Origin of the sequence: Nocardia nepalensis (assembly GCF_048910785.1) — a bacterium.
Lineage (GTDB): Bacteria > Actinomycetota > Actinomycetes > Mycobacteriales > Mycobacteriaceae > Nocardia > Nocardia nepalensis.
This window is the reverse complement of the sequence record NZ_JBKBET010000031.1, coordinates 653015-768357: the sequence shown is the minus strand read 5'-3', so window position 1 is coordinate 768357 and position 115343 is coordinate 653015. Positions and strand designations below refer to the sequence as shown.

The 115343-nt window shown below is 65.1% G+C and carries 104 protein-coding genes and 7 pseudogenes (1 of these 111 cut by a window edge); 58 read left to right on the top strand and 53 right to left on the bottom strand.

The genetic code is table 11. The features are described 5' to 3' along the window. From ACHQ4I_RS28360 to ACHQ4I_RS28340, 5 genes are all read right to left on the bottom strand, one after another. A protein-coding gene (locus ACHQ4I_RS28360; RefSeq protein WP_420774901.1) for a protein kinase domain-containing protein crosses the window boundary here: on the bottom strand, positions 1-2140 show its 5' portion. Its footprint begins 1139 nt before the window's first position; 2140 of the gene's 3279 nt are visible here — the first part of the coding sequence; it begins with the start codon at positions 2138-2140; its stop codon lies off the left edge, out of view. Between the two features lie 66 nt (positions 2141-2206). Next, the gene (locus ACHQ4I_RS28355; protein WP_420774900.1) at positions 2207-3004 is read right to left on the bottom strand and encodes a hypothetical protein; all 798 of its coding nucleotides are present in this window, start codon (positions 3002-3004) and stop codon (positions 2207-2209) included. 5 nt (positions 3005-3009) lie between these two features. Continuing rightward, entirely contained in the window at positions 3010-4395 is a 1386-nt protein-coding gene (locus tag ACHQ4I_RS28350; protein WP_420774899.1) for a cytochrome P450, read from the bottom strand. A gap of 25 nt (positions 4396-4420) precedes the next feature. Continuing rightward, positions 4421-5764 (bottom strand): FAD-dependent oxidoreductase, encoded by a 1344-nt coding sequence (locus ACHQ4I_RS28345; RefSeq protein ID WP_420774898.1) that lies wholly within the window; start codon positions 5762-5764, stop codon positions 4421-4423. Next, positions 5761-6018 (bottom strand): 4Fe-4S dicluster domain-containing protein, encoded by a 258-nt coding sequence (locus tag ACHQ4I_RS28340; protein WP_420774897.1) that lies wholly within the window; start codon positions 6016-6018, stop codon positions 5761-5763. Before ACHQ4I_RS28340 ends, ACHQ4I_RS28345 begins: the two co-directional genes overlap by 4 nt. Positions 6019-6119: 101 nt before the next feature. Between ACHQ4I_RS28340 and ACHQ4I_RS28335 the strand changes: the two genes are divergently transcribed. Then, entirely contained in the window at positions 6120-6743 is a 624-nt protein-coding gene (locus ACHQ4I_RS28335; protein WP_420774896.1) for a TetR/AcrR family transcriptional regulator, read from the top strand. Positions 6744-6748: 5 nt separating this feature from the next. On the opposite strand, the gene ACHQ4I_RS28330 is transcribed toward ACHQ4I_RS28335, so the two are convergent. Next, positions 6749-7765 carry an AraC family transcriptional regulator gene (locus ACHQ4I_RS28330; protein ID WP_420774895.1) on the bottom strand — a complete coding sequence of 339 codons (1017 nt, stop codon included), beginning with the start codon at positions 7763-7765 and terminating at the stop codon, positions 6749-6751. A 161-nt stretch (positions 7766-7926) separates the two neighbouring features. Here ACHQ4I_RS28330 and ACHQ4I_RS28325 point away from each other — a divergent pair, with 161 nt between their 5' ends. The 6 genes from ACHQ4I_RS28325 (at position 7927) to ACHQ4I_RS28300 (ending at position 15383) form a co-directional block, all read left to right on the top strand. Beyond that, on the top strand, positions 7927-9351 hold the full coding sequence (locus ACHQ4I_RS28325; protein WP_420774894.1) for an aldehyde dehydrogenase family protein: 1425 nt from the start codon (positions 7927-7929) through the stop codon (positions 9349-9351). After that, a complete protein-coding gene (locus ACHQ4I_RS28320; protein ID WP_420774893.1) occupies positions 9348-10985 on the top strand; it encodes an acyl-CoA synthetase in 1638 nt (545 codons plus the stop codon). Before ACHQ4I_RS28325 ends, ACHQ4I_RS28320 begins: the two co-directional genes overlap by 4 nt. After that, positions 10982-12487, top strand: coding sequence for a flavin-containing monooxygenase (locus tag ACHQ4I_RS28315; protein WP_420774892.1), 1506 nt, complete (start codon positions 10982-10984; stop codon positions 12485-12487). The genes ACHQ4I_RS28320 and ACHQ4I_RS28315 overlap by 4 nt, the downstream gene beginning before the upstream one ends. Continuing rightward, positions 12484-12924, top strand: coding sequence for an SRPBCC family protein (locus tag ACHQ4I_RS28310; protein WP_420774891.1), 441 nt, complete (start codon positions 12484-12486; stop codon positions 12922-12924). The genes ACHQ4I_RS28315 and ACHQ4I_RS28310 overlap by 4 nt, the downstream gene beginning before the upstream one ends. 114 nt (positions 12925-13038) lie before the next feature. Next, a complete protein-coding gene (locus ACHQ4I_RS28305) occupies positions 13039-14466 on the top strand; it encodes a wax ester/triacylglycerol synthase family O-acyltransferase (protein ID WP_420774890.1) in 1428 nt (475 codons plus the stop codon). Between the two features lie 2 nt (positions 14467-14468). Then, positions 14469-15383 carry an SDR family NAD(P)-dependent oxidoreductase gene (locus tag ACHQ4I_RS28300; RefSeq protein ID WP_420774889.1) on the top strand — a complete coding sequence of 305 codons (915 nt, stop codon included), beginning with the start codon at positions 14469-14471 and terminating at the stop codon, positions 15381-15383. Between the two features lie 437 nt (positions 15384-15820). Here ACHQ4I_RS28300 and ACHQ4I_RS28295 read toward each other — a convergent pair. From ACHQ4I_RS28295 to ACHQ4I_RS28265, 7 genes and pseudogenes are all read right to left on the bottom strand, one after another. Further along, positions 15821-16180: pseudogene (locus ACHQ4I_RS28295) on the bottom strand (dihydrofolate reductase family protein); the annotation flags it as partial. A 95-nt stretch (positions 16181-16275) separates the two neighbouring features. Then, positions 16276-16689: an SgcJ/EcaC family oxidoreductase gene (locus tag ACHQ4I_RS28290; protein WP_420774888.1), complete on the bottom strand. Its 414-nt coding sequence runs from the start codon at positions 16687-16689 to the stop codon at positions 16276-16278. Positions 16690-16798: 109 nt separating this feature from the next. Further along, entirely contained in the window at positions 16799-17761 is a 963-nt protein-coding gene (locus tag ACHQ4I_RS28285) for an RNA polymerase subunit sigma-70 (RefSeq protein ID WP_420774887.1), read from the bottom strand. Positions 17762-18058: 297 nt separating this feature from the next. After that, positions 18059-18691, bottom strand: a complete 633-nt coding sequence (locus tag ACHQ4I_RS28280) for a hypothetical protein (protein ID WP_420774886.1) — start codon at positions 18689-18691, stop codon at positions 18059-18061. 347 nt (positions 18692-19038) lie between these two features. Then, positions 19039-19356: a hypothetical protein gene (locus tag ACHQ4I_RS28275; protein ID WP_420774885.1), complete on the bottom strand. Its 318-nt coding sequence runs from the start codon at positions 19354-19356 to the stop codon at positions 19039-19041. Beyond that, on the bottom strand, positions 19338-20063 hold the full coding sequence (locus ACHQ4I_RS28270) for a hypothetical protein (protein WP_420774884.1): 726 nt from the start codon (positions 20061-20063) through the stop codon (positions 19338-19340). The genes ACHQ4I_RS28275 and ACHQ4I_RS28270 overlap by 19 nt, the downstream gene beginning before the upstream one ends. A gap of 418 nt (positions 20064-20481) precedes the next feature. Further along, entirely contained in the window at positions 20482-21435 is a 954-nt protein-coding gene (locus tag ACHQ4I_RS28265) for an NAD(P)-dependent alcohol dehydrogenase (protein ID WP_420774883.1), read from the bottom strand. 551 nt (positions 21436-21986) lie between these two features. Here ACHQ4I_RS28265 and ACHQ4I_RS28260 point away from each other — a divergent pair. The 4 genes from ACHQ4I_RS28260 (at position 21987) to ACHQ4I_RS28245 (ending at position 27392) form a co-directional block, all read left to right on the top strand. Beyond that, on the top strand, positions 21987-24686 hold the full coding sequence (locus ACHQ4I_RS28260; protein ID WP_420774882.1) for a hypothetical protein: 2700 nt from the start codon (positions 21987-21989) through the stop codon (positions 24684-24686). Between the two features lie 10 nt (positions 24687-24696). Then, positions 24697-25593, top strand: a complete 897-nt coding sequence (locus ACHQ4I_RS28255) for a phosphotransferase family protein (protein ID WP_420774881.1) — start codon at positions 24697-24699, stop codon at positions 25591-25593. A gap of 693 nt (positions 25594-26286) precedes the next feature. Next, positions 26287-26916: a VOC family protein gene (locus tag ACHQ4I_RS28250; protein ID WP_420774880.1), complete on the top strand. Its 630-nt coding sequence runs from the start codon at positions 26287-26289 to the stop codon at positions 26914-26916. Between the two features lie 41 nt (positions 26917-26957). Next, complete coding sequence (locus ACHQ4I_RS28245; protein WP_420774879.1) at positions 26958-27392, top strand: YdeI/OmpD-associated family protein; 435 nt, start codon at positions 26958-26960, stop codon at positions 27390-27392. Positions 27393-28075: 683 nt separating this feature from the next. On the opposite strand, the gene ACHQ4I_RS28240 is transcribed toward ACHQ4I_RS28245, so the two are convergent. Next, positions 28076-28282 carry a hypothetical protein gene (locus ACHQ4I_RS28240; protein ID WP_420774878.1) on the bottom strand — a complete coding sequence of 69 codons (207 nt, stop codon included), beginning with the start codon at positions 28280-28282 and terminating at the stop codon, positions 28076-28078. A gap of 673 nt (positions 28283-28955) precedes the next feature. Here ACHQ4I_RS28240 and ACHQ4I_RS28235 point away from each other — a divergent pair. Both ACHQ4I_RS28235 and ACHQ4I_RS28230 read left to right on the top strand, forming a co-directional pair. Continuing rightward, positions 28956-29249 (top strand): annotated as a pseudogene (locus tag ACHQ4I_RS28235) (MmyB family transcriptional regulator); the annotation flags it as partial. Between the two features lie 657 nt (positions 29250-29906). After that, a pseudogene (locus ACHQ4I_RS28230) lies at positions 29907-30814 on the top strand (transposase); the annotation flags it as partial. 113 nt (positions 30815-30927) lie between these two features. Here ACHQ4I_RS28230 and ACHQ4I_RS28225 read toward each other — a convergent pair. After that, positions 30928-31578, bottom strand: a complete 651-nt coding sequence (locus tag ACHQ4I_RS28225; RefSeq protein WP_420774877.1) for a TetR/AcrR family transcriptional regulator — start codon at positions 31576-31578, stop codon at positions 30928-30930. Positions 31579-31865: 287 nt separating this feature from the next. Between ACHQ4I_RS28225 and ACHQ4I_RS28220 the strand changes: the two genes are divergently transcribed. The 10 genes from ACHQ4I_RS28220 (at position 31866) to ACHQ4I_RS28175 (ending at position 42363) form a co-directional block, all read left to right on the top strand. After that, entirely contained in the window at positions 31866-32531 is a 666-nt protein-coding gene (locus tag ACHQ4I_RS28220) for a hypothetical protein (RefSeq protein ID WP_420774876.1), read from the top strand. Next, positions 32524-33903: a glutamine synthetase family protein gene (locus ACHQ4I_RS28215; RefSeq protein WP_420774875.1), complete on the top strand. Its 1380-nt coding sequence runs from the start codon at positions 32524-32526 to the stop codon at positions 33901-33903. The genes ACHQ4I_RS28220 and ACHQ4I_RS28215 overlap by 8 nt, the downstream gene beginning before the upstream one ends. Continuing rightward, the gene (locus ACHQ4I_RS28210) at positions 33896-35011 is read left to right on the top strand and encodes a Zn-dependent alcohol dehydrogenase (RefSeq protein ID WP_420774874.1); all 1116 of its coding nucleotides are present in this window, start codon (positions 33896-33898) and stop codon (positions 35009-35011) included. The genes ACHQ4I_RS28215 and ACHQ4I_RS28210 overlap by 8 nt, the downstream gene beginning before the upstream one ends. Continuing rightward, on the top strand, positions 34989-35735 hold the full coding sequence (locus ACHQ4I_RS28205; RefSeq protein ID WP_420774873.1) for a gamma-glutamyl-gamma-aminobutyrate hydrolase family protein: 747 nt from the start codon (positions 34989-34991) through the stop codon (positions 35733-35735). The genes ACHQ4I_RS28210 and ACHQ4I_RS28205 overlap by 23 nt, the downstream gene beginning before the upstream one ends. After that, positions 35732-37219 carry an amidase gene (locus tag ACHQ4I_RS28200; protein WP_420774872.1) on the top strand — a complete coding sequence of 496 codons (1488 nt, stop codon included), beginning with the start codon at positions 35732-35734 and terminating at the stop codon, positions 37217-37219. Before ACHQ4I_RS28205 ends, ACHQ4I_RS28200 begins: the two co-directional genes overlap by 4 nt. Positions 37220-37241: 22 nt before the next feature. Further along, positions 37242-37463: a hypothetical protein gene (locus tag ACHQ4I_RS28195; RefSeq protein ID WP_420774871.1), complete on the top strand. Its 222-nt coding sequence runs from the start codon at positions 37242-37244 to the stop codon at positions 37461-37463. A 138-nt stretch (positions 37464-37601) separates the two neighbouring features. Continuing rightward, the gene (locus ACHQ4I_RS28190; RefSeq protein ID WP_420774870.1) at positions 37602-39086 is read left to right on the top strand and encodes an aldehyde dehydrogenase family protein; all 1485 of its coding nucleotides are present in this window, start codon (positions 37602-37604) and stop codon (positions 39084-39086) included. Positions 39087-39101: 15 nt separating this feature from the next. Beyond that, positions 39102-40580: a flavin-containing monooxygenase gene (locus ACHQ4I_RS28185; RefSeq protein WP_420774869.1), complete on the top strand. Its 1479-nt coding sequence runs from the start codon at positions 39102-39104 to the stop codon at positions 40578-40580. Between the two features lie 5 nt (positions 40581-40585). Beyond that, complete coding sequence (locus ACHQ4I_RS28180; protein ID WP_420774868.1) at positions 40586-41461, top strand: NAD(P)-binding domain-containing protein; 876 nt, start codon at positions 40586-40588, stop codon at positions 41459-41461. Positions 41462-41475: 14 nt separating this feature from the next. Then, positions 41476-42363: a phytanoyl-CoA dioxygenase family protein gene (locus ACHQ4I_RS28175; RefSeq protein WP_420774867.1), complete on the top strand. Its 888-nt coding sequence runs from the start codon at positions 41476-41478 to the stop codon at positions 42361-42363. Between the two features lie 442 nt (positions 42364-42805). Here ACHQ4I_RS28175 and ACHQ4I_RS28170 read toward each other — a convergent pair. After that, a pseudogene (locus ACHQ4I_RS28170) lies at positions 42806-43430 on the bottom strand (aldehyde dehydrogenase family protein); the annotation flags it as partial. 280 nt (positions 43431-43710) lie between these two features. Then, the gene (locus ACHQ4I_RS28165; protein WP_420774866.1) at positions 43711-45174 is read right to left on the bottom strand and encodes an APC family permease; all 1464 of its coding nucleotides are present in this window, start codon (positions 45172-45174) and stop codon (positions 43711-43713) included. A gap of 535 nt (positions 45175-45709) precedes the next feature. On the opposite strand from ACHQ4I_RS28165, the gene ACHQ4I_RS28160 reads away from it, so the two are divergent. Next, positions 45710-46138 (top strand): CBS domain-containing protein, encoded by a 429-nt coding sequence (locus ACHQ4I_RS28160; protein WP_420774865.1) that lies wholly within the window; start codon positions 45710-45712, stop codon positions 46136-46138. Positions 46139-46903: 765 nt separating this feature from the next. Here ACHQ4I_RS28160 and ACHQ4I_RS28155 read toward each other — a convergent pair. Continuing rightward, positions 46904-47767 (bottom strand): CPBP family intramembrane glutamic endopeptidase, encoded by an 864-nt coding sequence (locus ACHQ4I_RS28155; protein ID WP_420774864.1) that lies wholly within the window; start codon positions 47765-47767, stop codon positions 46904-46906. 422 nt (positions 47768-48189) lie between these two features. Here ACHQ4I_RS28155 and ACHQ4I_RS28150 point away from each other — a divergent pair, with 422 nt between their 5' ends. Next, positions 48190-48759 (top strand): LysR substrate-binding domain-containing protein, encoded by a 570-nt coding sequence (locus ACHQ4I_RS28150; protein ID WP_420774863.1) that lies wholly within the window; start codon positions 48190-48192, stop codon positions 48757-48759. Positions 48760-48825: 66 nt separating this feature from the next. Further along, positions 48826-49101, top strand: coding sequence for a DUF6506 family protein (locus ACHQ4I_RS28145; RefSeq protein ID WP_420774967.1), 276 nt, complete (start codon positions 48826-48828; stop codon positions 49099-49101). An 82-nt stretch (positions 49102-49183) separates the two neighbouring features. Here the strand turns inward: ACHQ4I_RS28145 and ACHQ4I_RS28140 are convergent, their stop codons facing one another. Continuing rightward, positions 49184-49366 carry a hypothetical protein gene (locus ACHQ4I_RS28140; RefSeq protein WP_420774862.1) on the bottom strand — a complete coding sequence of 61 codons (183 nt, stop codon included), beginning with the start codon at positions 49364-49366 and terminating at the stop codon, positions 49184-49186. Positions 49367-49734: 368 nt separating this feature from the next. Then, the gene (locus tag ACHQ4I_RS28135; RefSeq protein WP_420774861.1) at positions 49735-50640 is read right to left on the bottom strand and encodes a class I SAM-dependent methyltransferase; all 906 of its coding nucleotides are present in this window, start codon (positions 50638-50640) and stop codon (positions 49735-49737) included. A gap of 212 nt (positions 50641-50852) precedes the next feature. Between ACHQ4I_RS28135 and ACHQ4I_RS28130 the strand changes: the two genes are divergently transcribed. The 4 genes from ACHQ4I_RS28130 to katG all read left to right on the top strand — a co-directional run bounded on the left by ACHQ4I_RS28130 (position 50853) and on the right by katG (position 55841). Further along, positions 50853-51380 carry a hypothetical protein gene (locus ACHQ4I_RS28130; RefSeq protein ID WP_420774860.1) on the top strand — a complete coding sequence of 176 codons (528 nt, stop codon included), beginning with the start codon at positions 50853-50855 and terminating at the stop codon, positions 51378-51380. Positions 51381-52403: 1023 nt separating this feature from the next. Further along, positions 52404-52700 carry a hypothetical protein gene (locus tag ACHQ4I_RS28125; protein WP_420774859.1) on the top strand — a complete coding sequence of 99 codons (297 nt, stop codon included), beginning with the start codon at positions 52404-52406 and terminating at the stop codon, positions 52698-52700. Between the two features lie 452 nt (positions 52701-53152). Beyond that, positions 53153-53578 carry a Fur family transcriptional regulator gene (locus ACHQ4I_RS28120; RefSeq protein WP_420774966.1) on the top strand — a complete coding sequence of 142 codons (426 nt, stop codon included), beginning with the start codon at positions 53153-53155 and terminating at the stop codon, positions 53576-53578. A 37-nt stretch (positions 53579-53615) separates the two neighbouring features. Further along, a complete protein-coding gene (gene katG / locus ACHQ4I_RS28115; protein ID WP_420774858.1) occupies positions 53616-55841 on the top strand; it encodes a catalase/peroxidase HPI in 2226 nt (741 codons plus the stop codon). Between the two features lie 497 nt (positions 55842-56338). On the opposite strand, the gene ACHQ4I_RS28110 is transcribed toward katG, so the two are convergent. Continuing rightward, on the bottom strand, positions 56339-57241 hold the full coding sequence (locus ACHQ4I_RS28110; RefSeq protein ID WP_420774857.1) for a LysR family transcriptional regulator: 903 nt from the start codon (positions 57239-57241) through the stop codon (positions 56339-56341). Positions 57242-57408: 167 nt separating this feature from the next. On the opposite strand from ACHQ4I_RS28110, the gene ACHQ4I_RS28105 reads away from it, so the two are divergent. Then, complete coding sequence (locus tag ACHQ4I_RS28105; protein WP_420774856.1) at positions 57409-57720, top strand: EthD family reductase; 312 nt, start codon at positions 57409-57411, stop codon at positions 57718-57720. A 261-nt stretch (positions 57721-57981) separates the two neighbouring features. Here ACHQ4I_RS28105 and ACHQ4I_RS28100 read toward each other — a convergent pair whose 3' ends face one another. Further along, complete coding sequence (locus tag ACHQ4I_RS28100; RefSeq protein WP_420774855.1) at positions 57982-59208, bottom strand: hypothetical protein; 1227 nt, start codon at positions 59206-59208, stop codon at positions 57982-57984. Between the two features lie 84 nt (positions 59209-59292). Continuing rightward, positions 59293-59544: a hypothetical protein gene (locus tag ACHQ4I_RS28095; RefSeq protein ID WP_420774854.1), complete on the bottom strand. Its 252-nt coding sequence runs from the start codon at positions 59542-59544 to the stop codon at positions 59293-59295. 30 nt (positions 59545-59574) lie between these two features. Between ACHQ4I_RS28095 and ACHQ4I_RS28090 the strand changes: the two genes are divergently transcribed. Together ACHQ4I_RS28090 and ACHQ4I_RS28085 are read left to right on the top strand one after the other, a co-directional pair. Beyond that, complete coding sequence (locus tag ACHQ4I_RS28090; protein ID WP_420774853.1) at positions 59575-60135, top strand: hypothetical protein; 561 nt, start codon at positions 59575-59577, stop codon at positions 60133-60135. 9 nt (positions 60136-60144) lie between these two features. After that, positions 60145-60633 carry a hypothetical protein gene (locus ACHQ4I_RS28085; protein ID WP_420774852.1) on the top strand — a complete coding sequence of 163 codons (489 nt, stop codon included), beginning with the start codon at positions 60145-60147 and terminating at the stop codon, positions 60631-60633. A gap of 183 nt (positions 60634-60816) precedes the next feature. On the opposite strand, the gene ACHQ4I_RS28080 is transcribed toward ACHQ4I_RS28085, so the two are convergent. The 5 genes from ACHQ4I_RS28080 to ACHQ4I_RS28060 form a co-directional block, all read right to left on the bottom strand. Beyond that, positions 60817-61491, bottom strand: coding sequence for a hypothetical protein (locus tag ACHQ4I_RS28080; protein WP_420774851.1), 675 nt, complete (start codon positions 61489-61491; stop codon positions 60817-60819). 323 nt (positions 61492-61814) lie between these two features. Beyond that, a complete protein-coding gene (locus tag ACHQ4I_RS28075) occupies positions 61815-62105 on the bottom strand; it encodes a hypothetical protein (protein WP_420774850.1) in 291 nt (96 codons plus the stop codon). Between the two features lie 64 nt (positions 62106-62169). Beyond that, a complete protein-coding gene (locus ACHQ4I_RS28070; protein WP_420774849.1) occupies positions 62170-62994 on the bottom strand; it encodes an alpha/beta fold hydrolase in 825 nt (274 codons plus the stop codon). A gap of 576 nt (positions 62995-63570) precedes the next feature. Beyond that, positions 63571-64167 (bottom strand): NADPH-dependent F420 reductase, encoded by a 597-nt coding sequence (locus tag ACHQ4I_RS28065; RefSeq protein WP_420774848.1) that lies wholly within the window; start codon positions 64165-64167, stop codon positions 63571-63573. A 38-nt stretch (positions 64168-64205) separates the two neighbouring features. After that, complete coding sequence (locus tag ACHQ4I_RS28060; RefSeq protein ID WP_420774847.1) at positions 64206-65039, bottom strand: inositol monophosphatase family protein; 834 nt, start codon at positions 65037-65039, stop codon at positions 64206-64208. 136 nt (positions 65040-65175) lie between these two features. Between ACHQ4I_RS28060 and ACHQ4I_RS28055 the strand changes: the two genes are divergently transcribed. Continuing rightward, positions 65176-66099, top strand: a complete 924-nt coding sequence (locus ACHQ4I_RS28055) for a LysR family transcriptional regulator (protein WP_420774846.1) — start codon at positions 65176-65178, stop codon at positions 66097-66099. Between the two features lie 199 nt (positions 66100-66298). Here ACHQ4I_RS28055 and ACHQ4I_RS28050 read toward each other — a convergent pair whose 3' ends face one another. After that, on the bottom strand, positions 66299-68062 hold the full coding sequence (locus tag ACHQ4I_RS28050; RefSeq protein ID WP_420774845.1) for a sigma-54-dependent Fis family transcriptional regulator: 1764 nt from the start codon (positions 68060-68062) through the stop codon (positions 66299-66301). Between the two features lie 151 nt (positions 68063-68213). Here ACHQ4I_RS28050 and ACHQ4I_RS28045 point away from each other — a divergent pair, with 151 nt between their 5' ends. Continuing rightward, positions 68214-69041: a class I SAM-dependent methyltransferase gene (locus tag ACHQ4I_RS28045; protein ID WP_420774844.1), complete on the top strand. Its 828-nt coding sequence runs from the start codon at positions 68214-68216 to the stop codon at positions 69039-69041. Between the two features lie 70 nt (positions 69042-69111). On the opposite strand, the gene ACHQ4I_RS28040 is transcribed toward ACHQ4I_RS28045, so the two are convergent. From ACHQ4I_RS28040 to ACHQ4I_RS28030, 3 genes are read right to left on the bottom strand one after another with little or no spacing between them, the layout of a single operon-like run. Further along, positions 69112-69549 (bottom strand): ester cyclase, encoded by a 438-nt coding sequence (locus ACHQ4I_RS28040; protein WP_420774843.1) that lies wholly within the window; start codon positions 69547-69549, stop codon positions 69112-69114. 28 nt (positions 69550-69577) lie between these two features. Beyond that, positions 69578-70915 (bottom strand): carotenoid oxygenase family protein, encoded by a 1338-nt coding sequence (locus ACHQ4I_RS28035; RefSeq protein ID WP_420774842.1) that lies wholly within the window; start codon positions 70913-70915, stop codon positions 69578-69580. Continuing rightward, entirely contained in the window at positions 70840-72177 is a 1338-nt protein-coding gene (locus ACHQ4I_RS28030) for an MFS transporter (RefSeq protein ID WP_420774841.1), read from the bottom strand. The genes ACHQ4I_RS28035 and ACHQ4I_RS28030 overlap by 76 nt, the downstream gene beginning before the upstream one ends. Positions 72178-72274: 97 nt before the next feature. On the opposite strand from ACHQ4I_RS28030, the gene ACHQ4I_RS28025 reads away from it, so the two are divergent. Both ACHQ4I_RS28025 and ACHQ4I_RS28020 read left to right on the top strand, forming a co-directional pair. Beyond that, the gene (locus tag ACHQ4I_RS28025) at positions 72275-74875 is read left to right on the top strand and encodes an AAA family ATPase (RefSeq protein WP_420774840.1); all 2601 of its coding nucleotides are present in this window, start codon (positions 72275-72277) and stop codon (positions 74873-74875) included. Positions 74876-74885: 10 nt separating this feature from the next. After that, positions 74886-75143: a hypothetical protein gene (locus ACHQ4I_RS28020; protein ID WP_420774839.1), complete on the top strand. Its 258-nt coding sequence runs from the start codon at positions 74886-74888 to the stop codon at positions 75141-75143. A 447-nt stretch (positions 75144-75590) separates the two neighbouring features. Here the strand turns inward: ACHQ4I_RS28020 and ACHQ4I_RS28015 are convergent, their stop codons facing one another. From ACHQ4I_RS28015 to ACHQ4I_RS28000, 4 genes are read right to left on the bottom strand one after another with little or no spacing between them, the layout of a single operon-like run. Further along, complete coding sequence (locus tag ACHQ4I_RS28015; protein ID WP_420774838.1) at positions 75591-75788, bottom strand: hypothetical protein; 198 nt, start codon at positions 75786-75788, stop codon at positions 75591-75593. Next, positions 75788-76405: a hypothetical protein gene (locus tag ACHQ4I_RS28010; protein WP_420774837.1), complete on the bottom strand. Its 618-nt coding sequence runs from the start codon at positions 76403-76405 to the stop codon at positions 75788-75790. Before ACHQ4I_RS28010 ends, ACHQ4I_RS28015 begins: the two co-directional genes overlap by 1 nt. A 60-nt stretch (positions 76406-76465) precedes the next feature. Next, positions 76466-76684 (bottom strand): hypothetical protein, encoded by a 219-nt coding sequence (locus tag ACHQ4I_RS28005; protein WP_420774836.1) that lies wholly within the window; start codon positions 76682-76684, stop codon positions 76466-76468. A gap of 5 nt (positions 76685-76689) precedes the next feature. Beyond that, entirely contained in the window at positions 76690-76905 is a 216-nt protein-coding gene (locus tag ACHQ4I_RS28000) for a hypothetical protein (protein WP_420774835.1), read from the bottom strand. Between the two features lie 251 nt (positions 76906-77156). On the opposite strand from ACHQ4I_RS28000, the gene ACHQ4I_RS27995 reads away from it, so the two are divergent. Next, entirely contained in the window at positions 77157-78494 is a 1338-nt protein-coding gene (locus ACHQ4I_RS27995; RefSeq protein WP_420774834.1) for an NsdA family TPR-like regulatory protein, read from the top strand. After that, positions 78491-79117, top strand: coding sequence for a 2'-5' RNA ligase family protein (locus ACHQ4I_RS27990; protein WP_420774833.1), 627 nt, complete (start codon positions 78491-78493; stop codon positions 79115-79117). Before ACHQ4I_RS27995 ends, ACHQ4I_RS27990 begins: the two co-directional genes overlap by 4 nt. A gap of 509 nt (positions 79118-79626) precedes the next feature. Here the strand turns inward: ACHQ4I_RS27990 and ACHQ4I_RS27985 are convergent. After that, positions 79627-79695: pseudogene (locus tag ACHQ4I_RS27985) on the bottom strand (hypothetical protein); the annotation flags it as partial. Between the two features lie 75 nt (positions 79696-79770). On the opposite strand from ACHQ4I_RS27985, the gene ACHQ4I_RS27980 reads away from it, so the two are divergent. After that, the gene (locus ACHQ4I_RS27980; protein ID WP_420774832.1) at positions 79771-80412 is read left to right on the top strand and encodes an SMI1/KNR4 family protein; all 642 of its coding nucleotides are present in this window, start codon (positions 79771-79773) and stop codon (positions 80410-80412) included. A gap of 373 nt (positions 80413-80785) precedes the next feature. Here ACHQ4I_RS27980 and ACHQ4I_RS27975 read toward each other — a convergent pair whose 3' ends face one another. The 4 genes from ACHQ4I_RS27975 to ACHQ4I_RS27960 are packed head-to-tail and all read right to left on the bottom strand — an operon-like array spanning position 80786 to position 85314. Then, positions 80786-82021: an FxsB family cyclophane-forming radical SAM/SPASM peptide maturase gene (locus tag ACHQ4I_RS27975; RefSeq protein WP_420774831.1), complete on the bottom strand. Its 1236-nt coding sequence runs from the start codon at positions 82019-82021 to the stop codon at positions 80786-80788. 22 nt (positions 82022-82043) lie between these two features. Further along, positions 82044-83837, bottom strand: coding sequence for an HEXXH motif domain-containing protein (locus ACHQ4I_RS27970; protein WP_420774830.1), 1794 nt, complete (start codon positions 83835-83837; stop codon positions 82044-82046). Positions 83838-83853: 16 nt separating this feature from the next. Continuing rightward, positions 83854-85122, bottom strand: a complete 1269-nt coding sequence (locus ACHQ4I_RS27965) for an FxsB family cyclophane-forming radical SAM/SPASM peptide maturase (RefSeq protein ID WP_420774829.1) — start codon at positions 85120-85122, stop codon at positions 83854-83856. Positions 85123-85158: 36 nt separating this feature from the next. After that, positions 85159-85314 (bottom strand): hypothetical protein, encoded by a 156-nt coding sequence (locus ACHQ4I_RS27960; RefSeq protein ID WP_420774828.1) that lies wholly within the window; start codon positions 85312-85314, stop codon positions 85159-85161. A 1610-nt stretch (positions 85315-86924) separates the two neighbouring features. Here ACHQ4I_RS27960 and ACHQ4I_RS27955 point away from each other — a divergent pair. Continuing rightward, on the top strand, positions 86925-88715 hold the full coding sequence (locus ACHQ4I_RS27955) for an HEXXH motif domain-containing protein (RefSeq protein WP_420774827.1): 1791 nt from the start codon (positions 86925-86927) through the stop codon (positions 88713-88715). Then, entirely contained in the window at positions 88708-89946 is a 1239-nt protein-coding gene (locus ACHQ4I_RS27950; RefSeq protein WP_420774826.1) for an MFS transporter, read from the top strand. Before ACHQ4I_RS27955 ends, ACHQ4I_RS27950 begins: the two co-directional genes overlap by 8 nt. Positions 89947-89958: 12 nt before the next feature. On the opposite strand, the gene ACHQ4I_RS27945 is transcribed toward ACHQ4I_RS27950, so the two are convergent. From ACHQ4I_RS27945 to ACHQ4I_RS27925, 5 genes and pseudogenes are all read right to left on the bottom strand, one after another. After that, positions 89959-90327, bottom strand: coding sequence for a VOC family protein (locus ACHQ4I_RS27945; protein WP_420774965.1), 369 nt, complete (start codon positions 90325-90327; stop codon positions 89959-89961). Positions 90328-90330: 3 nt separating this feature from the next. Further along, a pseudogene (locus ACHQ4I_RS27940) lies at positions 90331-90725 on the bottom strand (VOC family protein). A gap of 95 nt (positions 90726-90820) precedes the next feature. Continuing rightward, positions 90821-93223 (bottom strand): hypothetical protein, encoded by a 2403-nt coding sequence (locus ACHQ4I_RS27935; RefSeq protein ID WP_420774825.1) that lies wholly within the window; start codon positions 93221-93223, stop codon positions 90821-90823. A 32-nt stretch (positions 93224-93255) separates the two neighbouring features. Further along, positions 93256-94494 carry an SWIM zinc finger family protein gene (locus ACHQ4I_RS27930; protein ID WP_420774824.1) on the bottom strand — a complete coding sequence of 413 codons (1239 nt, stop codon included), beginning with the start codon at positions 94492-94494 and terminating at the stop codon, positions 93256-93258. A 350-nt stretch (positions 94495-94844) separates the two neighbouring features. Beyond that, on the bottom strand, positions 94845-95945 hold the full coding sequence (locus ACHQ4I_RS27925; RefSeq protein ID WP_420774964.1) for a helix-turn-helix transcriptional regulator: 1101 nt from the start codon (positions 95943-95945) through the stop codon (positions 94845-94847). A 146-nt stretch (positions 95946-96091) separates the two neighbouring features. Between ACHQ4I_RS27925 and ACHQ4I_RS27920 the strand changes: the two genes are divergently transcribed. Then, complete coding sequence (locus tag ACHQ4I_RS27920) at positions 96092-97492, top strand: FAD-binding oxidoreductase (RefSeq protein ID WP_420774823.1); 1401 nt, start codon at positions 96092-96094, stop codon at positions 97490-97492. A 480-nt stretch (positions 97493-97972) separates the two neighbouring features. On the opposite strand, the gene ACHQ4I_RS27915 is transcribed toward ACHQ4I_RS27920, so the two are convergent. Then, complete coding sequence (locus ACHQ4I_RS27915; RefSeq protein ID WP_420774822.1) at positions 97973-98653, bottom strand: PAS and ANTAR domain-containing protein; 681 nt, start codon at positions 98651-98653, stop codon at positions 97973-97975. A 259-nt stretch (positions 98654-98912) separates the two neighbouring features. Between ACHQ4I_RS27915 and ACHQ4I_RS27910 the strand changes: the two genes are divergently transcribed. Continuing rightward, on the top strand, positions 98913-99752 hold the full coding sequence (locus ACHQ4I_RS27910) for an SDR family oxidoreductase (protein ID WP_420774821.1): 840 nt from the start codon (positions 98913-98915) through the stop codon (positions 99750-99752). Between the two features lie 225 nt (positions 99753-99977). Here the strand turns inward: ACHQ4I_RS27910 and ACHQ4I_RS27905 are convergent, their stop codons facing one another. Beyond that, entirely contained in the window at positions 99978-100430 is a 453-nt protein-coding gene (locus ACHQ4I_RS27905; protein WP_420774963.1) for a MarR family winged helix-turn-helix transcriptional regulator, read from the bottom strand. Between the two features lie 123 nt (positions 100431-100553). Here ACHQ4I_RS27905 and ACHQ4I_RS27900 point away from each other — a divergent pair, with 123 nt between their 5' ends. Continuing rightward, positions 100554-101030, top strand: coding sequence for an SPW repeat protein (locus ACHQ4I_RS27900; protein WP_420774820.1), 477 nt, complete (start codon positions 100554-100556; stop codon positions 101028-101030). A gap of 207 nt (positions 101031-101237) precedes the next feature. On the opposite strand, the gene ACHQ4I_RS27895 is transcribed toward ACHQ4I_RS27900, so the two are convergent. After that, the gene (locus ACHQ4I_RS27895; protein WP_420774819.1) at positions 101238-102119 is read right to left on the bottom strand and encodes a universal stress protein; all 882 of its coding nucleotides are present in this window, start codon (positions 102117-102119) and stop codon (positions 101238-101240) included. A 290-nt stretch (positions 102120-102409) separates the two neighbouring features. Here ACHQ4I_RS27895 and ACHQ4I_RS27890 point away from each other — a divergent pair, with 290 nt between their 5' ends. Together ACHQ4I_RS27890 and ACHQ4I_RS27885 are read left to right on the top strand one after the other, a co-directional pair. Then, positions 102410-102916, top strand: coding sequence for an STAS domain-containing protein (locus ACHQ4I_RS27890; RefSeq protein WP_420774818.1), 507 nt, complete (start codon positions 102410-102412; stop codon positions 102914-102916). Continuing rightward, positions 102913-103071 (top strand): hypothetical protein, encoded by a 159-nt coding sequence (locus tag ACHQ4I_RS27885; RefSeq protein WP_420774817.1) that lies wholly within the window; start codon positions 102913-102915, stop codon positions 103069-103071. The genes ACHQ4I_RS27890 and ACHQ4I_RS27885 overlap by 4 nt, the downstream gene beginning before the upstream one ends. Here ACHQ4I_RS27885 and ACHQ4I_RS27880 read toward each other — a convergent pair. Beyond that, complete coding sequence (locus ACHQ4I_RS27880) at positions 103068-103628, bottom strand: class I SAM-dependent methyltransferase (protein ID WP_420774816.1); 561 nt, start codon at positions 103626-103628, stop codon at positions 103068-103070. The genes ACHQ4I_RS27885 and ACHQ4I_RS27880 overlap by 4 nt on opposite strands. A gap of 375 nt (positions 103629-104003) precedes the next feature. On the opposite strand from ACHQ4I_RS27880, the gene ACHQ4I_RS27875 reads away from it, so the two are divergent. After that, entirely contained in the window at positions 104004-104228 is a 225-nt protein-coding gene (locus ACHQ4I_RS27875) for a hypothetical protein (RefSeq protein ID WP_420774815.1), read from the top strand. Positions 104229-104381: 153 nt separating this feature from the next. Here the strand turns inward: ACHQ4I_RS27875 and ACHQ4I_RS27870 are convergent, their stop codons facing one another. After that, positions 104382-104573: a hypothetical protein gene (locus ACHQ4I_RS27870; RefSeq protein ID WP_420774814.1), complete on the bottom strand. Its 192-nt coding sequence runs from the start codon at positions 104571-104573 to the stop codon at positions 104382-104384. Between the two features lie 443 nt (positions 104574-105016). Between ACHQ4I_RS27870 and ACHQ4I_RS27865 the strand changes: the two genes are divergently transcribed. Then, positions 105017-105415 carry a DUF4870 domain-containing protein gene (locus tag ACHQ4I_RS27865; protein ID WP_420774813.1) on the top strand — a complete coding sequence of 133 codons (399 nt, stop codon included), beginning with the start codon at positions 105017-105019 and terminating at the stop codon, positions 105413-105415. A 101-nt stretch (positions 105416-105516) separates the two neighbouring features. On the opposite strand, the gene ACHQ4I_RS27860 is transcribed toward ACHQ4I_RS27865, so the two are convergent. Continuing rightward, a complete protein-coding gene (locus tag ACHQ4I_RS27860; protein WP_420774812.1) occupies positions 105517-106029 on the bottom strand; it encodes a hypothetical protein in 513 nt (170 codons plus the stop codon). Between the two features lie 33 nt (positions 106030-106062). Between ACHQ4I_RS27860 and ACHQ4I_RS27855 the strand changes: the two genes are divergently transcribed. From ACHQ4I_RS27855 to ACHQ4I_RS27830, 6 genes and pseudogenes are all read left to right on the top strand, one after another. Next, on the top strand, positions 106063-106593 hold the full coding sequence (locus ACHQ4I_RS27855; protein ID WP_420774811.1) for an ATP-grasp domain-containing protein: 531 nt from the start codon (positions 106063-106065) through the stop codon (positions 106591-106593). A gap of 672 nt (positions 106594-107265) precedes the next feature. Beyond that, a complete protein-coding gene (locus ACHQ4I_RS27850) occupies positions 107266-108039 on the top strand; it encodes a DUF5984 family protein (RefSeq protein ID WP_420774810.1) in 774 nt (257 codons plus the stop codon). A gap of 354 nt (positions 108040-108393) precedes the next feature. Further along, positions 108394-108494, top strand: a pseudogene (locus ACHQ4I_RS27845) (DUF1460 domain-containing protein); the annotation flags it as partial. Positions 108495-108652: 158 nt separating this feature from the next. Next, positions 108653-110308: a sulfatase-like hydrolase/transferase gene (locus tag ACHQ4I_RS27840; protein ID WP_420774809.1), complete on the top strand. Its 1656-nt coding sequence runs from the start codon at positions 108653-108655 to the stop codon at positions 110306-110308. Positions 110309-110679: 371 nt separating this feature from the next. Further along, a complete protein-coding gene (locus tag ACHQ4I_RS27835) occupies positions 110680-111138 on the top strand; it encodes a hypothetical protein (protein ID WP_420774808.1) in 459 nt (152 codons plus the stop codon). Positions 111139-111314: 176 nt separating this feature from the next. Then, complete coding sequence (locus ACHQ4I_RS27830) at positions 111315-112394, top strand: NHL repeat-containing protein (protein WP_420774807.1); 1080 nt, start codon at positions 111315-111317, stop codon at positions 112392-112394. A gap of 82 nt (positions 112395-112476) precedes the next feature. Here the strand turns inward: ACHQ4I_RS27830 and ACHQ4I_RS27825 are convergent, their stop codons facing one another. Next, entirely contained in the window at positions 112477-113085 is a 609-nt protein-coding gene (locus ACHQ4I_RS27825; protein ID WP_420774806.1) for a TetR/AcrR family transcriptional regulator, read from the bottom strand. Positions 113086-113150: 65 nt separating this feature from the next. On the opposite strand from ACHQ4I_RS27825, the gene ACHQ4I_RS27820 reads away from it, so the two are divergent. The 3 genes from ACHQ4I_RS27820 to ACHQ4I_RS27810 all read left to right on the top strand — a co-directional run bounded on the left by ACHQ4I_RS27820 (position 113151) and on the right by ACHQ4I_RS27810 (position 115319). Next, positions 113151-113558 carry a PaaI family thioesterase gene (locus ACHQ4I_RS27820; RefSeq protein WP_420774805.1) on the top strand — a complete coding sequence of 136 codons (408 nt, stop codon included), beginning with the start codon at positions 113151-113153 and terminating at the stop codon, positions 113556-113558. A gap of 608 nt (positions 113559-114166) precedes the next feature. Next, complete coding sequence (locus tag ACHQ4I_RS27815) at positions 114167-114868, top strand: SDR family oxidoreductase (RefSeq protein WP_420774804.1); 702 nt, start codon at positions 114167-114169, stop codon at positions 114866-114868. Between the two features lie 28 nt (positions 114869-114896). Further along, positions 114897-115319: a tautomerase family protein gene (locus tag ACHQ4I_RS27810; RefSeq protein ID WP_420774803.1), complete on the top strand. Its 423-nt coding sequence runs from the start codon at positions 114897-114899 to the stop codon at positions 115317-115319. The last annotated feature ends 24 nt before the right edge of the window (positions 115320-115343 follow it).

The window sequence follows — 115343 nt, the reverse complement described above, 5'->3', positions numbered from 1 at the left end:
TGTCGACGAGGGCCAGCACCCGCGCCATCTGTCCCTGCTCCATCAGTTCGATCCCGGCGTTCTCGGCCAGATCCATCGCCAGATCGTGATCCTTCGCGTGCAGGGCGTGACCGACGGCTTCGCTGATCATGCCGTGCGAGGCGAACCACCGTGTCGCCGCCCGGTGCAGGTCCGGAAGGCGCTGGGGCTGATCGCGTTCCAGGCGCTGCCGCAGGAAGTCCGCGAAGAGCCGGTAGTAGCGGAACCAGGTGCCTTCCTCGTCGATCCGGCGCAAGAACAGATTGCGCTCCTCGATGGTCTCGAGCACCGCCTGCCCGCGGTCTCCCGTGGTGAGGGCATTGGCGAGATCGGCGCAGATCTGACGGGTGATCGAGGTCGCCATCATGAAGTCGACCAGCGCCGGATCGAGTGTGTCGAGGACGTTCTCGGTCAGGAACTCGCCGACCGCGTGGTGGCGGCCCGAGATCTCGGTGAGCAATATGGCCGGGTCGGTACCGTGCTGTAGCGACAGCGCGGCCAATTGCAGCCCCGCCGCCCAGCCCTCGGTGGCCGCGGTGATGCGCACAGCCTCCTCGGTCCCGATATCGGACCGGTGGTATCGAGACAGCAGCGAGTGGGCCTCCTCGGCACTGAAACGCAGTGCGGTGGAGTCGATCTCGGCCAGTTCGCCACGTACGCGCAGCGTACCGAGCGGCAGTCCGGATGTGGTCCGGCTGGTGAGGATCCACTGAAGGTGGTGACATCCCTTGTCGAGCATGAAGCGCAATGCTGCGTGGGTCGCCTCGCCGGTGACGAGATGCCAGTCCTCAACCACGAGGGCCAGTTGCCCTGCGCGTTCGTGGATCTCATTGATCAGGCAGCCGAGCACGTATCGCTCGGCGCCGGTCCCGGCTTCTTCGAGCACGGGCTGCAATCCGGCGCCCAGCCCGGGCTCGGCTCGGTTCAATGCTGCCAGGATGTGGGTGCAGAAGGTGACGGGATTGTCGTCGTCGACATCGGCCGCCAGCCACGCGACGTGCGCGCCGTTCTGTTGTAACTGCTGTGCCAGCTGTGTGGCGGCGCTGGTCTTTCCGAACCCGGCAGGCGCGCAGATGAGGGTGAGCCGTTTGCGGGCGGGTAGTTCCGCCGATTCGATCAGCCGGGGGCGGCGAACCAACGCGTCGGACGGGCGTGGTGGTCGGAAGCGGGTGGTAGGGGCGGGCGGCGAGGCGTTGCGCTGCGCTGGGCTCGACCTAGGGGCGTCCGCGGCCAGACCCATGTCGGCGATGGGCAGCCCGAGGCGGTGCTGGAGCTTGCGCAGGGACGTTCCGAACTCGTGTGCCGAGGCCGGCCGATCCTGCGGTCGCGTTGCCATGGCCGAGGCAATTACCGGTGCGGCTTCGGGCGGGATCTCGGACATCGAGGGTGCGCCCGCCCGCCCGATGCGGATGAACTGGGCCACCACATCCTCTCCTTCGAGCCGTTCGAAGGCCGCGTGGCCGGTGAGGAGGGTGAACAGGGTGGCGCCCAGGCTGTAGATGTCCGATCGCACAGTCGAGGCGCGCCCGGACAGCACCTCGGGTGCGGTGAATGCCGGGGAGCCGGTGATCTCGCCGGTGCCGGTCTCGAATCCGCCCGCGGCATGGGCGATTCCGAAGTCACACAGCTGCGCTTCACCGTAGTCGCTGATCAGTACGTTGGCGGGTTTGACATCGCGATGCAGGATCCCGTTGCGATGTGCGGTTTCGAGTGCCCCGGCCAGTTGCACGCCCAGCCGCAACGTGTCCGCGAGCGTGAGTGGGCCGCGGGTGCTCAGGATCTGGGCCAGGGAACCGCGGGGGTGATAGGGCATTGCCAGGTACGGCCGACCGGTAACGGTGATGTCGGCGTGTAGCACCGTCACGATGTTCGGATGCCCTGACAGCGCCCCCAGCGCGCGCTGTTCGCGCAGAAACCGGTCCAGATCGCCGGGCCCGGTGTCGGACCTGAGCACCTTCACGGCTACCCGCCGGTCCAAGGCGCGCTCTAGACACCGGTACACGGTGCCGAAACCGCCGCGACCGATCACCTGCGCGCCTTCGAATCCCTCGGCGTCCAGTTCCGCTTCGATTCCGGCCATGGAGTTCCGCTCGGTCCCGGCCGGATCGCTGACGGTCCGCAATCGATAGTCCTCGACAGAGTGTCTGTTCGTGGTTCCAGGATACGACCGTCAACAGCCCGGCCCGGCTCACTGCGCGGCAGCCCGTCCTGTGACCCAGCCGTTGTAGTCGTCGGCGATCTTCAGTAGTGCCAGGGGGATGTAGACGTTCATCGCGGCGGCGATCAAGGCCAGCGGCAGGAACACCGGCGCCGGGAATTCGGCATGCAGAGCCAGATACGCGGGCCACGTGCACAGGGCAGCGCCGCCGAAGTAGCAACCCGGAATCACAGGGATGAACAACACCGCCTTCCAGCCCTTCAGATGTGGAGCGGCGAACAGGATCGCCGCCGCCATGAGGCTGTAGACGAAGCAGTTCTGGACCATGCTGGTGAATGGCAGCCCCAGGATTCGGGACGGGTTGTCACCGTAGTACTCGAACACCTTCCAATGAATGGCCATCCATTCCAGCACCCAGTCGATAATCCCGGCGACCAGACAGATCCCCACGATTTTGCGCATCGTCACGCCCGCGATCGTCATCCGGTAGATGAACCACGGGAACAGGAAGAACATCGCGCCGATTCCGAGCGCGCTGAGCGGGATGACACGCCCGGCGACGGTGAAGATTATGGCCGGGGAGTCCGCCGCGTACTGGAACCCCAGGATGGTGTCGATGAACGGTTCGTTCGGCAGCCACAACGTGGCGCTGAGAAGCACCACCAGCGGCAGCACCGATCGCATCCGATACGTCTCGAGGGTCGCGATGACGACCGATGCCACGACCATCACGATGGTCGCGGCGGTGAAGATCCAGAACACCGTGGCACTGCCGTGCAGGGGAGCGGGCAGGTCGAGGAAGCCGGAGTAGGCCAGCGTTTGCGTCATTGTGATCACCGGGCCTGCAGTGTCAGCGGAACTCCACCGCGCACCACGGTGGAGAACGAGAACCGGGGCAGCGGTTGCCATCCCGGGGTCAGCGCGAAGTGATACCGCTGGAAGGCCGTGGCCAGGGTGCACAGACCCACCATGTAGGCCATGCGGAAGCCCAGGCAGCGACGCGGGCCGATGCCCATCGGCAGGAACGCGTAGTCGTTGACTTCCTCGTCGAGGAATCGCGACGGATCGAAGGCGTTCGGGTCGCGCCAGAAGCGAGGATCGTGATGCAGCGTGTACCCCGAGACGCCGATAACCGTACCGGCGGGGATTCGGAAGCCGCCGATCTCGTCGTCCTCGGTGGCTTGGCGGGCGTTGAGCGGAAACCCTTGCAGCCGTTGCGCTTCGTCGAAACAGGCCCGCAAGTAGCCGAGATTATCGAGATCGTCGCGCGATACCTGGTTGCCGCCGAGTGCGTCGACCTCAGCGTAAGCCCTCGCCTGTGCAGCGGGTGCGAAGGGCAGCCGCGCCAGCACCCAGGACATCACCGCGGCGGTGGTCTCATAGCCTCCGATGATGAGCCCCATCAGTTCACGGCGGACGTGCTCCTCGGTGAGCGTGGTCCCGTCGTCGAAGCTCGCGTCGAGGACCATGCTGAGAAGATCGCCATCCGGAATTGGGTTGCGGCGCCGATCGGCGACCATCTCGTCGATGTAGCTCATGATGGCGGCATAAGCGCCGGCGGTGCGGCGGCCGTACGGCCGGGGGACCTGCGGTGGCAGGGTGGTGGTGAACATCGAGATAGCCATGCCCGCGGTCAGATCCGCGAAATGGCGGGCCAGCGGCTCGACCGTCGAGCGTGGAACCGGACGGGTGAACATCGTCCGCAGCATGACCGACATGGTCAGGATGGTCAGTTCGTCCTGCATATTCACAGGAGTACCGCCTACGAAACGCTGCCAGGAATCGACGACCTCGGTGATTTGGTCGACCATCAGCTCGTTCAACGGAGCCAAGCCGCGCTCGGTGAACTTCGGATTCAACACCCGCCGTACTCGGCGCCACTCGTCACCGTTGGCCATGCCGTGGAAGCGGGGTGCCTCACGGAAGAGCACATTCTCGAAGATCGGCGGCTTGGGGTAGATGGCCTGGCGGGTGTTCATGACGTGCTTGACATAGTCGGGATGGCTGACCAGCACGAGATTCATTCCCGGAATCGGAACCCGGGCGACGTCGCCGTAGGTCTGGGCGATGCGCTGCAGCGAGCGATACGGATCGCGCACGATGTCCGCGGCCACGCCCACCAGTGGGAGGCCGCGGGGGCCCGGGGGGCGACCGTGCGCATCGGCACGGTAGGCGCCGGCCGTCGGTTGCGGCCACGCTGCCGCAGGTGATGAGGTCATGACAATTCCATTCTCTGGTAACTGATCACAGGTCGATCGAGGCCGCGGGGCTGGCCCCGACGGCGAGGAGTTCGGGGAGGCGAGCGAGCTTCACGCGCGGCCTGCCAGTGGGGCGCCCGAGCGCGCACTCGTGCTCGTCGATGGCCTTCCAGCCGTCGAAGTTGACCACTTCGACGCCGATATGGCGCAGCAGCTGCACGGCAGCGTCGCGGTCGCCTTCAATGCGTCGGGGAGGGAGTAGACCTGCTCGCAGGTCGGCGAGCACGCTGTCGGCGGTGTCCTGTGCGCACACGCGGTTGGTGCCGATGATGCCGGTGGGACCACGCTTGATCCAGCCGCTGACGTATTGGCCCGGAATCACGGTGTCCGCGTCCAGGATCCGCCCGTGAAGGTTGGGGACGATGCCGCGTTCCGCGTCGAACGGAAGCCCGGACAGCGGGGAGCCCGTGTAGCCAACCGCGTGTACCACGAGCCCAGCGGTCAGCAGCCGCTCGGATGCGTCGCCGGTGCGATCTGCGGTGCGCCGCACCCGAATTCCGCGGACGTGCTCGTCTCCGTCAACGGCCACCGGGGTCGTGTGGAACCGCAGCACGATCCGGCGGTTATCCGTACGTTGTGGCCGCCTGGCGTATTCGCGCAGGATCGCGACTTTCTCTTGTGCCGAATCGCTTAGTGCGCTGTGCGTGCCGGGCAATTCGGCGGGATCAACCACGACGTCGACATCCGGGAGTTCGCCCAGCTCGAGCAGTTCGGGCACGGTGAAGGCGGCGTCCTCGGCGCCGCGCCGGCCAAGCACCACGATCTCGCGCAAGCGGCTACGCCGTAGTGCGGCCAGGGCGTGGTCGGCGATATCGGTCGCCGCCAGTCGCTCGGCGGGCAGCGCGAGTATGCGGGTGACATCCAGTGCGACATTGCCGTTCCCGATCACGACGGCGCGCGCGCCGGTCAGATCCAGTTCGAGGTCTGCGCGATCGGGGTGGCTGTTGTACCAGCCCACCACTTCGGTCGCGGTATGGTTCCCGGTCAGCGAGTCGCCGGGGACACCGGCGAACCTGCCGCGGTCGGCGCCGTGGGCGTAGACGACCGCGTCGTAGTAGAGCGCCAGGTGGCCGGTCAGCACATCACGCCCGACCTGCACATTGCCCAGGAATCGGAATCGCGGATCGCGCGCGATCTTCTCGAACACCCGGGTAACGGACTTGATCTTGGGATGATCCGGCGCCACCCCGGCCCGGACCAGTCCGAACGGTGTCGGTAGCCGATCGAACATGTCGACGGTGATCCCGTCCTCGGCGAGCAGCGCGCCCGCGGTGTAGAAGCCGGAGGGCCCGCTGCCGACCACCGCGACGCGAATGTCGTTGTGGCTCAAGAGTAGTACTCCGCATTGCGTTCGGCAGCGCCCGCGTATTCGGTAGGTAGCCGCTTGATCGGGTAGATCGCGTCTACCGGGCACGCCTCCATGCAGGCGTCGCAGTCGATGCACTCCTCCGGGTCGATGTAGAGCTGTTCGGCTGTGGCGTAACCCGGTTCATCGGGCGTCGGATGGATGCACTCGACCGGGCATACCCGGGTGCAGGACGCGTCTTTGGTGGATGTGCACCGTTCGGTGATGACGTATGCCATGTCGCTCCTTTAGAAAACTGATAAGGCTATTTCCAGATATGCGAATTCTAGATATTGCCTTATCAGATTTCAACCCTCGGCGGGCATGACACGATGGACCCATGACCCAGCGTGTCTATGGCGGTGTTGCCGAGGAGGATCGCCGGTCCGACCGGCGTAAACGGCTGATCGAGTCGGCGTACAGCCTGTTGGCGGCCGGTGGTCCCGACGCGGTGACGGTGACCGGAGTGTCCCGCGATGCCGGGCTGAGCCCGCGCTACTTCTACGAGAACTTCGATAATCGCGACGCGCTGGTGCAGGCCATCCTCGATAGCGAGTCCGATTCCGTCATCGGTTACATCCTCGATCGTGCGCACTCCACGTCCGGCGGCGCGCGCGAGCGCGGCACGGCTGCGATGAACGCGCTGCTGGACGCACTCGAGAATGATCCGCGGCGCGCCGCACTTGGCAAGGCCACCGGTTACGACGACCTGCTGCTGCGATTCCGTACGACGGTCACGAAACGCATGGCCGCGGAGCTGGCCACACAACTACGCGGAGTATCCGCCTACGCCGATCGGGGGGCCGAGGTACAGGTGGCCTGCACGCTGATCATGTTCGGCGGGATGCAGCTGGTGATCGACTGGCTCGGCGGAGAGGTGCCACTGGATCGGGAGCGGCTCGTCGACTCCGTGGTCGAGTACGCCCTTACGACCGCGACCCATCTACTGGGCCGAGCCGGGTAGATGGATCAGCGTCGCCGCATGGTGCGCGCGAATTTGCCTGGTGTGGTGCCGGTCCAGCGAGTAAAGGCGTGGGTGAAGGCGGAGGCGTCGCCGTAACCGAGGCGCTCGGCTACGTCCTCGACGGTCGCGCCGATGGCGAGCAGCTCCTCGGCCAGCAGCTGTCTGGTCTCGTCGACCAACTCCCGGAACCCGGTGCCTTCGTCGCCGAGGCGGCGGCGCAGTGTCCGGATGCTCATTCGCAGTTCGGCGGCGATCTCATCCTGGGAAGCGCTGGTGCCTCGGGCGATCAGCGCGGCGCGGACCCGCCCGCCGACACCGGATCGTTCTCGGCGCCGTTGCAGCAGCTCACTGCACTGTCGCTCCGCGAGTGCAGCGGTATACGGATTGGCTTGCGGCATTGGCAGATTCAGGGTGTCCGCCCCTACGGTAAGGCGGGCCGCCGGTGCGTCGAATACTGGTTCGCACCCGAGGATCTCGCGGTGCATATGAACGTAGCCCGGTTCGGGGTAGGGCAGTTCGATCCGGTCCAAGGGCCGCAGCTCGCCGAAGGCATCGCGGTCCGCGGTCATCACGCAGGCGACATCGCGTTCGATGAGGAAGGTGCGCACCGCTTCCGGTACCCGGGCGGTGTCGAGGATGATGTCCGCGCCGGTCTCGTGCTCGGCGATTCGCCAGCCGAAGAACGAACTGCCGACGTCCATGTAGGCGATCGCGGTGTACAGGGCTGCGCGCACGGTCGGGCAGCTGATTACCGCGAAGGCCCAGATGCCGTGGGTGGCAAGGTGATAACGGCTTCCGGCGAGCAGGCCGAGGCCGGGTACGTCGCCGATAGCCGCCACGATATTGCCGACCATCTGCAATTCCTGACGGGCCTGGATCTCGGCCTCGACATCGGCCAGCGCGGGGGCGTCGATCCCGGTCCCATGCAGGATCTCCCGCGATTCCATGCCGTGCTCGGTCGCGATCTGCGCCAGAATGGCCGCGCTCGAGATCGAACGCGACAGCAGTAGTGCTTCGGTCACTGCCTCATCGTCGCCGCTTTGGCCGGAATTCACAAGTACTGGCCTCAGATCCCATGGATTGGTGACGGCCGGGTTCCTAGCCTGATGTGCCAGGGACAGAGAGTGGAGGACTCAATGGCGAGACATCACAACCGCGCTCGGCGACCGAGGACGGTGCGAGGGTGAACCAGGTCGTCGACGTACCCGGTTTGGTGTCGGAACTGCGTGCGGCACAACCGGAATGGGAGAGACTGGGCGTCGAGGCCCGGACCCGCTGGCTGCGGCGCTACGCCGAATGGCTGCTGGACAACCAAGAGCGGATCGTGGCGGCGCTCGCCGCCGACACCGGGAAACCGACGGTGGAAGCACGGATCGAGTTCACGGTCCCGGTCGATCTGATCAAATACTCCGCGCGGCATGCACGCGGGTGGTTGCGCCCCGGGCATCCGGCGCCGCCGAACCTGCTCAACGCGATGAAGCAGGCGACGGTGACACATCGGCCATATCCGGTCGTCGCAGTGATCACGCCCTGGAACTTTCCGCTCGGATTGTCACTGTGCGATGCGATTCCGGCTTTGCTGGCCGGCGCTGCGGTGGTGGTGAAACCCGCCTCGGCGACACCGCGCAGCGTGATCGCGGCGATCCAGGGGTGGGCCGAGATCGGCGCGCCCCCGGTGTTCAGGGTCCTGCACGGTCCCGGCTCCAGCGGCGCGGCCCTGGTGGAGCAGGCCGACTTTGTGCAGTTCACCGGTTCGACCGAAGTCGGTATCCGGATCGCGGAGCGTTGTGCACAGCGTTTGGTGCCCTGCGGACTCGAATTGGGCGGCAAGGACGCGGCCATTGTGCTCGCCGACGCCGATCTGGACCTGGCCGTGCGCGGAATCGCGTGGGGCGCACTGGCCAACGCTGGTCAGATGTGCACCTCGGTGGAACGGGTCTACGTGGAGTCGGCGGTGTATCCGCGGTTCGTGGAACGGCTCTCCGCCCATGTCGGGGCGCTGCGCCGCGGCGCGGATGTGGCTCCGCTGGTGACCACCGATCAGTTCGACCTGGTCCGTGCGCATCTCGTCGACGCGTTGGCCGCGGGCGCGCGGGTCGCGGTCGGCGGGAACACCGATCGCGACGCGAAGTGGGTGCAGCCGACCGTGCTGACCGGGGTCGATCACACCATGGCGGTGGTGTGCGAGGAGACTTTCGGACCACTCATCCCCGTGATCGAGGTCGCCGACGCGGACGAGGCTGTCGCCCTGGCCAATTCGTCGCGATTCGGCCTGTCGGCGAGCGTGTGGACCCGTGACACCCGCCGTGGCCGTGCGATCGCTGCGCGTTTGGACGCGGGCTCGGTCAATATCAACGACTCGCACGCGAACGTCTTCTTCTTCGCGGCGCCCATGGACGGCTGGAAGCAGTCCGGGCTCGGCGGGCGCTTCGGCGGGGCGGACTCGGTACTGCGCTACTGCCGCCCGCAGACCGTTACCGCTCCCCGCGCGCCAATTCCCTACCAGCGATATCTGCTGTGGTTCCCATACACCCCTAGCGGCACCGTGGTCCTCGGACGGATCATGCGCGCGCTGGCCGCGACCGGACGACGGAGGTGGGGCTGGTGACCCGCACGACCTTGCCCAGCGGGGTGCGCGACCTCGTGGAGAAGGTGGCTGCGGCGGCCGTGCTGCATCGCGCGGGTGTCGTGGACCTCACCCGTCCCGACCGTCTGCGGCGGCTGGCCGCCGACAACCGGACCTACGGGCCGCAGGCCGCCTTGATCATGAAGGCGGCCCTGGAACGACCCGATGCAGTCGCCGTCGTGGACGAGCGGGGTGCACTGACCTACCGGGAACTCGACGAACAGTCGAACGCCTTGGCGTCCATGCTGACCGCGGCGGGCCTGCTACCAGGCTCGGTAATCGCTGTGCTGGCGCGTGATCACCGCGGCCTGCTACTCGCGATCAGCGCGGCCGGGCGGGCCGGACTGCGGCTGGCCATGATGAACACCGGCTTCGCCAAACCCCAGTTCCTGGACGTGGCGCGCCGGGAGCAGGTCCGGGCGGTACTGCACGACAGCGAATTCACCGAACTGCTCGACGAATTGCCGCTGCCTCGCTTCCTCACCTGGGTCGACCAGGGGCACCAGCTACCCGTGGCCGCGGAGACCATCGAGGACCTGATCGCCCGCGGCGACCGACGCCGGCCGCCGCCGCCCCCTCGGCCCGGCGGATTCGTCATCCTCACCAGCGGCACCACCGGACCGCCGAAAGGCGCTCCGCGCACCAAGGTTTCACCGCTGCTGAGCGCTACGTTCGTCGATCGGATCCCATTCCCGCGTGGCGGCAGCGCGATCATCGCCTCACCGCTGTTCCACAGCACCGGGTTCGGCATGTGGACGGTGAACACCGCGCTCGGCAACGCCGCGATCACCATGCGCCGCTTCGACGCCGAGGCGACGCTGTCCGCGGTCGCCACACACCGGGCCGAGATGCTGGTGCTGGTGCCGACCATGCTCAACCGCATCCTTGCCCTCGGTCCGGAAACGCTCGGCCGCTACGACTCGAGCTCGCTGCGCGCGATCGTTGTCGCGGGCTCCGCACTCGATCCGGACCTGGCGATCCGCGCTCTCGACGCGTTCGGCGATGTCCTGTACAACCTGTATGGCTCGACCGAGGTGGCCATCGCTGCCGTCGCGCAGCCGTTGGAGTTGCGCCTGGCGCCAGGCACCGTCGGGCGTCCGCCGGTCACCACCGACGTCGTTCTGCTCGACGACGCCGACCGGCGCGTCGACGGTCCCAACACCATCGGCCGGGTCTTCGTCCGCAGCGGAGCGCCTTTCGAGGGTTACACCGACGGTCGCCGCAAACAGGTGGTGGACGGCTACATGTCCACCGGCGATGTCGGCCACATCGACGAATACGGGCTGCTGTTCATCGACGGCCGCGATGACGACATGATCGTGTCCGGCGGCGAGAACGTCTACCCCCTCGAAGTCGAGAACCTGCTGGCCGGGTTGCCGGAAGTGACCGAGGCGGCGGTGGTCGGGGTCAACGACGCCGACTTCGGGAAACGATTGCGCGCCGTCATCGTTCGCGCGCCCGCCGCAGTCCTCGACGAGGCCGCGGTCAAGGCCCACGTAAAGGCCAACCTCGCCCGCTACAAGGTGCCACGAGACGTGATCTTCGTCGACGAACTACCCCGAAATGCCACCGGTAAGGTGCAGCGCCGCACCCTCGAGGAGCTTGATCTCACATGACAACTCAGTACCCATCATCGAGCGCCCCGGCGCCCTCGGTTGCCATCATCGGCTGTGGCTTCGGCGGACTCGGTGCGGCGATCGAACTCGAGCGCCACGGCATCACCGACTACATCGTCTTCGAGAAGGGCGACGGGGTCGGGGGAGTGTGGCGGGCCAACCATTACCCGGGCGCCGCCTGTGACGTGCCGTCGTCGACCTACTCGTACTCCTTCGAGCTGGAGTCCGAGTGGTCACGGCGCTTCGGATCGCAGCACGAGATCAAGGCATACCTGGAGCGGTGCGCGGTCAAATACGGTGTCGCACCGAAGATCCGGTCGAATACCGAAGTGACCGCCGCCCGCTTCGACGAGGCGACCGGACGCTGGCGAGTGACGCTCGCCGGTAGCGAGGAGCACTGCTACGACGCCTTGATCTGCGCGACCGGACAGCTTTCACGGCCGAAGGTTCCGGCGTTTCCGGGCCTGGATACCTTCGCGGGCAGCCAGTTTCATTCGGCCGAATGGGACGACACCGTGGATCTGCGGGGCAAACGCGTCGCAGTGGTCGGTAGTGGCGCCAGTGCGGTACAGCTAGTGCCGGCCATCGCCGACCGGGTCGCGGAACTGCATGTGATCCAGCGGTCTCCGAACTGGATCGGCAACAAATGGAACTACCGCACCGCGGCGTGGATCCGGCGGATGATGCGGGTAGTGCCGGGACTGTCCCGCGCGCAGCACAACCTGGAATGGCTCTGGTACGAGTCGCGAGTTCCGATGATCCACAACTGGTTCGACCCGATGCGGGCGGTACTGCACGCGTGGCTGCGATTCAAGATCCGCCGCGAGATCTCTGATCCGACCCTGCGCCGGAAAGTGACCCCCGATTACAAGGTGCTCTGCAACCGCATTCTGCTGTCCAACGACTGGTACCCGGCACTGGATCGCTCCCACGTGTCGGTGCACGCCGAAGCCGTCACCCAAGTGACGCCCTCAGGTCTGGTGCTGTCCGACGGAACTGCCGTCGACGCCGACGTGATCGTGTGGTGTACGGGGTTTACCGCCACCGAGTACCTCGCCCCGATCGATATCACCGGCCGTGACGGGCGCAAGCTGCACACCGAGTGGAAGGCTGGGCCTGAGGCATATCTGGGGATTTCGGTGTCGGGGTACCCGAATCTGTTCATGGTCTACGGCCCTAACACCGGCTCGATCACGAATACGATCATCTTCCTGTTGGAGAAGCAGGCTCGGTATGCGCGCCAGGCCCTCGAAATCAGTGCGCGTACGGGCCGCTGGCTCGACGTTCGCCGTGAAGTCCAGGACGAATTCAATCAGGACCTGCAACGCCGATTGGCCGCAACGGTATTCACCAGCGGATGCCCGGGCTGGTATCACACCGAGGCCGGAAAGGTCGTCGCCGTCTGGCCCGGATCGCATATTGCCTATGCCCGCGCCACTGCCCGTGTCGATCTGGCGGCCTACGAGCTTGGTGGCCGGGTCATTTCGGAGGCACGGATATGAGAGTGCACGCCTGCGCGCGGGTCGCGTTGCCGCGGTCGCTGGTATGGGAGGTGCTCGCTGACCACGAGGGCATGTCCGGCTGGCTGCCGGGCATCGTCGCCAAGCTCGAGCGCCCGGGGCAATTCGAAGCCAACGGGATCGGTGCTGTGCGTAGCATCGGGATTCCCGGCGTAGCGGTACGCGAAGAGATCATCGGTCATGTGCCGCGGCGCTGGCTGGCGTACAAGGCGGTGTCCGGAATCCCGCTGCGGAGCTACTGCGGCGAAGTGCTGCTGTCCGGGGACAACCACCACACCACTGTTACCTGGACGCTTGGCTGCGAAAACCGTTCATGGGTTATCGAGTTCGCGCTGCGGCGACTGGCCCATGTACTGGTCCTTTCACTGGTCCGCGCGGCTCGGCGGCAGCATAAGCGCGAGCGGCTGAAAACGGGATGAGTTCTCCGGGATAGCTGCGCCCCTGACAACTTCATACGGCACCGCTGAACAACGACGTTCGGGCTGTTGCGGTCATTAGATCGAAGATATCGCCGAAACACTCTAGGGGACTGAGTGGAACGTCAGCGCTCGAACGCGCCTGTCAAAAGTCTGCATCTATTCGACGCCGGCTGGTTGTGGCTGGAGTCCGACACAAATCTCATGCATGCCTCGGTGCTCGCGGTGTGCCGCGAGCCCGAAGGGTGCGAGGAAGGGTACGTCAGTCGTCTTGTGGCGGGATTGCGGTCTCACCAGGACCCCGCACCGCCGTACGACCTGCGGTTGAAATCCACAGGTCGCGGCCGGATCTGGCCGCACTGGGAGTCCGTCGACCGGATCGACACCCGCTATCACGTGCGGCACACCCAGGTTCCGGACGGGACTGGCCTGCTCGATGTCGTGTCCCGACTACAAGGGATCCAGCTAGACCGGTCAACGCCGCTGTGGACCGTCCACATCATCGACGGGTTCCAAGACGGTCACTTCGCGGTACTCGGCAAACTGCACCACTCGATTGCCGATGGCATGACCGGAGCTGAACTGCTGCAGCGGTGGTTCTCGACGGATCCGAGCGAAACGGCCAAACCGCCGGTCTGGGCGAAACAGCTGCCGGGATCGAGGTACGCGCCAGTCGGCAATCGGACACAGGGGGCCGCCGAATGGTCCCGGTCTTGGCTGAGCCGGGCAGCGCGCAGGGTGGTGTCATCGAGTCGAACTCTGCGCGTGGTGCCGTCGGTAGTGCGCGCAACGCGGATCTCTGCCGCAGACCCTGCGACCCGGACTCGGACCAGCCCCAGGACCGTGCTCAATTCCGTCATCACCGCCGAACGCCGGGTCGCCATCAGGTCCTTCGACCTCGAGGAATTCCGGGCTATATCCCGGGCCGCCGGTGGCACGGTCAACGACGTGCTGCTCGCGGCCTGCTCCGGCGCATTGCGCCGCTATCTCAGCGAGTCGGACGCTCTTCCGAAAGCCTCATTGGTGACCAATATCCCGATCTCGATCAGGTACACCGCCCGATACGGGGGAGTGGGCAATGCCATCACCTGGGCACGCATCGCACTCGGCACCGACCGGGCCGACCCCGGCCAGCGGCTGGCCTCTATAGTCAGGGCGACGGCGAAGGCGAAGGGGCAGCTCTCGCTGCTCCGCGGCGCGGCACTAACCGGCTACACCCTGTTAGTCACACTCCCGATCCTAGTCGAGCATCTGCTGCGGCTCGGTGGCCGTACTCGGCCGCTGTTCAACGTGCCGGTCTCCAATGTGCCCGGGCCCGCAGAACCGTTGTACCTCAATGGATCGCAGGTTATGAGCCTGCACGCCATGACCGTCCTCTACAACGGCCAGGGACTCAATGTGGTGTGCCTGTCCTACGGCGGGCGACTCGAACTGTCTTTCACCGCGTGTCCGGCCGCTGTCCCGGACGTTGACCGGCTGGCCGCCCTGTACGACGAATCGGTCGCGGAACTCCGCCGCTGCCACCTGCCCCACCGAGAGGGATAACTATGTCGATCTCTTTGTCCGGTCGCGTCGTCGCGGTCACGGGCGGATCCCGAGGGATCGGGTACGCAATCGCCAAAGCGTTCCGCGACAGCGGTGCCGAGGTCGCCATCGGTGCTCTCGGCGAGCGTCAATTACACACCGCTGCAACGCAACTCGGACTACGCTGCTCAGCTCGGCTCGACGTCGCCGACCCGCTGTCGGTCCGAGCTTTCCTTGGCACCGTGACCCGTGAACTCGGGCCCATCGATGTCCTTGTCAATAACGCCGGAATCATGCCCATCGGTGCTCTACTCGATGAGGACGACGGGCTTACCAAGCGCACGCTCGAAACTGACGTCCTCGGACTGATCCTCGGCACCAAACGCGCTCTCGAACTGATGATTCCGCGTGGCACCGGCCATATCGTCAACATCTGCTCGGTCATGGGCCAAACGGCGCTGCCCGGCATGGCGACCTACAACGCAGCCAAGGCTGCCGCTGTCACTTTCACCGACGCCGCTCGCCTCGAACACCGTCACACCGGAATCCGCATCTCTACCATCCTTCCCGGCGGCGTCACCACCGACCTTGTTGCGGGTCTGGACACTACGGTGTCGCTCCCACTTCCGCTGACTACCCGCCGCCTTCCACTGATCAAGGAGGTCCGCCCCGCCGACGTCGCCCGTGCAGTCGTGACAACAGTGGCCCGCGATAAATCGGCCCCCCGCATATACGTTCCAGCAATTGCGGGCACATTCCTTGCAGCCCAACGATTCCTGCCTCGACGAGTCAACGAGAACCTGAACCTGAAACTGGGCGGGGAAAACGCCCGCAACGCCGACCACACGGCCCGAGCCGACTACCACGGCCGCATTACCGCTGAGCATGAAATCAAGCCGCCGATGCTACTGCCGACAAGACCTCCTGGTGACAGATAGCGTGACCAAGTAGATATGGCGATCGGTCATACCTGACGGTCTGTAGGACCATCGTGCTAGACGCGACATTCATCGAACATAGGTTCGAACCGAGCGGTATTATTGATGGGTGACCACCCGTCTGCTCTACACCGTCGACGGCAAAGTCGTACCGCCCGATCAGCTCGTCCGCACCGAGCGCGGATGGGTCGAGCCCGCGCCCGTGCGCTGTCCGGCGGGCCATATCCTCGGCCCCAACAGAGTCTTCGTCGGCTGGACCCCATGCGTCGCGCCCGGTCGGAGTGGGCACCGAACCCACGCCTGCCGATGCAACGCCGTGGTCTACACCCCGCCGCTCGACCGCAGGTGCTCTTGCCGGACAGGGACCGAAGCCGTGGGAGTGGAAGGCACTCTAAGGCGGTCGCACTTGAGCGCGGGCTGGGGCGGTTGAACCGGCGTTAGTCGGTCACGTAGCGCAGCATCACCACCTTGTCGAAGTGCTTCGTCTCGACCAGCCGGAGCTGGATTCGCTTGTCCAGCAACGGGAAGAACGGTGTGCCGCCGCCGACGATCATCGGATACAGGAACAGCCAGTCCTCGTCGATGAGCCCGTGCGGCATCAGCGAGGCCGCGATTTCCGCGCCGCCGACCTCCATCACGCCGTCGCCTGCGGCCTTCAGCTGGCGGACCTCCTCGACCGCGTTCTCACTGGCCAGGGTGCTGTTCCAGTGGACCTCGGTGAGCGTCCTGGAGAAGACGACCTTGGGCTTGTCCGTCCAGAGCCGGCCGAACTCGCGCGCGATGCGCGGCGCGTCCTCGGTTGCGCGGTGGGCATGACCGCGACGGACGGCCCTCATCCGCATTGCCGGATGAGGGCCGTCTAGTCAGTGAGGTGGCTGGTTCACGCCACGGCTCACTGGGCAGGCGCCAGTACCGGGCTGTTGTGATAGGCGGCGATCAGCCACTGGCCGTCGCGCTTCTCGAGGACCCAGGTCGCGTTCACCTTGCGCTCGTCGGCGGGAACTTCGGTCTCGCCGGCGAACAGGATGGCGGATTCGCTGATAACGATCGCGGCATCCTTGCCGACCAAGCGGATGCTGAGCTGCTTGTTGTAGGTCGAGCTGCCCGCGAGCGGCCCCTCGAAGGCCAGTGCCATGTTCTGGCGGATCACCTCACGGCTGTCGCGGAGCGAGCCGGTCATGATGGCGGTCGCGTCCGCGGTGTAGTTGGCGACCATGGCGTCGGCGTCGCCCGCCGCCCATGCCTTGTAGGAATCAGCCAGCACGGCCTGGATTGCGGCCTCGTCTGCGGCACGATCGTTCGACATCGGAGTCTCCCTTGTTGATCGGCTCGCCAGCAGTGTTCCGGCGAGCTCGGGAATACATACCGGCGGTGGCGTCCGAACTCATCCCGCCCGCTGAAAGAAATTCTCGGATCTACGCGTCGAGTCGGGCCGCCAGGCCGAAAGCCGCGAAAATCTCAGGATCCTGGAACACCGAATTCCGGCTGATGCCCTCGGCGGTGACGGTGAAGATCTGGAGCGTGTGCAGTTCGTACCGGCCATCGACGCGCTGATAGGCGGCGAATCCGGGTTGCCCGCCGTTGGCGGCGACCTGCTCGAGAAGCCAGTCCTTCCCGGCCGCCTCGAAGACCCATTCCATGAACAGGCCGTAGTTGCTGCGGCCGGAGAACCAGTTGAGCATCGGCGGCATCTCCATGATGACGTCCTCGGTGAGCAGACGCTTGAGGCCCTCGACGTCGGCGTGCACGAACGCCCGCATGTATCGCTCGACCCAGACGCGCTGCTCTGCCGTGGACGGCTCGCTGACCCGTTCGGGACCGACCCCGATCCCCTTCAGGCGGGCGCGTGCCCGCTGCAGGGAGCTGTTCACCGATACGACGGTGGTGCCGAGAATTTCCGCCGTCTCAGCCGCGGAGAAGCTGAGCACCTCACGCAGGATCAACGCACCGCGCTGCCGCGCCGACAGGTGCTGCAGGGCGGAGGCGAATGCCAAGCGCAGGCTGCTGTGATCGATCACGGTCCCGGACGGATCGCCGGTGTCCAGCAACGAATCCGGTAAGGGCTGCAGCCAGGCGGCGTGCTCTCCCCGCACGAGCGGCCCGAGCGGATCGGTCGCGGACACCAGTCCCGATGGCAGCGGTCGGCCGCCGCGAGTCTGCAGAGCGGTCAGGCAGACGTTGGTCGCGATCCGGTAGAGCCAGGTACGCAGTGAGCTGCGCGTATCGTCGTACTGCTCCCGCGCCCGCCACGCCCTCAGATACGTGTCCTGGACCAGGTCCTCTGCGTCGTGCGCCGAGCCCAACATCCGGTAGCAGTACGCCAGCAGCTCCGTCCGGAACGGTTCGATCCGACGATCGAAGCCTTCTTCCCTCGTCATCACGCCTCATCTCCACTGCCGCCACAAGCACCATACCGGCGACCGCATTGATCATCCGCTGTGGACGGATCGACCACCACGCGGGTCGTCAACAGCCTGGCCACGGCCAACCTCCTGGCCGTCCGCTTTTGCCGCGGGGCGCGCGGCTTGTATCGGCCAGGCGGTCGGCCCCGAAGATCAACGGGCCGACCGTTTTTGATCTCCGCTCTCGCGTGATTTGCCAGACCGACCGGTCCGCGACGCGCGCCGCGAGTGCGCGATCATGCCGGTGTGCGCGTGTTTTCAGGTCCGGCTTCGCTACAGGTGGCTCATGTAGTTTCCGTAACGACCCTCGAGAGCATCTTTTGCTGCGGCCGCGACGATCTGGCGGCTGTCTTGTGCACAGCGGCTCAGAAAAGCCTGCACGCGAGGCCCGGACCAACCGGCCGCTGCGACCGCTGGCCAGTACGGCAGGGCCTTATGGTTGAGATCGTGGAAATGGGCTTCGGCGTAGTCGAGGACGCCGTTCACCGCAGTATCGGGGAGGTGCAGGCGCAGCGTCGCTACCGCGCGCACTGCGCCGTCAGCAAGAAGTTCGACGTCCTGTTGAAGACACCATAGGAGAGGCTCCGGGTCGGTATCGTCCGCACGACCAAGGCGGACAATAGCGTCTCCAAGTGCGCAGTTGACTGCTGTCGCGGAGCGAGGTTGCAGCGCAAGCCTTTTCAATTGTTCGACGTCGGCTCGGCTGCCTGTCATCCCCAGTGCCATGACCAATTGGTACTGGGTCTCCCAGGTACGCTTGTCGAGCACCTCACGTTCAAGGGCCGTGCGGACCTCGACTGCTGTAGTCGGGTCGGCGAGCGCGCGCAGCCGTTTGGCGCCTCGTCGTCGCCGCGCCGACAGCGAGTCTGTCAGGAGCCCCAATGCCTCATCTCGCGTCAGCGTCATCAGGTTCTTCCTACCGTTTCCAAGGTCGTCGATCGAAGCACATAGTTGCACGCCCATACGACAGGAACACTGCTTATGCGAACCACCACGGACGAATGCACGCTCATGCCGCGGAGCGCGCGTTGGTCGGCCGTCCAAATGTGTTGGTCGACACGGCTTCTCAACGCGTGCAAATGCCGAATTGAGTGTGTTCAGTCAGCCGGTGACGACGCGTTTGGATCCGGCGAGTAGGGCCGCAAGCTCACGACTGATGTCGGGTATCTACCGCTATATCCGCGTACAGTTGCTACCTTGGCCGGACACCGCTTCCCAGCGCCTTGCAACCCAAACCACTGCTGAGACACGGCCTAGCAGCGTTCATACTGACGCGCGTAGGGCTGCGACTCCGGTGGAACATGCCGCCAGGATGGCTGGCAACCGCCGACGAAGACCGCGAAAACGGGGACGTTGCGGTCTCCGATCGTGTAGTCGACCACGGCACCGGGCTGGGCCAAGTAGGGAAGATGCCGTTCGGCGAGTTGTGTTGCCTGCGCAGCGGTGAATTGCTTTCCGACAGGAGGGTATATCGCGACGTCCAGGGTGCGGTCTGCTTTGCCGGGCGGGTCGTATACGGAAATCTCGACGAAGAATGGGGTGGGTTGATCGGTCAGGAACCACTCCCACATGTCGAGTTCACCATTGAACGGGAAGCGGGGCCGGCTGGACGGAGGAGGGATTGGCGGCCGGAGTTGAGCCACCCGGGTTCCAGGATCGAGCGATTCTTCAACCCGCTCTCCACAGGAACGGTGGCCACCGTCCAATGGTTGGGCGCCAGTTCGGGAAAGTCCTGGATGATTCGGCGCATCGCCGCGGTGGCACGGTGGGGTTCCGCCTCGGAGCCCGCTCCTACGCTGATGGCGTTGCTCATCTTGTCTACGTCGAAGCCGCGTGACCTCCAGCCCACCTGTGTGCCGGGGGCCGAGACTCTCACCCAGGTGTGTGCCGAGTTCGCTTCCCTGCTCACGTCCCGACCGAACCGCCAATCCGCAGAATAAGAACCCGTCATCCGGTCGATGTTGACCTCGGTGTAGTCGCCTTGGTAGCGCGGCGGAAGCTGCTGGGCGCCCATGGCACGCACCACAGACGCGGCCTCGTCCGGTGTGGCGCCATCCTCCAGGCGCGCGAAGAGTCGGGATGCGTACGTGCGGGACTTGCCCTCGTAGTCGAACCAATGTGACGCATCGACCACCCCGGGAAGAGCCGCGATGGCAGTTTCGATCACGCGTGACCAGCTGTCACGCTCGGTCTGGTCGGGTCCTCGTGTCGGAAGAGTACATCCTGTCAGCAGGACTGCGGCCATCATCAATATGACGGTCGGGGTGGTGAAGCGCATAACGTTTCATTCTGGCGTCCGGAGTGCCAGGCGAAGTTAGCGGATTTCGGTCATGACGTTGGTCAGATCATTGCCAGCGACACTGCCAACCCGACCCGGCGCGGTCACGGCGGCGGCGATACCACGAACTCGCCACCACCCACCGAGCCGGATTCGTCCTGGCCCGCGTCGTCGAATGGCTCGAAATATCGGGAGACACGCCCCAACGGCCGCGGCCGCTAGAGCAGGGCCCCGCGGCGTCGAGGAGCTGGCCCGTGACCCAGCCCCACAGTCGGCCCGCCGCCACAGGATCCAACCACGCGGCGGGCCCACTCATGCCATCGCACTGTAATGCCGCCTACCGCGCTGAGCGAAGCCGCCACGTCGTGGTAGCCGGCGGGCCAGACCGGTTGCGGCTCAGAACATCCGGTGGTGCCGATCAGCGGATCTCGACCACCACTTTGCCCAGGGCGCGTCCCGCGCCGACGTAGGCCAGCGCGTTCGCGGTCTCGTCGAGGGGGAAACTGCGGTCGATGTGGATACCGATCCGTCCCGCGACACACGACTCCGCGAGAGGTGTGAAGTGCGCGGGCCCTTCCTTCACCGCGAGGACCCCGAGCCCGCGGCCGGTCACCATTCCGGCGACCACTCCGACCGTCGTCAACCGCAGCAACGCGCGCGTGGTGCCGCCGACGCAGCGGTACCGGCCGCCACGCGCGACCGACCTGCGATAGGCGAAGACCGACCGGTGGGCGACGAGGTCGAGTACCCGGTCGTAGGGTCCGGTTCGAGTGAAGTCCTCAGCGAGATAGTCGATGACCTCGTCGGCGCCGAGCGTGCGCATGAACGCCAGTTTGGCGGCGTTGTCCACCCCGGTCACATGAGCCCCGGCACTCTTGGCCAACTGGATCGCAAACGCTCCGGACCCGCCGCCCGCTCCGTTGATCAACACCGACATACCGGCTGCGATGCCGGCCGTGCCCTGCAGTGCTATCGCCCCCGCCTGTGGCAGGGTTGACGCCTCGGCGAAGCTCAGCGACGCCGGTTTGTGGGCCAGCGCCGATTCAGGAACCACGGCATATTCCGCGAACCCGCCCTTGAGCATGAGATTGTCGCCGTAGACCTCGTCACCCGGTGCGAACAGTGTGACCTCGGAGCCGACGACTTCGACCCGTCCGGCGATATCGGATCCGAGAACCGGGCGTCTGGGTGCCCGGAGCCCGCCGATGCGCGAATACAGCGGCGTCCCCCGCAGCGTCTCCCAGTCGGAGAGGTTGATCGACGTCGCGTGCACCTGGACGAGCACCTGTTTCGGCCCTGGGGAGGGCGCTGGGACCTCCGCGATCGACAGCACCTCGGGGCCGCCGTAGCGGTCATACACGACGGCCCTCATGCGATTCCAGCATGGAGGATCGAGCGACAGCCTGACACACGACAAACTCTAGTCGGCGGGCCGCCCCGCGACCGGCGAACTGTGCGTCGGCATTCGGCGCTACTCGCCGAACCCTCTCCCGCACACCAGCAACGTCCTGTATTACCGCGTGACGCGCGGGTCCGACAGGCCACGCGGAACACCCACGCACCATCGGTGAAACCGAATGAGAATCAACAACTCTGGCAGAATCACCGCTGGTCAACAAGTGTGCTCCCCGCGCACGCGGGGATGATCCCGGGATTGCGGCCTGTTCACGCCGGAACGTCTCGTGCTCCCCCGCGCACGCGGGGATGATCCGCCGCGCGGTCGGTATGTCGGTCACCCAGGGATGGGCTCCCCGCGCATGCGGGGAGAGGTGAAGCCACTGCTGATCGGGACAGGTGCGTGCAACCGTGCCGCCAAAATCGTTCGTACACTACAGGATTCGTTGTCCAGCGATGGATGTGCATCTTACAATGCAGTGAGGGCCGCCCAGGCGGTCCTGTAGCACTGGTGTCAGGGGGTTCACGGTGTCACCGCGATCGGATCTGCGCTCGCTGTTCAGCCCGGGACGCGATGGCGTGGACGCGCAGGACGTTTTCGCCAATCGCCATGATGAGTGGCGGGCGACGACCGACAGTCTGCTGGCGCACTGGGCCGTGGTGCGAGCGCCGGGGTTCAGTGTGGAGGATTTCGCCACTCCGCGCCGCAATGTGCTCGTCTTCTACGGTGTCGGCGGCATCGGGAAAACCACTCTGTCCAAGCGGCTGGAAACGCACCTGACGATTGGTTCGGAGTCCGTGGGCTCGGAATGGGGGCCGGTTCCTGCGGAGGTCGGCCGCGTGCTGCCGATCCGGATCGATCTGTCGCGGCAGGGCGGAGTCCAGTTCGAGGATGTCCTCCTGGCCATGCGGTTGGCGGTGGCGCGGGTTGGGCATCCGATGCGGGCGTTCGATCTTGCGTTGCGGCGGTATTGGGAGGTCAATCATCCTGGTGAGCCGTTGGAGGGATATCTGCGCCGCAACGGATTTCTGCGCCGGGCAGGTGATGTGACCGATCTTCGGGAGCAGATGCGTTCGGTCGCTGAGGATGTCGTTCAGGCGTTGACGTTGCCGACCGTGGCCGGGGTGGCCGCGACCACCGCGGTGCGTGAAATCGTGCGGGCGTTGCGGCAGCGACGCAGTGCCGTGCGGGCTTTGGCGCGCTGCACCAGGTTGGCCGACCTGTTGGAAGCCGATCAGGATGCGGAGACTCTGAGCTATTTCCCGCATCTGCTCGCTTGGGATTTGGCGCAGGTGCCGGTCGATCGCTCTGGTGTGCTGGTGGTCCTGTTGGACACGTTCGAAGAGGTCGGGGACCGCAGCCATCGAGACCTCGAGCGGCTGTTCCAACGGATGGTGTGGCTTATGCCCAACGCCCTGTTCATCGTCACCGGCCGCAACCGGCTGCAGTGGGACGACCCCTCGCTGGAGGGACAACTCGACCAGGCCGGGCCGTTCCCGTGGCCGCAGCTCACACCGGCGGCGTCAGCGGATCCCCGCCAGCATCTGGTCGGTTTCTTGTCCGACGACGACCGGGAGCGCTATCTGCGCACCCGGCTGACCCGCAACTACGAACCAGTTATCCCGCCACAGGTGCGCTCCGAGATCGCTTCTCGCTCTTACGGTCTGCCGCTTTTCCTCGACCTGGCCGTGATGCGGTTCCTCGACATCCTCAACCGCACCGGCACTGTGCCGGGACCAGGTGAATTCGATCATGACTTTCCGGCATTGGTTGCTCGGATCGTGCGGGACCTGACCCCAGGAGAACGCACGGTCCTGCGGACGGTCACCCTGCTGGACTCGTTCACCGTCGACCTGGCCACCGCCGCGGCCGGACTGGACAGCGACGCCTCTGCGCTCAACCTCGTCGAAAGACCGTTCGTCGGTAACGATCCCGCCGCGCCGTGGCCGTATCGGCTGCACGATCTGATCAGGTCCGCGGTCCGCGAAGCCGACGCGACCAGCGAAGACCGCTGGTCACCGAGCGACTGGCGGCGCGCGGCGCAACGCACCCTCGACGCGGTAGGCACCCAGATGCCCGCGCCGGGCGGCTACCAACATCGACGCCAGCTGATGGGGTGTCTGACACAGGGACTACGGATCGCCCGCGACTTCCAACTCGAACCAGGCTGGATCGTCGACGCCGCGTGGCGGTACGTGATCGAGTCGGTCTGGGAGCCCATCGACATCCCAGATCCCCGCACTCGAACCGACGACGAGCCCGACACCCCTTGCGCCGCAGTCGCGTTGGCTCGGGTCCTGCATTCGGTGTCCCGGGGGCAACGCGCACACCGCCAAGACACTGCCGACGAACTCCAAGCCGTTCTGAGCCTCGGCGTCCTGCCGGAATCCGCCGAAGATATCGCGCACTATTTCCTGGGTGAAAGCCTGCGCCATCTCGGACACTACGAAGCCTCGGCCGAGCACATGAGCCATGTCGCGGCCGGGCACAGTCCGATGGCAGGCGAAGCGCGCCGCGGACTCGCCCACATCGCCCGACACCTCGGAGACTTCCCGACCGCCCTCGACACCATCGAGGCACTCGACCACGACACGCATTACTACCGGGCACTCGGCCACCTGTGGTGGACACAAGGCGATCTCGCGCTGTCATGCTCCACCTACGGCACCGCACGCGAACTAGCGCTCGCCGACCACAACCCCGGACATGCCGCGCTCGCCCAGGCCGGGCTCGCGTTCGCCGCGGCCCTCGGTGACCGCACTCGTGCCGACCAGCAGATCGAGCTGGCCCGCGGTCTGCTCGAGAACGTCAAGCAGAACTGGTCGGAAACACAGGTCCGCACCGCCCACCTGCTGCGAGACGCGGGCTCGGACGCACACGTGCCCGCCCGCGCCAGAGAACTCGAACACGACGCCGCCGAGGCCGGCCTCGGGTCCGCGCTCGCATACATCCGGTTCGCCCGCTGCTTCCACCACGCTCTACGCGCAGAAAACGACCAACTCCACATAGCCCGCGATCAGCTCCAACTCAGTGTCGATCACGGCGAATACGCATACCTCGTCGAAATCACCCACTTCTTCGACGGCACCGAACCCGACCCGGACCTGCAGCGCGCGAACTGGATCGACGGACCCGACACCGTGGTAGCCCGATGGCAGAGACTGATCGCCGAACGACGCGCCGCACTCGGCTACGAACCCAATACCCAACCACCCCAACGGAGTTAGACTCGCGCAGATGACCGTCGACCTCGACGCCCCCTTCTCCGATACCACAGCCCGCCGCGCCCTCCAACTAGCCGGTACCCGCCTTGGTGTAGCCACCGACGACGCACGGCTGATCCGGATGGGCGAGAACGCCATCTACGCGCTCCCGCACGTCGATGTCGTCGCCCGCATCGCCCGCAGCGAGCAACGCCGGGCGCGCGTGGAGAAGGAGCTGGCCGTTGCACGGTGGCTCGCCCGACACGACTTCCCAGCCGTCCGGGTAGCCGAGCAATTCGAACAGCTCATCCCCGCCGACGGCCGCCTGATCACGTTCTGGCAGCTGGTCGACATCGCCGGCGAACCGACCGAGGTCGAGCTGGCTGCCCTGCTTCGTGACTTCCACACCCTGCCCGAACCTGGGTTTGCGCTACCGACATTCGACCCGTTCAGCGCCGTGCCGGCTCGGTTGGCCAATCCTGGGAACGCTGATCCCGCCGCGGTCGAGTTCCTCACCGAGCTCTACCACACACTCCGAACCCGTTATACGGAACTGGAACTCACCACCGCGCACACGGTGATCCACGGAGACGCGCACATAGACAACGTCATTCCCACTCCTTCGGGCCCGATACTGTCGGACTTCGAAGCCGTCGCCCGTGGTCCCCGGGAGTGGGATCTGACCACCGTCGCCATGACCGTCGACCGATTCGGTCTGCCCCACACCATCTATCAGGCATTCGCCGACACCTACGGCTACGACGTCACCGGCATCCCCGGGTATCCCGTCCTATGCGCTGTCCGAGAACTCACCATGGTCACCTGGCTCATGCAGATCATCGACGTCAGCCCACGACACGCTCAGGAGTTCACCCACCGCGTCGACTCCCTGCGCAGCGGCGACCAACAACAGCGATGGCACATCTTCTAAGCCCCCGGCGACGCGAGGGAACAGTTTGCAGCCAGCGGTCCAACTGGTCGCGATTCCGGTGTCCCCCCGGCACACGGGGATGATCCCGCTACGGACGCTGGTGCTGGTCGACCTTGCCCGCGCTCCCCGCGCACGCGGGATGACTCCGCCGGGGAACGATCAGCGACGGTGCTGATGCACCCGAAGGCGATCTCGCAACCCACCAAATCATGAATTGCAGGTAGTTGGTTGTCAGCGGCCAGTTGGAACTCCCCACTGGCGGCCAGTTAGCGGAGGAGCATCTGGCCGTGAACGGTTTTCTGTCAGCTAACGATTCGCGGCTGGGTTGAACACCGCTCGGGCAGTTCCCTTCCAGGCTGCTGGATATAGTCATTTCAAGTGAGCAGTAGCCGATGACCGCGCACGCCCTGGCCAATTTGTAGATCGCGATCTCCGTCGACCGTTCTGGTGGCAGCGTTCACGCGAACGCCTGCGATCTACGTATGGGTCAGCACGGCACCCGTGAGATCGCGGCCTCGCAGATCCGATTCCCAGAGCGACGTCATTTCCATGCGCACACCCCGAAGGTCTTCTGCTCGGCCATCGGAACAGAGCCGCCGCGGTCCACCAACGAACCACCTACTGGATTCTCCGTGGTGGGTTCCGTGGTCGGCACGGATGGCACCGGGGTGGCCCGTTCCTATCGTTATGGACATGGAAATCACCACGAAGACCAGCACCGACATCACCATCGAACTCGAAGTCGCCGACCCCCGAGCCGCCGCCGCGATCTACGAGTCCGCCTTCGGGCTCGGTGACCGGATCGGGTTCCGCGCCTCGCAGACACCCAGCACCGGATTCCGCGGATTCCTGCTGTCGCTGGTCGTCTCCCAGCCCTCCACGGTCGACAGCCTCGTCATCACCGCCGTCGCAGCCGGGTTCACCATCGTCAAACCGGCCAAGAAGAGTCTGTGGGGATACGGCGCGGTCCTGCAAGCACCCGAAGGCACGATCTGGAAGGTTGATACCTCCAATAAGAAGGACGTCGGGCCGTTCACTCGCGAGATCGACAACCTGGTATTGCTGCTCGGCGTGGCAGATGTCAAGGCCAGCAAGCAGTTCTACGTCGATCGCGGGTTCACGGTCGCGAAGAGCTTCGGCGGCAAGTACGCCGAGTTCGCCAACCCGGGTTCGCCGGTGACCCTGGCGATGTATCCGCGCAAGGCCGCCGCCAAGGACGCCGGGATGTCGCCGGAAGGCAGCGGATCGCACCGCATCGTGATGGACAGCGGCATTGGTTCGTTCACCGACCCGGACGGGTTCATGTGGGACGCCACGGCCTGAGCCCACAAGTTGACCAGCGGCAGAACAACAGGAGACGGCTCATGAAGTTTCGGACCCACGTCGAACCGCCCGAGCCCATGCGGGGCCTGGAAGTGCCGCCCGAGGTGGTGGCCGCGCTCGGCGAGGGCGCGCGGCCACCGGTGACGATCACGATCAACGGGCATTCCTGGAAGAGCCGGGTCGCCCTCATGCGCGGCCGCTACCTGCTCGGCCTCAGCAACGCCAACCGGCAGGCCGCGGGTGTCGAGATCGGCGAGGAAATCGAGGTCGAGGTCGAACTCGACACCCAGCCTCGTGTCGTCGTCGAACCGCCGGACTTCGCCGAAGCTCTGGACGCCGACCCCGTCGCCCGCGCCGCGTACGACAACCTTGCCTACAGCCGCAAGCGCGAGCACGTGCACGCCATCGAGAGCGCGAAGAAGCCCGACACGCGTCAACGGCGCATCGAGAAGGCCATCGCCACCTTGCGGGGCTGAAATTCGGTAGCGATACTCCGCCGACTGGCTACACGGGTCAGAGGAACGCCACCAGTGCCAGTAACCGTACTAACTGGCCGTCCTTGGGGAATTCGTGCTGGCCGCTGACAGCTGTCGTTGTGTCTCGCACTCGTGACGTGACGACCGCACGGAACTCCACTTTTACTCCACATTTTCAGCCGAATTCGGCAGAATCCGATGCGGCACAGCATGATTCGACAGAAGATAGCTACAAGCTATTCACGCTGGTAGAAGTATGTAAGCGAAGATGATCGCAGAGAGCCGAATCCTGTTGTGCCAGAAGCAGAAGTTCTACCATTGGACTTCTATCGGCCAGCCCCGAACGGGAGTGATGATGGGGCATGATCTCGCACACCGTCATTCCCACGCCGCACGGTGCCACGTTCTATGGCGGGCGTCCCCAGTGCTCAGCGGTGGTGTGGCGATCAACGAGCTGGACGCAGATGTCTGGCCGTCGGTAAGGCGGCTACACAAGAGATTCCGCCGCGCGCTCCGCAAGCTGCTGCGGGACCGAAGAATTCGCGACCAGGCCGACCGTCTCGAGTTGTCCGCTGCCAGCACCGGTTGCGGCCTGCCGGACTGACAGGCACGGTTCATGAAACGCAAGCTCCGAACGAAACCAGTTTCGTTCGGAGCTTGCTCCTTACGCGCCCGACCGCTTCTTACTTGGCCGCCACGGCCGACCAGCCGTAATACGTCGCGGATCCACCCGCAGCCACCGTTGCAGTGGGTTCACCGCTGCAATCCTTGGATGCGTACACCAGGAAATTGCGCTTACTACGGTTCTCGAAGCGAATGTCACGCGGGAAGCCACTAGCCCAGCACGAGTCCAGGTCGCTCAGCTCCAGTTGGCCGTCGATGATCACCACTTCCCGGCTGTCCCCACCCCCCGCTGAGCCGGGGATGGGGAAGGCGGAGGCAGCGGGAGCCGCGACGGACACTGCAGCGACAACGAGAGCGCCTGCGACAGAGCACATTCCAGTTTTCACCAGTTGATGCTACAAGCTACCGACTCCCTGCCCGCCACTGCCCGAACTGCCGCTCTGCCACCGCTGCCGCCGGATCGCCAACTGACTGTGATGGAAGGGGTTTTCGGAAATATTCTGAGGTCGTTGCACACCGCTGCCCTGGAACTGATTGGATTGCACAGTGATTGCTGCGTCTGTGCAGAGTTTGACCGAGGCGACGGTGGATTGAGCCTGTGAGCGAGCGGTCGCCCCACGGTTGTCGCTCAGGTGGTCACCATTTACTCTCTATTTCATCCGAATACGACCGAAATCGCTCGAACGCCAACGCATTCCAGGTTCTCGCCCTCTTGGAATATTCGTGCAGCTGAACCGGTGAAATCGAACATAGCCGAATCCGGTCGAATCGGCTGGTGAGCCGTAGACTGCGAATCCATTGGTAGCGGGTTCGGGGATCGACTCTTGTCGCCAAGCGACGAAGCGATGTCGAACATCCGCCCAGTCTGCACGGGGGATCGCACGTGAGTCGAGGACTGTGTCCTGACCACGTCAGTTCGGTCCGTGGCGTTGGCAGCACTTCATCTCTGAGTTGTGTGCTGAGAGTGAGACTTTCGCTTCTTTGTGGGAGCGTAATGATGTTGCGGTTCCGGCGAGTCGGACCAAGCAGATCCGTAATTTGGCGGTGGGGGAGTTGGAGATGTTCTTGACGAGTATGTCTTTGCCTTCGCTTCCGCATGCGTGGATGCAGATCTATACCCCGGTCGATGAGGTGGCGTGGGTGAAGTTGCGTGAGTTGTTGGCGATGGGTGAGGAGCAGCGGCTAGGTCCGTGGGTCGAGCATCGCGAGCAGTTTCATGCTGCGGCGGGGTAGCGGGCGCCTTGTTGCGTGGGCTGCGGTGGACCGACCGTGTTGACGTCGTGATTCGTTGCGCGCGAGGGATCCTGGTTACGGCGTAGGCGATACTGTCGGCAGGGTGCTCATTGGTCTGATGCGTAGCCTCCGTGCTACCAGCGGCGCAGTATGGCGAGTTGTCGCTCGGTGAGTGGGCCGGCCAGTTGTTCTTGGATCTTGTCGAGGTAGGCCAGAATCGCATGATGGGGTGGCGTTCGGTCTGAGCATATTTGTGGGCAACCCCGAAGGCATCGAGTGTCATATCCTGGCTTCCCGCTGTCGGTTGCTACGTGGGTCTCGGCAGTGCGAAGCGATCGCAGCAAGCGGCTATGGGGCCGGTGTGGGTGGTTGTGTCCGGAGGGTGTATCGACCAGTACGCCAACCTCCTGCAGCACCGAAAACTGCTGGTCATCGGCAAATAGCGGGGGCGTGACGGTTCTGGTCCGGTTGCCACAGTTTCGTGCCGTCGACGGGGTACTAAACCTCGATCCACCGATGTGTGTGTGTCTGTCGGTGTGCCGTGAATGAGAAAGTGCCCCTTCGAGCTGGGATGATCACGGTTGTCTAGGCAATGATCGAGTCCGGTTCAGAAGGGGCACTTCGGGTGCATCGCATAGGTTCGCCGCGGAGTCAGCGGTGTTCGATGATGACAATCTCGTGTCGCTGGCCGGGCTGGTGCCGGTGATGCGGCTGGCCGAGCAGATCGGGCTGGTCGAGGTGCTGGCGGAGAAGGTGTCGATCACCGCGCCGCGGATCAAGTCCGGGTCGACGGATCCGGCGCCGAAGTTGGCCACATTGATCGCGGGATGGCGGCTGGCGCGGACAGCATCGACGATGTCGATGTGCTACGCAGTGGCGGCATAACCACCGTGTTCGAGCGGGTGTACGCGCCGTCGACGATCGGGACCCTGTTGCGGGAGTTCACCTTCGGCCACGCCCGTCAGCTCGAGGCGGGCTGCGGGAGCATCTGGCCCGGTTGTGTTGGCGGGTTGATCTGTTGCCCGGCTCGGCTGAGCGGGTGTCCGTCGATATCGACTCGCTAGTGCGTCCGGTGTACGGGGATGCCAAGCAGAGCGCCTCATATGGTCACACCAAGATCGCAGGGAAACCGGTTCTGCGGAAAGGACTTTCACCGCTGGCCACGACTCTCAGCACCGACACCGCCACGCCGGTGGTTGTCGGGATGCGGTTGCGGGCCGGGAAGACCAGCGCGGGCAAGGGTGCCGGGCGGATGGTCGCCCAGGCAATTGCCTGCTCCCGCACGGCTGGAGTTACCGGTGAGATCCTGGTCCGGGGCGATTCGGCCTACGGCACCCGCGCGGTGGTCGGTGCCTGCCGACGCGCCGGTGTTCGGTTCTCGCTCGACGGTATTCGCCGACCTCATCGACGGCCCGCTCGCGCACATGCCCTCTGGGCGGTTCGGAGCGAACTCCGCGTGGGTGTTGTGCGCTGCGATCACGCACAATCTGCTGCGCGCCGCCGGTGCGCTCGCCGACCCCGTCCTGGGCAAAGCCCGCGGGGCCACCCTGCGACGCAAGATCATTGAGAGGTGAGGTGCCGTAGGCGCGCGCGTCAGTTAAGAATCATTCGGTCGCTGTATTGGCGGCTGCGGCTGGTACTCCGGCGGACGGATGGTCGTGAAGATCGCATTTCCCGATCACCCGCCCCTGATGCGCCTGGAACCTGCTGTCCGGATTGCGTCGACGATCGTGATGATGGCGTGGGCGATCGCGTCGAGTTCGACGTCGCTCACGCCATTGGTGCCGGCAGCAAGGTGCTGCATGTAAATTCCATCGATCGCACCGATGGTGTATCGGGACAAGGCGGTTGTATCGCTATCTCCGATGTCGTATGCCTGCGCGAACTCCGCGCTGAACGCGTCTATGAACTTCTGGTAGCTGGCCGCGGCGAGTTCGTCCTTGCCACCGCGCAGCGCCCACAGCAGCAACTCGTACTGCGCGAGGGCGATATCGCGGTCGGTGCGCAGCTTGTCCTGGAATCGGCTGATGAGCGAGCGGGCGACGCTGTGCCGGGTCGGGGGTTCCGGTGAGTCGTGATCGGTCTCCATGACGATGGCGCGCAGCGCGTCGTCGGCGGCCAGGTAGATGTCTTCCTTGCCGTCGAAGCTGTAGTGCAGGGCCGCGAGGTTTACCCCGGCTTCATCTGCGATTCGTCGGGTGCTCGCCGCGGCTAGTCCGTCGCGGGCGATGACTCGCGTGGCGGCTTCGACGATCTTCGATCGTCGTTCGGACGCCGTCAGGTAGGCCATGGCACCGCCGTTCTTGCTCGTAAAAGGTCCTGCGGGCATGCGCCCGTCTCTGTCGAGATTATCCGGTCAGGCGCGCGCAAAGAGACAGTGGACTCCTTTGCTTCGCTGGTTCAGGGTGCTCTACGGGTCCGGTGTGTGTTGACGACCACAATCTATCGCCTAATGTCAGTCATGTGACTCAGTCGTTTGACTGACATCACCGTCGGATCGGCTCGAATCCGCTGCCACGTAACCCAGTGCGGTGCGCGCGACGGCCGTGGTCCGTCCGACACGGGATCGAGCGATACGCCCTTGGGGCGGCGCTCGACAAGAGAAGGAACCCCCACATGACCGTTACCCATGAGGCGGCGGATTCGGCTCGGCAGGCATCGAACGACGCCTCGGCAAATCCGTCCGATCCACGCGTTGTTGTCGAGCGCAATGCGCCACCGTTCGTTCGTGCAGTGGCGACTCGCGCCCGACTGGCTCTCCGGACCGACCATGGTTGCCGCGCATTCGAAGCGCTTGCCGGCACGATCACCCTGCGGTCGGCCATCGATGTACAAGGCGCCCAGGTGCGTCGGACGCCCGAAGGGCTCGAAATCGGTAGTCCGGCCGAGCCGGCCTGTGGAACGATCACGGTAAATCCGGTGTCGTTCGATGTAGTCGACTCGGATCTCGAGCCTGACGCCCGCGCCATTGCGGTGACTCTGATCGATCCCGAACCGTTATCGTTCGCGCTTGCCGCACAGCAGTTCCAGGAGCTTTCAGCAGATCTGCCAGGCATGCCCGGAGTGCGGATGTCGGCAGTGGACACCGGTGCGGTGGCGACCCTCGGGCTCGCGGCCGATCCGTACGAGATCTTCGGCCTCGAACAGGATCTACGCCGAGTTCTGTCTGGAATGGACTGGTTCCCGCATTCCCTGCAAGCCGGCCGATTCGCGATCCGTGGTTCCCTCCGGCAGCTGTCCGTGCTGATCGGTGCGTCGATGAAGGCGGTGTACGGTGTTTGACCTCAATGGTCTCGACGCATGGGTTGACGAGCGGTCGATCCGCACTGTTCGCGCCCAGACTGTGAACCTCGATGGCGTCCTTATCGGAAAGCACCTGGCTCCCAGCAAGTTTCTGTCGGGAGCACGGTCCGGCTGGGGATTCAGTGATATCGCGCTAGCGGTCGACATGGGCAACAGCACGCAACTCGGTTTCGATTTCGGCGACTGGCGCGGCGAGCTGCGTGATGTGGTGCTGCGCCCCGACTTGAAAACGCTCGCCGAGGACGACGCACTCCCGGGGCTGGCCACGGTGATGTGCGACCTGGTCGATCAACATGGTACGGCCCTGCCCGTCTGTTCGCGTTCGACACTGGCTCGGATGGCGGATCTGGTCGCCCAGCGTGGCTACACCGGGAAAGCAGCCATCGAAATCGAGGCGACTGTCTTCGAGGAATCGATCGAACAGGCTCGGGCGCAACAGTTTCGAGATCTGCATCCGCTGGGTGGCACCGGCGCAGCGATCTATGTGCTCAGCCGCTCCCGCGACTTCACCGTCCTGATGGACGCCATGGCGGAACGGTTGCAGCGCTCCGGAATACCTTGGGAAGGCTGGGCCGATGAATCCGCGCACGGGCAGATCGAATTCAACCTTCCGCCGACCGACATCGTGACCGCTGCGGACCGGTATGTGCGCGCCAAGCAGGTCATGCGGGAAGTGGCCTACGAGCACGGACGCACCATTACGTTCATGGCCCGGTGGTCGCCCGATCTCTTCGGTCAGGGCGCGCACATCAATCTGTCGCTCATGCGAGACGAACACAATGTTTTCTTCGATCCCGCTGCGCCGCAGGCTCCTTCGGAGACCATGCGCCATTTCATCGGGGGCGTGCTTGCCACTTTGCCCGCCGCGAGTTCCTTCCAGTTCCCGACAGCGAATTCGTATCGGCGCATTGCGGAGTTCAACGGCCCACCTACCTCGGTGACCTGGGGTATCGATAACAAGAGCACCGCGGTCCGCGCGGTCTGCGCTGGCGAGAAGCTGTCCCGGATCGAATACCGGGTTCCCTCCGCCGATGTGAATATCTATCTGTCGATGGCGTCGTTCCTCGCGGGTGGGCTGATCGGCCTGCGTGACCAGATCGACCCGGGCGAACCATGCGCGGTCATGGCGTGGGCGCTGCCGCCGGGTACACCCAAGCTGGCCGGTACGTTGTCTGAATCGATCGCGGCCCTGGAAGCCGATAGTGCGCTGACCGACCTGCTCGGCGAGGAACTCGTCCGCTATTGGATCGGGACACGGCGGTGGGAGTGGCTGCAATTCCACACCACCGGGGGTGATCCCGAGGCCGGAGTTTCCAGCTGGGAGCTCCAACGCTATTTCGAGCATGTCTGAGGCCGGAGGCCAGGCGGTGCCGATCCGCGCGGCCGTTCTCAACACTGCGCCCGGGCAGCTCGAATTCGAGCAGCTCGAACTGGATTCCCCCGGTCCGCACGAAGTTATCGTCCGGACCGCGGCAGTCGGTCTGTGCCACACCGACCTTCACTACATCGATGCGGTCTGGGGCACGGATCTGCCGGAGGTACTCGGGCACGAGGCGGCGGGGATCGTAACCGCCGTCGGTTCGGAGGTCAGATCTGTCGCGCCCGGCGACCATGTCGTCACCTGTATGTCCGCCTTCTGCGGTCGCTGCCGACACTGCGTTGAAGGCCGATTGACATTGTGCCTCAATCATTCCGCGCTACGCATGCGGTCGCGGGCAGCACTGCTGAACGAGCACGGCCGGGCTGTCGGTCGCATTGGCGGTATAGGCGGCTTTGCCGACCGAATGCTGATACACGAGAACAGCGTTGTCCGCATCGCCACCGAAGTCCCGTTGGACCGGGCATGCCTGCTCGGCTGCGCGACTATCACAGGTGTCGGCGCCGTCTGGCATAGCGCACGCGTACGCCCGGGCTCGTCTGTCGCGGTCATCGGGTGCGGCGGAGTCGGACTGTCGGTTGTCCAAGGCGCCAAGCTGGCCGGGGCAGCGCATATCGTGGCCGTGGACCTCGATGGGCGAAGCCGCGCACAGGCACGTCGCTTCGGCGCAACGGCGGTGGTCGATCCGACCGACGGCGATCCGATAGACAGGGTCCGGGCCATTTGCCCCGCCGGGGTGGACTATTCCTTCGAGGCGATCGGACGCCGGGACACTGTCGAGCAGTCGTTCGCAATGCTCGGCCCAGGCGGCGTCGCAACCGTCCTTGGCATGGTGCCCGATGACCAGCCACTGCGAATCACCGCGTCGGAACTCTTCTTTCACGAGAAGCGGCTGCAGGGTTCCCTCCTGGGCTCGAATCATTTTCCCGCCGATATTCCGCGGCTGGCCGAGCTGTATCTGAGCGGCAGGCTGGACCTGGATTCCATGATCTCGAAGCGGTTCGCCTTCGACGACATCAATGCCGGGGTCGACGCCTTGCGCCGAGGAGGTGTACATCGTGTCGTCGTTGTTTTCGAATGAACCGAATCGCTGCCCGCTGATCGGCATCACCGGCCGCCGGTTTCGTGCGGACCGACTCGATGTGGAGCAACGTTACCGCGCAGCGGAGTTCGACAGCCACTACGCGGACTTTCCGCAACGGATCGCGGATGCAGGTGGATTACCGGTCCAGCTGCCGTATGAGGCGGCGGGAGCGGACGTCGTCCGCCGCCTGGACGGACTGGTCATCTCTGGCGGCCAAGACATCCATCCGGACACACTCGGCGACGGCTCTCCCCCAACCGACCCCGACAGCGATCCCCGCCGTGATGCCCATGAGATCGAATTAGTCCGCGCCGCAGTGGATCTGAATGTGCCGGTGCTCGGGATATGCCGGGGGCTGCAGGTGCTCGCTGTGGCACTCGGCGGCAGTCTGATCGCGGACTTACCTCAGGACGAGATCGATCATCGATCGACGGGCTTCCCGGTCGCAGAGGAAACGCACTATGTCCGATTCATCACGGGATCGACGATGTTCGAGATCTACGGAGCCCACGCTGCGGTGAACTCCCTCCACCATCAGGCGGTCGACCGGCTCGGCGGGGGACTGGCTGCCACCGGGTGGGCTCCGGACGGAGTGGTCGAGGCCATCGAACTGGCCGGTCACGACGTTGTCGGCGTCCAGTGGCATCCGGAGTGGCGGCGCAAGGATCCGATATTCAGCTGGCTCGTGCGGGTCGCAAACACGAAAGGAGGTACCCGATGAAGTTGGATGAATACGCCGCGCTCGACGCGACCGCCCTGGCGGAATTGATCGGTCGCGGCGAGGTGACCCGGACCGAGGTGCTGGACGTCGCACGATCGGCCGTCATCGGGGTGGACTCCGCTCTCGGCGCCGTAGTCGGGCCCATTTTCAACGAAGCGCTCGCACACTCGTCAGTCGGCCCATTGAGCGGAGTGCCTTTCGCGCTCAAGGATCTGCTGTGTACAGCGGCCGGGGTCCCCTCCGAAGGAGGCAGCCGTGCCCTCGCCGGTAACGTCGCGTCTGCCGACTCGGACCTCATGAAGCGCTGGCGCGCAGCTGGTCTCGCGGTCATCTGCCGGAGTGCGGTACCCGAATTCGGTTTCAGCGCCAGCACAGAACCGGCCGCCAACGGGCCGTGCAAGAACCCTTGGAACCTGGAGCGGGTCGCGGGCGGGTCCAGTGGCGGCGCGGCGGCTCTGGTCGCGTCGGGCGCACTGCCGGTCGCACACGGTAACGACGCCGGCGGTTCCATTCGAATCCCCGCGGCGCTGTGCGGGCTGGTCGGGTTGAAGCCGACGCGCGGCCTGGTCCCGCCCGGGCCGGATTTCGACGAGCCGTTGTTCGGCCTGACGACCGAATTCGCGCTCACGCGTACCGTCCGCGATGCCGCACTGCTGCTCGATTCCGTGCACGGGAGTGCCGAAGGCGACAGGTATCACCTCCGTCGGTGGGCATCAGGGACCTTCAGTCGAGCGGCAGGTATGCGTCCACGCGGCCTTCGGATCGCGGTGTGGACGGCAACGCCGGAGGGCGTCGCGGATACACAGTCGGACGTTGCCGCTGAAGTGGAGCGCGTCGGGCGCGCGCTCGAACAGCTCGGACACCGAATCGACTGGGCAACACCGGATATCGATCACGAGCGGTTGAAGCAGCTGACCCTGACATTCTGGTCGGCCTCGATCGCCGACACCGCGCGGGCTCTCGCCGTGGGAGGGCAGATCAGCGACGTCCTGGCGGCCTTCGAGGGAACAACTGCCGCCATGGTGCGGCACGGACTGCCCCTCTCATGGGCCGAGGTCTCAAAGGCACGGGCCTACCAAAACGAGCTGACTCGCCGGATGGGGCGTTTCCTCAGAACGTTCGACCTGCTGCTGACACCCACGACGCGAACCGTCGCCTGGCCGGTCGGCGAGCTGAACGCCGACCGTCACGACCTTACCGCCGCCGCCTGGGTCGACACCCTCGCGGACTACGGATCATTCACCGCGCTCCACAACGTCACCGGCCAACCCGCGATCTCGGTACCGACCGGCGCGACGGCCGATGGATTGCCGATCGGGGTGCAGCTCGCCGCAGCACCCGGCCGAGAAGACCTGCTACTCGGCATCGCCGCGCAGCTCGAAGAGCTGGACCGGTGGAGCCTTCGACGGCCGGCTGTGCACGCGGCGACGCTGGATTCCGAAGGAGCGCAATTAGCGCCTCGTCCGGAAAGGTTGACACGGTAATGCCTGAGAATGGCGATCCGTCATGACCGCCAAAGGATACTTCCCGCCCGACGGTGATGTCCACCTGCGAATCTGGCTGACCGGCGTGGTCTTCGACTACACGGCCACCGCGGTGGCAGTCCGCAACTTGATCGACGATTGGAGGCGAATGCATTGGTGCACAATCGAATTGATACGCGACAATATCGAGGACTGTCGGTTGCTGCCGCGCCTGCCCTGCGAACGATTGTTCCTCGGACCGTGACCAACAGCGCCACAATGCCAGCGAGTCGGGTTGATCAGCGAGCTGCGATCGGGCGCGGGCCATACCGACGCACTCAGCTCCGCGATCTAACGCCGAGCTTTCCACATACTGAACCAACCTTTCCGGACGGGCAATAGTATGAACACACGCCAGGAATGGATGGCCTTCGCCGAGCTTCTCAAACTTCCGTCTGCAATGTGGTTGAACGGCAAGCCATTCGATGGCACCGGCTCCGATCGGCATGCGGTGGTGTCGCCGCACACGGAGACCGCGGTAAGCAGCGTCCCATCGGCCACCGCAGCGGATGTAGACTTCGCCGTCGCCGGGGCTCGCGATGCCTTCGGCAGCGGGGTCTGGGCTGACCTCGCGCCACGCGAGCGCGGCACTGTCTTGCTGCGCTGGGCCGACTTGATCCACCAACACCGTGACGAGCTCGCCGTCCTCATTACCCTCGAGATGGGCAAACCCATTGTCCAAGCGCGAGATATCGAGGTGCGGGCGGCCGAAAACACCTTCAGGTGGTATGGCGAACTCGCCGACAAGATGTACGACGAAGCGCCGCACGGGCTTCGGGGGGCGGTCGCCCTCGTCACGCGGGAACCGGTCGGCGTTGTCGCGGGCATCACCCCTTGGAATTTTCCGCTGACTCTCAGTAGCTGGAAGATCGCACCGGCACTGCTCGCGGGTAACAGCATGGTCATCAAACCCGCGACCCAGGCACCACTGTCTCTGCTGCGTCTGGCCGAAATCGCCTCGGCAGCAGGGCTTCCCGATGGGATTCTGCAGATCGTCACCGGCAGCGGTGGCAGCACGGGAGAAACATTGGCCCGTCATCCGAACGTCGATTGCCTTACTTTCACCGGCTCACCGGACGTGGGCAAGAAGCTGCTCACCTATGCCGGAGAATCCAATGCGAAGGCAGTGCATCTGGAGCTCGGCGGCAAGAGTCCTCAGATAGTCTTCGCCGACGCGCCGGATCTCGCCGTCGCCGCTCGCACTGTGGCCTGGGCGATCACCTTCAACGCTGGCCAGATGTGCACCGCCGGTTCCCGTTTACTCGTCCAGGACACGATCGCCGAACGCTTCGTTGCGACCGTAACCGCCGAGCTGGCGCGCTACCGCGTAGGCGATCCGTTCGACCCCGCCACGGAGATTGGACCGGTAGCCGGACCGCAGCACCGCGCCGAGATCCTGAACTATGCGCGCGAGGCCGTGCGGGAAGGCGCGACGCTCGTGCTGGGAACGCTCGAGGAGTGCACGGGGGCTGGGACGTATCTCGAACCGATTGTCTGCACCAATGTCCGGCCCGATCACAGGCTATTTCAAGAAGAGGTCTTCGGACCCGTCCTAGCGGTCACCACATTCACCGACGAAGCACAGGCGGTGGAGCTGGCCAACGACTCGCAATTCGGCTTGGGCGCGGGGGTCTGGACCTCGAATCTGTCCCGCGCACATCGGCTTTCACGGCGAATCGAGGCAGGTCTGGTGTGGGTGAACTGCTACGAGGAGGGTGACATGACCGTGCCATTCGGCGGCCGCAAACTGTCAGGTCACAGCGTGGACAAGAGCCTCCACGCGCTCTCCAAGTTCACCTCCATGAAAACGACATGGATTCATCTCTAGACGAAGGCACAAGGTATGGCACTCAGTAGCACCGACGGCCATGTCGCCATCATCGGCACCGGCTTTTCCGGGTTGGGCATGGCGATCGCATTGAAAAAGAAGGGAATTCACGACTTCACCCTGCTCGAACGAAGCGACGATGTCGGCGGGACCTGGCGGGACAACACATATCCTGGGGCCGCCTGTGACGTTCCCAGCGTTCTGTACTCGTACTCGTTCGCCCAGAACCCTGGCTGGACTCGGGTCTTTCCACCGTGGTCGGAGCTGCACACGTACTTGCGCACGATCGCGGAGGAATACGGGCTGATGCCGCATATCCGGTTCGGCGCGGAAGTCACGGAAATGAGCTTCGACGAAGGTCATCTCAGTTGGCAGTTGCAACTCGCATCAGGTGAGTCGATGGCAGCGCGATTCGTGGCCAACGCCTCGGGTGGACTGAGCAACCCGTTCATCCCGCACTTGGCCGGGATGGAGACCTTCGAAGGCGAATCGTTCCATTCGGCCCAGTGGCGCCACGACCTCGACCTCGCAGGACGCCGGGTAGCGGTGATCGGTTCTGCAGCCAGCGCAATCCAGTTCGTTCCCGAGATCGCTGCCAAAACCGAAGCTCTATATGTATTCCAGCGGACTCCGAATTGGATCCTGCCACGCGGCGACGCGCCGCTCCCCGAAATGACTCGCAAGACCTTCGCGAGGAGCCCCTGGCGGCAGCGGCTGGTGAGGTGGCGAACCTACTGGGAATTCGAGAGATTGGCCAGTGCCTTCCTCGGTGATCAGCGCCGCGTCCGTGACTATCAGGCGGCAGCGCTCACATATCTCCAGCGAGAGGTTCCGGATCCGGTTCTGCGGGCGAAGGTCACGCCCAACTACGATCCGGGCTGCAAGCGTCGCCTCGTCTCCGACGACTGGTACCCGGCACTGCAACGCGAAAACGTGCACCTCGTCACCGAAGGCGTCGCAGAGATACGGCCCCGGTCGATCGTCACCGCGGCAGGTGCCGAGCACAACCTGGACACCATCATCTTCGCTACGGGATTCCAGCCCACGAACTTCCTCGCTCCCATGAAGGTATTCGGGTGGGGCGGAAGGGAATTGTCCGACGTCTGGCGCGGCGGCGCAGCCACAAAACTCGGCTTGGCAACATCGGGATTCCCGAATCTGTTCTTCCTCAACGGTCCGAACACCGGACTGGGTCATAACTCCGTCGTCTTCATGATCGAAGCGCAGGCCCGCTACATCGCCCGTGCTATTAGCCATATGCGGCAAAAGAACATTGCCGCCCTCGACCTCGATCGGGCCGTGCAGCGTCGCTGCTACGACCGCATTCAGCAACGGATGCGGCGGACCGTATGGTCGTCCGGCGGTTGCACCAGTTGGTATCAGTCCGAGGACGGTCGCATCGACACGCTCTGGCCGGCCACGACCGTCGAGTACTGGGTACGTACCAAGTTCTTCCGCGAATCCGATTACCACCGCCTTACAAGAAAGAAGTGAGAAGTATGGACATTGCACTGCTCGGAACGGGACTGATGGGTTCCGCGCTCGCCAAGGGCTTGCTCGACACCGGGGTCGAGGTCACCGTCTGGAATCGCACCGCGGACAAGTGCGCCGCATTAGCCGAGTGCGGGGCCGTCGTAGCGGCCTCGCCTGGGGCGGCGGTCGCGGCGGCTCCGGCCGTCCTGATCAGCCTGCTGAACTATGACGTCGCGAAATCTGTTCTCGCGGAATGTGGTTCGATCAACGGCAAGGTTATAGTCAACACCGCCACCGGGTCGCCGGAGGAGGCGAACGCGTTCTCCGAGTGGGTGGTCGGGCGGGGTGGCCAGTACCTCGACGGCGCGATCGCCGCCTATCCGGAGGACATAGGCACCGAGAACGCGGGCATCAACTACTCGGGCTCCGAAGCGGCGTGGCACCAGGTACGCGCCCTGCTCATGCCGATCGCGCCGCAGTCGAGGTTTGTGGGAACCAGGCCCGGCGCGGCCAACGTGCTGGATGCCGCGATGGCGGGGGCGTTCTTCAATGTCGCGCTCGGCGCGTTCCACGAAGCCGCGTCGTATGTCCGCGCCGAGGGAGTTGCGGTATCGGAGATGTCCTATGCCCTGCACCTGTGGACCGACAAACTGCTGCAGTTGTTGCGCGAAGCGCTGACCGCCTTCGAATCTCGTGAGTACGCCACCGATCAAGCCACGTTGGAAATCTACACCGCCGCGGTCGAATCCTGGCGGGATTCCATGGTGCGGGCGGGGCAACGCGCCGCGCTCATGACCGCGAATCTGCAAAACCTGCGCCGCGCGTGCGAGGCCGGATATGGCGACCAGGGTCTATTCGCACAAATCGAAACACTCTCCACGCACGCCACTGTCGTCGAATAGAAGGAGGACGCACAATGACGACCGAGACTCGGCTTACCACACTTCCGCCCACCACCACGGTCGACGAGATCGTCGAGGCCATCCAGCGGGACGGCGGCGTCGTCGTCGAGGGCTTCCTCGTCGATGACCGCCTGGCCGAGCTGCGCAGTCAGGTCTATCCGATCTTGGAGAGCACCGGATACGGTGTGGACGAGTTCTTTGCCGGCACTCAAACCCGCAGGGCCGGAGGGCTTTTCGGGCGAGTCGACATGATGTCGGAGATCGCTCTGCACCCGCTCTACTACGGCGCGGCGAAGAAGATCCTCCAGCAGCCGGTAGCCTTGTGGGTCGGTGACGACCGGGTCGAAATAGTCCCCGACATCCAGATCGGTGTCACTCAGGCCATTCAAATCCATTCTGGCCAGGGTGCGCAGCGGCTGCACCGTGACGATGGCAGTTTCCTCTGGCGACACCCCGACTACGGCCGTGAGGGACGAGTCCAGATCATGGTCGCCGTAAGCGATTTTACCGAGGAAAATGGCGGCACCCTCATAATTCCCGGCAGCCACCGATGGGACGACGAGCGTGGACCCAAGCAGGAGGAGGCTATTCCCACTGTTATGCGCGCGGGATCGGCACTGATCTGGATCGGTTCCACCTACCACGGCGGTGGCAAGAATACATCCGACACCGCGCGCACCGGACTGACCATGGCCTTCGATCTGGCCTGTCTGCGCCAGGAGGAGAACCAATACCTCAGCGTTCCAAGGGACAAGCTGGTCGGGTTGTCGGAAGAAGTACAGCGCCTGCTCGGCTGGGGTTCGGGCATTAATCTCATGGGATATGTGGAGCGTGACGGTCAAATGGCCGATCCCCACTTCCTCCTCGAGGACCCCGCTCTCGAACTTCCAACCGTACGCTGACCTGATCGGTTCCGGGGATACGGCGTCCTCGGAACCGATTTAGTCTAGCCCGAGGCGTTTCGTCTCGAGTTTTAGCAGTCCGCATCCAGACGTCGTCGTTCCCGAGTCGCGATCCACGATTTGCTCTTCGACAGGCCGAGACGGACCTCGACCGCATCGCGCTGATCGACGGTTCGTCCGGGATCAGTTGTGACTACCGAGCGTTGCTGGACAGGATCAATGCGATCGCCGGGGCGTCTGCGAGCCGCGGTCTGGAGCCGGGAGATGTCGTCGCGTACGCGTCGAACAGCCCAGGTTCGCGATGGTGCAACGTCTGACCGGGTTCCGCTCGCAATATCCAGTCAATAATCCGGGTCCGTGGCAATGGGATTACGACGAACTCGCTACCCGGCTCGGGCTTTAGCGGGCTTAACGCGGACACCCAACGGCCCCGATGAAGCGGCTATGTCAACGAGATGTATTCCGTTTCGAGGTACTCCTCGATTCCTTCCAGCCCTGCTTCACGACCGAGGCCGGACTGCTTGACGCCGCCGAACGGTGCGGCGACGTCGGAGATGACGCCGCGGTGCGGGGCTGCGCGGCGACGATTCGGGTTCGGCGCTTGCGGCACTGGCGACCGGTCCGAACACTTCCTCAGCACGATGCGCGCGTCAGGTGTGATATCTGCGAGCACGGTCGGCTCGTAGAATCAGCCAGGGCAGGGGAGGATTGAGCCCCCTGTTGTCAGTCTCGCGCCCTTGGCTACCGCGTCGTCGACAAGCTCGGCGACCGCGTTGCGTTGTTTCTGCGTGATGAGCGGTCCTACCTCAACGCCAGTGAGCCAATTCTCAGCCTGCGCATGCGTTCGGTGAGTTGATCGGTGAAGTCTGCGCGCACGGCATTGTCGACGTGGATACGGTTTGTTGCCGTACATGCTTCTCCGTAATTGCGCATCTTCGCGGCCATCGCCCCATCGACTGCGGCATCGGGGTCGGCGTCCCGGAAAACAGGAAGGGAGCGTTGCCACCGAGCTCCATCGAGGTCCGGAGGACGCGAGAAGCGGACTGCGCGAGAAGGACTTTGCCGATAAGGCGTTGCAATCCCCTGGCGGATAATAGGTCTGCCAGGGGATTGCAGTCGTGACCGCTACGCGGCTGCCGAAAGTGTCGCGAGGCCAATGATTCCGGCCACAGCGGCGAGGACGCCGGAAAGCGCGCCTGCTACTGCTCCGAAGAGGGCCAGTTCCGCACCGGTGGATCCCATGATCGTTTCTCCTGAATTAGACTGGTGGGTAATAGAATTGGACACATTTGGTGCACGGGGGGCCTCTGGCTCCGGGCCGCGGCCGCCGCGGCGGGTTTCGATGAGTCACGAACGCTCTTCGACGAGCGCCGCGTCGCCGGGGTCTTCGTCCCATTTGGGTTCGGGTGCCGACGAGGCCTCCCTACGAATGCGAGCGTGGAATGCGAGTGCGAGCGCCGCAGTGGATCCCAACGCGACATAGGACATTGCGCCAGCGGGTTGTAATGGGGGAGAAACGATTCCGCCAATGTAGAGCCACAGTGCTGTCCCAGCCCCGGCGACCATGGCAATAAGAAAGCCGACGTTAGCAGCACGCTCACGAATCAGCAGGACGGCCGCTCCCACGCATACCAGGACATAGGGTGCTACCCAGAAATAGACGACCAGCGTCGATACCGCGCTGTACAGCGATGGCAGCGGTCCTCCGAAACCGAGGGCAAGCACGCAGATTCCGCAGAAGCCGGCGAGGATTGTCAGCGTTATCGCGGCTCCCGGACTGTGGAAACGCGGATTCACCTCTGCGAATCGGCTTGGGAGCAGACCTCGGATGGAAAGGGTCGCCACAAGTCGTGACCCATAGTTGACGAAGCCGATCAGGGCGGCGAAAGTTGCGATCGCGAGAACCAGATCGGTCGCTTTGCCGAAGGTGTCAGGTAGTCCGGCCTCATGGGCCAACACGGTCGACGAAGAGGCGCCGTCGAGAATCGCACCCCGGGCGGCCATGATTCCCGGTGCTTGGAGAACTGTCGCTGCTATATAGAGCGACCCGAGCACGATGGGCACACTCATGACGGCCACCGGCACACTGCGTTTTGGGTCGCGAGTCTCCCTGGCCAGAGCGGCGCTACCTTCGAATCCGACGAGAAATGCTGAGCCCGAGGCGATTCCGGCGACTATCGATGTGAACGTCGTACCGTGGAGCGACAGTTGTTCGTGTAGGGCCAACCCGGTGTGTGCGGCGCTGGCGCCGGTTATGAGCAGCAACAAAGGCAGGCAAATGACGGTCAAAACCACTGCTATCAAAACCGAAACGTCCAGGCCGCGGTAGGTGATGACCGCGACGATCGCGGAGGCGACGGCGTAGATCGCGAGCTGCGTCGGCTTCCCCAGCCCGTCGTCGATGCCGATCGATACCAAGAAACTGCCGGTGTACGCACCGATCACGAGCAGGATGCTCGCGACCATCGCTAGATACCCGAGTAGGAGCGATGCTGCGGTGATAGACCGGGCCCATGGCCCGAACACGTCGCCGATGTACGCGAACAGCGAGCCCGACGCGGTGTCGCGGCGTGCGAAGACGGTCACTGCCATACCTATGCAAATCACCGCAATCGCGGAAATCAGCGCGGCGATCCAGCTTCCCCATCCCGCATTGACTACGAGCAGCATCGGGAACGAGGCCATCCCGACGGCAGGGATCATCGAGCAGATCGCGAGCGAGGTGAGGCCGGCGTGGCCGAGCCGTCCCGGGTCGCTCTCTTCAAGCCCGTCGGGCAGGTCCAGCGAGCCGGAGTGGGATGTTTCGGACATGGTGATTCCTTGAAATATTGGGCTGCAAGAGAATTCGGCACGAAAAAACAATCAGCAGCCAACTAATGGACGACGAGAATCGCGCGCCGGTAAGAGCACTTGTCCGGTACGTGATGTCAGTCACACGACTAAGTCGTGTGACTGAGAATAGAGGCGGTCCCCCGCTCCGTCAATCAGTTCGGGAAAATTGTCTGCCGTGTGCTCGCGGTGCCCCAGGCATTCCTGCCCTTGCTCGGCGCGGGAAAGACGCGGCGAGGCGCGCCCGGGCGGATCGTCAACGTCAGCTCCATCAGCGGCGACGGGTGTCGAGTGATCGCGGGAACAGTAGGGGCTGTTCGTGTAGTTCTTCGAGTCCCATACGACCACGCATCGAACTGGCCGTTCGGGTCGCGGGCACGGCTGGCGGTCGGTAAGGGCCATCGATCCGAACTCTCAGCGCATGGATTGCGGCGTGTACTTGCACCGGAGTTGGGTACGGCCAGAGCGAGTCGTCCTGGCCGAGGACGGTTTCGTCGGCAGACAGGAGGGCTTCTCGATGACAACAGCAGCAGACATCATGACCGCAGGAGTGGAGTGTGTGCGATCCAGTGACTCGGTGGTGGAGGCGGCGCAGCGGATGGCCGAGCTGAATGTGGGCTCACTGCCGATCTGTGGTGAGGACAACAAGTTGAAGGGCATGCTCACCGATCGCGACATCGTGGTCAAAGTGATCGCGCAACGGAAGGATCCGCTCGGGGTGAAGGCAGGTGAACTCGGCACGGGGGTCCCGGTCACTGTGGATGCGATCGATGATGTGCGGAAGGTGATGTCGATCATGTCGCAGCATCAGGTGCGTCGCGTACCTGTCTTGGAAGGTGGGCGGCTGGTTGGCATTATTGCCCAGGCCGATGTCGCCACCGCGCTGGGCAACGAAGAGGCCGGGAGCACGGTCGAGGCGATTTCTACCGACTTCGATAGCTACTGACCTGGGCAGACGAGAAGGTTGACGCGAGACAATGCTGGCCGTTCCGGGGTGTAACCGGTACTGGCGTGCGCTGTCAGACCCGTGCCGTGTCAGATCATGTAATGGACAGCATGGTGCGACGGCGTCTCGCGGTCCTTCGTCATGTCGAGGAAGTCTTCGGCGACGTCGCGATGGCCTGCCGTTACTTCCGGCCAGCCGACCGACCTACTACACGTGGCCGCGCAGCGACGCAGGGCGGAATCTGTCAAAGCCGATGAGACCGGTCAGGCCGCGAATTCTGTGTTGATGTTCTCCTTGGTGGCTTCGTTGATTCAGGGCCGCGCTCGGTAGCTTGGGTCGGGTGGGTGGTCGTCGAAACCGGGTCGGGTTGGCGGCGTAGGCGGCGGCAAGTACCGAGCCGCGCTCGGCGCGGATCTGGTGGGCGGTGCCGTCGTGAACCGTTGCAGGAGTGTGCAATCCGATTCCCGGTTGCTGCAGTCATTTGTGACTCGGGTTGCGCGTGATTACTTCGCGAGCGGGCTGCCCGGCGCTCGGCGTCGCCGGCTGCAGTAGCGATAGTGAACCCGCCCGGCAGGCCCGGCGCTGGCAGCTCGGCCAGGTCGTGAATGTACCTGCGGAAGAATGGTCCATCCTCCTGCGGTGCGTAACCGCGTCCCGACAACGACGCACGTCCGTGGTGATCGGTTGCTGGATTGTTGACGCAACGTTGTTCGGGGCAGCGGCGGTCTCCTTGCCGCGGTTCGCGCTACCCGTGTTCGGCAGCGCCTAGCGTGACGGATTGACGGCGCGTGTGCTCTGCTTGTGATCCGGTCCCGGACGGTCCTGCTCACGGTGTTGCAGAGCGCGTACCGTCATTGTGCCTGCGGCGATGAGCACGGCAGCAATTGCGACGAACACGATCTGTGGCCGATCCAAGGTGTTGTCACCGGCGAGGAGATACCACGCGATATTGATCAGCCAATGCCCGATCGACGCGACCAGCACACGCTGGCGGAAACTCCCGTTGCCCAGGTATCCGAGCACGATGGCGAACGCCATCGCCGAGACGAAGAAGCAGACCGCGGTCACCGGGCCCGCCGCGAATGCCTGGACATGCCACAGTGCCCAGGTCACCCCTGTCGCAGAAATTGCCGCGAACCTGGTCATTCGAGATTCCAGTATCGGCTGCATCAGGCCCCGCCAACCAATCTCCTCGCCGCCCGCGCCGAGGAGTTGGAGCACCAGAAACACTGCGAAAGGAAGACCCCCGACTGCCGCGGGGCCGACAAGGGCGGTGCCCGACACGACAGCCGCCATGGTGATCAACAGGCAGAAAAGCACGCAAGCCGTGACCACCGCCACGACACTCGCGCCTACTCGCCGGAAGGAGACTGCTGCGGGCAGCACTCCGGCGACGGTCTTCCTGAACGTCAGCCAGGTTGCCAGCGCGCCCAGCGCCGGGCCGAACTGGACCAGTGACAGCGCCGACGGGTCAATGCCCGAAAGAGGTTGCACCACAAGTAAGGCAACCGAGGCGGCAAGGGTGGACAGCACGTAGACGCCGAGTGCGGCCCAGACCCTTGCAGTGGTCGGCGACTGCATTGCGCACACGGGGCCAGGCTGGGCGTTGCTGGTATCGGTGGGGCTCACGTTACTTACCTTGTCCGTCGATATCCGCCCCGCGCATCACCCTGAGGTCCTGATGATCTTTGTACCAAAGTATTAGGCGCGACCGGTCCCCAGGGACAGGTAACTCCAGCCTGCAGTGGTCGGCAAAGCGAGCGCGGCAAGTGCCCCACGACTGGACATGGACGCAACGATCAACCTGCGTTGGGTTGGTGGCAGAACACCCCAACTTGCGCCAGAGCCTTGGCAATACGACAGATCACTGGCATACCACAGATAGGAGTCCTCATCAGCCAAGGGTGGATGACCTCGGCGGGCTGGAGCAGCGTGGCTACTTCGGTGTGACGTCGTTGGTCGGTGGATGGTGACGTCGGTGTGGATCGGAAGATGTTCGTACCGGCGAAATTGACGTCGTGATCTTGATTGCGTGCTCGGATGCTGACCAAATGTCGGTTCGGAAAGAACGTGTCCTGCGCCTCGCCGTGACACCCGGAGCGCCACCGCGGCTGGCGTCGGCGTTGCGACGGGCCGCCGCAGATCCTGCCCCCGAGATCACCGACCTACAGACCGCCGAGCAGCTGCCCCGGCTCCGGGGCGGTGCGCTCGATGCCGGAGTACTGCTATTGCCCGCGGATGTGGCGGGCCTGCACCATGTCACGATCGAGCACGCCGAACTCGGGGTGGTGGTCGCGACCGGCCATCGACTGGCCGGACGGCATGCGGTGCGGTGGGCCGACCTCGAGGGCAGCGCACTGCTGTGGTTCGCGCGTTCGTCGGTCCGGCCGGTCTGGGATGTGTGGCCGGGCGACGGATTGGTCTGGGTGCCGTTCGCCGCTGACGCACTCCGAATCCGCTATGCCCTGGTGTGGAATCCGGCCGATTCATTCGCCGCGCGATACCGCGAGATCGCCGCTGACCTGGTGGCTGCGGATCCACCGCACACCCATCCGGTATTACCTCGTGGACAGCGGTACCCACGATCGGCTGTCGAAACCGATCGGGCCGCACCGCGGTAGGACTTCGTTGCGGCGCAACCTGTATCCAGGAAGGTAAACACATGGCGCTCACCTCGTGGGGATTCAATCTACACCGCAGCCGGCAGTGACCCGAGCCGGGAGACCGTTGTCGAAACACCCGCCTGCCGGTCGGTGTTCGTCGGCGTGGACCGTCCGGAACAGGCCATCGCTGTGGCACGCCGACTCGTCGATAGCGGTGCTCAGCTGATCGAGCTGTGCGGCGGGTTCGGCCCGCTGTGGACTGCCCGGGTTATCGAGGCCGTTCCGGGGGTGGTTCTGGTAGGTGCGGTTGCCTACGGTGTGGAGGCCGTCGATCAGGTACATGCACTTTTCGAGGGCTGATCGTTACCCATATACCAACGCAGACAACAGCCTTCAGAACAACCGAGGGGGCACCGCGCAGCAGTGCCCCCTCGCCTTCCGGTCAAAGCTTCCGCCGGTCCGTCCTGAGCGCGCTGACGATATCGATCACCCCGACAACTACGAGGACGGCGCCGAGTGGCCCACCTCGGAACCAGACGAATTCGGTGTCCCGCGCGAAGAGCCACAATGCTGCGCCGGCGACGACGAGCAATACCCCGAAACCGGCCACAAATCGTATCTGCATGCTGCAATCCTGGCGCCCCCGTCGGGTGCGATTCATCGGCCGTAAGGCGGTGTGTACGTCATCATTTCGTATGACGAGCCCGGTGACCCGTCATCACGGCGAGCAGCGACACCACCGCCCCCGTCGCACGCTGTGCTGTCACCAAACCCACCCGACGCTGCGGGCGCGGTGGCTGGTTGTGCGCGCAACCGCAACAGCGAACTCATGTACACGCAGCACCTTTTCGGCACCGATCGGCGGATCCGGCACGCCGTGGACCAGACGCTACAGGGTGTCCCGGCTAGCTGACGGCCCCAACCGCGCACGCTGCCGCGGCGATACCGTCTTGCCGGTTCCAGGGGACACCAAATCGAGTGTCGCGGGCAGGATCAATGTGGTGGGGGTTGTATTGCGCCGGGTTTGGTGCAGGTGAACTGCATGACGTTGAGGTGGCCGCGGCGGAAGTGGTCGGCGCACTCGGTCAGATAGCTGATGTAGGAGTTGTAGGTGTGTTGTCCGGCGAGTTCGATCGCCCGGTCGCGGTGCTCCTGCAGAGAGGTGGCCCACCTGTCCAGGGTGGTGGTGTAGTGGGATCCCAGTTCCTGAATGCGGGTGAGGGTGAATCCGGCGTCCTGCGCGTATTCGTTGATTCCCCTGGGGTTGTGGCCGGTTGATCGTGGGAGCCGGCTACTCGGGAAGACGGTGCCGCGTAGGAACGCGAATTCGGTTTCGGTCGTCAGGCTGGGTACCTGGTCCGCTTGCGCGTCGTGCGGGTCATGGGCGACGACGGTTTGTACCAGCAGCACTCCGTCGTCGGGCATTATCCGGTAGGCGAAGTCGAAGAAGTCGGGGTATCGCTGGTGGTGGATGTGTTCGAGTGCGCCGATGCAGACGATGCGGTCTACGGGGCGGTCGAATTGTTGCCAGCCTTGCTGTCGCACACCGCCGTAGGGGCGGCCGTGGATGAGCCGGTCAACGAGGCGGTCTCGTACGTACCGGTGCTGGTTGCGGTGCGGCGTCAGCCCGATCGCATTGACGCCGTAGGTGTCCATGGCGCGCAGCATGGTCGAACCCCAGCCGCAGCCGACGTCGAGCAGGGTCATCCCCGGTCGCAGATCGCATTTGGCCAGTGCAAGGTCGATCTTGGCGGACTGGGCTTGTTCCAGGGTGTCGTCCGGGTGAGTCCAGTACGCGCAACTGTAGGTGCGAGTCGGGTCGAGGAACTGCGCGAAGAACTCGTCGGGTAGCTGGTCGCGGGACGGGATCTGACGGTCGGCGGGGGCGTAACCGGTCATGGTGCGGGTCTTCCTTGCATGCAGGCCGAATCGTGTCGGTGTCCTCCCGCCATACAGCTGAGGTTGGACCGCCCTTCGGGGCGCGATTGTCTGCGAGTCGTCGATCGGGCGGCTGGGGGTGCCTAGGTCGGGTGGCATCCAGATCCGAGATTACAGATCTCACAGCTGTGCGAAACGGTGCGTGAGCAACATTTAACCAGGAAGTAACTGTAGTGCTCGTCAGAGAGACGCCGGTGCGCGACGAGCACGAAGCGCGGTCCTGTCCGGGTTATTGGCCCGAAGCCGCGTTCCAGGACAAACTCTGGCGGCCCGACCTGATGGCGTTGGCCGAGTTCGCCGAGATGCGCATCATTCACCACCACAGTGACCGGGTCGGGTGGATCCAGCAGCGAGGAATCCACACGGCGGTTCTACAACGTCGGCTCGGCAGACGAGTCTCGACGAGTGATGTGGCTCGTCGGTGGTGGATCCGGCGTGTCAAGGCGAGCTCGCCGGGTTCGCCGTCGACGATCCACCCCATGACCGATTTCGGGCAACACCACGAGTCGTCGGGGGTGCTCGTCATGGACCACACCGTCGGCTTCGGCCGCGACCGCCTGCTCGGCACGTATCTGCTCGCTCGCCTGCACCGTCGGTTCGCCGAGCGGGCCGCTGCCTCGCAGAACGCGGCCTGCGACCGGGTTGGTCGGCACATCGACCTCGGATCGCCCGATCAGGTGCACACGGTGCTGGCCGATTAGCTCGGCTTGCCGATCCAACGAGAGGCCGGTTCCGACCGCGCCGCGTTGTCCGAGCTGTCGCAGCAGTACCCGCACCCGTTTCTGACGCACCTATTGGACTGGCACGACGCCATTCGAGACCGGGATACCGTCGCCGCTGCCCTTTCCGTGGCGACGCGGCCTTGAACAATGTGGGCTCCTGGTAGGTACGCCAGGCCCGGCCCGCAAGCCCGGCGCCAACCACCAGCAGGACCGGCGGACCCATGCCGTGAACTCGTCACCGGTGTGCGACTGCCTCATGCGGCCGCGGCGTGATCGGGCCGGCCGAGAATCTTCCGCAGCCGATCGGAAATATGGTGAACCACAACCTGGTTCAGGAGCTTGTTCGGACCGGAATCTTGGTCTCGCGCAACCTGGAATGGATGGTGTTCTGGTGCCGCGGAATTTGTCGGGTTCGAAATGTGTGCATGGAACCGGGCCCCAGGCGTACACCCGGATAGGCCGATAGCTCTTGGGGGACTGAGAAGCGTGCAGGCATCTCGGAAGCCCGTGAGTCTTCGGCGACCGGTGCGGACCACCGGGCAATGCCATTGCGCGACAAGAGATCTACGAATCTACCCCTCCAACCATGACCCCGCAGGCGTCGTGATCGGTTGTCGGCTGCCATGGCTGCCGAGACTGCAGCGGCTCGGTTGCGGACTTGACGGCGCGAACACACTGCTCTGGTCAGCTCCGAGTGCGGCAGCCGGGATGCCTCCGAAGCAGTTGGTAGTGATTTCGTCGGCATCCGGGCATCGGCTCGCGCGACCATGGTCGCGATACCCGCGCCGAAGCCGTTCACAGACCAGCAACTCCAGCCAAGAGAGGTTGCAGGTCGAATCGGGTCTCCGGGCAACACGCGATCTGCGACCATTGCAGGGACGTTCGATCCACGAACACCCCTGACATCCCTACCGCGAACCACGAGGACGCGGGAAAGGGCATCTCGATTACGACCCAACCCATCCAAGAAGGTGCTTCACGACAGCGGAAGGAACCAGACGGATGTTGCTGCTTACCCCCACCGCGATCGAAGCCGTTCGCACTATTACCTCCACCGGGGACGCGCCAATGGAGGCGGGGCTGCGAATCTCGGCGACTGACGGCGCCGAGACGCTGCAGATGGCGGTCACCGCAGGACCAGAGGAGCAAGACCGGGTCGTGACCACCCAAGGAGCACGGGTCTTCCTCGACGAGCAGGCCGCCGCTTTCCTGGATGACAAGATCCTCGACACCGGCCAAGACCACGACGGGCAAGGCGGCTTCGTCCTCGCCCAGCAGGACCAGAACACCAGTCGATGAACTGACTCCGATGAAATCGGGTCCCCGGCAGCGCCAGTGTCCAAACGATGACGCCGACGGTAACCGGACTGATGGAATGTTCGCCGCGCAGGTGGTGGCGGCAACCACGCGCGGTGAGGCCCCGCAGTGATCCCCGGCGAGCCAGATCAACCTGCCGCAGGCGTCAGCGGAGCCGGAATTCCGCGTACCTGAAACGCCTACCGCTAACCCGCAGCACATCTGCAATAGGTCTGATCCCGATGTGAACTCCGGGGTGCCGTGCGTATCCCAAGCCCGACGCGGCTGACATGGCTGCATCGAAGTGGTGAAGCCCAGGAATGCTCCCGGGCTTCACCCAATAGGGAATCGTCACATGGAGCACAACCAATCCACCGGGAAGATAGTCGTGGTGCCTCGACCACGTGGCGATGCTTGACTCGTTCCAGAAAGCGGACGAGACTCTGGGCGTGCCTATGGCCACGGAATTCCAGCAGATGCTGCGGGGAGTTTCGCTTCGGGTGACCGCTCCGCGTGTCGCGGTATTGAGTGCGGTGCACGACCATCCGCACGCCGACACGGATTCGATCATCCGCGCCGTCCGATCTCGCCTGTCAGCGGTGTCCCACCAGGCGGTGTACGACTCGTTGCGCGTGCTCACCGGCGCGGGCCTGCTGCGATGTATTCAGCCGTACGGCTCGGTCGCACGCTACGAAACACGGGTCGGTGACAACCACCATCACGTCGTATGCCGGGCGTGCGGATCGATCGCCGATGTCGACTGCGCGGTCGGCGAGGCTCCGTGCTTGACCGCGTCCGACGACAGCGGCTTCGCCATCGATGAGGCCGAGGTCATCTACTGGGGCCTGTGTCCCGATTGCGTCGCATCGCACGCCGGTTGATCACGTCCTGACCACAACCTATTCAGGAAGGAATGTCATGACATCCGATAGCCGCCCACCCGCTCCCGAGGCCGGAACTCGAAGTGCGAGTGAGAGCGAGAACCCGGCCATCCCGTCCCCGACTCCGCAGACCGATCATCGGCCCCGCACGAACATGGACTGGTGGCCGGAACAGATCGATGTGTCGGTGCTGCACGCGCATTCGTCCAAGTCCAACCCACTGGGCGAGGATTTCGACTATGCCGAGGAGTTCAAGAAGCTCGATGTCGACGCGCTGAAGGCCGATGTCGCCGCGGTGCTGACCGATTCGCAGGACTGGTGGCCCGCGGACTACGGCAACTACGGTGGCCTGTTCATCCGGATGAGCTGGCATGCGGCGGGTACGTACCGAATCGCCGACGGGCGCGGTGGCGGCGGTCAGGGCGCGCAGCGCTTCGCGCCGCTCAACAGTTGGCCGGATAACGCCAGCCTGGACAAGGCGCGTCGGCTGCTGTGGCCGGTCAAGCAGAAGTACGGCAACAAGATCTCCTGGGCGGACCTGTTGGTTTTCGCTGGCAATGTCGCTCTCGATTCGATGGGTTTCCAGACCTTCGGCTTCGGTTTCGGGCGCCCCGATATCTGGGAGCCGGAAGAGGTGTACTGGGGTCCGGAGGACAGCTGGCTCGGCGATGAGCGCTACAGCGGTGACCGGGATCTGGCGAAACCGTTTGGCGCTGTCCAGATGGGTCTGATCTATGTGAATCCGGAAGGGCCCAACGGCCGCCCGGATCCGGTGGCCGCCGCGCGGGACATCCGCGAGACGTTCGGCCGGATGGCGATGAACGACGAGGAGACCGTCGCACTGATCGTCGGCGGCCATACTTTCGGCAAGACCCACGGTGCGGGCGATGCCGACCTGGTCGGTCCCGAACCCGAAGCGGCCCCGCTCGAGCAGCAGGGCCTGGGCTGGAAGAGTTCCTACGGTACCGGCAAGGGTAAGGACGCCATCACCAGCGGTCTCGAGGTCGTCTGGACCGCCACGCCGACCAAGTGGGACAACAGCTTTCTGCAGAACCTGTACGGCTACGAGTGGGAGCTGACCAAGAGCCCAGCCGGGGCGTGGCAGTACAAGGCGAAGGACGGTGCGGGCGCGATTCCGGATCCGTTCGGCGGGCCCGCCCGAACCCCGACCATGCTGACTACGGACCTGTCGTTGCGCGAAGATCCGATCTATCGGGAGATCACCCGCCGCTGGCTGGATCACCCCGAGGAACTGACCGAGGCGTTCGCCAAGGCGTGGTACAAGCTGCTGCACCGTGATATGGGACCGCTCAGCCGTTATCTCGGGCCGTGGGTTCCGGAGCCGCAGCTGTGGCAGGATCCGGTTCCGGCCGTCGATCACGAACTGGTCGATGAACAGGACGTCGCGGCGCTGAAGCGAAGCGTCCTCGACTCCGGCCTCTCGGTCGCGCAGCTGGTCAAGACCGCGTGGGCGTCGGCGGCGAGCTACCGCAGCACCGACAAGCGCGGCGGCGCCAACGGCGCCCGGATTCGGCTGCAGCCGCAAAAGGATTGGGAGGTCAACGAACCCGCCGAGTTGGCGAAGGTACTGCCCGTGCTCGAGCAGATCCAGCGCGAGTTCAACGATTCGGCCGCCGGCGGTAAGAAGGTGTCACTGGCCGACCTGATCATCCTCGCCGGGTCCGCGGCGGTCGAGAAAGCGGCCAGGGACGCCGGTCACGACATCACGGTGCCGTTCGCACCCGGTCGGACCGACGCCACGCAGGACAACACCGATGTGGTCTCGTTCGCGGTGCTCGAACCGCGGGCGGACGGGTTCCGCAACTATGTGCGGTCCGGCGAGAAGGCTCCGCTGGAGCGTCTGCTGCTCGACCGCGCGTACATGCTCGATGTAACGGCTCCGGAGATGACGGTACTGATCGGCGGTCTGCGCGCTCTTGGCGCCAACTACGGCGGCAGCAAGCACGGTGTGCTCACTGAACGTCCGGGCCTGCTGACCAACGACTTCTTCGTCAACCTGCTCGACATGCGCACGGAGTGGCAGGCGTCGGAGTCGGCGGAGAACGTCTACGAGGGTTTCGACCGGTCCTCAGGGGAGCCGAAATGGACGGCCACCGCCAACGACCTCGTCTTCGGCTCGCACTCGGTGCTGCGCGCGATGGCCGAAGTCTATGCGCAAAACGACGCCGCGGAGCGGTTCGTGAAGGACTTCGTCGCCGCGTGGGTCAAGGTGGTCGACAACGACCGATTCGACCTCGCCTGATCTGGACCGGGGCTGCGACGGGCGTGGCGCGCCCTGACGTGTCACGACCCAGTCAGGTAGTGCCGCGGCCTCGGCAGTAGGAGCGAACGCCCTCATCTCGCGGCCTGATCCGGCTCGCAGGCCGGACATCGATCAGCCAGATCCCGGCGTCGGTGCAGGCCAAGAAATCCGGAACATGCTCTGCCACAACATCATCTGTGACGAACCGCTGCCTCGTCGGCTGCGGCAACACATCCGTCACACCACCAACGAAATCCAACACCTGTCACATCGAGCTGCAGTCCTACATGCCGCGCTGAATGCGCGCCAGCGAGGAGGACCCGCCCGCCTGGAATAGGAATACCTCCGGCGAGCGCAAGTCCTGGAACCTGACGAACCGTAGTTCCCGATAGCGAGAAAGCGCAACCGGGCGCCGCCCACGCCGTCGGCGCAGGCCCTGGCCCTGGTGGTGCGGGCCTCGCCATCGTCGACGTCCGTCTCGCGTGACTTGCTGCGCGTCAGTCCGGCAGCCAGTGCAGCTCGTGTGCCAGGGTTTTGGCGACGGTACGGATGCGGCGGTGTAGTGGTGACTGCTCGCGTGGGAGGACCAGGTGGATCGTCAGGCTGGGTGCGCCGCGCAGTGGTCGCCAGGTGAGACCGGCCGGTTGTGTCGTGAGCGCGGTTTCACCGGCCGGGGCGAGGGTGAGCCCGTCGCGTAGGTCGCGCTGAGACATGTCGAAAGAGACTGCGGGCGTGTGGAATCGAGGGTGTGGTCGGGTGTCGCGGAACAGTGCGGACAGCTGATCGTGGATCACGGGGTTGGCCGCACGGTCGGGCAGTCGCAGCGGGTACGCGGCCGCGTCGGCGATCTCGATCTCCGGGTGTTCGGCCAGCGGATGATGCTGCGCCAATTGGACCCCGACGCGCACACGCCGCAACAGGAACCGGCGCACGCCACGGCCCGGCTGTTCACCGCGGGTGATCCCGGCATCGATGCGGCCGTCGGCGACTGCGGGGGAGATCTCCGGTGTCGCCATCGGGACCGCGCCGACCTCGAGTCCCGGGCTGCTGCGAATGAGCCTGTCCACCAGGGCCGGTGCCGTCTCGGCCCCGGCGCTGAGGCTGTATCCGATACGCAGCGTGCCCAGTTCACCGGCGCCCGCGCTCCGGGCGGTGTCCCATGCCCGGTCCAGCGCCGCCAGCGCGGGGGGCGCGGACTCCGCCAAAGCCGCACCGGCCGTGGTCAATACGACGCTACGGGTGTTACGAACCAGCAGGGCCGTACCGAGTTCCGCCTCCAATCGGCGCATCCGGGCACTGAGTGCGGGCTGCGCGATACCGATCCGTGCGGCCGCGCGGGTGAAGTTCAACTCCTGCGCCAGCACCAGAAAGTACCGCAGGCTCACCGTATCCGGCGCCACATACCCTCCCCGTCGATTGATAACGATCCGTTCTGAGCCTATCCCGTCCCGGTCTTTCCCTCGACCACACATCAAGCCCTAACCTGCGCATATGACGATTCAACCGACCGCGGTACTGGATATCGCACTCACACACACCGCCGACCCTGATCTGGACGGAGGTCGTCATGCATAAGTTGTTGGTCCTGTATCCCAAGCCCGCCGACCCTGACCACTTCCGCGACTACTACGTGACCAACCACCTTCCGCTGGTCATGGAGATGCCCGGCCTGCTCGCGTGGCGCTACAGCTTCGACGTGGCGGCGACCAAGGGAGAAGCGCCGTATTTCGTGGTCTTCGAAGGCGACTTCGCTGACGCCGCCGCCCTGGCCGCGGCTCGGGCGTCGGCGCAAGGCCAGCGGGCGGCCGCCGATGTCGTCAACTACGCCACCGGCGGTGTGGTCGTCATCGACTATCCGGTGCAGGACGGCACCAGCTGAGGCAGGACGGCACGCTCCGGGACGCCTTCGGTCGGCCGATGCGGCCAGGTCCGGCTCTCGGCGGAAACGCCGTTCCCGCATACCGCGCTGACCGAACCGGCCAGCGCGGGGGCGTGGAAGATCAACGGGCAGGGGTCATCTGAAGGCCAGTATCAGCGCAGTAAGGCGAGATCAGGCCGGATGATCTCGCCGCGATGTCTTGTGCCGGCCTTCGACGTCGGCGCTACCGATCATCTCGACACGGTGGTTGTGGGACGCGGATCAGCAGTGTTCGTATTGACGTACGTAGGGCTGCGACTCCGGTAGGACGTTGTATCCGGGTGTCTGGCAGCCGCCGACCACGACCTCGAAAAAGGGGCCCCTGGAGTAGAAGACGGGGCCGTTGGGTGTGTGGATCGTGTAGTCGACCGCCGCGCCGGAGCCTGCCAGGTAGGGAAGATGCAGATCGGCGAGTTGTGTGGTCTGCGCGGCGCTGAATTCCGTACCTACGGGAGGGAATACGGTGACGCCCAGTGTGCGGCCTTCAAAAGGCGGGTCGTAGACGGACACCCAAGCGAAGAACGGGATGGGTTGATCGGTCAGGAACCACTGCCACAGGTCGAGTTCGTCATTGGACGGGAAGCGAGGGGTGGGCTCTTGGTGGGGGGTGACGCGATCATGTGGCCATGGATACGACCCGGGGCGCCGTTCCGAGTGATTGGGTAACCCGCGCTCCCGCTCATGAACGGTGGATACGGTCCACTGGTTGGATGCCAGTTCGGGGAAGTCCCGGATGATTCGGCGCATCGCCGCGGTGGCGCGGTGGGGTTCGCTCTCGGAGCCCGCCCGGATGTCGATGGCGTTGGTGATGCGGCTCGCGTCGCCGCCTCTCGAGTCCCAGTGCACTTCGGTGCCAGCGGCCCATAGTCGCGCCCAGTTGTTTGCGGCGTTCGCTTCCGTGCTCACGTCACGGCCGAAAAGCCAGTATGCGGAATAGGAGTCCGCCATCCGGTCGATGGTGACGTTCATCGGTTCGCCGTGGAAACGCCGCGGAAGCGGTTGAGTGCCCATGGTATTCACCACGGACGCGGCCTCTGCCGGTGTGGCCTCGTCCCTGAGTCGCACGTCGAGATAGGCGTGGAAGATTTTGCCCTCGTAGTGCTCGAAGCGGTGAGACGCGTCGGTCACCCCAGGAAGGGCCCGGATGGCCGTCTCGATCTTGCGTGACCAGCTGTCATGCTCGGCCTGGTCGCGTCCATGTCCGAAATAGCCACATCCGGTCAGCAGGACAGCCGCCATCAGCAACACGAGGGCGGGCACGGTAGAGCGCATAACGTTGATCTTGCCAGCAATTGGCGTCACAGCGCTGCCGCCGACGCGCCCCCAGTTCTGTGGCCGGATTGCGAGAGTTTCGACGCAGCTGGGGAATTGCGGTGGCGTAACGGACGGGGACGCCCTATGCCGCTTACGGGTCGCTTTGGACTGGCTGGGATGGTCGAACCAGGTCACTATGTCCGATGGTGGGCGTCGCTGGGGTGTTAGCCCGAGGACCAGTGGCCGACCGAAAGTAGTGCGCCGAGCGTCGCAGTGCGACTAGAGGATCATGAGCACGGCCGGGATGACGGCCACTACCAGGCACATAACGACCAGCAACACGATGCCGATGAACACCGAGGAGAGGAAGAGCACCAGGGCGGGACGGGCCTTCCGATGCGCTGACGGTCGAATCCCATCCTTTTTGCCGAAAGCAACTTCCACCCCAGCGACGCGGCCCTTGCCGGCCTCGATCTTCTCGATGATCGCTTCGATTCCACTTCTATGCTCGACCTGTTCACTCTTACCCACGCCGCCAGCATGCCACGAAACGGACATCCCGTGGCCGATGGCAAGGCGCTACAGGCCACCGCGCGGCATCCGAACTGCACTCGCCGCCGTTCGTGCCGACGGCCAACCCCCGACGCGGCGAATCTTCGAGTGCTGGAACGCTTGCCGACGCCGATGTTGGCCACCGCACACAGGACGCTCTACACCATCCCAGTGGCAAAGCACGGACTGCTCGGCCACGCCGATAAAACGCCTCTCGAAATCGGCACCATGCTCGACGATCTCACAGCCTTAGCCGACAAAAGCAACATCGACACCGCCGCACTGACGAACCTCGCCGCCCGGCTCGACATCCCGAATAGACCGGCGGACACCGGCTGTGCTGACCGAACTGAACGCCGCCGGCCAGAGGTCCGACTGAAGGAAGTTTGGAACATCCGCTACTGCCGCAATCCGCACGGTCCGATTGACCGCCCGGACCGACCACAAATCTGCACACCGGTATCGATCCGGACTGTACGTCTGTGGCCAGTTTTGGAACACCGGTTACCGGTTTACCCCGATACCGGTTTGGGCGCGAACTTGCTCGACACCGCAAATGTTCATACCTAGGCTCAGCAGATGCCCGATCGGTTCGGCGTGCCCGACAACATGTTTGGCCCTATGCCGGAAGACTTCTATTCAGCGGTCGGCCGCGTCGTGTTGATTGCCGCACTGCTCGAGGTCAAGCTCGTTGACTTGCTCAATACCCTAGATCGTGTCCCACAGACGACACACGCTGGCAAGCATGGCGCAGAACTCGTCAAGTCCGCGCTGAAGTCCCTCGAGTCCACCAACCCGGCGCTCCGCGACCAGGGCAAGACTGTGCTGGTAGAAGCACTCGACGCGTTGGACCGCCGCAATGATGTTGTCCACAACGTGTGGACCGCTCCCACATCCGACGCCGCCTATGGCTGGCGTGCCGTTCATAGACGCTTGCGAAGCGAGCCGCATCAACCGCATGTTGGTACCACCATGTCGCTGACCGATCTCAGCGATTTCATTGGTCAACTGATTCGGCTGGTCGCACAGATCGACGACCTTCGGCAACAGGTGGAAGCGACACTGTAGTCAGCAAGCCCGTCGCAGATCATATTTGACACGTTGCTGCGACCTCACATCGCAGATGCGGCAGTCCCTAAGATGGTCGAGTCAGAATACGTCTAGCTCGTCACGGACTGATGCCACGGCGACAAACCGACCGTCTCAGGCCTGTTGGCCTTCGTCGCTTCAGGCTAGCGGTTTCGTCACCGGCTAGTACACTCCGCCGATGGGTTGGTCGGGCACTACAACCGTCGTGCTGTTGAAACAGAACCAATACCAGTCGCCGCTGAGGTGATGGGATGCGCCTGTCGCGGGCCGGTGGCCAGAAAGATTGGCAAAGCCACTTCCCATCGAGCAATGGGACGCCATAGGGCCAGTCCTGAAGTAGATGCCGTCGTTGCGGCGTTCCACGCCGCGATCGCCGCTGGGTTCCACACCGCGAATGCGATAAAGGCCGAGGCGGTCACCTTCGAACGTCCGTGGATCGATCCCGGCACTCACCTGCTGTGCCGCATCGTCGAAGGCGTGCGCCGAGAAGTGCCAGCGCACAGCCATTGGCAGGTCTGCGCTCCATAGGATGGCCGTGAGCGCGACTATCAGTGCGGGAGCAGCCAGGGGGCCGAGCTCAGGTACCCGAAGCCGCCGGGATCGGACTGCCAGGATCGGGTAGACGATGACCACGCACAACACCACAGCCACCACGTATGTCCCCCCGAGGATCAGCAACGGCGACAACGACATCAGCTCGGCGCTGGCCGGCTTGCTCGCCGAGACGAGTATCCCAAGGCAGGCCACGATGGTGCAGACGAGCAGAAGATACCTGCGAAGCCGCGACCGTAATCGTCGGTTCCCCGGTCGGCTTTTCTCGGTTTGGGCCGTGCTCATGCCGGGAGCCTAGACTCCAGCCTGAGATCGTGGGTGTCGGCGTGTCGCCGCCGGTGAAAGGCTGGCACCGCGCCGTCGATGCCGAGCGAACCTTCCCTCGGCGTTGACACACACGCCTGTCGAATTTGTCTGTAATACAACCAAATTCGCCGTGGCCGTCGCGCACAGCCTCGCGGATGATCGGTGGCAGGCCGGTTTGGAGTACCTGACGGGTTCTGGGCGTGGAGTTGCCGGACAAGAACTGCCCCGCTATTCATCGCAGTCGTTGTCGCGCGCGGGGAGATGCTCCAACTGGCTGCCGTCAGCTTCGGATTCGAGTTCGGTCAGAAGCGTTTCGAGGCGGGCGGCAATTGTGTTGTGTCGCTCAGCTTCTCGGGGCCGTCCGCGGTCGGTGGCGTCCTCGGCGAGGGTGTGTTCCAGACCGTCGGGATCGCGTAGGCGTGTGCGAGCTCGGCGAGGGTTACCGCGCCGAGGTCGATCTCCTCGGCGGGCGCGGATCCGACCGTGGCGTACTGGCCCGGTTGGAAGTCGATGAGGACGATCGCGCAGTTCTGCGGTGTGAGCTGGTGATCGTTCTTCGGGTCACGGACGGGCTCGGGGCGGGTTTTCGACATTGGTCCTCGTCGATGAGTTCGGAAAGGTCTGTACCCGCCCCGGGCCTCGATGCGTGACCGCTGCTCAGGACCGAATGAATGCGAGCAGGTCGGCGTTGATGGTCGCGGCTTCGGTGGTCGGCATACCGTGCGGGAAACCCGGATACGTCTTGAGGGTGCTGTTGGGCAACAGTCCGGCCGAGCGGATGCCGGTGTTCTCGATCGGGACCACCTGGTCATCCTCCCCGTGCATGACGAGGGTGGGGATCGTGATCTTGGTGAGCTCATCGGTGAAGTCGGTCTGGGAGAATGCGACGACACCGTCGTAGTGGGCCTTGGCGCCGCCGGCCATGCCTTGGCGCCACCAGTTGGCGATCACTCCTTCGGAGGGCTGTGCGCCGGGCCGGTTGTAGCCGTAGAACGGTCCTTCGGCGAACGTGCGGAAGAAGTCCGACCGGCGGGTGGCGACCTGTTCCTGGATGCCATCGAAGACTGACTTGTCCAATCCGCCCGGATTGTCGGCGGTCTTCACCATGATCGGCGGCACCGCACTGATCAGAACGGCTTTGGCCGCCCGATCCTGTCCGTGGCGCGTCAGGTAACGCACGACCTCCCCACCGCCGGTGGAATGACCGACATGAACCGCGTCCGACAGATCGAGATGGGTGACGACGGCGGCCAGGTCATCGGCATAGTGGTCCATATCGTGCCCTTCGGCGACCTGAGCGGAACGGCCATGGCCACGCCGGTCGTGAGCAACCACCCGGAAACCGTGGGACACGAAGAACATCAGCTGTGCGTCCCAGTCATCCGAGGACAGAGGCCAGCCGTGGCTGAAGACGATGGGCTGTCCGCTGCCCCAGTCCTTGTAGTAGATGTCGACGCCGTCCGAGGTTGTAATGAAAGGCATGTGGGACTCCTTGTGATCGGATACTCGGTTGTTGCCCGCAGGTATCAACTGGAACCGGTTGGGCGACAATGCTTCTGAAAGGTTGACGCCGGATCAGTGTGCTCGATTCGGACCTGGCGCGCCCCGCTGTGCGCGCCACGAATCCCCCATTTTCGGCCATCCCGGTTCGCGGTCGCCGGATCCTTCGAACAGTTGTGACTGGCCTTGTGCCATTGCGAGCTGCACTCTCGGGCACGCTGGCACAGGGCCGTGCTTCCCATAAACCACAGTTTGCACGTGGTCTTGTCGCAGCGCACACTCTGACCCAGTTGCCTTTGATCGCAGCAGCAGGTGTCGCCGCCTCGCTCGTCCTCCTGCTTCTCACGCGCCGCCGCGCGACCCCACGACCGCCCGCATAATGCCACGCTTCAGGCGGTGCAGAGTCGATCGTTCGACCGTCCGTGCCGCTGTACACCGTGGCGAACTTGGGGTTCCCGTAGAACTCGCCGAATTTCGGGCGGATTTGGGGTCCTGCGGCGAACGACGGGGGTGGCGGCCGTGCGGCTCGAACACCTCAGGAGCCACACTCTGTGCGGATCAGCGAGCGATCGAGATCGCGAAGGGCGCGAATCCGCTGGATCGGATCACGTGTGGTACGAACAAGATTGCGGCCTCGGCAGCCCGCGCGGTCTCGATCCCGCCGAGGTCCGTGATCCACTCCTGGTGCCAGCCGAGGTCCGCGAGAAGCCCTAGGACGACCTGCTTGGCCTCCGGGTCCTTGCCGGAGAGGAACGCCGTTGGCGTCTGGGTGAGCGCGGCGGGCGCGGTCATCACCGAGTGAAGCATCGTGTTGAGCGTCTTGACGACGTGCGTCTCGGGGAGCGCCTCCTGGAGTTGCTCCGCGAGGCTCGAGCCGGGGTAGAGCAGGTCGGCGGGCAGTCCGTCCGGTCCGTCGACGGTGGCGTTGGAGACGTCTACGAGGATCTTGCCACGCAGTTGCTCGCGTAGCGCGGCGAGCCGCTCCAGCGAGCTGGCGCCCGGCGTGGCGTTGATGACGATCTGCGCTGTCCGGGCAGCGTCGGCGGCAGCGCCCGGCGAGCGGTCCGCCACGGTCACTTCGTGCCCGGCCCGGGTGAGGGCGGTGGCCAGGCCGCCGCCGACGCGGCCGCCGCCGAGGATGGTGATCTTGCTCATGGTGAACTGGTCCTCCTGGTTTCTGTTCTGGTCGGTGGTCAGCGGGAGAGCGTGGCGACCGCATCGGCGTGCACGCCGGGGGCCGCTGCCAGGAAGCTGTCGCTCTCCGGGGTCCAGGAGCGGCCCTCGGCGGTGGAGATCCGTCCGCCGGCCTCGGCGACGAGCAGCGCCCCGGGAAGCAAGTCCGCGCGGGCCCCGGCGAACTGCCAGAAGGCGTCGATCCGGCCGGCGGCCACGTTCAGCAGGTGCAGGGTGGCGGGCACGGCTGTCCGCACCACGAGCGCGTCGATGAGCATCTCGGTGATCGAGGAGCCGACGCGCCGCACGACCTTCTCGTCCTCGTTCGGCCTGGCCTGGCTCGTGGCCACGATGCTCAGCCCGAGGTCCGTGGTCCCCGACACGTGCAGCGGCCGGCCGTCGAGGTGGGCGCCGGCGCCGGCGAGCGCGGTGTAGGTCTCGCCGGTCAGCGGCAGATGGACCGCGGTGAGCACGGGCTGGTTATCGCGCACGAGGGTGGCGGTCACCGCCCACTCCGGCAGGGCGTGCAGGTGGTTGACGTTGCCTTCGGCCGGATCCACGACCCACCATTCGCCGGCCGGCAGAGCGCCGCCGTCGAGCTCCTCCTCCACCCAGCGGGCGTCCGGGCGCAGGACTTCGAGGCGGGGGCGCAGGATGTCGAGAACCGCGTCGTCGTTGGCGGCGAGTGCGCCCATCAGCTCTTCGCGGGTCTGGAACTGGACCACGTCGCCGAAGCGCTCCCGCAGTGCCGAACTCGCCGTGCGTACGGCGATCGCGGTCTGTGCGAGCAGGTCGGCGTCGGAGGCGGAGCCGGCGGCTGTGGCAACACCGGTGTTCCGAATCGACTCGGGCATGGCGGGTGCTCCTATCTGAGCAGGGATGATGAGGTCAGCCGGGCGAGAACCGTGGTCTTTTGCGCCCGCATCTCGAACGTTAGGAGGGACCATCATTAACTTCAAGTGCATGTAAAGCACGGCTAACATGACTCTCATGCAATTGGATTTGAATCTACTCGCCGCGCTCGACGCTCTCCTGGAGGAAGGCAGCGTGGCCGGCGCGGCCGACCGCCTGCACGTGACCGCTCCCGCGATGAGCCGAAGCCTCGGCCGAATCCGGCGTACGACGGGGGATCAGATCCTGGTACGCACAGGGCGCACGATGACCCCGACGCCCTACGCGCTCGCCGTCCGGGAACAGGTGCACGACCTGCTGCGGCAGGTCCAGGGCGTGCTCGCGCCAAGCCGTGAACTCGACCTTGCGACGCTCGAGCGCACCTTTACGCTGCGCTGGCACGACGCACTGGTCGCCCTCAGCGGCCCCGCCCTTCTCGCAGCCGTGCGCGAGCAGGCGCCGGGCGTGCGTCTGCGCTTCATCGCGGAATCGAGCATCGACACCCCCGAGTTGCGGCGCGGCGAGGTCGACCTCGCCGCGAACGCGGACCGCCCGACCGCACCCGAGATTCGCGCCGAAATGGTGGCCGAGACCCAGCACGTCATCGTCGTACGGCGGGGGCACCCGCTCACCCATGTCGAGACCGTCACCGCCGCGCGGTACGCCGCGGCCGAGCACATCACCGTCTCGCGGCGCGGAAAGCTCGGCAACATCCTCGACGACACTCTCGCGCAGCTCGACCTCACCCGACGCGTGGTGGCGACCGCGCCCACCGAAAGAGCCGCGTTCGAGTTCGTGCGAGGCTCCGATCTCCTCGTCACAGCCCCCGAATCCATGGCGCGTTCGGCCGCCGCAGATCTCGGCCTGGTCCTGCTCCCGCTCCCGTTCGACCTGCCGCCGGCCTCGGCGTACCTGTCATGGCATCAGCGCTATGACACCGACCCCGCACACATCTGGCTGCGCGATCTGGCACGGACCGCGTTGACCAGTGCGATGAGAGGACAGGGTCAGACCGCGCGTTGACACCTGCCGACGCAGAGAACCAGTCCGTCATGGGGAACCTGACAGCGGCTGCCAAGGAGGAGGATCATGGCCGGTGCCCGGCACCGTCGTGGTGCGTGGACGCGCGGCCGGAGGTCGCGCGCGGGTCACTCCAGTAATGGACGACGGATCACGGCCGATTGATTTCTGTCGGGTGCCGGCGCGATTCGGGGCACTATGCCTACTCGATGCCGAAGTCCTTGATCCTGCGGTAGATGGTTGCCCGCGACATCCCTAGTGCCGCAGCGGCTTCGGCCTTGTTGCCGCTGTTCTCCTGTAGGCTGCGCACGATCGCGTCGCGTTCCAGTGCCTCGATCCGGCTCAGTTTGCGCCGGGTCAGCGAATGGCATTGCGGTGGCAGGTTGTCGATGTGGATCAGACCGGATCGTTGCTGTGAAATGGTTTCGGCCAGCACCCGGCGTAGTTGGGCGACATTGCCTGGCCACGATAGCTTGTTGAGCTGGCGCATGGCGTCCGGGGCAAGCCGGACTTCGGCGCCGTTGGTCAGCTCGCTCAGCAGGAAGGGGACCAGCTCTTCGAGGTCTTCGATGCGGTGCCGGAGTGCGGGCACGCCGACGGTCTGGCTGAACAGTGGCAGCAGCGAATCGAGAGCCGTAGCGGGCGTGGCCGAATGCATTGTTGCCGCGATCCATCCGCGACCGGCGCAGCCGTGGAGTATGTCCGCGATCGACTCGACCGCCTCGGTCGGCAGGCGGTCTATATCTTTGATGACAACGTTGAAATTGCTGTTGCCGGTTTCGGTGCGCAGCGCGGCCAGCAGGCCCTCGGTGTCGGCGAAGTCGGCCGTCCGCAGCACCCGGGCCATCCTGCCGGGGTTGACGTGCGCGACGACAGATTTCGCGAGTTTTGTTCGTCCGGAACCTTTTTCGCCATCGATGACCACCCATTCCCGATCCCGACAGCAGCGTTCGACCTGCTGGCAGCTGCGCCGCCATGAGCTGCTCCTACCGGCGATGCCGGGCAATGCGAGCGTGCCGTGTGCGATCGGGTGGGTCACGGTGCGGTCGATGTCCAGCTGAACGTGCAGGACCATGTTGAAGCTGCTGCCACGTATCGAAATACGTTCGACTGCTCTCACTTTTGCGGTCTGACCGCTCGGTAACGGGGCCAGGAGGGTGTCGATGGATCCGGAACGAACGAGGTCGGTCGAATATTGCAGCAACGCCTCTTGGTCGTGCGGGTCAAGAGCCTGGCGCAGGTAGGGGTTCATCAGCACCACGTCGCCACCGATCGCGAGAACGCCGAGCGGATACTGGCGGCATTGGCGCAGATACGTCTCCAGCAGCGCGGTCTCGGTCTCGCTGGCGAGCGCGCGCAGCCGGTCCTGGATCTGGCTGCTCGCGCTGTTGGCGAGGGCGAGCAGCAGCGGATCGGATCTGCTGGCCCAGCAGGTGAGATCGATGACGCCCAGCACCGAGCGCGTCAGCGGGTGGCGAATGGGCGAGCCTGCACACGCGAGTCCGCCGAGGGTGCCGAGATAGTGTTCACCACCGCGAATGAACGTCGGGGTGGCTGTTTCCAGGGTGGTGCCGATTCCGTTGGTGCCGACGAAGTCCTCGGCATAGCTGTAGCCGGGAGCGAGTTGCACACCGTCGAGTGTGCGCATGATTGTGGCATCGGCGGCGCAGCGCTCGAGCAGGAGCCCATCCGACGAGGTCAGGATGACGCTGACAGCCTGGTCGGCTAAGTCGCTCGCGAGCCGCCGCAGCACCGGCGCAGCGGCGCTCACCAGCGGGGAGTCGAGATTCGGGTCCCGCACATAAGGCAGCTCCACACGGTCTGGATGGATCTGCAGCGCGCGCGATCGGCACCACGAATCGAGCACAGTGTCGCGCACCGGCGGGAAATCGAGCGAACCCACGGTGAGGAATTGTTCGCGCGCCTTCTCCAGGCTCACGGTGACGTCGGCTCGAGGATCCGGCATCGGCTCATACCTCGGTGTTTGTTGCTCAACCCATGGTGGCGGCCGTCTCAATGGATGACGCGTCTCAGATTGAGACCGTCAGTCTATCGCTTCCGCTGTTTCATGGGCACCAGGAGATGTGCTTCGCCCAGCAAAATCAGGAGAAAGAAGTTTGAGCCGCCAGAGCCTCAGCAAAGCCCATCGGAAGATCACCGACATCTCAGGCGACACCTTGGAACGAGCCCAGTTGGCGATGATCGACCTCGCTCTGGCCCAGTGCGATCTGCGGCCGGGGATGACCTTGTTGGATGTCGGTTGTGGCTGGGGTACGACCATGTTGCGCGCCATGGACACCTACGGGGTGAATGTGATCGGGCTGACTCCCAGCCGCAACCAGTACCGGTATGTGCGGAATCAGCTGGTCGACCGGGTGATCCGAGGGCGCCCCTATGGCGGGGTGCGGCTGCAAGGCTGGGAGGAATTCGACCGCCGCGTAGACCGGATCGTGTGTATCGGCTCGTTCGAACCCTTCGAACGAGACCGCTACGGCGAGTTCTTCGAGTTCGCCTACCGCACAATGCCCGCCGATGGAGTGCTGCTGCTGCAGGTCCTCGTCGGCGGCACCCGCGACGAACTGCGTGGACACGGAATCCAGCACACCAGCATCGATGACGCGTGCATGCGATTCCTCCCCGAAACCATCTTCGGCGGCGGCCCGCTGTTGCCCCCAACCGGACGCGACCCCAAAGGTGTCACCGCATACGCCGAAGACGCCGGCTTCACCGTTACCGGCATGCAGTCGATAGGACCGCACTACGCCACCGCCCTCGACCATTGGGCCGATGCATTGCACGAGCACCGCGACCGCGCCATCGAGCTCGCCGGACCCGATACCTACAACGCCTACATCCGGTACCTGACCGGATGCGCCGACTACGCTCGCTGTCGCCGCATCGACGTCATGCAATTCACCTGCACTAAACCCAGCACACCGCGGTGAACCAGACACGTGACCAGCGACGACAGATCGTCACATCGGGGTTCTTGCTGCCGCAGACCGGGCGGATCGTTCAGGTAGGGACGCCGAGCTGGGCCAGCAGCACGTGAGTATCGGAATTGATCCAGTACTCAGCGAACTTGCCGTCCTCCACGCGCAGCACGTCGGTGCCCGCGAAACGGATCGCGGCGCCTGCCGTTGCCGTCGCGCCGGGGAACCCGCCGCCGTAGGTTCCGGTGGCGATCCACCGGACCGCGCACTGGTCACCGTCCACGATCGGACCCACCTCCACCTGAAACACCAACTCGGAGAAGGCGGCTCGAGTCTGGGCGATCCACGCGACCAATCCCCGCGGGCCTCGCACCGCACTGCCGTCACCACCGTCGAGCAGCGCGGCGTGCACGGTGAAGTCGGGGGCGATGATGTCCTCGGCGAGGCTGTAGTCACCGTTCCAGGTGGTGAGCCATCTGGAGAACAGCTGCCCGACCGTGGTGTCGGTCGTTGATTCCATGACGAAAATCCTTGGTCGAGTGGTGGTTTCAGCTCTGGGTCGGGATCCAGTGCCCGTGTATGCCGGCGGGCACTCGCTGCGGTAGATCGACGGCGGCGATCGGCTCGGACAGATCCGAGGCGTCGAGGATGAGCAGCTGGGACGCGTCGGCCTCGATATCGCTGACGATGGTGAGCAGATAGCCGTCGTCCTCGCGGGTCGCCCCGGCGGCGGGCGCGAAGACGGCCTCGCCGGGCATGCGTCCCGGTCCGTGCGCGAACAGCTGTCGCGCACCGGTCCGGGTGTCGAATTTGACCGTGTGATAGCCGGTCAGTCCGGTTCCCGGGAAAGCGACCGCGTAGCTGTAGCGATTCGGTGCTCCCGTCAGGTCGTCGTTGATGGCGGGGAATTCAACGACCAGATCGTCCAGCGGCTCCTCGGTCGCGGTGCCGGTGGCAGGGTCGAGAATCCAGCGATGGAACGTGGTGCCGACGCCGGGGGTGTCGGGGTAGCCCGGGGCGGCGATCCACCACTTCCAGGAGGTTTCCCAGGCCGCGCGGTCGAAGCGCGGGCATTCGAGCACGACGCGCCCGCGGTCGTCGACATAGGAGTTGGCGACGTGCAGGATGGCCGCCGGGCTGTCGATGTCGAACCAGCTGATCTCTCCCGAGCCGTGCCTGGGCAGCACGCCGATCCGGAACGGCGCGTCGTCGTGCCAGCGGTAGGGGATTCCGGAGTGCTCCGCGGGATCGAAGACAACCGGGGAATGCAGGAAGACGGCATGCTCACGGGTGATCGCGAAATCGTGCATGAGCGAGGGCCCCGCGCCGTCGATCGTGGTCGCCCGGATGATCTCGCCGGACGCGTCCGCGATGTAGTAGATCAGATAGGGCGGGAAGGGGCTGTAGGAGAAGAAGTGCAGCTCGCCCGTGACCGGATCCACTTTGGGATGCGCGGTCATCGAACTGGTCAGCTTCCCGCCGAAGTCGTAGACGCCGACCGTGTCCAGTTCGCCGGTGACCTCCCAGGGCAGATTGGCCTCCTGCAGGGCCAGATAGCGTCCGCCGTGGAAGATGATGTTGGTCGCGGCCGCGCTGACCTCGAGTTCGGTACCTGTGAACGGAACTCCGTCCAGATAGGGCGTCTTCACCCAGCGGTTGCGGTACCACTGCGCGCGCCCGCCGGACAGCCGGATACCGTGCAGCATCCCCGCACCGCGGAACCAATGGGTCGGTGTCACACCCGGTTTGGGATTGTGACCGTTGCGGAAGTAACGGCCGTCGAGGTCGTCGGGCAGTGTTCCGTGGACGGTCAGCTCGAATGCGGTGAGCTCGTCGGGGGTCGGTGCGTAGTGCCCGGTGACATAGGGCCTGGGTGGTTGTGCCATATCGATATCGCCTTTCCGGTGACAGTGATGAGGGTGAGCACAGTGATGGCGGCACAGGTCAGAAAGACCGCGCCGAAGGTGGGCAGGACGGTCAGGAAGGACAGGCCGGCGGCGCCGCCGAGCTGGCGGCTCGCATTCACCAGGCCGCCCGCCAGTCCGCTGTCGGTGGCCGGAACTCCGGCGGAGGCCGACGCGGTGATCCGGACGAAGGCCACGCCCATTCCGGCCCCGATGAGCAGGGTCGGACCGAGCAGATCGATGAGAAAGCTTGCGGCGGACGGTGTCCGGGCCAGCCAGAGCAGGCCGGTTGCGAGCATGAGCAGGCCGACCGGCAGCGTGGCACGGCCCGGAAACCGGCCCGCCACCCAGGAGGAGACGATGATCATCAGCGCAAGCGGAAGTTGGGTCAGCCCGGCGCGTAACGGTGTGTAGCCGAGGGTGTGCTGCTGATACAGCGGCAGATAGTAGAACAATCCCAGCCAGACGGCGCCGAGCAGCGCCATCGCGACATTGGGCCACGCGACCGGCGCCATCCGCGGCGGCAGCAGCGGGTCGGCCACGCGCCGCTGCCGAAAGGCGAAGGCCGCCAGCAGGATCAGTCCTGCGGCCGCCGCCGTCCAGTGGCCCGACAGCCCGTAGATGAGGGCGACGAGCCCGCCGGTAGCGGTGACCGCGCTCGGAACATCCGGTCGCCCACCGACCGCGGGTCTCGGCTCGACCCACCGCCACGTCGTCAGCAGAACGGCGAGCGCGAGGGGAACGACCACGAAGAAGACCGACCGCCAGCCGAAGCGATCGGTGAGCAGTCCGCCCAGCAATACACCCGTGGCACCGCCTGCACCGGATACCGCACCCCAAACCCCCAACGCAACGCCACTGTCCCGGGAATCGCGGTACAGCGTGAGTACCAGGGCCAGCGCCGTCGGCGCCATGAGCGCCGCGCCGAGCCCCTGCACCGATCGGGCCGCGATCAGGGCAGCGATGTCGGGAGCGATCGCCGCGGCCGCCGCCGAAGCCGCGAAAATGCCCGCACCGACGAGGAATACGCGGCGAAGACCGTAGGCGTCGCCGAATCGCCCGCCCGGCAGCAACAGCGCTCCGAACGCCAGCACATAGGCGTTGACCACCCACGACAGGCCGGTCGCCGATGTGCCCAGACCGCTGCGGATCTGCGGCAGGGAGACGTTGACGATAGAGGTGCTGAGCACCACGAGGAACTGCGCGGTAGCCAGCACCGCCAGCGGCAGCCATCGTGTTCTCATGCCGTCAGCTTGGCCGGCGCCGCGGCTCGCTCGCGTCGGTAATTCCTACCTACTCTGGTCGTGCCGCAGGCCGATGGTCCGGCATGATGCACGGTGTATGGATTCGTTGATCGGGCGCCGGGATGAGACGGCGCGGCTGCGCGCATTTCTGGAACAGGCGAGGCGGTCGCGGGGCGGTGCCCTGCTGATGCACGGCGAGCCGGGCATCGGCAAGAGCGCCTTGCTGGCCGCCCTCGCGGACACGGCCGCCGATTTCGTGATCATGCGGGCCTGCGGCGCCGAATTCGAGACGGAACTGCCGTATTCGGCGCTGCATCAGCTGTGCGCGGCGGCCCTGGCGCATATGGACAGGCTGCCGCCCGCGCAGGGCAGGGCGTTGCGCATCGCATTCGGTATGGATGTCGGAACCTCCGACCCGTTCCTGGTCGGTGCCGCGACGCTCGGGCTGCTGCTCGAACACGACCGGCCGGTGCTGTGTCTCGTCGACGACGCGCAGTGGCTGGACCGCGCCTCTGCCCGTGCACTGGCCTTCGTGGCCCGGCGCGTGGATGCCGAACGGGTGGCGATGGTCTTCGCCGCGCGCGACGACGCGGGTGATCTGAATCTGTTGCCGCGGTTGGCGATATCGCGGCTCGGCGATACCGCGGCCCGTGCCCTGCTGGCTCGCGCGCTGCGCGGTCCGCTGGACGATCGGGTGCGCGACCGCATTCTGGCCGAGGCGCGTGGCAACCCGCTAGCCCTGCTGGAACTGCCCGAAACCACCGAATTGGCAGGTATCACTGGAGATTTCGATCTGCCCGCCCCGGCGGCTGCGGAACGGAGCTATCGCGCCCGCCTGGAAATGCTGCCCGACCGGGTCCGGCTGCTGCTGACGGTCGCCGCCGCCGAACCCGTCGGCGATCCGTGCCTGCTATGGCGGGCGGCAGCGCTGCTCGGCATCGAGACGACCGCCGACGACGAGGTGCCACTGGTCGAATTCGGCACTCGGATCCGCTTCGTACATCCCCTGGCTCGCTCCGCGGTCTACCGGGCCGCGACCGATCGCGAGCGACGCCGTGCGCACGGTGCACTCGCGAGGGTGAGCGATCCGGTCGCCGATCCGGACCGCGTGGCCTGGCATCGCGCCCAGGCCAGCGCCGGCCCCGACGAAGAGGTGGCCGCCGCCCTGGCCGGTTCAGCGGCGCGCGCGCAGGCCCGCGGCGGGGTGGCGGCCGCGGCGGCCTTCCTGGAACGTTCGGCCGCACTGACATTCGATCCGGCACTGCGGGCCGAACGGGTGCTGGCGGCGGTCGAGGCCAAACTGTCCGCGGGGGATTTCGAGGCCGCCGCCGAGCTGCTGTCGACGCTCACTTCCGACGATCCCCGTATCGACCTGCTGCGCGGCCGAATATCCTTCGCTCGCTACCGGGGTGACGACCGACCCATCGTCCACCTGCTCCGCGCCGCCGCGAAATTGGCTGTGCGCGAACCGGATCGTGCCCGCGCCTGCTATGTGGACGCGATCGAGACGGCCGTGCTGACCGGCGGCCTCGACAGCGTGATCGCGGCCGCGGTGACCGCGCCGCGCGCCTCGACGCGGCCCGGCAGCGTCGATATCGTCCTCGACGGCATGGTGGCCTTGACCACCGAGGGGCATGCGGCCGCCGCGAAGCTGCTGCGCCCGCTCGTCTCGAATCACCGCGACGAGGTCTGGAGTCGTTGGCCCACACTCGGTTATCTGCTCGCCCTCGAACTGTGGGATCCCGATGCGATACGCGCTATCGCCTCGCGGACCGTGGTGTCCGGCCGCAGCTCCGGCTCGCTGCACATACTGCGGATCGGGCTGGCCATGCTCGCCACCGTCGCCGTGCACGCCGGCGATTTCGGCGCGGCCCAGGAGCTGATCTCCGAGGAGGAGGCGATCGCGGAGGCCACCTCCGCCGCCCCACTGGTCTACCCGCGCATCCACCTGGCCGCGCTGCGCGGCCGCCGCGCCGAGGCCGAAGTGCTGTTCGCCGCGGTGGGACCGCAGCTGACCCTCAGCGTGCAGTACGCCACCGCCGTCCTGCACAACGGCCTCGCCGACTATCCCACGGCGCTGCGGGCCGCCGAACAGGCCGTCGCGGCGGGCGATCTCGGCCTGGCCGGCCAGGCGCTGCCCGAACTGGTAGAGGCGGCGGTGCGCTGTGGCGAGGCGGCGGTGGCCCGGTCCGCGCTCGCGGCACTGACCGAACGCGCTGGCGAGCAGTCGTGGGGACAAGGCGTCGAAGCCTGGGCGCGAGCCATGGTGGACGAGGACGAGGACGCCTACCGGGAGGCCGTCGCACTGCTGGATTCATGCCCGATGCGGAACTGGTCCGGTCGCGCCCACCTGGTGTACGGCGAGTGGTTGCGCCGTAAAGGACGCCGCCGCGACGCCCGAGCTGAATTGCGCCACGCCCACGAGTTGCTGTCCGTCTTCGGCGCGGAGGCCTTCGCCACCCGGGCCGCGGGTGAGCTCCGCGCCACCGGCGAACACGCCCGCCGCCGCACCGCGCAGGCATCCGACGCGCTCACCATGCAGGAAGTGCACATCGCGCGCCTAGCCGCCGACGGCGCCACGTCCAAAGAGATCGCGGCCACCCTGTTCCTCAGCCCACGCACCGTGGAAGCCCACCTGCGTAACATCTTCCGCAAACTCGGCATCACCTCTCGTCGGCAGCTGCGCGACATCCGTTGATCGTCCCCTTGTGCCCAAGCGCCGCAGTGCGCCGCGCGCCGCGACCGTGATCGTGATCGTGATCGTCACGAGCGTTGCCGACAAGGTTCGGATCGTGCGCTCTGCGAGGCATCCGGCCTTCTTCAGCCGCGACATCGTCGACGAAGGACCAGAGGGAGAGCGCTACCGCAAGGTCGACGCACCGGGACGACGCTTTCAGCCCCTCGGGCCAGGCGCACCGGTCGCCGAAGAGGCTGGCGGGTCGGTGGCGAAGAAGATCCTGCGTTAAAGCAGCAGGTATTCGAACTACAGAGGCAGAGGCTTGGGCCGCAGATCGATGTTGATAACTTTGGTGAGTGGGTCGATTATTTGCTCCACAGCGATCCTGGAATTTTGTTGATGCAGTGAGGATTGCGGCTAGTAGAGCACCTGTCAGCAATGTCAGCATCCCGCGCCCCAGCTGGCAAGGATCTATGACACCAAACCTGTTGGTAATCCGTTGACTTGGTGCAGTTTTCGCGCAGACCAGGACAACCCTGGATGTCAGCAATAGCCGCGCCGAGGCGCCTCGTCTGCCGCAGTTTCGGGTCACGCTGAACGCGTGGTGCGGCCGTGCCTGCTTCTTCTGTCGCTCGTCCAGTTCTGGTCGTCGTCCACCAGTAGCCAACCCAGGCACGACAGTACAAGCTGTGAAGAACAAGGCTGGCCACGGGATGAGAACGATCAGTTGCATCGTTCAGGATTCGTCCTCGCACACAAGCAGATACACCGCCTCCGCATGCACGATGCAGTCGTCCGGATGGTGATCGCGGTGGATTTTGAGGAGTTGGCGAGCACGTTCGGGGGTGAGTTCCATCAGGTGGGCCTGGCACATGTACTCGGCCAGCACGCCTTCGGCGTGTACGAATGTCATGTGGCTGAATGGATCTGCCATCAGCGATCCGCCCAGTCATGCCGACGGTTCGTCTGCGGTACATCAGTGTCCTCGGCAGCCGATCCGTCCGGCTGAATCGCCTTCAGCGGAAATCCATCCCTCGCTGTCTTCGGCAATTTCACTCGCCCAGCGCATACATCGGCAACCAGCTCGTCGAGTGCTTCGATTTGTCGATTCAGCTCTGCCGCGTCATGTTCGGCGCGGGCGGATTGATCCTGCCGGAGCGCCACCAGCAAGCACTTCCACGCCAGCCAGGCCACCATCTCGCCATACGACGACGGGTTCGTCGGCGCACCGTCGTCGACCGTGGTTCCGCTGACGTGCCCACCCGCTTCGCGGTCGATCAGCCAGGTCAGCAGCGACAAGTGCTCCTCGGCCGGGGCACCTGTGTTGCGGCCGTGCTTGTAGACGTAGCGCCAGATTCCTATGTACTGATGGGCGCAACGCATCAAGACGGTTGTCGGCTCGTCCGCACCCGCGAATACCCGAAGGAACGATCCGGCATCGGGCAGCGGCTGGTCGGGCTGAGCCTCAACCGGTGGGGCTGAGAACAGCGCCGGTCTGTCTGGCGAGAGCCCGAACACAAAATAATCTCGTGGTTGATGGTCAGATGGCACAGTCAAGCGCCCCTTTACATTTCGCAGATGACTGGTGCTTGATGGCGAGGCCGAGGGCGGTCAGTCCCAGAGTTCGCCGCACGGCAAGGGCGGCAGATCGATGTGCACATCGTCATCGACGGTCACCACGAATTCCGGAAACCCTTGGGCCAGTTCATCAGCCACGTTTTGGGCTTGTTCGGCGCTGGCTTGGTAGTCCAAGGTGAGAGCGCCCGATTCGATATGGATGTGGCGAATTCGGCGCGGTGACGGCCTATGCCGCTGGTGCGTCGTCACCACCACCATCACCGTGGTCTGTGCGCGGCAGGCACGATCCGGCCAGCGTCGACCAGGATCTGCTGCGCGACAGCCTTCCGCGGGCACTGCTTCGCTCGGCACGCAATGTGGATCCGCATGATCTCGTGCGCTTGAGCGACCGTGAACGGCAGCATCGGTGCCTGATGGGCACCGGCGTCGCACAGGGCGATGAGTTGGTACATGGCAAGGGAATTGGTGGGCATCGGGCATCGCTTCTTTCTGGTGCAATAAGCCAGCAAGGTCAGGCGGCACCCGGCACCGGGGGCTTTCGCCACCGGCCTGCCACTCTGGCGGGCTGGTGCGCCGCACGGGTTCCAGGCGTCTGCCCGGTACCGGGTACCGCTTTCGACCTTGGCCCACAGGCGGTTTCGGGCGGCACCGCGCGGTTGTGGGGTACTGTGGGCGTACCGTAGGTGTTTGCCCAGGTCAGGCGGTCGAAACGTAGGTAGAGGCGATGGTGCGAGGGCGAGAATGGACCGGCTTCGAGGCGGCTGCACTGCAAGAGGCGATGCGTAAATCGATCCGCGAGTACGCCGCTCTGCTCGGCGTCGAGACCACCACGATCAACAACTGGCGCAGCGGCCTAAGCGCCGTCACCCCACGCTCGAATACTCAGGCGATCCTGGATACGACCTACCAGCAGCGTGCCTCCGCGGACGATCGGGCCAGGTTCGAGCAAATCGTGGCGGAAGGCGAACCGGCGTGGCGAGATCGGCATCGGGCGACGGGTGACGATCGGTCGGCAGAGATAGCGCCTGCCGCAGCCACTCCACTCGGCGTCGCCGTCAGGGAAACCGAAGCGGTGACACCTCCCGATCAGGGCGTCACCGACGAGCTGATCACTGTGCTCAGCCGCATCCAAAAGCTCAGCCGGACGGTCGATCCCGATATCATCGACCAATTGCACGACAGCACGCACCTGAGCATTGCCCGGTATGAAACGCTCGATCCGGCCGCGTTGGTAGCACCGCTCAGGAAGCAACGCACCTGGCTCGACGAACTCATCGGCGAGTGCGGTCATCCAGCGCAGCGGAGTCAGCTGTTCGGGATCGCCAGCATGACGTCGGGCCTACTCGGTTACATCGCCGTCGGCTGTGCTCACTTTTCACTTGCGCGGGCCTACTGCCAGGAGTCCTACCAGCTCGGTGACTACGCTCAGGACCACAATCTCGCGGCGTGGGCACGCGGCCTGCAAAGCTTCTGCGAATACTATGCGGGGCGATTCGACAAGGCGCTGCACTATGCGGAGGACGGACTTGCACGCACTGCGGCCGGGCCACAAAGTGTTCGCCTCGCGATCAACGGTGTTGCCCGCGCCAGAGGCAAGCTCGGCGATGTCGAGGGTGTGCACCGAGCGGTTGACGATGCATACGAAATGCTGCCAGGAACCGATACGCCGGCCGGAGTCCCTTCCAGCATCTCGCTGGAGAGCTACAGTCCGGCGCAGATCGCTGGCAACGCGGCCACGGCTTACCTGTCGTTGGCGAAGCCGGATCACGTCGAGCACTACGCTGAACTGGCCTTGTCTGAGATGAGCGACGCCAATTCTCCGTGGGGCCGTTCGCTGGTGATGATCGACGTGGCACGGTCGCACGTCCTGAGCGAAGAAGCCGACCTGGACGCAGCAGTGGCTATCATGCACGAAGCGCTCAGTCCGTCACGAGGGAGGCTCATGCTGCAGGTCCAATGTCGGGGTTCGGAGTTTGTGCGAGATGCCGCTGCTAGGTGGGGGAGTACGTCACAGCTTCGGACTGTGCAGGATGCACTTGCGAGCGGGTGTGCAGAGCGGTGACGAGCAACATGGATAGCCCGCGCCTACAACACCGTCAGGGCCGCGTCGGCCCGCTTGGCCACTACTGGTTCCTGACCTTCGAACACGCATCGGAACTCCACGCGCTGACCAAACAATGCCAACATGCGATAGATACGGCGTACTTCGATCCGACTCCCGTCGATGGCCTCCATCTCACACTGGACAGAATCGCCTACGACGCGGCGAGCACCCCAGAGCAACGTGCATCCATCGCGGCAGTAGCGGGCCGGGCCTGCGGCGATCAGGCACCATTCACCCTCACGTTCGAGCGGCTGACCAATCTCCGTGGTGCGGTTGGCTTCATCGCCTCGCCTGCCGAATCCGTTCGCACCCTTCGTGAGATGCTCCGCGAGGTGACATTGTCTGCCTTTCCAGACGCAACGGTGAAGGACTCGTCATCCGCACCACACGTCACGATTGCCTATCCGATCTTCGAGGGACTGTCCGCACAGGCAGCCGCGACCGCGGAAAATATGAACGCGACGATCGCGGGCGTCGACGTCGTGATATCTGAGGTCGTGATGGTCGCGCTGGAGCAATGCGGGAATCTGTACTCGTGGCAGGTGGTTACGCGAATTCCACTGGGCGCCAACAAAGCGTAGGGGTGCAATGATTCGCGCTTTGAGCGCGACATTGGCCTTGTTTCGCCCGTTCGGCCCTGTGCGCCCTTGGGCCTACCTTCGGCCGGTTCTGGCGCGTGTCGGCCCGCTGGCGGGCCTGTTTCGCCCCCCACGCGCGCAGCGGATGACCAACAGCGACAGGCTGCCGCTGGTGTTGTATGTCTAATCGCTCTTCCAATCGTCCGACCCGTGCCCGGTCGGCTGATTGAGGGCAGCAATCGGGCGTCGTTAACTGGGAGCGGTTCCTTGGAACCACGACGTTGCTCACAGCGCGGCCTGGCTCGCTATCCCCACTCCGGACCGCCCCGAGGTTCTCGTCGGTGTCCTGCGGCCGTACTCGTAACCGCACCAAGCGTTTACCGGCCGCTCGCACCGAGGAGGAGCGATGTCCACACCCGAAGGGGGCAAGGAAATCACCCTTGCCATCCGAATCGACACCGCTCGGCACGCCCAGCTCACCTGGATTGCCGAACACGCGGCAGCGGCCTGAAAGCCTCGGAGGTGACCAGCTGCACGCCCGAGAGGCCGCGGGCGACCAGATCGCGGAAGAACGCCAGCCAGCGCTTCGGAGTAGATACGCACCCGGCCGGCTAGGCCGCACACCATCATTGAACGGGTGTGCCACCATCGAATCCATGAGTCCACAGGTGACCGCTGAAGCGATTGTCGCGGTATGGAAGTCGCGACTGGTCACGCTCGCGGACAACCCGGAGTATGTCTTCATCGACACGCCACAGGAGCTGATCGACCAGCATCGCGCCTGGCTCACCACCTTCAGCGGCTGTCGCGACGCGGAGCTCGAAGCTGTTGAGGCGCGGGGCGGCGGACGGTTCTCGGCGGTGTTTCGCCAGTATCTGTTGCGAATGGGTGAGGCGTGCGGTGACCTGTTCCGAGGCAGCGACCGCGCAGGCATCCGCGGCTTCGACCGGCTGCGCGAGGACGCACGGGAGATCGTCGACGATGTCGGCGGTGCCTGGAACTTGCCGACGGATGCGGCCATTGTTCTCACCCACCAGGGCTACACGTTCGACTATGTGCGGGCGATCGGCGGGTTCGACGGCCCGGTCATGCGGTGGACCGACGGGAAGCCGGACGAGGACACTCAGGTCGCAGCCACGTTCGCCCACTACGTCGACGCGCACCTGCAGCTTATGGAGCACAACAACCGCAGCACCCGCGAGAGAGGCGGCTACTACCTGACCCTGCACCCCGGCGGCGGAGGGCGGCAGGTGCACCCCGCCCGCAAATCCGGCGACCGCGCACTCGATTCCAGGTGACCGGCGAACCGGCACCAGGCGGACCTCTCGGCCGCCGAGCCTGAGCTGGCACCGGCGATGGCTAGCGTCCGCGCGGGAAAGACCAACGGACAGAGCGCCGTAGGGCTACCAGCAGTGCGCGCTCATGGCTCCGCATATCGAGTGTTTTCTGCTGGTCACGACCCGGATGTCGGTCGAGTCTGGCGTTTTCGATGCCGCCGATCCGGCGAGTGCGTGAGGAGCGTCGATAACCAGCGAACCCAAAAACCGCAGGTCATGCCTTCAATGTCGCCCTACGCGTGCCGACCGGCTTGATCCGGAGCTCCGGCGCTTCAGCGGTCGGGCCGTTCGGATTGATCAGCGTTAGGCCCACTGAGGATAGCCCTGGCGGTGGTCACCCCTGGAGTGCCGTGGCGACGTCGGCGCGCATTCGCGATTCGATGTGGCGAATCAATTTGGTCAGGTCGGCGCAATACACCGAGGGATTTCGGAAGCCGTCGCCCTCACGGTATCGAGTGACGTAGTGACCACCGCCGCACACGGTGTGTATCGAGCAGGCGCGGCAGGTGTCGCTGAGCGCGTCCACGCCGATCTGGCGCGCCACGATCTCGGGTTCCAGCATTGCCTGGTCGAGCGGATTGCGTTGGCCGGCAGGCAGTTTGGTCGCGCCGGAGAAGGTCGCCTTCAAGTCGTCGATCTGTGCGACGCTGCCGTCGGTTTCGATCACCGCTATTCGGGTGGGACCGAGGCCCCATACCTCTGATTCCACGGTCCCGCCCAGTAGCAGGTCCATGATGTTCTCGAACATTCGGATCCGCGTGTCCAGTTGCGGCGCGTCATACCAGTGGTCGAAGATCGTGATCAGCCAGTCCGCATACGGAGTGACTCCGGGATCGGCGGAAAAGCCGGGGGGCGGTGTCGTCCAATTGCCCAGTGGAATCTCGAAATTGACCGCCGGGGGCTGAAACGCGAGCAATCCTTCATAGGCCTGCAAGGGGTCGTTTGCGAGGTCGATGACGCAGAGCAGACCGTTGAGCAGATGCCGCCGATCGCCGGCCGTCAATTTCTCGAGGGCGGCAGCGACCCGGGAGTAGCTCCCCGCGCCGCGGCGGTCCCGGCGATGGCGGTCGTGACCGTGCTCATCACCGTCGAGACTGACGGTGATGCTGATGTCCCAGTCGTCGCAGATCCTCAGGAACTCGTCGTCGAGTAGCACGCCGTTGGTCTGCAGAGTGAGGGTGACAGCGGTAATCGGCTCCAGCGCCGCCCGCGCGTGCGATGCGAAGTACTCGAGATTGGCATGACCCGCCATGAGCGGCTCGCCGCCGAAGAAGACGAGGCTCACCGCGGGAGGGCCGAACCTGCGAACGTGATCGGCGATTGTTCGGAGGGCGTCGTCGAAAACCTCCCGGCGCATCGCCTTCGGCTGCTCCCGCCAACTCTGATCGGCCATTTCGTAGATGTAGCAGTAATCGCATGCCAGATTGCATCGGCTGTGAATCTTGAGGAGAAATTCCGTAAACGGAAGGGGCTCGAATCCGTTGCGCTGCAATGCGGCCACGTCGAGTCCCGCTTCGGGCCATGACTTCCGCACTGCGGGCAGCCCCAGTGCCACCGATGTTGGTTCCATTGTGTGCTCTCGATTCCTGGTTTCAGATATCGGTGCGTGGGCGGTCGGACAACCACCGCACCAGCTCGACCACGTCGGTCTCGGTGCCGTCGGACAGCAGCCGCTGGTACAGGCGCGCCGCCACCTCGGCCCGATCGTTGAGAACGCCGAAGTCTTTGTCGGGGAACAGTTTCGGCAGGCTCAAGGCCATACCGGCCCAGAGCTGCGGGAGTAGCGGGTCGACGCGCAGCTCCAGGGCGTACAACTCGACGGCCTCGGCCGGCTCGCCGGCCAGGTAGGCGCGGGTGCCGCGGGGCAGATCAGCGGGCGCGACGCTCGAAGCGGCGGCCGGGTCGTGCAATCTCAGCCGCACCGGAATATGCAGATCGCGGTGGCGATCCGGGATCGTCTCCTGATCCACGTACCGTACGGACGGCAGTATCGCGGGAGGTGCCGCTCGCGCGACCCACAGCTCTGCCAGCTCGGCCAGCTCGGCGTCGTTGGATGTACGATTGCGCACCTGCCAAGAAGTGCGATGTGCCACCATAATCTCGGCCACTGCGTCGCGTGCCTCCGCCGGCACGTCCTCGTTGGCCCACGGCCGGACGCCTGCGGTCAGCGCGCTCATGAACTCCTCACCACGCTCGGTGAGTAGGCCCGAACCCGATGCCTCCACCATCGCGGTCGCCAGTTGTGTACGCCAGCGCTCGAATTCGATGTGCGCCCGCATCGATCGGTGGCAGTCGGCGTGCCGATGTACCCGCCAGAAGTCGGTGACACCGAAGAAGGCGTAGATCCCGTGCATCAGACCGAGGATCGGCCGTGGATCATCGCGCCACGGCGCGTAGAAGCGACACGTCGGGTCGGGATTCACCATCAGCACCTGATCGGCGACCATGGCGAGTTTGCTGTGCTGGATCTCGTGGATCAGCGATACCGCCATTTCACACGAGTCCTTCGGGGCTGTGGTGTACACACAGCCGGTCCCACTGAAGGCGGTGTGGCCGATGGTCGCCGCCACCGGTCGCGCGGTGAGCGGCGTCAGTAGCCGCAGGCAGGCACGCATCGGCGTCAGATAGCCGGGGAAGTCTCGTTGCAGCAGGTGCCAGGCCTGCGCGAAATCCTTTCGCCAAGTGCCGAATTCGTCGGTCGTGAGCCGCGGTGCCGTACCCGAGGGCAGGTCGCGGAACGGATCGAGATCATCGAGGACGACCTCGGGTTCGCCGTTCCCGCCGTGCACCCGCCGCAGCGGCAGCCACGCCGGGTCGGACTCGTCCGCCGGCGACGCCACCAGGATAGGGGCGCTGCCGTCGGCGACGATGCGTATCGCGCCATCCACCCAGGTCAGCTCGCAGTGGCCGTAGTCGCCCGCGGATCCAACCCGCGCCATCCCGATCCCGGGCAGCATGACTTCGCCGTTGCGTACGACAACCCGCATCGATCCGCTGGGCAGATTCGTGACCACGGCGGCCGCCGCCAACCAGCCGAGGTAGCCGCAGTCGGCCCACAACGGAGTTGGTTCCCGATCGTCCGAGGCGTTGCGCACGCGCTGGAGCACGCGGCCGAGCCACACCCCGGTGTGCGGGTAGACCAGCAGTGCCTCGACCGCGGCCGGATGTGACGCCTCTAACTCGGTCAGGACCCGATAGGCATCGGAAAGGCCGGCGGCGGCGTCGATTTCCGGTTGGTGCGCGGTGACTTCGGTGATGAGCGCGCGTAGTAGTACGAGTCGTACGGTCAGCATGTCCGAAGTTATCCGGACGACGGCTGACTCCGTGCCGTAACCAGTGAACAGCTCGGCCGCTGCATCGTCGATACCGATGGTCGGGGCGGACATGGTTGCACTCCTGTCGTCAGTGATTGGCGGCGGTGGCGAGGTCGGTGCGGACCCGTGCTCCGATGTGGCGGATCAGCTTCGTCAGGTCGGCGCAATACACGGAGGGATTGCGGAAGCCGCTATCGGCGCGATACCGGTGCACGTAATGCCCGCCGCCGCAGACGCTGTGGACAGAGCATGCCCGGCAGGTTTCGCTCAGGGCGTCCGCGCCGATCTGACGAGCGACGATCGCGGGTTCCAGCAGTGCGAGGTCGAGCGGATTGCCCACGTTCGCGGTGCGCAACTTGGTGGCCCCCGCGAAGGCCGACTTCAACTCGTCGACCTGTTCCAGAGTGCCGTCGGTTTCGATCACGGCCAGCCGAATGGGGGCCAGCCCGAGTAATTCCGATGTCACGGAGCCGCCCAGCAGCAGGTCGATGATGTCATCGAAGATCCTGACCCGGGTCTCCAGCTCCGGCGCCTCGAACCAGCGATCGAACACCGGGATGAGCCAGTCGGCGTAGGGGGTAGCGGTGTGGTCGCCGGTCGACGCCGGTGGCGGCGTCATCCAATTGCCGTGCGGAAGCAGAAAATCGACCGCCGGGGGTCGAAAGGCCAGCAGCGCCTCGTAGGTCCGCACCGGGTCGTTGGCCACATCGATGGTGCAGAGCAGGCCGGCGAACAGGTGCCGGTTCTCCTCCGCGGTCAGTTGCGTGATCCCGGCCGCGACGCGCGCGTAGCTCCCGGCGCCCCGCCGATCGCGGCGATGCCTGTCGTTACCGCTCTCGTCGCCGTCGAGGCTGACTCCGACGCGAACATTCCAGCGCGCGCAGATGCGCAAGAACTCCAGGTCGAGCAGCACGCCATTGGTCTGCACGCCCAGCCGCACCTCGGTGATCGGCTCCAGCGATTCGCGCGCCGACCGGGCGAAGTATTCGAGATCGCGATGTCCGACCAGCAGCGGTTCGCCACCGTGGAACACAAGATCCACCGCGGGCAGCTGGAAGCGGTGAGCATGATCGGCGATCATCCGGATGGCCTCGTCGAAAACCCTGCGGCTCATAGTCTTCGGCTGATCGCGCCAGCTCTGATCGGCCATCTCGTAGACGTAGCAGTAATCGCATGCCAGGTTGCAACGGCTGTGGATCTTGACAACGAATTCCGTGAACGCCAGCGGCTCCCAGCCGCCGCGGCGCAGTCCGTCGACATCCAATCCATGTGCGGGCCAGGACGTTTGCACCACGGGAACGCCCAACGGCACCGGGCCGGACTCCATATTCGCTCCCTCGAGCTGCGGAACAGCCACGGGCGCGCTGCTACCGAGTCGCCCGTGGCCGTCTGATCACTTGGTGGGGTTATTGATGAACGATTTGAACCCGCCGGGGGCCCTGTCCCGCGAACCCTTGGCGTAGCGCTCGAGGGCGGCTCGCATGGCCGGAGTGCACTGGGTGGCCAGCTCTTCCGCGTTGAGTGTGGCGAGTTCATCGAGTCTTCCCATTACGGGACCTCCTTTTCCGTATTCCCGTACCAGCACGGCGAATTGCCAGGCGTTGCAAGAATTGATCGGCTCGACAATGCCGACAAATGAAACGGGAAATCTACCAATGGGTGACGGGGTTGTCCTCCCGAGAGTGAATCCTAATCGCACGAAACGTGCGATCGCTCACGTCCGTTCCCGTTGCTGGGAAGGGCATCTCGCGCAAAAGAAAGTCGCATGCCGACCATTGTGGACAATCCGCCAACCGGCCGGTAGCGCCTGCGGCATGTAAGCGCAGCGGCACGGTGATCTCATGAGGTGCACCTGGTACCGGTCATGCATGCCAGTCGTAAAAACACTGGCCAGAGCGCCGCGTTCGATCGACCGGGCCTACGTCCGGGGCGATGGCTGGCGAATACCAGTGGGTCCGTGGGCGATTCATCGTTGCGAGAAGCCGCGGTGACAGCCGGTCGGGCGTCTGTTCCACATCGGTTCGGCGCGAGTCGATGCGGGTCTTGCCCGGAACGGTCTGCGCCGAGCCCGAGGGTCGTCGGGCTCGTCGAGTTCGCCCGACCGGGGTCGAGACGATCCACGGCGCCATCCACTGGACCTGGCCACCTTGCTCCACTCGTAGGCAGGCTGCTTGCCATCGAATACCGCACGCCCCCTGTCGATTTCGCTGTTGGCGCCACTCGCGCTGTCGGTTGTCGGCTGTCGCCTGCGGTCCGGCGATCCGAAGTGGCAACCGACACAGCCGTCACAGTGACGTAGCTCGCTGCCAGCGTGGCAAGCCCGGCCAACGCCGCAACCTTGACCGTCACGATCGCACCCGCCGCGATGTCCAGCGCCTTCGCCACGCCACGGCACGCCCGGTCCAGGTCCGCCACATGCGTGGCGTTTATCCGGATGCGGCACGCCACAAATATTGAGGAAGAACGCAACCTCACCCGGAATTTCTGTTGCCGCAGCCAGATCCCCTCCGTGGATCGGGCATCCGCTGCGGTGTCCCGCGTTCGCTGATGCTCTCTCGAGAACTCCCAATTCCCAACCGTGGGAGTGGTGACTGTCGGGAATCCCGTTGTCTTGCAATAGACTTCAGCCAGCCGGGTCGACGGCAGGTCGTCTGGCGAAGGTAATCTGCCATGACTGTAGCCGGAACTGTCGGTCGATTATTCGACTGTGCGATCGGCGTTTCACTATCCGTAAATGGGAGTGAAAGAAGGAGGTATCTCGTGGTAAATCTTGCCGAACTCGCCGGACAGGTGTGGCGCAGTTGATGGCCAACTCCGACCCCGCTCTGCGTGCTGCGGTCGAGCGCCATCTCATCCATGCCGATAAAGGCCACGGGGGATTCAACTCGTTCATCAACCCCGGTAAATAGTCCGGCGATATAGAAATTTGCCACGGGTGGCCTGGTGCCGTGCTACCCGTGGTCGTTCACACAGGTAGAGAAAGCGCCGTTGCCTGTATCGACGGGACATTTCCGTGAGCAACCCTCTTGGCCCGCGGCGGGATTGGATATCGAAACCGGCGTGCGACTCCTCGGCGACATCATCGATTTTCTGCTCGGCGGACAACCGACATCGGAATCCGTTGACTCTGCCATCAACACCTAGCGACGGGACACCCACATGCCAACGACGGTCACCGGGATCGACGATGTCACGGCCAGCTCGAGTTCTGGCTACGGAACCGAGTCGGCCATCGCGACGCTGACCGAAGGCGCGATCCTGATGCGGCTGATCCTGCTGCGCGCACTCATCGCCGAAACCACCTCGCGCCCCGAAATTGCCGACGCCGCGGGACTTTCCCTCGCCTACCAGACGCTGGCCGAACTGCAACGATCCCATCCGGCCGAGGTCGCGACGTTGTTGTCGTACCCGCACGTCGGCCCGTGGCTCGCCGAGGTCCTGCAGCGCCTTCATGCCGAGTCCGACGACGCGCCGACCCCACTGTGGGCCGACTGTGGCTACCTGGGCTGGCTCGCCGCGGCAGGCGCCATCGCCTGTCTACCCGAAGGTTCCATCAACGTCGTAGTGCGGAACGGCGTGGTGATGTTGCCCGGGATCGGCAGGGCCCAGCTCGGCCCTGCCGAGGACAACGGGCACTGCGAACTGCACTGGACACGGGACGGCGCACTGCGCTTCACCCGGGGCACCAGCACAGTTCTCGTCCCGTCCCGGGATGACGAGTCCGATCCCGCCTGGCTGCCGCTGCGGCGATTGCGGGGGGCGGATGCGGAACGGGAGGTGTTACTGGACGACCTGGACCCGTTCCGATACTTGCTGGACGGTCAGCAGCCACCCCGGCTCACGACCGCCCAAACCAGCACGTGGCAACAGGATTTCGCGGCGGCTTGGGAACTACTGCGCCGCGACTTCGACCGGTACCTCGTGCCGATGCGCAGTTGCCTGCAGTCTTTGGCGCCGCTGAGCGCACAACCACTCGCGGCGAGCACGAGCCACACCGCATTCAACGGAGTCGGCTGCGTCTACACCACGGCCCCCGCGGACCCATGCCAGCTGGCGCTCACGCTGATCCATGAGGTCCAGCACACGAAGTTCGCGCTGCTGACCGATCAGATCGTGCTGTTCGATCCCGATCCGGTGTGCCGCTACTACGCGCCGTGGCGCGACGACCCGCGTCCGATCATGGGCCTGCTGCACGGGATCTACGCATTCTTCGGAGTCACCGACTTCTGGCGAATACATCGTCACGCCGACTGCCACCGATCGATGCAGGCGAACGTCGATTTCGAATTGTGGCGTCTGCAGGTGGAAGGTGCTGTGGCGCAGGTATCGACCTCGAGCCTGCTCACCGAGGCGGGTTCGCATTTCCTGAACGCGCTCAGTGCTGAAATGCGCCCCTGGCGCGAGGAGGACGTGCCCACGGCGGCCAGGGTCGCCGCGTCCGAGGTGGCGATAGCGCATCGGACGTTCTGGCAGGTGCGGAACCTGAAACCGGACATCGGCGGCATCGCCGAGCTGGCCGCGTGCTGGATCGCGCAGGCGCCACGGCCCGACGATCTGCCGCCCGTGGATCAGGTGGACCAGAGTGCCGTGCCGAACAACCATCGCCGCCTGCACCTTCCAGCGCAGCTGAAGCTGCTGGACCACGCCGCGGCCGAAGCTCTGTCGATCCCCGAGCAGCCGCGCGGCGACCGGGCCTACCTAGCGGGTGACCTGGCCGCGGCGGTTGCGTTGTACACCGAGGAACTGCACGTCGACCCGCTCCGGCCACAGTTGTGGGCGGGCTTGGCGCTGGCGTTGCCGAAGCTCCACCCGGACGATGACTTCAGCGTTCTCGATGACAGGGCCGAGGTCGCCGCCCACCTGTGCCAGGTACTGCTGGCGGATGCCGAAGGTGTCGAGATCGTCGATCTGGTGCGGTGGTTGTCGAGGTGTCCGCGCACTCATGGGTAGATCGGGAATCCACACCAACCGGAACTTCCTGCTGCTGTGGTCCGGAAACGGGACATCGCTGGTGGGATTCCACGGCGTCCGAATCGCCTACCCGATGCTGGTTCTCGCGGTGACCGGCTCGCCCGCCGCGGCGGGATGGGTCGGTTTCGCATTGAGCCTGCCGAGTCTGATCTTCCAGATCGCGGCCGGCATCGTCGCGGACTATTCCAACCGGATCCGGACCCTGGTGATATGCCAGATCACCGGGTTGATCGCGGCCTGCCTGGCTGCCGGAGCGGTCGCTGCCCAGCTCCCGAGCCTCGCGCTGATAGTCGGTATCACAGCGTTCATCGAGGGCAGTGTCTACGTCTTCGTCGGCCTCAGTGAGCTGGGCGCGATCCGCGACGTGGTGACGCACGCACAGCGACCCGCCGCGTTCTCGTTCCTCGAGGCCGAGCAACCGATCGCCATCCTGGTCGGACGAGCAGCAGGTGCGGCGGTCTACGGCGTGGCCCGCTGGCTGCCGTTCATCGCCGACGCCGTGTCGTATCTTTGCTGCCTCGTCGCACTGTTGCTGATCCGTCCGGACTCGGCAGCGCCGCCGAAAGCCGCCGAGTCCGAGCGTCATTCGGTCCGGCGCACCATCACCGACGGCTTCCGTGTCGTATGGACCGAACCTTTCCTGCGGACGTCGACGGCAATGATCGGACTGTCGAATATCGTCATTCAGCTCGTCTTGCTGCTGATACTGGTGGAACTGAAGAACAGCGACGGTCCCGCGTGGACCGTCGGCGTGGTGCTCGGTACCGCGGGCGTCGGTGGAGTACTCGGCGCCGCCGCGGCATCACGGCTCACCACTCGCTTCCCGCCCCGGAATGTCTATCGGGGCGCGTTGTGGGCATGGACGGTGCTGCTCGTTCCAATGGCGTTCAGCGCCAATCCCTTTGTGCTGGCCGCGTGTTGGTGTGGCGTCGGCGGCGTGGGGGTCGTCAGCAACGTCGCGTTGACGATATCCCGGATCGATGTGATCCCCGAACAGACGCTCGGTCGCGCGGTCGCGACCATGGCATTGTTCTGCGACGGCGCGGTCGCGCTCGGCGCGCTCGGGGCGGGCTATCTGTTGTCCACCGTGGGCGCCGTCGCCACGCGATGGTTAGCACTGACGGCCATGTTCACACTCGCCGCATACGCAAGTACTCACACCACCCGCTCTCGCGATCTACCGCTTGCGCTGACATCATCGGATTCCTGAGGCGAGAGCCCATTACTGCTGTAGGACCGACAAGACGTTGCCCGCGGGGTCGGTGAACCAGGCGATCAGGGGGCCTTCGCCGCGGTGGATGCCTTTGTCGTCTTGTTCGGCGAACTCGTAGCGTTCGAAGCGCACCTTGCGGTTGATGAGTTCGTCAACGGCCGCCTCGATGTCGGGGACCGGAAAGTTCAATATCGTGAATGTTGCCGGAGTATGGTCCGGCTTCGGGTACACCAAGACGGTGCCACCACCGCCCAGGTGCAGGCGAAGCATTCCGTTCTCCTCGGAGACCTGTATCCCTAACGTCTGGGCGTAGAACGTCCTGGCTGCCTCGATATCGTCCACCGAGAACCCACTGAACGCGTGACTGTCGGCAAGCATCATTCACCCTCTCTCGGTCATCGCAGCTCGATGCTGCGGGCTCAGCTGAATGAGTTGAACGTAGTTCCATCCGGGTCGATCGCGGTGGCGGACAGACTGCCGTCGCGATCCTCGAGATCGGCCAGCCACCGGCCGCCGAGGTGATCGACGCGACCGGCCACCGCCCGGGCATCGTCCACGTCGACGTTCAGGATCACCCGCCCCGGCTCGGGATTCGTGTCCCCGACGTCGTCGCGGCTGTCGATCAGAACGTAGAAACCGCCGAAGTCCAAGACATCGTAGCTGGGCTCGTCGGGCGTGCGGTCGACCTTCAACGCGAATACCGCCGCATACCAGTCACGCAGACGGGTCGGATCGACGCTGGACAACAACAGACTGCCGATGGCGGGTGTAGTCATACCGAATCGGACGGTCCGAGGCCGACAGAATCACAGGTGCCTCGGACACGGTGTGCCCGGATGGCCACATGACGGTCGGTCGGCCACGACGACGTTCAGCCCGCGGCGAGCGCCGCGAGCAGAGTTCTGGCCTCGAGCACCAATCGCGTCGAGCCGGGGCGTTCCGCCAAGGCCAGCACGGCGGGGTAGTGGGCCACGGCACCGCAACGACGGGCGCAATCTGCGGCCACCGCGAGTACATCCGCGACACCGGTTGTCTTGTCGCGTGCCAACAGTGGCGGCAAGAGGGCATCGATCACGGGCCAGGCGTGGTGAGCGCCCAGTGCGACCACGGCGTCGCGGAGTGAGCCCGCCAGGCGCTTGGCCGATGTCCAGTCGGGCAGTTCCAGCAGCTTCGGTTGCAGCTGTGCGGTGGCCGCCAGCGCGACCAGGGCATCGACGGCCGCGGTCCGGGCCCGGGCATCGTCGGCCACCATGGCGTACATGACGCGACGGTGCACGGTCTGCCCCTTCGTTCCCGGAAGTTCCGCCAGTTTCACCGCCGCGTGGGTGTCATCCGACTGCCACAGTTGCCATTGGGCAAGGATTTCCGGGTGCGGGAACTCGATAGGATCCACAGGTAGCCCGTACCACTCGTGGTCGGGCCCGTGCAGGACCTGGTCCAAGGGCGCGGGAAGTGGAGTCGGCAGCTCTCCACGCAACACCGCGGCCAACCGGAGTCCTTCAGGAGTGCCGAGAGCTTCGGCCGCCGTTGGCATTGCGGCATCGTCGCTCGGAGCGACGCGCACCAGCGCCTGGGCGAATTCGATCGGTCCTGCAGGCACATCGGCCTCACGGTATCGGCGCAATCGGTCGATCAGCTCGGCGGCGGCGATCTGACCGTTCTCGAACGTGGGTGTGGCCAACGCGCACGGCGGCAGCGGCGCATCGGTCAGCACCAGATTGCCCCACTCGATCATGCGCTGGGTCAGCATGCCCGAAGGTGAACTGCCGAGCGGCCTTTCGCGAAGTGTGCCGATGGCGATCGCGGCCACCGTCAGCGGCCGCCAGCCATAGGACTTCCACCACTTGCGCAGCCACCAGCTGGTTTTGTCGCCGTTCGCGCCGCTCAGGTCGGCTTCCAGCACCGGGCCGAGTGCCTCGGTCAGCGCCGGGCGGTCCGCATGGGTGAAACGGATCAGGCCGTCCAGGAATCGCTCGCCGTGCAGCGCATCGTCGAAGGGCCGGGCGGAGAGCCAGCGGTAGAGCTCGGCGGTGTCGGCCGGGACCGTGGGCACGCCGTCGAGGGGCGCGGGCGCAGGCGGGAGTGGGAGCGGGAATTCTTCCTCCGACGGCGTTTCGGGCTCAGCAGCCAGGTCCATGCGGGTGTCGTCGTCGGCCTGCGGCAGATAACGGGTGATCAGCTTGTTGATCCGGGCTCGCAGGGTCGCGTCCTCGATGGCGGTGACGGTGGCTGCCCAGGTTCGCACCGCGGCGGAGATGTGTTCGGGTTCGGCCCGCACGATCCGTTCCAGCCAACTCAGTTGGGCGCGAATGAGTTTCTTCTCCGGCCGGGCCAGCACCTCGTCGGATAGCGCCACCACATCGGCGGAGGGCAGCAGGCCCGCGCCGTGCAATCCGATGAGGACCTGCTGTGCGTGCCCGGCCACCGTGGAGCGGCCCTCGGCGAGCAGACGGGTGTAGGTGTCCGCCCGGCTCGCACATTCGGCCGGGTCGGCCTGCAGGGCGATGAGCACGCCCAACCGGCTTGCCGCATCGGACGGTCGGCCGTCATTGCGCAGCAGGGCGTTCAGGGTGCAGGTGTGCAGGGAGTTCCGATCGACGATGCCCTCGCGGGACAGCACGTTCAGTGTGTGCGGCCAGGAATTCTCCGGATCGCGAGGATTGTCCACGAGGAAGAAGCCGTTCACCTCCACCACCCGGCGCGCCAAGGCCGGCAGAAAGGGGTCGATGCGCAAGCGCTCCAGCAGGTTCGGGCCGGTCGGCAACTGCTGCACCTGCCACGGCTCGCGCAACTGATCTCGGTCGAACTCGCGCGTCAACCAGGATCTGACGAACTCGTCGGTCGTGGGCACCGGCGCGCCCGAGGTGCGCACCAGGTGCACGATCAGCGGGAAGTACGGCAGGCCCTGCCAACGCTCCGCGCGGGCGGCGGCCAGCAGTTGCGCCAGCTCGGCCCGCCACGCGGCATCCCGTTCGCCCGCTTCGAGGCAGGCCAGCAGGACTTCCGGACGGGTATCGGGCTGCCGGGTGACGCCGACGGTCAGCCAGCGCGCGACCGCGGTGGGCGTTGGCAGGCAGCCGAGGCCCCAGAGCTGCACCGCGACATGCTTTTCGGAGCTCTCCTCCCACCAACTGCGGCGCGGCAACGCGGACCGCGCCTGTTTGAGCGCGGGCACCATGGCCCGGCGCTGCGCCACCGTCATCTGGGCGAGATGGGCGGGAATGTGCGCCGGCTCGAGCTGGAGCAGGTGATCGGCATCGGCCATTTCGGTCATGAATCCCCCTCGGGGTGAAGTCTTTTCGATGGTCAGAGTGAAGCAGCGGCGCGGCGGACGATCCGCACCGCCAGGGCGTGACGACAAGGTCCCCGATTGCCGCGGGTCTCCGCCCACCAATCGCAGGTGCAGACGAAGCCACCATCCGCGTCGGTACGGACGCGGTGCACGTAGCTCCCGGAGTGCACATCCGCCAGCTCGGGATTCCCTGCATCCAGCTGCACGGCTCCGGCGGCGACCAGCTCACGCGCCGCCTTCAAGCGCGGATTGTGACGCTCGACTCGCCCTGCGGCATATGGGAGTTCGCGATGATAGTGAGCGCCCTCGGCCATGTCGTACCCGACGCGGCCATCGACCCCGAGCCGCGTCAGTGCTGCGCGCACCCGTTCGATCGTGAGTCCGGATCCGCTCGCCAGCTCTCCCAGTTCGATGCGCGGATCCCACGCCAGCAGCACCGACAACAGTTCGGCGTCAGAGTCGGTATCCGTATTCGCGAGCCCATCCAAAACCGTTCCCTCACCGGAGAATCCACGCCCTGTCTCCGGTGAAAGAGTAAGCGTGAGCCGCATCCCGGGCAGTCCGATCTCCCACGCGGAGGCCCCCAACGGACTGTCGGCGGCAACCGGCGCGGAATACAACCGCAGCGAATCCGCGTAGCGCAGTACCCGATGCAGCGCACCCAACCGCTGCGGCCCCGGCAAACACACCGCCCCGGGCACCGGCCGCGAGGTAACCCGCAACCGCCCGCCCACGGCAACCACCCACTGCCCACCCCGCGACGCGGCACTCCCTGACCGCGGCAACCCCCGCAGGAATCGCACCGCCTCGGCAGCCGAAACCTCCACCCGCACATCGAATCCCGCCGAGATCACCTGTGTCTCGGCGAACCCCCGCAACCAGCGATCCGGCAGTGGCACCTTCTTCTCCACCACCCGATCGCCGATTGTCGTCACCGCCAACTCATCCGGCCCCACGGTGAAATGCAGCGGATCCCCGGCCCCCACCCCGTTCAACGCATCCCGCAACGGCGCATTCACATCAACATTCGTTGTGCCATACCCGATTTCCCCATCCAGCCCCGCCTCCAGAACGTCCAGCCGCGCATGCACCCCACAGCACCCGGAAAACGACTCGAACCGCAACCGATCCCCATTGGCCGTCACCACCGGATCCAACAACGCCGCCCGCACCTGCCGCGGATCGTAGTACCGCGCCCCCGCCACATCCGCCACCGCCAGCAACCCCGCCGCCACCACCTCCGGCCGCTTCACGAACCCCCTGAAAAATGTAGGATTCGCCACCAACCCCGCTGGCGTACTCCCGCCACTGGTCTGCAACCCGAGCAGATTCTGCCCACCAGATCGGTCGAGCCCCGAAGGCCGAAGGTACATAAGCGAATGCAGCGCAGTCGAACTCATGCGGCGAACAGTAGATGTGACCACCGACAATGAACGCGTCGTTGTGGTCGTGAATCGGTGGTCCATGCGAAATGCGCCGAAACCTCGCCAGTGATCAGCCCTTTCGCGGTCAGCGACGGTCTTGGTGAGCTGGTTGAGCAGCCCACCTGGGCCCACCAGGTCGATGCCCCACTTCGCGGACCCCGATGAGCTGCGCGAGTGAGCTAGAAACCTGTTCCGGGCGCACGATCTGCGAACCAACCCGACGGCCCGAGCGGGTTGCCGATGCGCGGGGCGTAATGGTCGAAAAACACTTTCGACGTCAGCTCGCGCCGACTGGACACCCCAGTCTTGTCGAAGACCACCTTCAGGTGGTCCTGCACCGTGTACGGCGACAGATGCAGTTGCTTGGCGATCTCCGCGGTGCTCGCGCCGCGCAGCACAGCCTCGACCACGTCCCGTTCGCGCGGGGTCAGCCCGAACGCCGCCACCACCAACGGCACCACCTCCGACGCGCCGGCCCGTTCGATGGTGACCACCACCTGGCTGCCGACCGCACCGCGGCCGTTCAGCGGGGACGCGTGGACGGTCAGCCACTCGCCGAGTCGGGACCGCACCTGCACCCGCGGCACGGTGCGGGCCCGGCCCGACTCCAGCGCCCGCGCCGCCGCCACGATCGCCAGCACCGGCTGCGGCAGCTCGCGCCACAGGTCGCCGCCGAGTTCGGCGATGCGCTGCTCGGCGGCTGGGGTGGCCTGGCACACCTCGTTGTCGGAGTCGAAGGTCAGCACGACCGGTCCCTCGGCCGAGTCGCGCAACTCCACCGGGGCGCCGGCCGCCTCGGCGATCAGGCCGGCGCGGACTCCCAGCGCCAGCGTGCCGGACAGTCCGTCGAGGAAATCCGCCTCTGCCGGGCTGAAGCCGCTGCTGCCGAGCCCCCGGTAGATCGCGACGCCACCCCAGGTCTGGCCGCCACAGCGCATCATCGCCCGCAGCTCATGCCCGAGCCCGAACACCGGCTCGAACAGATCCCGGAACCGCGAGCTGCGGCGCGGGTCGCCACCGGTCTCCTCGTGCAGGATACTGACGCCCACGTCCCGGCTCGCGAGGTCGCGGAAGAGGCTGACGTCGTCCTGCACGTACTCGTGGAAGGCGAACTCCGCCTCGCAGGGCTCGGCCAGCCCCACCTTCACCGAGCCGGTCACCAGCGAAGTGCTCGGATCGATGGTGCCGAAGCACGCAGAGTCGAAGGGCACGGCGCGCACGAGGATGTCCAGTGCGTTCTCGCCGAACTCCTGCCACGGCAGCCCGGCGCGGGACAGCACGTCCAACGCGGCCCGCGCGGTCTCGGCTCGAAAGGTGCTCACCGTGGCAAGTGTGCCGCGTAAGACCGAACCCCCAGAACCCTGGGGGGTCGACTTCCCAGGTCAGTGGGATACCGAGCGAAAGGCCCAGCGGCGACGGTTGATGCATGACTTCGACAACCGAGACCCACCCCGGCGCCGATCCCGTCCTTGCCCTACGGGCCGTCCTGGACGGCGCCCTGACCCTGCCCGGCGACGACGGCTGGGAGCTCGCGGCGCAGGCCTGGAACCTGAGCGTGCCCCAGCGTCCCCGCGCGGTAGTAGCCGTCCGCAGCGCCCCCGACGTGGTCGAGACCGTCCGGTTCGCGCGCGACCACTCGCTGCGGATCTCGGCCCAGCCCAGCGGCCACGGCGCTACCCGGGCCCTCGACGATACGATCCTGATCCGGACCGCGGCCCTCGACGACGTCTGGATCGATGCCGACGCCCGGGTCGCCCGGGTCGGATCGGGCGTCACCTGGGCGAAGCTGCAGGGTGAGCTCGACGGCACCGGGCTGACCGGTCTGATCGGCTCGAGCTCGGATGTCACGGTCGTCGGATCCTGCCTCGGCGGCGGGCTGTCCTGGCTGTCGCGGCCGTTCGGCACCAGCGCGAGTGCGCTGCGGGCCGTGGAGCTGGTCGACGCGTCGGGCCGGCACCGCTGGGTCAGCGACGAGAAGGACCCCGAACTGATGTGGGCGCTGCGCGGCGGCGGCGGGGACCTCGGGATCGTCACCGCCGTCGAGATCGACCTGTTCCCCGCGGCGCGGCTCACCGGCGGGCGGCTGGTGTTCCCCGGCGAGCAGGCCGGGCCGGTGCTGCGCGCGTTCACGGCGGTGACCAGCGTTGCCCCGGACACGCTGAGCCTGTGGGCGGCGGTCATGCACTTCCCGCCGCTGCCGTTCCTGCCCGAGGAGATCCGCGGCCGCTCCTTCTGCTTCGTCGACGCCGTGTACGTCGGCGGCCCGGACGAGCTGGCGACACTGCTGGCCCCGGTTCGGCACGCGGGCACCGTGCTACGCGAGACCGTGCGTCCGCTGCAGCCGTCCGAGATCGGCACGGTGTGCGAGGAACCGGCCGAACCCTCGCCCGGCACGCACGCCGCGATGGGGGTGCGCATCGTCGATGACGAGGTGATCGACCGGATCCTGCGGCTCGCCGGGCCAGGCACCGGGACGCCCTTGACTCGGGTCCAGATCCGGCATCTCGGGGCGGCGCTGCGCAGGCCGGTGGCCGGTGCGGCCGGGCGGATCGACGCCGAATACCTAGTGTCGGCGCTGGTAATGCTGCCCGATCCGGCGCTGGCCGGCCCGGTCGCGGCGGCGATGACGCAGTTGCGGGAGGCGATGGCGCCCTGGGACGCCGGCCCGACAGTGCTCAGCATGCTCGGCCCGGACGAGGAGGCCGCCGCCGCGTTCGACGAGCCGACGCTGGCCCGGTTGCGCCGAGTCAAGGCCACCGTCGACCCGAGCGGGGTGATCCGCGGGAACTACCCGCTCGCCGGGAACCAGGTTCTGTCTCGAACATGATTCGGCGACAAGCATGGTGATCACCCGTCGGATAGGTCGGCGCTCGAAATCCGAAGTGCACCAACGCGTTCCCCGGTCAGGCCAGTCGCCGCGTTCGGCGACGCGATCGAGCAGATCGCAGCCGCTATGGACCACCACCTAATGGCGCGCTCCATAGTGTTCGCCATGCTTGCGCGCCAATTCGGCATCGCAGTAGCCGGTCTCGGCGCTTCGAGACCGCGGTGGTCGCATCATTGACCCGGCAAAATCCTCGGCAAGGGCAGCCGACACACCGGCGGCGCAGTGATCCGAGCGATAGGCTTCGATGGCCGGGCGCGGTTTTCGCCGAACACCTTGTGGCGCAACGTGTTCAGCGTCTGCGATGGCCTCGGTTCTGTCCACAGGTGGGCTACGGAGCACTGTCGGCGATCAGCGCTCCGGATAGTTGAATAGGCGGTGGCACAATAGTATTCGTGCCGGGCACGGATCGAGCGCGGTGGGTCAGGCCGGTGTGATCCGTTGGTGTACGGTCAGCAGTAGGTGGTCGAGTTGGGTGCGCCGGTGGACGGGTGCCGCGCCGAGGTGGGGTAGTTCGGCGATAAATTGTGCGGCGAGTTCGCGTAGTTTGGTATTGGTTTCCTGGGATCGCCAGCGCAGTACCCCGAAGGCTTGTTCGGCGTCGATTCCGTAGGCGAGCATCAGTGCGCCCTTGGCCTGTTCAATGGTCGCGCGCGCTTCGAGTAGGTCGGGTAGAGCCTCATCGAGGGTGGTCTGTCGTTGTTGGGCCAGAGTGTCGGTGAGGTCGATGTAGTAGCCCTCGGTGCCGACGACGTTTGCGGAGTCGTCGAGCAGGTGGTCGCCGACGACTATGACCTGGTGGATTCGGCCTGCGGTGTCGATAATGCGGTGTCTGCTCGAGAACGGCTGGCCGGTCTGTACGGCGAGGGTGATGGACTCGGCGACTTGGTCGCGGTCGTCGGGGTGTTTGTGCGCGAGCAGCATGTGCGTGGTCGGCTGTGCGGCGCCTGGGGCGTAGCCGTGCATCGCGGCGACCTCGTCGGACCATTCCCAGCGTTGGTCGGCGAACCAGAATCGGAAACTACCGACGGCTTGCGGAGCACCTCCGAGGGCCTGGTCGACGGCATCGGCCGCGTCTGTTCGGCCGGCTGCGATCTCGTTCACCCTCTAAGTATCGGCTGAATCCACCCCCATGGACAGCAACCGCGAGCCGATCTCAGGGCGACTACCGAACATGTCGCCACTATGTCGATTCGCTTGTCGCGCACGGGTATGTCACCGACGGTCGACTCGAGCCTCGACCTCCTCATGGTCGATCTGTGGTGGCTGCCGTGGCAGCTGTTTGTGCGCGGATTGCGGCATTGGTTCGGCCGTCGGGTTGCGGGTATCCGCACGACGGAAGCGCCCGAGAGGATGACCGATCATGGGATTTCCCGAACAGCAGCAGACGCCGCCTGGGCGTCAGGGCCAGATGTCGCCGGTGCCCGATTGCGGTGAGCGCAGCTACCGCGGGTCTGGTCGACTGGCCGGTAAAGCGGCGGTGATCACCGGGGGTGACAGTGGTATCGGCCGGGCTGTCGCGATCGCCTATGCCCGTGAGGGCGCGGACGTGCTGGTTTCCTATCTGGATGAGCACGACGATGCCGAACAGGTCGCCGAGTTGGTCGAGCAGGCCGGTCGGCGGGGTGTGCTCGTCGCCGGGGATCTGTCCGAGCCAGTGCATTGCCGATCGGTCATCGATCGTGCCGTGGCCGAGTTCGGCAAGATCGACGTGCTGGTGAGCAATGCCGCCTACCAGATGACCCATGACACGCTCGCCGAAATCAGTGACGAGGAATGGGATTACACGTTCCGGCTCAACATCGGGGCGTATTTCCACCTCGTTCGCGCGGCACTGCCGCATATGCCACCGGGATCATCGATCATCGGCAGTTCGTCGGTCAATTCCGATATGCCCAACCCGACACTGGCGCCGTACGCGGCGACCAAAGCGGCCATCGCGAACCTCTCCGCCAGCCTTGCGCAATTGTTGGGAGAACAGGGGATTCGGGTCAACAGCGTCGCACCAGGACCGATCTGGACCCCTTTGATCCCTTCGACGATGCCGGTGGAGAAGGTCGCCCACTTCGGCGAGAACACCCCACTTGGTCGTGCGGGGCAACCGGCCGAACTCGCCGGAGCTTATGTGCTGCTCGCCTCCGACGAGGGCAGCTATATCTCCGGTGCGCGCCTGGCGGTCACCGGAGGCAGACCGATTCTGTGAACAGTCCGCGTACTTCGTGGTGGCAGCGAACCGCTTGCTACCAGCGGTGGCCGTGTCTCGCAACGTCCTGATCTGAGCTCGGACCTGCGTAGCCGGCTCAGGCCTTGGCGAGCGCACGGTCAGCGAATGCGGCGATGAGCGGTCTGAGACCGTTCCATTGCGGTGACCAGCAATGTTCATCGCTTCGGATTCGGGACTCGGGGCGGTGCCGACGGCCCGCCGAGACTATGGCCGAACCGGACAGGCCTCATCCGAGGGCGGCATCGCGGTGGGGTCGACCAGCGCGTCGACGAGCGGGGCCAGTCGCCGAAGTTCTTCCAGATGGGTCTCGCTGAGCTGTGCGAGGACTTCTCGACCTGCCTCGGTCAACGCGAGGCGGACGACGCGGCGGTCCTCGCCGTGCTCCCGATTGCGAGCGACGAGGCCGAGTTGCTCGGTGCGATCGATCAGTTGCACCACGCTGTGGTGTCGGGTGCACAGATAGTCAGCGATTTCTCCGATGCTGGGCCCAGCTGGATGGGAATGGCCTCGAATCGCCAGTAGCAGTTGATGCTGAGTGGCGGTGAGTCCCACATCGGCTGCCCGCCGCTCGCTCCATCGTAGGAACCGGCGGAGCCCGGCCCGGAACGCCAGCAGCCTCGAATACTCCTCGTTACTGAGGTGATCAGCCGCCGACATGGACTGATGTATCATGTCATGATATTATCACAGAATGACCTATAGGTTGGGCGGTTAGGGCTGCGAGCCGTCTCCGCTCGACAGTCTTTATTCACGCACTGTGTCTGAAGGGTGGTGCAGGACATGACCAGTGAGGCCATGAGCATGAGCCGGCATCCCGACATCATGGAGTTGCGGGCCAAGCATGAGAAATATGAGCTCGCCTCGGAAGCCCCGGCCGCCCAGGCGGTCGCCGGCCTGATGTTCCTGACCGGGCTCTATGTCGCGATCTCGCCCTGGGTTGTCGGATTCAACGGGTTCGCGACCTTGACGGGGAACAACCTCATTGTCGGGATCGCCCTGGCGATGCTGGCCGTCGGATTCGCTTCGGTGTACGGCCGGACGCACGGCATCGTCTGGGCTGCTCCGCTGATCGGTGTATGGACGATCATCGCCCCCTGGGTGGTCAGCGGTGACGTCGCCCATACATCGACGATCTGGAGCAACGTAGTCGCCGGCGCGGTTGCTGTAGTACTCGGTCTGGGCTCGATGCTCCTCGGGACCAGCCGAATCGGCCGACTGCCAGGCCGCGCGCCTTCCGCGGGCCTGGGGCAAGGCTAGAACCGGCCGGGTGTGCCTGAGGCCCCCACAGGTGAGGCGCTGACGGCATTCGCCTGTGGGGTGCGGGCAGTCGGGGTGCGGGCGGGGTTGCGCGCGCTGACCAAGCATCGGGATTCTGTCCGATCTCATCGGCGCGCTCAATGCTGCCCGCTCCGCACGAACAACCTTCGCAGCTGTCCGGGCTGGCGCGGCAGTACCCTGACGCACCTATTGGAATTTGGAGCGCACGATGATCATCGGGATTTCCGCTGAGTGCAGCAGGGCGCTGCTGGTAGAGCCGAGGATCATGGTGGCGAAGCCCCCGCGGCCGTGGCTGCCGACGACCACGAGCTGAGCATTGTCGGATTCTTCGAGGAGACAGCGGCCGGGCCGATCGACGACGACGATCCGACGGACCGGGATGTCGGGGTATTTGGCGGTGTAGCCTGCCAGATTTTCGGCGAGTACGACCTGTTCCTGCCGATGTAGGTCCTCCCAGTCGCCGATCGGCAGATCCAGGCCGGTGACGTCGCTCCAAGCATGCAGGGCGATAACGCCGACCCCGCGCAGCGAGGCCTCCTCGAAGGCCAGTTCGACGGCGGGAACGCTGTTGTCGGTGCCGTCGACGCCGACCAGAATCGGCTTGGTCGCCGACACCGCGTCGATTGCGGACGTACCGTGGATCACCGCGACCGGGCAACGAGCGTGGTGCGTGGCAGCTGTGCTGACCGAGCCGAGCAGTCCGCTCCGGAATGCGCCCAAGCCGCGGCTACCGACAACCAGCATTCTGCTGTGGTCGCTTCGATCGAGCAGCGTGGGAATGATCGACTCGAATGTCACCTCGCCGGTGATATCCGGCTCCGTGCCGGGCGCGGCCGTGCGGGCCACACGCGTCGCCTCGTGCAGGACCCGTTCGCCGTCGCGGCGCAGCGACTCCAGGTCCGCTTCCCCGAGCGAGGTGCCCGGACCGAAGCCAGTCGGGATCGCCATCGAGGTGAGGATGTGCAACGGGCTGCGGTGCAGTGCGGCTTCTACCGCCGCCCAAGCAACGGCGTGATACGAGCTGGGCGATCCGTCCACGGCCGCGAGAATCGATGGATTGCCTACCATGGGTTTACCTTTCGCTCCAGAGATCACTACCTGGCCGCACACCGGATACCCGGTTCCGGCGGCGCGACGCCGAGCCGCGATGCCGCAGGCCGTGCCGACGCGCTGGTGATCAATTCCAAGATTTCCGCCGGATCGCCGTACCGCCAGCGCGTTAAGATCAACGTGAGGATCTGATCAGTTGGGGTTGAATCCACAGCCCGGGACCCTCGGGAAACACCCCCCAGGTGCGGCCATCGACAACTGGACGGCAGGAATCTTCGGCCCATATCTATCGCGCGGGTGCGAGAAGAATGCGGGTTCACGTTATGCCATCCAAATACCTGGCTCCGGTGATCAGAAGCAACCCGACGGATGCGGGTTCTGTCGGACCCTCGATTCCAGAATTCGCACGTAGTGGCATATCTTCGTCGATCTACGTAGGCCGACGACGGCGCGTTGGCTACGTCCGTGTCGTCCGAACGCGGCCGTGTGTCGGTGTCACGCTTTACAGCGTGCTGGGTGAGGTCGATTTGTGCACCGCGGCAGATTTCGAGCGGCACTTGCTCGGGACGCTGCACACTGCTGCACCGACAATCGTCATCGACCTGTCCGAACTCGATTTTCTCGGTGTGGCAGGCATGAAGGTGCTCGACGACGCACGGGTGTGGTCGCAGCACACCCACGAGATGTACCTCGTCACCGGCACCGAATGCGTGGACCACATGATCGCGGCCAGCGGAATGTCGACATGCTTCGACACCTTCGCCAATCTCGACGATGCGCTGCGTGAAGCGGCCAAGAGGCACGGTCACGGATGAGCGACGCTCCTCGCGCGTCGATTGCTCTCCCCGAATCTTTCTGGGCCTTCGATCTCCGGGTCCCACTCGGCGTCCTGGGCCTGTTCGATCGCCCGGTCTATCTGGTCCGCTTCGGCGTCATCCCACCATTCCCAGACGGTGATGAACTCGGCTAGCAGCTCGGACGGATGGAAGCCCGTGGGTTGTGCCGGGCGCGGATGAGCCATAGGCGGGCTGTGGCGCCGTGGTCGATGCGGAGTTCGGTGGGTAATGGGCGGCGGGTTTGGTGTGCGAGGGCGGCGAGGTTGGCGGGGCGAGCATGCCAAGGGTGGTGGGTAAGCCAGGTTCGGGGTTTTTCGAGGGTGGATTGTGGGGTGATGCCGAGCGCCGCGGCGCGTCGGCGGTTGGTGTCTTGGATGGCGTCGAGCTGATGGAAGGCGTGGTTGGCGTGGTCGAGCAGCAGGGTGCTGCCGGGCGCGGAGAGTGTGCTGATGGTGGTGAGCAGTGTGTCGATGTCGCGGGGTGTCAGGTAGAGCAGGACTGCTTCGGCGATCCAGAGTGTTGGTCGGTTGGGGTCGAAACCGGCTGCGGTGAGTGTGGTGGGGTGCAGCGTTGTGAGGTTGGCGGGCAGGTAGGTGTGGTGGCAGCGGGGCGGGTCGGCGCGGGTGGTGGCCACGTCGCCGATGATGTTCCATTTCGGGGCTATTGCGGTCCCGGCGAGGAAATATCCCATGGGCGGTAGGGCTTTTCGTGATTGCGCCAGCGTTAGTGTGGCCGTGGTCCGCCGTACTGCGTAGAGCGGTGATGAGCCGGATGTGTTGGGGCTGAGTGGCATCGGCGACTGTGCGGCCGTAAAGGGTTGGTTCGCAGGACATGGGGTCGAGCCAGTGCACGGGGTCGCTGGGGGCGCGGCCATAGGGCGCGTTGCAGCTCGATATCCGAAGGTCGGTGAAAGGCTTTGTTGGGATGTAGCTTTCGCAGCAGGTGGTGCGCTTGTTCGGACCGCGCGGCTCCTCGCCACCTTGGCCGCACGAAACGACGATATCGACCACCAAACACTCGATCTCCTACCGCAGGACAACACCACCCGCGAAATCCGGCAACCCTCGTGGTCACCGGTGTTTTGCCCGCGCGTAACGAAACGCTTGCCCAGCAACAACTCTGGATCACCGCGTTCCTCGGCGACCTGCCCGCACAACAGCAGCTGATCCTGCGTCCGTATGCCGAATGGCGGATCCTGCGCACGGCCTGCCGCAACGCCCCAGTGGACGATACAGCCACGGCTCGGGCCGACACGATCGCCGCGAACTCCGCACCGCCGCGCGCTTCTTGAACTGGCTCGCCGACAACGAAATTCAAATGTGGTCGAATAAGCGCCCTACTCCGGATATCCGGTAATGCTGAATAGCGCGTTACCCAGAGAAAGTGCAGCAGGTCGAAATCCCGCCCGAATGTGGGCGGCGTGGCGATCCACGAGGGACAATGTCTACTCTGTGAGGCGGGCCGCCCCTGGGAGAGTGACGCTCCCCGTCTCTATGGCCACGGCGGACTGCCCTGTCCGGGCATCCTCGGCGAATTCCTGCCAAGTGGTCGGCACAGCAGAGTCGATGACGGGTTCCTCCAAGTTGACGTCGTACTCGTCTTCGTCCGCCGTCGGGTCCATGTGTTCATCAGCCAATTCGGCCCCTCCTTTTCGCTCATCAGCCGTCGACGGAACCGATGATAGAACGCGTTTTCGAACCGTGCCAGGGTGTCGGCAACAGAATCGGAGCCCGGAAGCATTGTGCCGCAGGAACTCTGACCTGCGCTGTTTTCGCTCGAGTAGCCGTTCGCGTCGTAGCGGTTACGCGAAGATTCTCGTGACCGGCACCACCGGAAACATCTGCCGCATGGTTGCAGAGATCTGTGCGCGCTCTTGCCGCTTCCCCCGCTGCCCGAACCGGCCAGCGCGAAGGGGCGGAAGATCAACGCGCAGAGGGCTTCCGGCATCTAGCGGACATACGCACATGCCGATTCGTCGGGAGAACCACGTCCGGGATCCCCGTCGCCGGCTGGCCCGCGACCTGTGAGTTGGGTGAAAGTTGGGATCGGTAGGAGGCGAGCGCGGTATCTACTTACCCCATGACATCTTCTCAATCGCCCATGAACCAACCGCAGCCCGCCGGCTTGGACAAAAAGACCAGCGCGATCCTGTCGTACGCGCTGGGGTGGCTCACCGGAATCATCTTCCTATTCGTGGGAAAGAACGATCCCGATGTGAAATTCCATGCCTCGCAATCGATCGTCTTCTTCGGGGCGGTCTCGGTGGTCAATATTGTTCTGAGCATCGTCGGCTCGCTCCTCGGGGTCCTGGGGATCATCTTCAGCCTCGCCGGACTCGCAGTCGCGGTCTTCGCGGTCGTCGTCTGGATCATGGCCATGGTCCAAGCGAACAACACCGGCGGTGCCCGCGCGGAGCTCCCCATCGTCGGAAAATTCACTGCCCCCTATGCCGATCAGTTGGCCAACTCGATCAAGTAGCGGCGTATTCGAAAGTCCCCAGCTGGGTTTCGTCATCGATGATGCTGTCGGCACCCCGCACGGCGGCCAGATGCGACAGTCCGAAGATCAACGGCCCGAGGCTACCTCGGGCCGTTGGCGTCCGCGCGGAACGTCCGGAACTGCTGAATGTCGTGCGTTTTCGCGAGGGAGTAAATGGGGTCGAGCGGCGGGGTGTAGGCGATCTCATGGAGCACGCTGAAATGCCGATGTGCGCGCGATGGTGCATGGCGTTGAAGCTCCAGACACCTTCGCAGGCACGGAAACCGGTTGGAGTCGGCTGGGGTGGGTGGGAGGCTACGTTTGTGATTCTCCTCGTGCCAGCCGATGTAATACACGCGTCCCGCGTCGATGAGCATTTCGCCGCTGAGGCCGATGCCGCCCGCGCTGCGGGGATGGATGTGGCCTTGGTCGACCATGATGCGCTGACCTGTCCGGACAATGCGGACGAAGCCGTCCGCCGCGTTCGAGCACAAGGTGAGGCGGTTTACCGCGGCTGGATGCTGCGCAGCGACCGGTACGCGGAATTCGATCGAGCGTTGCGACGTCGAAACGTCACGCTGCGAACCAGCGCCGAGCAGTACCGGCACGCCCATGAGCTACCTCGCTGGTACTCCGAGCTCTCCGACATGACACCTCGGTCGGCATGGACCATCGGGAACGATCGCACCGCATTCGACCGTGCGCTGCGAGAACTGAAATCCGGCCCTGCCGTGCTCCGCGACTACACCAAGTCGATGAAGCACCACTGGCACGAGGCGGCGTTCATTCCCGAGGTGGACGACGCAGACGGTGCCTGGCGCGTGGCGAACAGATTCCAAGAGCTCCGCGGAGAAGACATGACAGGCGGATTCGTTGTCCGCCAATTCGAGAACTTCCGTTCGGCCGAGGTTCGTACCTGGTGGGTCGACGGCAGGTGCCAGTTGATCGGACCGCACCCCGACACCCCGCAGGACATGCCCGCTACGGAACTCGATCCGACCGTGGTCGAGCATGCCATCGCTCGCCTTGGTCTCCCGTTCGTAACAGCTGACTTCGCTCTACGTGCTGATGGAGTATGGCGGTTGGTCGAACTCGGCGACGGGCAGGTCAGCGACCGACCGAAGACGATACGACCAGAGGCGTTGATCACTATCTTTCACAACGGTTTCCGTGGTTGATCACCTGTGGCGAAGCGAAACGCAATACAGCGCGTTCTCTGGGCTTCAGTGGAATCACCAGGGGTGCCCCTAATCGCGAGCGTCCCACAGCTCTTCAACTGCACCACATCACCTTCTGCGCTGTTGGTCGGCCGATCAGGTGGAACTGGTGGCGGCATCGGCCGAGAGGGTGCCGCCGTCAGTTCCACGTGATCACTTGTCCAGTAGTGCATCTCGGGCGGACCGGAGCGGCCGACGGCCACGGGATGGGTGCGGTCCCGGTAACCGGTCGCTGGATCGTGGCGGATGAACCAGAGTCGAATCCGCTTGCTCACGATCAAGGCCGGGACTGAGTTCGCCCAGCTGGCCACGCTATTTATGGACATCTGTTCTAGGTCGTTGCTCATTGGGATGTGGGGCCCGCAATGCCGAGCGCCGAGCTGGCTTCAGTCGACTCGAGTGCGCGGTAATGACGCTTCCCGCGCTGACCGAACGGCCAGTGCGAAGGGGCGGAAGATCAATGGGCAGAGGGCTTCCGGCACCAAGCGGACATACGCGCATGCCGATTACATCGCGTCGTGTTTGATCTCCACGCAGTGCAAGTGGTCAGTGAACGCCCAGTACGTCCGCAGGGCGACCCGCCGACCCACGAATGTGGTCGACAGCGCGCGGGGTGATCAGTTGAATCGGGGCATGATGCGTGTCCGGTTCGAGTTGGCGCCCCTCGAGAAGGTTGTTCCGTGGGGGGAGCATCGCCGTCTGCATTGGTTCGGGCTCACCCAAGGGTGGTACTGCCTGGAGGTTGGTGGTGTCGAGCTGCTGAGATATGCAGAGCGGACCCCGAACTCGATAGGCGATGGCAGCGCTGCCGTAACGTCGTGGGTGGACTATTACGTGGTGCGGCTGTGGGAGGACCTGCTCGCCGTTCTGCCCTCGGCCCTCGAGCCGGTGCCGGATGATTTGGCGAAGTTCTTCGCCGCTGGCGCCGAGGAGTGGGTCGACACCGGCGATCCGGATCTTCTCGAAGATCCAGCGATCGAGGCCGCCTCCGAGGCGTACGGCCTGCGCTGGATCGACACCTCGTATCTGCGATTCGGGCCCGCGTTTCGGTGGTGGCGCACCCTCTGCCCCGAGGACACGGTCACCGTGGCGTGGCAGTTCACACCCGATCCCGACGGTGCGATCACGTTCTCCGCGCCGCTGTCGGGCCTGAGGACGGTCAGCACGGAGGAATTCATCACTGCTGTAACCGATTTCGACCACCGACTGCTGCAAGCCATGCAGGAGCGTGTGGACCACCTGGCTGTGGCCGGCGCCGTCCCGGGGATCGAGCTCGATATCCCTGCGCTGATTCGGGAACAGGCGCAGCGCCGGACGTGGTTGCCGCGGGCGTTGGCCCGGCAGGACGACACCGACTGGGCCAACGTACGTGCAGGCGCGGCGGTCCTGGCTCCGCATCTGGCGTGAACGCACGGAAATGCCGCTGAGCGAGCGTCGAGCGGCAGATACGGTTCGGTCGTGGCGGTGTGGTTGCGCCACAAGGACTTATCGAGGTCGGTTTCGTGTTCGGCCACGATCATGGCCGTGACGATCACCCACGCTCGCGCGGGAGTCGCGGACTTGATGAGAGTGCTTCGCGGGTGCCGCCGACCTGCCAGCCATCGGATGATGGGGTGGCCGCCGGGTCGTGCACTGCAGCTGCCGTGGACTCGGCCGGAACAAGTTGTGTCCGTCCTGCTGCGCCCGCTGGAGCGATGACTACTCGACTGATATCGAGGCCACGGGTTGTCGTGCCGAATTTCGGTTCGCCGTGCGGCGTTCCGTAACGCCTCCTCCTTCGAAGCCAACAACAGATCCTCGACACACCCCTGACCGATTACATGGCCACCGTCCCCGGGCTGGTGGTGATGCGTCCGAAATGAGCCTCGTCGGGTCTCGATCCCGCTTCCGTCGAACTATCCCTCACACAGGGGACCTGGTGTCACGCCCGCGCGTGATGTGCGACGCGTCGCGGCTGACCTACGCTGCCCGCAGCACCGCCGCCCCAGTCCGGCGCGGCATCGACTCGTAGGAGGCCGCAGTGTTCGGCAGACGTGGATTTCTTACCAGCGCGGCCGCCTCGGTGACGGCGGCGGTCGCGGCAAACGCGGCGGGTCCGGCGGCGCGGGCGCGCGCGGATGTGGACCCGAACAAGCCGAACATCCTGGTCGTCATCGTGGACGAGATGCGCGCGCCGGTGTGGTTTCCGGAGCAGTCGATGCTGGATCAGTTGCTGCCGAATATCGGGCGGATCCGGCGCGGCAGTGTGTCTTTCGAGCAGCATTACACCGCCGCCAATGACTGCACCGCCTCGCGTGGCGCGCTGGTCACCGGGCTGTACAGCCATCAGACCGGGTGCATGGTGGTGTCGGAATCGACCTTGTCCCCGCGGTTTCCGACCTGGGGGTCGATGTTGCGCGAGAACGGGTACGAGACGACCTGGTGGGGCAAGTGGCATCTGGGTCACTACCCGGATCGGACGCCAGGTGCGTTGGAGGCGTACGGGTTCGGTGGCGGCACCTATCCCTCGCCGAACGGCGCGCCGGGCCAGGGCCTGCAGGCCGATCCCAAGATCGTCGATGATTTCGTGGACTGGTTCGAGCACGATTCCGGCGGCTCTCCCTGGTGCTCCACGGTGTCGCTGGTGAACCCGCACGACATCCAGTACTGGCCGCGCTGGACGCGTCGCGACCAGAACAGCCTCGACATTCCCCGCTGGGTGAGCGACCTGCCCGGCAATTTCGAGTCCCTGGAACAGCTTTCGGCCAAGCCGCGACTGCAGATGGCCCTGGTGCAGGCGTCGGTGGTGGCCTTCGGTCTCGCGCCCTACGGCACCCCCGAAGCCATGCAGGCCTGGATCGACATGCGCAACCTCTACCTGTGGCTGCAACAGCAGGTGGACACCCAGATCGGCCGCGTCCTGGACACTCTGGAGTCCCGCCCCGACGTCGCCGCCAACACGGTCGTCATCTTCACCTCCGACCACGGCGACTACGCCGGCTCCCACGGCCTGCACGGCAAGGGCGGTGGCGCCTACGACGAAGCCGTCCGCGTCCCCTTCTACATCCACGATCCCCGCGGCCTGCTGAGCCCCACCGACTCCACCGCGGTCCGAACGCAACTCACCTCCAGCGTGGACCTCACACCTCTGCTGCTGTCCATCGCCACCGGCGGCAACCAGTGGCGCTCCACCGACCACTACCAGCACCTGGCAGGCCGCCTGGACCTGACGGCGCTGTGTCGCAACGCCTCCGCCCCCGGTCGTCCATTCATCGCCCACACCACCGACGAGGCCACCATCGAAGAGGCCGCCATTCTCTTCGACCACAACGCCCCCGGTCACGTCACCATGGTCCGCACCGCAGACGCCAAATTCGCGGCATATTCCCACTGGCTCGACGGCCGAATTCAAATCGACAGCTCCGCCGACCAAGAATTCGAACTCTACGACTATTCCACCGACAAGGGCCGCCTGGAACTGGACAACCAAGCCGCCACCGGAAACCCCTTGCGCCCCAAAATGGAACAACTCCTGGCCCAAGCCATAGACACCGAACTCCAACAACCCCTACCCACCTATCTGAAGGATGCCCAAGACCAAGGCATCTCCGACTACATCTCCTCCCAATCCAGCATCACCGCCAAAGCCGAACGCCTGGGCAACTTTCTGGAGGACTTCCTCATCCCTCAGAACTAGTCGCTGGGCGGTGTCAACTCCGGTTGAATCGTGACCCGGCGGACAGGGCGTCAGGGCTGACCAGAGGTAGCCGTCATAGAACTGTTGTCGTCGGCCAATGATGGTGCAGATTCTGGGGTCGCTATCCAACCCGGCATCGCACTCAGAATCGGTACGACTGGATCGTGTCCTTTTCAGGGCTGGGTTGCGATATTCGGGGATAAGCGGCCAGCGGGCCGCGAATTTCAGGGATAGTTGGCGAGGTTGGAGTGATGTCCCGCTCATGCGTTCGGTTGTGCGATAGCTCCCTGTCGTTCGGGCTGATTCCTGACCTCCCGGGGCTGTCTCTTGTCGGCATTTGGTCAAAACGGCTCGAGTAAGGAGGTGAAGAGGTGGCTAGGATTACGGGAATTCTCTGCCAGATCATCACCGGCACGGTCAATGGCGCCGGTACCGACGGTCGCGTCTATCTCGGACTCGGGGGACGCGAGTTCTGTATAGATTCCACCGCCGACGACTTCGAACGCGGCTCCTGGCGCGAGTACATCATGGGCCGAGCTCCCGATGAGCCTGACCTGCCGCCGCCCCTGATCCGTGTACGCAACGGCAAACTGAACGACCCACGCATCGGCTTCCCGCTTGATACGGTGAATCTGCGTAAGAGCCCGGTGTATATCCGTTTCGAGCCAGCGGGTTCCAACCCCGACTGGAATCTCTCCGCTGCGTCTGCGCTCGTCTACGAAGGTGAAGGGCAGTTCGTCACTTCATTTCATCCGCCGGAGGGCTTCGACAACCTTTGGCTGGGGGAGGACTACGGCAAGATCCTGTTCTTGACGCGGGAGGAGCTCTGAACCGCCTTCATGGAAGCCACGTCTTCGACGTGCTCACATGGGCATTGGCCCCACCGCCACAGTTGTCTGCTGAGTGACAATGTCGTTTGGTCTGCGGTTCTACCTGCGCAGGCATTTACGAGCTTTTCGAGACCGGTCCGCCTTTTCCGCTTCCACCGATCACCTCGGAGTTGCCGATGCCCATGCAGCAGGACAGCGCGGTAAACACACACGCCGTCAAGCGCTCCAGCTTGCGGCGGCACCTTGTTGTCGCGGCGGTCGCCCTCGCGGTCGTCCCCATGAGTGTCGCGGTCGCGCCGACGGCATCCGCTCAGGAGGATGCCGTTCTGACCACGCTCTCGTTCGAAGGCCTCGATCGACCGCAGGGGGTCGCCGTGAACGCGGCCGGGGACGTATTCGTCGCGGACACCGGCAACAACCGAGTCCTGAAGCTTCGACCGAGCGGCCTACAGGTGCAGCTTCCGTTCACTGGCCTGGACTCACCGCAGGCGGTGGCGGTGAACACAGCCGGCGACGTATTTGTTGCTGATACAGGAAACGGCCGGGTGCTGAAGCTCGAGGCCGGGACCTCAACACAAACAGTGCTGCCGGCAATGTACGACGACTACTACGACGACACCCATCGGTATACGAATCGGCGCCCGATCGGCTTGGCTGTCGACGTCGGTGGCGACCTGCTGGTCCTCGACGATGGCATCGGCCGGGTGGTCCGGATTCCGGTCGGCGCGGATGTCGGCATCGGCTTGCCGCTCAAAGTCGTCACTCCTGGTGGAATCGCGGTCGACTCCGCAGGCACTGTCTACGTCTCCTATGGCGGGCACTCCGGCGACGACGCCCACGTTGTCAAGCTGCCTGCGGGCGCGAGTGCGGGTATCGACCTGCCGTTCAGATTTTTTGGCGTGATCTACCGGGGCATTGGGGTCGACTCCGCCGGAGATGTTCTCACGGCCGAATATTGGTCGGGCACTGTTTGGCGGTTGTCGGCTGGGAAGGATGCGCCGACCCGCGAACCGTTCACCGATCTGGCCGAACCTGCTGGGCTCGCGATCGACAACCTCGGGGACGTGTATGTCGCCGACACCGCCAACAATCGGATCGTCAAGCTCACCTATCCCTGCGTCGGCTGGCTGTGCGCACTGCGCGGCCTGCAGCTGTACTTTCCACCGGAGCTGCGTCCATGTCTTTTCCTGCCACTGTTGTGCAATCCCTGTGGGCCGTTCGGACTCTGTCTGCCACCGGAATTGCGCGGACGGTGATCATCGTGCAGGTAGACCAGACCGCACGGGTTATGTCCTGAAATCGTGTGATGTGCGAGCTGCGGGTTGTCTCGGTGCTCGATCAAACGGCGGCTCTGTCCGTTTCGGCCGGCAAGCTGTTCAGCAGCGTGCGCACCATGGTTGGTACCTGGACGTCGAGTTGTGTGGGTATCGGCCGGTCGGCTGTGAGATATCGCCGCACCGCGGCATAAGGCAGGTCGACAACGGTGAGAACGATCGTCGCCGTGGACAATCCGGTTTCGGTGCGTAGCGAGTGGACGAGTTCGCGGATGGCCGCATCCCATCGGGCTGCTTCGCTGGCGCGCTCCTCGCGCGCGGTGGCGGGCCAGCTCTGGGGAGCGAAGTGGTGGACACCCGCGAGCAGGACCTGCGCATCGAGCGGGCTGCTGCGGCACCACCGCACGATGTGGCCTGTGATCGCGGCGGCGGCCTCGACCGGGTCGTCCTCGTCGAACAGGAGGTAGGCGTCGCGATGCAGGTGCTCGACGGCCCTGTTCCACAGGGCGGCCAGCAATGAGGGCCGGTCGGCGAAGCGATGGTAGACCGACCCGCTCGGTGCACCGGATTCCCGGATCACACCGGACATCGTGACGCCAGCGGGACCCTGCGTAGCCAGCAGCCGCGCAGCGGCGTCGAGGATCGCCGCGGTGTCGTGTACGAATCTCACCACGCTGTAGAGACTACTCTCCAGACAGGCTTGTAGAGTGAAGTCTCTACAACGATGAGAGGCCGACCGTGACCATCACCACCGAAGACGTCTACCGACTTGCTCCGTTCGTTCGCACCCTCGGAGTGGAGTTCACCGAACTCACATCCGCCGCTGTCGCTGCCCGCCTGCCCCACACCATCGAGCTGTCGACAACAGGTGGTGGCCTGCACGGCGGTGCCCTGATGGGGTTGGCCGACGCGGCTGCCGCGGTCTGCGCGGTGCTCAATTCCGCCCCGGGGGCGCTGCCCGCGACGACCGATTCGACGACGCATTTCCTGCGTCCGGTCCGCGCGGCGGCGCATGCGGTCGCCGAGCCGATGCGTATCAGCCGCAATGCGGTGGTGGTGGGTGTGCAAATCACCGACGAGTCCGGCGAGCTGTGCGTCCATGTGATCCAAACAGTGCAGACACGCGTTCCGCACGCGGCCGCCTGAGGCCGAAAGATCGGCGATCGTAATGCTCACGGCCGCTTGATATTCGGTGACCAATCGTGTCGCAGGTGTGCCAAGTGGCGGTCCTGGCCCCATCGCCTGCCGAGATCGCGCCGAGGGCGCCGATCGGCGAACACAACGCAGTGCTGATGTGAAGTGCCGTGTCAGGGCGCGGAATGCTGCTGCACGGTACAGCTCGCCTGCCACGTCGCGACCGATCGCCGCAGGTGCACCCCGGCCGAACAACAGATGACCTGGGCTACCAGGGGATGACGCTGAACGGCACGTGGTTCGGGCGGCTGCTCGTGTTCCCGCTGTTGTGTCCGGTGTCGGGGTCGATGTCCCAGCCGCGGCTGACGACCGGGGCCCGGTTGCTGGATCGGGACTTGCGCGAGGTGTGCCGCTGCCTGGATCTACTGCGCGACCGAGTTCGGGAGCTGGCTCGAACCAGCGCTGAGGTCTGCTCGCGGACTGCCTCTGTCGAGCGATCGTGCGTTGGCGGGCGGCCAGTGCACTTCACCTGCCGCCGTGCCACCCTCTGTCGCCGCATCGAAGTGTTGGCTATAGTTCTATATAGTCAGCTATGGCGTGAACGAATGAGGAAGGCGGACATGACCAGAATCGAAGGGGCTATCGCCCTGGTGACCGGCGGGCAGCGAGGCCTTGGCCGCGCGTTCACCGAGGAATTGCTGGCGCGCGGCGCGGCCAAGGTCTACGTCACCGCCCGCAAGCCCGGCGCGGCCGATGACTCCCGCATCGTCCCGCTCGAATTGGAGGTTACCGACCAAGATTCGGTTGCGGCCGTTGCGGATCGGGCCACTGATGTGAACATCGTCATCAACAACGCGGGTGTACTGCGCCCGGCGCCGCTACTGCAGGCCGAAATGGCCGATGTCGTCGAAACATTCGAGACCAACGTCTTCGGACCGCTGCGCATCGCACAGGCTTTCGCTCCCATCCTCGCCGCCAATGGTGGTGGCGCACTGGTGGATATGCACTCTGTGCTGTCCTGGAGTTCCGGGGCCGCGGCCTACGGTGCGTCCAAGGCCGCCCTGTGGTCACTGACCAACTCCCTGCGCATCGAACTGGCTGCGCAGGGCACCCAGGTCGTCGGTGTCCACCTCGGCTTCGCCGAGACCGACATGGTCAAGGCCATCGATACCGTGAAGCTCAGCCCCGCTACGGTCGCCGCCGCACTCGCCGATGGTCTGGAACAGGGTGCGAACGAAGTCCTCGTCGATGAGTTCACCCGGCAGGTGAAGGCCACCCTGTCCGGTCCCGTCGAAAACCTCGTCCTTCCCTTCCGTCGCTGAGACACCGGTTCGCCCAAAGGAATTCACCATGCCGCTCTGGCGCATCTACCACCCCGCGAACACCTACACCTCCGAGGACAAGCAGAACTTCGCCCAGGACATCACCGCCTACTACGCCCGCGTCGGCCTCCCGGAGTTCTATGCCGTAGCCCTCTTTCACGAACTGCCCGCCGACTCCTTCTATGTCGGTGGCAAACCCACCGCCGCCTCGGTGCGCATCACCATCGACCACCTCGCCCGTCAACTCGATGACCCTGAAATGCGAAAACGCATGACCCGCGGCCTCGACACCCTCATGGCCCCCTACACGCACGACCGCGGCCTGTACCTCGAATTCAATATCAACGAGGTCCCGCGCGACACCTGGATGATCGCCGGGCTCTTCCCGCCACCGATCGGTAGCGATATCGAGCAGGTCTGGGCCAAGGAGAACAAGCCCATCCCGTACTGAAGCCGTGGGATTCGACGCGTTGGA

Bases quoted from the DNA above. Each gene is read 5' to 3' on its own strand.
- ACHQ4I_RS28355 (WP_420774900.1), bottom strand. From the start codon at position 3,004: ATGACGCAAACGCTGGCCTACTCCGGCTTCCTCGACCTGCCCGCTCCC.
- ACHQ4I_RS28350 (WP_420774899.1), bottom strand. From the start codon at position 4,395: ATGACCTCATCACCTGCGGCAGCGTGGCCGCAACCGACGGCCGGCGCC.
- ACHQ4I_RS28340 (WP_420774897.1), bottom strand. From the start codon at position 6,018: ATGGCATACGTCATCACCGAACGGTGCACATCCACCAAAGACGCGTCC.
- ACHQ4I_RS28335 (WP_420774896.1), top strand. From the start codon at position 6,120: ATGACCCAGCGTGTCTATGGCGGTGTTGCCGAGGAGGATCGCCGGTCC.
- ACHQ4I_RS28315 (WP_420774892.1), top strand. From the start codon at position 10,982: ATGACAACTCAGTACCCATCATCGAGCGCCCCGGCGCCCTCGGTTGCC.
- ACHQ4I_RS28310 (WP_420774891.1), top strand. From the start codon at position 12,484: ATGAGAGTGCACGCCTGCGCGCGGGTCGCGTTGCCGCGGTCGCTGGTA.
- ACHQ4I_RS28300 (WP_420774889.1), top strand. From the start codon at position 14,469: ATGTCGATCTCTTTGTCCGGTCGCGTCGTCGCGGTCACGGGCGGATCC.
- ACHQ4I_RS28290 (WP_420774888.1), bottom strand. From the start codon at position 16,689: ATGTCGAACGATCGTGCCGCAGACGAGGCCGCAATCCAGGCCGTGCTG.
- ACHQ4I_RS28285 (WP_420774887.1), bottom strand. From the start codon at position 17,761: ATGACGAGGGAAGAAGGCTTCGATCGTCGGATCGAACCGTTCCGGACG.
- ACHQ4I_RS28280 (WP_420774886.1), bottom strand. From the start codon at position 18,691: ATGACGCTGACGCGAGATGAGGCATTGGGGCTCCTGACAGACTCGCTG.
- ACHQ4I_RS28275 (WP_420774885.1), bottom strand. From the start codon at position 19,356: ATGTGGGAGTGGTTCCTGACCGATCAACCCACCCCATTCTTCGTCGAG.
- ACHQ4I_RS28270 (WP_420774884.1), bottom strand. From the start codon at position 20,063: ATGCGCTTCACCACCCCGACCGTCATATTGATGATGGCCGCAGTCCTG.
- ACHQ4I_RS28265 (WP_420774883.1), bottom strand. From the start codon at position 21,435: ATGAGGGCCGTCGTGTATGACCGCTACGGCGGCCCCGAGGTGCTGTCG.
- ACHQ4I_RS28255 (WP_420774881.1), top strand. From the start codon at position 24,697: ATGACCGTCGACCTCGACGCCCCCTTCTCCGATACCACAGCCCGCCGC.
- ACHQ4I_RS28250 (WP_420774880.1), top strand. From the start codon at position 26,287: ATGGAAATCACCACGAAGACCAGCACCGACATCACCATCGAACTCGAA.
- ACHQ4I_RS28245 (WP_420774879.1), top strand. From the start codon at position 26,958: ATGAAGTTTCGGACCCACGTCGAACCGCCCGAGCCCATGCGGGGCCTG.
- ACHQ4I_RS28225 (WP_420774877.1), bottom strand. From the start codon at position 31,578: ATGCCCGCAGGACCTTTTACGAGCAAGAACGGCGGTGCCATGGCCTAC.
- ACHQ4I_RS28220 (WP_420774876.1), top strand. From the start codon at position 31,866: ATGACCGTTACCCATGAGGCGGCGGATTCGGCTCGGCAGGCATCGAAC.
- ACHQ4I_RS28210 (WP_420774874.1), top strand. From the start codon at position 33,896: ATGTCTGAGGCCGGAGGCCAGGCGGTGCCGATCCGCGCGGCCGTTCTC.
- ACHQ4I_RS28200 (WP_420774872.1), top strand. From the start codon at position 35,732: ATGAAGTTGGATGAATACGCCGCGCTCGACGCGACCGCCCTGGCGGAA.
- ACHQ4I_RS28195 (WP_420774871.1), top strand. From the start codon at position 37,242: ATGACCGCCAAAGGATACTTCCCGCCCGACGGTGATGTCCACCTGCGA.
- ACHQ4I_RS28190 (WP_420774870.1), top strand. From the start codon at position 37,602: ATGAACACACGCCAGGAATGGATGGCCTTCGCCGAGCTTCTCAAACTT.
- ACHQ4I_RS28185 (WP_420774869.1), top strand. From the start codon at position 39,102: ATGGCACTCAGTAGCACCGACGGCCATGTCGCCATCATCGGCACCGGC.
- ACHQ4I_RS28180 (WP_420774868.1), top strand. From the start codon at position 40,586: ATGGACATTGCACTGCTCGGAACGGGACTGATGGGTTCCGCGCTCGCC.
- ACHQ4I_RS28175 (WP_420774867.1), top strand. From the start codon at position 41,476: ATGACGACCGAGACTCGGCTTACCACACTTCCGCCCACCACCACGGTC.
- ACHQ4I_RS28165 (WP_420774866.1), bottom strand. From the start codon at position 45,174: ATGTCCGAAACATCCCACTCCGGCTCGCTGGACCTGCCCGACGGGCTT.
- ACHQ4I_RS28160 (WP_420774865.1), top strand. From the start codon at position 45,710: ATGACAACAGCAGCAGACATCATGACCGCAGGAGTGGAGTGTGTGCGA.
- ACHQ4I_RS28150 (WP_420774863.1), top strand. From the start codon at position 48,190: ATGTCGGTTCGGAAAGAACGTGTCCTGCGCCTCGCCGTGACACCCGGA.
- ACHQ4I_RS28140 (WP_420774862.1), bottom strand. From the start codon at position 49,366: ATGCAGATACGATTTGTGGCCGGTTTCGGGGTATTGCTCGTCGTCGCC.
- ACHQ4I_RS28135 (WP_420774861.1), bottom strand. From the start codon at position 50,640: ATGACCGGTTACGCCCCCGCCGACCGTCAGATCCCGTCCCGCGACCAG.
- ACHQ4I_RS28125 (WP_420774859.1), top strand. From the start codon at position 52,404: ATGTTGCTGCTTACCCCCACCGCGATCGAAGCCGTTCGCACTATTACC.
- ACHQ4I_RS28120 (WP_420774966.1), top strand. From the start codon at position 53,153: ATGGCCACGGAATTCCAGCAGATGCTGCGGGGAGTTTCGCTTCGGGTG.
- katG (WP_420774858.1), top strand. From the start codon at position 53,616: ATGACATCCGATAGCCGCCCACCCGCTCCCGAGGCCGGAACTCGAAGT.
- ACHQ4I_RS28105 (WP_420774856.1), top strand. From the start codon at position 57,409: ATGCATAAGTTGTTGGTCCTGTATCCCAAGCCCGCCGACCCTGACCAC.
- ACHQ4I_RS28085 (WP_420774852.1), top strand. From the start codon at position 60,145: ATGCCCGATCGGTTCGGCGTGCCCGACAACATGTTTGGCCCTATGCCG.
- ACHQ4I_RS28080 (WP_420774851.1), bottom strand. From the start codon at position 61,491: ATGAGCACGGCCCAAACCGAGAAAAGCCGACCGGGGAACCGACGATTA.
- ACHQ4I_RS28075 (WP_420774850.1), bottom strand. From the start codon at position 62,105: ATGTCGAAAACCCGCCCCGAGCCCGTCCGTGACCCGAAGAACGATCAC.
- ACHQ4I_RS28070 (WP_420774849.1), bottom strand. From the start codon at position 62,994: ATGCCTTTCATTACAACCTCGGACGGCGTCGACATCTACTACAAGGAC.
- ACHQ4I_RS28065 (WP_420774848.1), bottom strand. From the start codon at position 64,167: ATGAGCAAGATCACCATCCTCGGCGGCGGCCGCGTCGGCGGCGGCCTG.
- ACHQ4I_RS28060 (WP_420774847.1), bottom strand. From the start codon at position 65,039: ATGCCCGAGTCGATTCGGAACACCGGTGTTGCCACAGCCGCCGGCTCC.
- ACHQ4I_RS28055 (WP_420774846.1), top strand. From the start codon at position 65,176: ATGCAATTGGATTTGAATCTACTCGCCGCGCTCGACGCTCTCCTGGAG.
- ACHQ4I_RS28050 (WP_420774845.1), bottom strand. From the start codon at position 68,062: ATGCCGGATCCTCGAGCCGACGTCACCGTGAGCCTGGAGAAGGCGCGC.
- ACHQ4I_RS28040 (WP_420774843.1), bottom strand. From the start codon at position 69,549: ATGGAATCAACGACCGACACCACGGTCGGGCAGCTGTTCTCCAGATGG.
- ACHQ4I_RS28035 (WP_420774842.1), bottom strand. From the start codon at position 70,915: ATGGCACAACCACCCAGGCCCTATGTCACCGGGCACTACGCACCGACC.
- ACHQ4I_RS28030 (WP_420774841.1), bottom strand. From the start codon at position 72,177: ATGAGAACACGATGGCTGCCGCTGGCGGTGCTGGCTACCGCGCAGTTC.
- ACHQ4I_RS28025 (WP_420774840.1), top strand. From the start codon at position 72,275: ATGGATTCGTTGATCGGGCGCCGGGATGAGACGGCGCGGCTGCGCGCA.
- ACHQ4I_RS28015 (WP_420774838.1), bottom strand. From the start codon at position 75,788: ATGGCAGATCCATTCAGCCACATGACATTCGTACACGCCGAAGGCGTG.
- ACHQ4I_RS28000 (WP_420774835.1), bottom strand. From the start codon at position 76,905: ATGCCCACCAATTCCCTTGCCATGTACCAACTCATCGCCCTGTGCGAC.
- ACHQ4I_RS27995 (WP_420774834.1), top strand. From the start codon at position 77,157: ATGGTGCGAGGGCGAGAATGGACCGGCTTCGAGGCGGCTGCACTGCAA.
- ACHQ4I_RS27980 (WP_420774832.1), top strand. From the start codon at position 79,771: ATGAGTCCACAGGTGACCGCTGAAGCGATTGTCGCGGTATGGAAGTCG.
- ACHQ4I_RS27975 (WP_420774831.1), bottom strand. From the start codon at position 82,021: ATGGAACCAACATCGGTGGCACTGGGGCTGCCCGCAGTGCGGAAGTCA.
- ACHQ4I_RS27970 (WP_420774830.1), bottom strand. From the start codon at position 83,837: ATGTCCGCCCCGACCATCGGTATCGACGATGCAGCGGCCGAGCTGTTC.
- ACHQ4I_RS27960 (WP_420774828.1), bottom strand. From the start codon at position 85,314: ATGGGAAGACTCGATGAACTCGCCACACTCAACGCGGAAGAGCTGGCC.
- ACHQ4I_RS27955 (WP_420774827.1), top strand. From the start codon at position 86,925: ATGCCAACGACGGTCACCGGGATCGACGATGTCACGGCCAGCTCGAGT.
- ACHQ4I_RS27950 (WP_420774826.1), top strand. From the start codon at position 88,708: ATGGGTAGATCGGGAATCCACACCAACCGGAACTTCCTGCTGCTGTGG.
- ACHQ4I_RS27945 (WP_420774965.1), bottom strand. From the start codon at position 90,327: ATGCTTGCCGACAGTCACGCGTTCAGTGGGTTCTCGGTGGACGATATC.
- ACHQ4I_RS27935 (WP_420774825.1), bottom strand. From the start codon at position 93,223: ATGACCGAAATGGCCGATGCCGATCACCTGCTCCAGCTCGAGCCGGCG.
- ACHQ4I_RS27920 (WP_420774823.1), top strand. From the start codon at position 96,092: ATGACTTCGACAACCGAGACCCACCCCGGCGCCGATCCCGTCCTTGCC.
- ACHQ4I_RS27910 (WP_420774821.1), top strand. From the start codon at position 98,913: ATGGGATTTCCCGAACAGCAGCAGACGCCGCCTGGGCGTCAGGGCCAG.
- ACHQ4I_RS27905 (WP_420774963.1), bottom strand. From the start codon at position 100,430: ATGTCGGCGGCTGATCACCTCAGTAACGAGGAGTATTCGAGGCTGCTG.
- ACHQ4I_RS27900 (WP_420774820.1), top strand. From the start codon at position 100,554: ATGACCAGTGAGGCCATGAGCATGAGCCGGCATCCCGACATCATGGAG.
- ACHQ4I_RS27895 (WP_420774819.1), bottom strand. From the start codon at position 102,119: ATGGTAGGCAATCCATCGATTCTCGCGGCCGTGGACGGATCGCCCAGC.
- ACHQ4I_RS27890 (WP_420774818.1), top strand. From the start codon at position 102,410: ATGCGGGTTCACGTTATGCCATCCAAATACCTGGCTCCGGTGATCAGA.
- ACHQ4I_RS27885 (WP_420774817.1), top strand. From the start codon at position 102,913: ATGAGCGACGCTCCTCGCGCGTCGATTGCTCTCCCCGAATCTTTCTGG.
- ACHQ4I_RS27880 (WP_420774816.1), bottom strand. From the start codon at position 103,628: ATGGGATATTTCCTCGCCGGGACCGCAATAGCCCCGAAATGGAACATC.
- ACHQ4I_RS27865 (WP_420774813.1), top strand. From the start codon at position 105,017: ATGACATCTTCTCAATCGCCCATGAACCAACCGCAGCCCGCCGGCTTG.
- ACHQ4I_RS27860 (WP_420774812.1), bottom strand. From the start codon at position 106,029: ATGGGCGTGCCGGTACTGCTCGGCGCTGGTTCGCAGCGTGACGTTTCG.
- ACHQ4I_RS27855 (WP_420774811.1), top strand. From the start codon at position 106,063: ATGACACCTCGGTCGGCATGGACCATCGGGAACGATCGCACCGCATTC.
- ACHQ4I_RS27850 (WP_420774810.1), top strand. From the start codon at position 107,266: ATGATGCGTGTCCGGTTCGAGTTGGCGCCCCTCGAGAAGGTTGTTCCG.
- ACHQ4I_RS27830 (WP_420774807.1), top strand. From the start codon at position 111,315: ATGCCCATGCAGCAGGACAGCGCGGTAAACACACACGCCGTCAAGCGC.
- ACHQ4I_RS27815 (WP_420774804.1), top strand. From the start codon at position 114,167: ATGACCAGAATCGAAGGGGCTATCGCCCTGGTGACCGGCGGGCAGCGA.
- ACHQ4I_RS27810 (WP_420774803.1), top strand. From the start codon at position 114,897: ATGCCGCTCTGGCGCATCTACCACCCCGCGAACACCTACACCTCCGAG.